Consider the following 113,509-nt stretch of genomic DNA (forward strand, 5'->3'; position numbering starts at 1 on the left):
TCTTCGGCTCAGGAAATTGCGTTTCGCATTGGCCTGGCCATGGTTCTTACATTAATGGTTTTTGCCACCTGGAATGACATTAGCGCGCTCATCGGCTAGCACGTAAAAGATAGGGAAAATTACTGTTTATTTACGATGTTTCAAAGCTGTAGTGGCGAATGGGTCACGCTTCGAAATGAAGTAAACAGAAATTAACGAGCTCCCTTGCTTGTATGTCAAAAGCGGGTAAAACGACACACGTGGCCGGAATCGGGGGGCTTCCCTGGGGCCGGAGACGAGGGAAAAAAGGTAATGGGTGAAATGAAGGCTGGTTCAAGGTTTTTGAACGCAGTATCGGCGATTGCGCTGTCTGCTGGTGTTGTTGCTTCTGGCGCAGGTGCTTTGACTTTCGTTTCGGCTACGGCTGCGGAGGCTGCTGTCGTTCAGCGGATAGATGTCCACGGTGCAAGCCGCGTCGGTGCTGAGGCCGTCCGGTCGAACCTCACCATTACTCCCGGCAAGAGTTTCTCCAACACCGATATCGACGACTCGGTGAAGCAGCTTTACGGCACCGGCTACTTCTCCGACGTCAAGATCTCGGTTTCGGGCGGCACCCTCGTCGTCAACGTTCAGGAAGCACAGCTCGTCAACCAGGTGGTCTTCAACGGCAACCGCAAGGTCAAGGACGACAAGCTGGCAGCTGTCGTCAAGACGCATGCCGCTGGTCCCTATAGCGATGCACAGATTCAGTCCGATATCGCCGCGATCAAGGAAGCCTATGCTGCTACCGGACGCAGCGAAGTCGAAGTGACGACGCAGGTCGTTCCGCTCGGCGAAGGCCGCGTCAATCTTGCTTTCGTTATCAATGAAGGCGACCGCACGAAGATCGACGCCATCAATTTCGTTGGTAACCAGGCCTACAGCGCCGGCCGTCTCGCTGCCGTCATTCAGACCAAGCGTTCGAATTTCCTCTCGTTCCTGACCCGCAAGGACGTCTACAACGAAGACAAGCTGCACGCCGACGAAGATGCGCTGCGCCAGTTCTACTACAACCGCGGTTATGCCGACATGCGCATCGTTTCTTCCGATGCTGCTTTCGACGAATCGACGAACAAGTACACGCTAACCTTCAATATCGAGGAAGGCCCGCGCTACGACTTCGGTGCGGTTACCGTCCAGTCGACCGTTGAAGGCGTCGATGCCCAGCAGCTGCAGGGGCTGGTCAGAACCCGCGAAGGTCAGGTCTACAACGCCAAGGAAGTTCAGAAGTCCATCGAAGCGATTTCTGATCAGGTTGCTTCGGCCGGTTATCCCTTCGCTCGCGTTACCCCACGCGGCAACCGCGACCTGAACAATAATACGATCGGCGTCGAATACCTCGTCGATCAGGGCGAGCGCGCCTATGTCGAGCGTATCGAAATCCGTGGCAACAGCCGCACGCGCGATTACGTTATCCGCCGCGAGTTCGATCTCAGCGAAGGCGACGCCTTCAATCAGCAGATGATCACCCGCGCGAAGCGCCGTCTCGAAGCGCTCGGCTACTTCTCCTCGGTCAATATTTCGACCCAGCCGGGCAGTTCGCCTGACCGCGTCGTCATCGTTGTCGACGTGCAGGATCAGTCGACGGGTTCGTTCGGTATCGGTGCCGGTTACGCGGCCGGCGGCGACGGCCTGCTGCTCGAAGCCTCGATCGAAGAAAAGAACTTCCTCGGCCGCGGTCAGTACATCCGCGTTTCGGCCGGTGGCGGTCAGGAAGGCTCGCGCGCTTACGGCATCAACTTCACCGAGCCCTACTTCCTCGGTTATCGCCTTGCCGCTGGTTTCGACGTCAATCACAGCGAGACGTCGAGCAACGACAACTACGATTACGAAGAAACCAGCGGTGTTCTGCGCGTAACGGCCCCGATCACCGAAGATCTGGCGACGACGTTCCGCTATAACTACAAGCAGATGAAGTACGATTCCAGCGGAAGCAGTCTGGACGATTTGTCCGCGACCTATCAAAATCTGGTCAACGACAGCCCGTGGACGCGGTCTTCCATATCGCAGACGCTGACCTACAATACGCTGGATGACACCGTCCTGCCGCGTGAAGGTATCTACGCTACTGCGACACAGGAAATCGCTGGCCTCGGCGGCGACTCGCAGTATTATAAGATCTACGGTAAGGCTCGTTACTACCATCTGCTTGCTGACGACGCCGATATCATCGGTTCGCTCTCGGCTTCGGCTGGTTATGTTGTCGGCTTCGGCGATCACCTGAACGTCTTCGACCAGTTCACATTGACCAATTCCGATATTCGCGGCTTCGAAAACAAGGGTATCGGCCCGCGCATCACCAACCCGGACGATCCGCTCGGTGGTACCACCTACTTCACCGCTTCTGCCGAAGCAACGTTCCCGATGCCGGGCTTCCCGCGCGACTTCAACCTGCGCGGCGCAGTCTTCGCAGACGCCGGCACGCTGTTCGGCAATGATGTCGAACTCCTTGGTTCGGATACTGCACAGGGTACGGACGCGCAGTTGCGTGCTTCGGTCGGTCTCGGCCTGATCTGGCAGTCGCCTTTCGGCGCGCTCCGCGTCGACTATGCGATCCCGGTCGTAAAGGAAGACTTCGACAAGACCCAGCGCTTCAAGTTTGGCATTAACAACCAATTCTGATATCGGCAGTCCGGAACTGTAAATTTCAATTCCGTTCTGGAGTTTTGCCGATGGAGCAAAATACTTTTTTTCCGCCCCATGAAGGCGTGCGGCTCTTTGAGTTGGCGCAATTTCTTGGGGCGGAACTTGGCAATTCCGCTCATGGCGATGTCATCATCCGTTCTGTCTCGCCGATAGCGAGAGCGCAGGCGGGGGATATCTGTTATATCCTCTCTCGCCGTAACCGCGACGAGCTTCTGAGTTGCGAGGCTTCGGCCGTGATTTGTGATAAGGCCTTGGCTGAGCTGGTGCCGCCGCATATCCCTGTGGTGATTTCCTCCAATCCACATGCTGCCTTCGCGATGGCTGGCGGGTTTCTCTATCCTGCAGCTCTCAAGCCAGTGACGTTTTCGTCCGGCGAGACGGAGATTGCGCCGAGCGCCATCGTCGATCCGACCGCCAGGCTTGAGAAGGGCGTGATTGTCGAGCCGATGGCAATCATCGGCCCCGGCGCGGAGATCGGCGAGGGCACGCGCATCGGAGCTCAGTCGATCATCGGTCCCCACGTCAAGATCGGCCGCAACGGTTCGATCGGAACGGGCGTGAGCATTCTCTGCGCGCTCATCGGCAACGGCGTCATCATCCATAACGGCGTCCGTATGGGCCAGGATGGATTCGGTTATGCGCCGGGTCCACGTGGCATGATCAAGATCGTGCAGATCGGTCGCGTCATCATCCAGGACAATGTCGAGATCGGCGCCAATACGACGATCGATCGCGGCGCCATGGACGATACCGTCATCGGCGAAGGAACCAAGATCGACAATCAGGTCCAGGTCGGTCACAACGTCCGCATCGGGCGCCATTGCGCCATCGTTTCGCAGGTCGGTCTTGCCGGCAGTACGATCGTCGGTGACGGCGTGCAGATCGGTGGACAGGTCGGCCTCAAGGGGCATATCACCATAGGCGATGGCGTACAGATCGCCGCAAAGAGCGGTGTGATGACCGATCTTGCTGCGGGCGGCCGCTATGGCGGAATACCTGCACGTCCTCTAAATGACTATCTGAAAGACGTTGCCCAGCTCATGGCAAAATCCGGAGCGCGCGGAAAAAAGGGAGGCAAGAATGACTGAGGAAACTGCCGCCACGCTCTCTTCGGCGGATATCATGGAAATCATGAAGCTGCTGCCGCATCGCTATCCGTTTCTGATGGTCGACAAGATCGTCGATATCGATGGTGACAACGCCGCCGTGGGCATTAAGAATGTGACGGTCAACGAGCCGCATTTTACCGGCCACTTCCCTGATGCGCCGATTATGCCAGGCGTTCTGCTGGTCGAAGGCATGGCGCAGACTGCGGGCGCGATCTGCGCCAAGAAAGAGGGCCAGACCGGCAACCTCGTCTATTTCATGACGATCGACAATGCCCGCTTCCGCAAGCCGGTCGTGCCGGGCGATCGCGTTGAATTTCACGTGCAGAAAATAAAGCAACGCGGCAATATCTGGAAATTCCATTGCGACGCAAAGGTCGACGGCGCGCTCGTCGCCGAGGCCGATATCGGCGCGATGATCGTACGTAAGGACAACGCATGAGCATGATCGCCGCAAGCGCCAGAATTCATCCGATGGCCGTAGTCGAGGACGGTGCCACGGTCGGTGAAGGCGTGGTGGTCGGCCCGTTTTGTCATGTTGGCCCCAAGGTCACGCTTCAAGACAATGTCGAACTGATCAGTCACGTGGTTGTTCTCGGCCTGACGACCGTCGGCGCCGGTACGCGTATATTTCCTTCGGCCGTTATTGGTGGCGACTCGCAAAGCGCCCGTCACAGCGCTGTCGACACGTCGCTGATCATCGGTCGCAATTGCACGATTCGCGAAGGCGTTACGATGAACACCGGTACCGTCGAGCATGGCGGTTCGACTGTCATTGGTGACAACTGCCTTTTCCTTGCCTATTCGCATGTCGCCCATGATTGCCGGGTCGGCAACCATGTCATCATGTCGAACAATGTCATGCTGGCTGGCCATGTCTCTGTTGGCGATCACGCGATCATCAGCGGCGGCGCGGCAGTGCATCAGTTCACCCGAGTTGGTAAATATGCCTTTGTCGGTGGTCTCTCGGCCGTCAGCTACGATGTCATTCCCTACGGCATGCTGAACGGCAATCCCGGCATTCTGAGCGGTCTAAACGTCGTCGGCATGACGCGCGCCGGCATTGATCGTGCTGTCATTCATACGGTTCGCCGCGCCTATAAGGCGATCTTTGAGGGTGCCGGTTCGATCCGCGAGAATGCTGCCCAGCTTCGCGACGAATATGCCGATTGCGAGCAGGTGATCGAGATCCTCGATTTCATCGCCGCCGAGAGCGATCGCGCGCTGTCTTCGCCAAGCCGGGGGCAGAAGGGCTGATCTGTGGCTTCCGCTGGCGACACTGCTGAAGGCCGGCTGGCGATCATTGCCGGCGGCGGCCTTCTGCCGTCCTATGTCGCCGAGGCTGCGCGTTCGGCTGGCGAAAATCCTGTTATCGTCATTCTGAAGGATGAGGGCGACCGTCGCTGGGATGGTTTCGACCACGCCACGATCGGTATCGGTGATTTCGCTGCCCTGGATGGGCTCTTAAAAAAATATCGCATCGGCCGTGTCGTCATGTCGGGCAGCGTGCGTCGCCGGCCGGAGTGGCGTGAGGTGCGGCCGACGCTGCGCATCCTGACCAAGGTGCCCGCCGCCATTCGCACGCTGCTTTCTGGTGGCGACGATACTGTTCTGCAGATGGTGATCAAGCTGATAGAAGGGCGAGGCCTGCGCGTCGTTGGCGCCCATGAGATTGCACCGGACCTGCTTGCGACTGCAGGTCCGCTGGGCGTGGTTTCGCCCAATGAAGAGGATCGTCGTGATATAACGCGCGCAGGCAAGGCGGCGGAGGTGCTCGGCGGTCTGGATATCGGGCAGGGTGCGGTTTCGATCGGCGGACGCGTCGTTGCTGTCGAGGGCGTCGAGGGTACGGACGGCATGCTTGACCGTGTGGCGACCCTGAGAGCAGCGGGCCGTATTTCATCACGCCGGCGCGGCGTGCTGGTCAAGCTTTGCAAGCCACAGCAGGATATCCGCGCCGATTTGCCGGCGATTGGTGTGTCCACCGTGCTCAATGCCAAAGCTGCCGGACTTGCGGGAGTGGCTATCGAAGCCGGCCGATCGTTGGTGCTTGATCGCGACGCGCTCATCAAGGCGGCAGACGAGAACGGTCTTTTTGTCTGCGGTATAGACAAGGGCTTGCCGGGATGGGGGCTTGCATGAGTGACAGGCCGTTGAAAATTGCTGTCGTAGCCGGCGAAGTATCCGGCGATCTGCTTGGCGCCGATCTCGTTGCAGGGCTGCGGAAGATCCATTCCGGCCCCATCGAACTCGTCGGCGTCGGCGGTGAGGGGCTGCAGGCCGAAGGATTGAAATCTCTCTTTGATTTCTCCGAGCTCTCCGTCATGGGTATCACGCAGGTCCTGGCCAAGCTGCCGACGCTGTTTTCCCGCATTCGGCAAACGGCAGCGGCGATCATTGCGGCAAAGCCCGATATCCTGCTAATCATTGACAGCCCGGATTTCACCCACCGTGTCGCCAAGCGTGTGCGCACAGCGCTGCCTGATCTGCCTGTCGTCAATTATGTCTGTCCCAGTGTCTGGGCCTGGAAGGAATATCGTGCCCAGCGCATGCTCGCCTATGTCGACCATGTGCTGGCTGTACTTCCTTTCGAACCGGCGGTGATGCAGCGTCTCAACGGGCCGGCTACCACCTATGTGGGCCATCGTCTGGTTGCCGACGCGGCGCTTCTGGAGACCAGGCGTCTGCGCGCTGGCCGGCAACCCGGCGCCGGTGCGATCCTGCTTCTTCCCGGCTCGCGTTCCTCCGAGATCAAGAAGCTCCTGCCTTATTTCGAGGCCGCCGCCAATGATCTCGTCGCCCGCAATGGACCGATGCGCTTCATCCTGCCGACCGTGGCGCACAGGGAAGCGTTTGTGCGGGAAGTGACGGCGGGATGGGCGGTGAAGCCGGAAATCGTTGTGGGCGCCGAAGCGAAATGGAAGGCCTTCGCCGAAGCCGATGCCGCCATGGCGGCGTCCGGGACCGTAATCCTGGAACTGGCGCTCGCCAATGTCCCCGTCGTTTCCGCTTACAAGGTCGATTGGATCATGCGCATGCTGACATCAGGCATCAAGACCTGGACTGGCGCTCTGCCCAATCTGATCGCAGACTATGCGGTCGTACCGGAATATCTGAACGACATCGTTCGTGGTGCAAGCCTCGCACGCTGGATGGAAAGGTTGTCGGCCGACACCTATCAGCTCAAGGCGATGAAGGAAGGTTACGAGCTGATCTGGCAGCGTATGCAGACGGAAAGTCCCCCGGGGGAGCACGCGGCGAAGATATTGCTCGATGTTCTCGCCAACAAAAAACCCGGTCATTCCTGACCGGGTTTTCTTTTCTTGTCTCGAAGTCAGCGCTTAGCGCTTGGAAACCGGCACGTAATCGCGCTTCGGCTCGCCAATATAGAGCTGGCGCGGACGGCCGATGCGCTGTTCCGGATCTTCGATCATTTCGTTCCATTGTGCGATCCAGCCGACGGTACGGGCGAGAGCGAAGAGCACGGTGAACATCGTGGTGGGGAAGCCCAGAGCCTTCAGAGTGATGCCTGAATAGAAGTCGATGTTCGGATAGAGCTTCTTCTCGATGAAATAGGAGTCGGTCAGAGCGATACGCTCCAGTTCCATCGCGACTTCGAGAAGCGGATCGTCCTTGATGCCGAGTTCGCCGAGAACTTCATGCGTCGTCTTCTGCATGATCTTGGCACGCGGATCGTAGTTCTTGTAGACGCGATGACCGAAGCCCATCAGGCGGAACGGGTCGTTCTTGTCCTTGGCGCGGGCGATATATTCGGGAATACGGTCAACCGTGCCGATCTCCGTCAGCATGTTGAGGGCTGCTTCGTTGGCGCCACCGTGAGCGGGACCCCAGAGGCAGGCGATGCCGGCTGCGATGCAGGCGAACGGGTTCGCGCCGGAAGAACCGGCGAGGCGGACCGTCGAGGTCGAGGCGTTCTGCTCGTGATCGGCATGCAGAATGAAGATGCGGTCCATGGCGCGCGAAAGCACCGGGTTGACCACATATTCTTCGCAGGGAACGGCAAAGCACATGCGCAGGAAATTCGACGCGTAATCGAGGTCGTTCTTCGGGTAAACGAAGGGCTGGCCGATATGGTACTTGTAGGCCATGGCAGCGAGCGTCGGCATCTTGGCGATCATGCGCAGGCTGGCGACCATGCGCTGGTGCGGATCGGTGATGTCGGTGGAGTCGTGATAGAAGGCCGAAAGCGCGCCGACGCAGCCGCACATGACGGCCATCGGGTGGGCGTCGCGTCGGAAGCCGGTGAAGAAGCGGCTCATCTGCTCGTGCACCATCGTGTGGTGCGTGACGCGATAGTCGAAGTCTTTCTTCTGAGCGGCGGTCGGCAGTTCGCCGTAGAGCAGCAGGTAGCAGACTTCCAGGAAGTCGCCGTGCTCGGCAAGCTGCTCGATCGGGTAACCGCGATGCAGCAGAACACCTTCGTCGCCGTCGATATAAGTGATCTTCGATTCACAGGATGCGGTCGACGTAAACCCGGGATCGTAGGTGAAGGAGGCCGTATTTTTATAAAGTGCACCGATATCGATGACGTCAGGTCCGACCGTGCCTTTTCGGACGGCGAGGTCGACTGATTTGTCACCGATTTTGATTGTTGCGCTTTGATCCGTCATGCTGATCCTCCGGAGTGGCGGTGGCGCCGCAAAAGCGCCATAAGAGTTAAGCGTCCTAAGCGATAGCTATATGATCGCGAAGCTAATGCCAAGTTACCGTGATGCCATTTTGTGCATCGCGGCATCATCTTTTAGGCAGTGCAGCGATGAGCCCCATGCATATCAGAACACCATGATTTGACTGGATTTTTCGTTCGCGTGAATTTTCCTCGTATTTCAATCGATTATTGTTTGCGCGTTTTGAACACAGGTTGCATTCTGCCGATATCCGGGGGGCGGGTCCAAGCGATTATGACGGGGTTCGAGACAAGAGAACGGCAGGCGCAATCCGTTGATGCCAAGATGGATTTTGCCGATGTCGCACCGCGCGCCATTGTGACGCAACCGGTAAGGACGCAAGCTGCTGTTCCGCTGCAGCGGCGGCTGATTGGCATTGCGAAACAACACGCCGAATCGTCTATTCGCATGGCCGGGGAAGAGGCTGGCCACGGTCGCCTCATTCTCTTCTCGCCGGTCTTTCTCGGTGCGGGTGCCGCGACCTGGTTTCTGGCAGTTTCGGATTTTCCGGTCGTCTCGCTTGGTCTCTGCCTGTTTGTCCTCCTCCTTGCCGTTGCGCTCTGCGGATATGGCCGGACGCAATTGCGGGCGACGCTGCTTGCTCTGCTTCTCTTTGCCGGTGGAATGCTTTCGGCACAGGTCGAAACATGGCGGGCGCGGACCTTGATCCTGGATTCCGCCGTAACGACAACGGTGACCGGCCGCATCGAGCGTCGCGAAGGCGATGGAAGAGGGCGCTGGCGCTATATTCTTGCTGTTACCGGAACGGATGCTCCTGAGATCAAGCGTCCACCCAAGCGCATTTCCGTCCTGGTCCGGGGCGCCACGCAGCCCTTTGAGCTTGGTGACGTCATCGAGGGCAGGGCACGTCTCACGCCTCCGGCGGGACCGGCACTTCCCCACCTCAACGATTTTGCTTTCAGCGCCTATTTCGATGGCATTGGTGCCAACGGCTTTTTCTATGGTGCGCCGAAAAAGGCTGCGTCGCAGCCGCAGCAGGCGGGCTCGTTCGGTGAGGCGACCCTGGAATGGCTCTATCGGCTCAGGAGCGGCATCGGCGATCGAATCCGCTCCGTCCTGCCGGGTGATACCGGCGCCTTTGCTGCTTCACTTGTCACCGATGAGAGACGGGCGATCTCGGATGAAACGACCGAGGCGCTACGGCAATCCGGCCTTGCCCACATCATCGCGATCTCCGGTCTCAATATGGCGCTCTCCGCCGGCATCTTCTTTGTCGGCCTGCGGGTCATCCTCAGTCTTTTTCCCGCCATTGCCCAGGCATGGCCGACCAAGAAAATCGCGGCGGCCGGCGCGCTCGCTGCGGTGACGGCTTATTATCTGATCTCGGGTTTTGCCGTCTCCGCCGAACGCGCTTTCATCATGATGGCGATCATGCTGGTTGCCGTCTTCTTTGACCGGCCGTCGATCAGCCTTAGAAACGTGGCGCTGTCCGCGCTCCTAATCCTCGCAGTCTCGCCATCGGAGGTGCTGGGGCCGAGTTTCCAGATGTCCTTTGCCGCAACGCTTGCCCTGGTCGCCGGTTACGACCTCTGGAAAGTGCGTCCGATGCGGGAGAATGCCTTTGCCAAGCTGCCGATCCTCAAACCTGTCCTCATGATTGGCAGCTTCTTCGGCGGCATTTTCCTGACGTCGCTCATCGGCGGTTTCTCGACCGCGCTGTTTTCGATCGAGCATTTTCACCGGCTGACTGCCTACGGCCTGCCGGCAAATCTCGCGGCCATGCCTGTCATTTCCTTCATCGTCATGCCTGCCGGGATGCTGGCGATGCTGCTGATGCCTTTTGGCCTCGATGGCCCGATGTGGCAGGTCGCAGGCTTCGGGCTCGATCTGGTGATAAAAATCGCAAAGACGGTATCGAGCTGGGGCGGCAATATCGATGTGGGCCGTTTGCCCGGCTGGTACTTCCCGACAGCCGTCTTCGGGTTTCTGCTGCTAACCTTGCTCAGAACCAGACTGCGGCACGCCGGAACAGCAATCGTTGCGGTTTCCACGCTTGCCGTCGCGTTGCTTCCGGTCGAGGCGATGCCCGACATCACCATCGCCGAAGATGGCGGCCTGGTTGCTGTTGTCGATGGAGAGGCGATAGCTTCGAATCGCGAAAAGCCTCCTGCCTTCATCTTCGAACAATGGCAGCGGGCGCTTGCCATGGAAGAGCATCGAAAGCCGTTCATGCTCCAGGCTGTCAATGTCCCCGCTGCGCCTGAAGGCAAACGGCTGCAGCTGTCACGGGATCAGCAGGACGAAGCCAGAGCAGCAATGAGACATGCCGCAGCAAGCTCGCCATCGCGCTTCTCCTGCCAGAAGGGCGCCTGGTGCACTACCTTGCTCGGGAATGGAAAGAAACTGACGATCATCGACAATGCAGCCTATCTCGGGCCGGCCTGCGATACGGCCGATATCGTCGTTACCCCTGTCCGTTTGCCGTTTGACCATTGTCGCTCCGGCGCATTGCTCTTTACTGGCGAGACACTACGCAGAACAGGCTCCGTCGAACTTCGTTTTACCGATAAGGGAACTGAGATCACAACTGCATTCGACACGTTGCGACGGCCCTGGATGCGCCACCGTGCCTATGACTGGCGCAGCGACAGTTTCGCAGACGCCAGTACGTCACCGGTCAGTGATAGCGGCGAATGAGGCCGACGAGCTTGCCCTGGACCTTGACGCGATCCGGCGGGAAGATGCGCGTCTCATAAGCGGGGTTTGCTGCTTCGAGTGCAATCGATGCACCCTTGCGGCGAAAACGCTTGAGCGTCGCTTCCTCCTCGTCGACGAGTGCCACGACAATATCACCGGGATTGGCGGTGCTGCCGTTGCGGATGATGACCGTGTCGCCATCGAAGATGCCGGCTTCGATCATCGAGTCGCCACGAACCTCGAGCGCATAATGCTCACCCGAGCCCAGCATGTCGGCGGGAACATTGATGTCGTGCGTATTGTTCTGGATTGCCGAGATCGGCACGCCGGCGGCGATGCGCCCCATGACCGGCACAGAAATCGAATTGCCGTTGTCGGCAGCAGGTGCAGGCTTTGCCGGAGCGGGAGCCAACGGCTGAGGCTTTCCGAGGCTGCCCTCGATGACGCTCGGCGAAAAGCCGCGCCGAGGCTGCAGGCTTGGGCTGTAGGCTTCCGGCAACTTGATGACTTCGAGCGCGCGTGCCCGGTTCGGAAGCCGGCGAATGAAGCCGCGTTCCTCGAGCGCCGTGATCAGCCGGTGAATACCGGATTTCGAGGCCAGATCCAGCGCATCCTTCATCTCATCGAAAGACGGCGGAACGCCTGACTCCTTCATCCTTTCGTGAATGAAAAGAAGGAGTTCCTGTTGTTTGCGCGTGAGCATGGCGTCTAACCCCAGTCTTGAAACAAATCCAGAACGGACACTATATGTTCCATATGTGTTCCGCAAGTGGCTAAATTTTCGTAAAACTTCTGTTCATTCTGCTGAGAATTTTATTTTTATCTGCGGAAAGCCTGCCCGGCCTTGCTTCGTAGCGCCTGCTGAAGCACATCATCCTGGTGATGCTGGAGAGTAGCTGATGACCCAGGATATGCTTCCGATCGATCATCTCGTTTTGCCGGTTACCGATATCGAGCTTGCCCGCGAAAGGCTGGGCAAGCTCGGTTTCACCGTCGCGCCCGATGCCCGCCATCCCTTCGGCACTGAAAATGCCTGTGTTTTCTTTACCGATAAAACCTACCTTGAGCCATTGGGTGTCGCGAGTGTGGAGGAGAGCGAGGAGACGGCGCGTGAGGGCAATGTGTTCACTGCCCGCAATCAGGCTTTCCGTTTCCGCTGCGGCAGCGAGGGACTGTCCGCCATCGCCTTTGTGACAGCGGATGCGAAGCACGAACACGCTCGATTCGTGAAGAGTGGCATCAGTGCAGGTTCTGTGCTGCAGTTCGAACGTTCCGTGAAAATGCCTGACGGTGCAGAAAGTGTTGCCGGCTTCCGGCTCGCTTTCGCTGGTGACCTCCGGGCACCGGATTTTTTTCTCTTCGCTGTCGAGCGCATCAACCCGCTTCCGGCCGACCGCAGCGCGCTGGAGATCCATGCCAATGGCGTGACAGGCATTGCCGAGATCGCGCTCGCGGCGCCCGAGCCGACAGCTTTCGGCGAGTTCGTTCGCGCGGCGGCAAAAGCCGCTTCTGCGGATGTCACGAGTTTCGGGCTGGAGGTGCCGACCGGAAACGCAAAGATCAGCCTGATGACCCCAGAGGGGCTGGAGGCCTATTTCGATCTGGCGACGCCGGATAGCGATCGCGGCCTGCGCGGCCGGGCGATCCTCTTTGCGGTTGCTGATCTGGCCGTGACAGAAGCGCATTTGGCTGCTAACGGGGTGACCTATACACGCAAGGCCAACCGTATTCTTGTGAAGCCCGCGCCCGGTCAGGGCACGCTCTTCGCCTTCGAGGAAACACCATGAGCTCCAATACCAATGCAGAGGTCCGGATCGGCGAGGGCGCTGGCCAGGTTCTGTTTTCCAATTCTGCCAAGCTTTCGCTCATCGCTGGTCCGTGCCAGATGGAAAGCCGCGAGCATGCCTTCATGGTCGGCGGCACGCTGAAGGAGCTGTGCGACAAGCTCGGTATCGGCCTCGTCTACAAGACCTCCTATGACAAGGCAAACCGCACCTCGATTTCCGCCAAGCGCGGTATCGGCCTCGAAAAGGCGATGGAGGTTTTCGACGACCTCAAGAAAGAATTCGGCTTTCCTGTCCTGACGGATGTTCATACGGCAGAACAATGCGCCATTGTCGCTGAAACCGTCGACGTGCTGCAGATCCCGGCCTTCCTCTGCCGCCAGACGGATCTTCTCGTTGCCGCCGCCAAGACCGGCCGCGTCGTCAACGTCAAGAAAGGCCAGTTCCTCGCGCCCTGGGACATGAAGAATGTCCTCGGCAAGCTGAATGCCAGCGGCAATCCGAATATATTGCTTTGCGAGCGCGGTGTTTCCTTCGGCTACAACACGCTGGTCTCCGACATGCGTTCCCTGCCGATCATGGCGGCGATGGGCGCTCCTGTTATCTTCGACGCCACGCATTCCGTCGCCCAGCCGGGCGGGCAGGGCGATTCCTCCGGCGGCCAGCGCGAATTCGTTGAAACGCTGGCGCGTGCTGCCGTAGCCGCCGGCGTTGCGGGTGTCTTCATCGAAACCCATGAGGATCCGGACAATGCCCCTTCCGACGGCCCGAACATGGTCTATCTTAAGGATATGCCGCGGCTTCTGGAAAAGCTGCTCGCCTTTGATGCGATTGCCAAGGGCTGACAGTCAAAAGCCTGACATGATCGTGTTATAGCGACGATCAGACAGGCAGGCCGGAGGTGTCGCAAAGCGCCATTGTAATTTGCGTACCTTCGATTAAGACGGTTTCAAACGATTTATCCACCCACGAGCAGGAAAAAACCATGACTGCAATTACCGATATCATCGCCCGCGAGATTCTCGATAGCCGTGGTAACCCCACCGTCGAAGTCGATGTCTATCTCGAAGACGGCAGCATGGGCCGTGCAGCTGTTCCCTCGGGTGCTTCGACCGGCGCGCATGAAGCTGTCGAAGTGCGCGATGGCGGCAAGCGCTATCTCGGCAAGGGTGTCGAAAAGGCCGTCGAGGCCGCCAACACGGAAATCTTTGACGCGATCGGCGGCATCGACGCCGAAAACCAGATCCAGATCGACAAGATCATGATCGAACTCGACGGCACGCCGAACAAGTCGCGTCTCGGCGCCAACGCCATCCTCGGCGTTTCGCTCGCCGTCGCCAAGGCTGCCGCAGAGGCTTCCGGCCTGCCGCTCTACCGTTACGTTGGCGGCGCTGCCGCAAACCTGCTGCCGGTTCCGATGATGAACATCATCAACGGCGGCGCACATGCCGACAACCCGATCGATTTCCAGGAATTCATGATCCTACCGGTTGGCGCAGATTCGATCCGTGAAGCTGTTCGCATGGGCTCGGAAGTCTTCCATACGCTGCGTAAGGAACTCGCCGCCCAGGGACACAATACCAATGTCGGCGACGAAGGCGGTTTTGCCCCGGGTCTGAAGAGCGCTCCGGAAGCCCTCGACTTCATCATGAAGTCGGTCGAGAAAGCCGGCTACAAGCCGGGCGAGGACATCTACCTCGGCCTCGATTGCGCCTCGACGGAATTCTTCAAGGATGGCAAGTATGTGATGGAAGGTGAAGGCCGCACGCTCGAGCCGGGCGCCATGGCTGAATACCTTGCCGAACTCGCTGCCAAGTATCCGATCATCTCCATCGAAGACGGCATGGCCGAAGACGACTGGGAAGGCTGGAAGACGCTGACCGATCTCGCCGGCAAGAAGTGCCAGCTCGTCGGCGACGACCTTTTCGTCACCAATTCGGCTCGCCTGCGCGACGGTATCCGCATGGGTGTCGCCAACTCCATTCTCGTCAAGGTCAACCAGATCGGCTCGCTGACGGAAACGCTCGACGCCGTCAATACCGCGCACAAGGCAGCCTACACCGCCGTCATGTCGCACCGTTCGGGTGAGACGGAAGACTCCACGATCGCCGATCTTGCGGTTGCCACCAACTGCGGTCAGATCAAGACCGGTTCGCTGTCGCGCTCGGATCGCCTTGCCAAGTACAATCAGCTCATCCGCATCGAAGAAGGTCTCGGCCCGCAGGCTGAGTATGCCGGTCGTTCCATCATTCGTGGCTAATACGGCTTTATAAATCAGGCATTTGGAACCCGCGCTTCGGCGCGGGTTTTTTGTTGCGCTTGCCTGGGAGGGGCTCAGAGTCAACGAACGGTTAATCTCTGCGCGTTAAATTGAAACGATTGGTAATGCGTAGAGCATGCGTATATGTGGACAAAGCATCACAAGAAGAGAAAGACCGGTCGCTTCGTCATTCCGGCCATGACGGTCGCCTTTCTCTCCTATTTCGGCTATCATTGCATCCATGGCGATTATGGTCTGCGTGCGACGGAGGCGTTCGAGCGCCAGCGTCTCGCGCGCGAGAGGGAATTGGCGGTGCTTAAGGCCGAGCGCGAGCATCTAGAGGCGCAGGTAGCGCTCCTCAGCGACGGCTCGCTGGACAGGGATATGCTCGACGAAAAGGCGCGGTATCAGCTCAACATGTCGCGCGCGGACGAGATTGTCATTTACAATCATTACCGCAATTAACCGAATTTAGGTTAATTGCATTTTCTTGTTTTTTATCAATAATTTACCGGCGAATATGAGCCATGCAATTATGGCATTGCTGTGGTCATTTTTCTTCCCTATGGTACGCGCCACCTGAGAACCGATAAACCCATAGGGAGGGTTGAATGGCGTTGCGCAAAACCGCGACCGTTTCCAGCCGCAAAACCAGTGCGAAATCCGCAGCCAAGGCATCGAATGGCGGTCCCATCGCCGATTTCGATCGCGATGAGGAGCTGAAGGCCTATCGCGAGATGCTGCTCATCCGCCGTTTCGAGGAAAAGGCGGGCCAGCTTTACGGCATGGGCTTCATCGGTGGTTTCTGTCACCTTTACATCGGCCAGGAAGCTGTCGTCGTCGGCATGCAGATGGCGCAGAAGGAAGGCGATCAGGTCATCACGGCCTATCGCGACCATGGTCATATGCTGGCTACCGGTATGGAAGCCCGCGGCGTCATGGCTGAACTGACCGGCCGTCGCAGCGGTTATTCACGCGGTAAAGGCGGCTCCATGCACATGTTCTCCAAGGAGAAGCATTTCTACGGCGGTCACGGCATCGTCGGTGCGCAGGTGTCGCTCGGCACCGGTCTCGCCTTCGCCAACAAGTACCGCGGCAACAATTCGGTTGCTGTTGCCTATTTCGGCGATGGAGCTGCCAACCAGGGTCAGGTCTACGAGAGCTTCAACATGGCTGCTCTCTGGAAGCTGCCGATCATCTATATCGTCGAAAATAACCGTTACGCCATGGGCACCTCGACAGCCCGCGCGACGGCGCAGTCGAACTATTCGCTCCGCGGTTCCGGCTTCGGCATTCCCGGCATGCAGGTCGACGGGATGGACGTTCGCGCCGTCAAGGCTGCTGCCGATGAGGCGCTCGAACACTGCCGCTCCGGCAAGGGGCCGATCATACTGGAAATGCTGACCTATCGCTATCGTGGTCACTCCATGTCTGACCCGGCGAAATACCGCACCAAGGAAGAAGTGCAGAAGATGCGCTCCGAGCAGGACCCGATCGAGCAGGTTCGCCTGCGCGTGATGGAAAAGGGCTGGGCGACCGAGGACGATCTGAAGGCGATCGACAAGGAAGTCCGCGATATCGTCGCCGACAGTGCCGATTTTGCGCAGGCTGATCCGGAGCCGGATGCATCCGAGCTTTACACCGACATTCTGCTCTAATCGGGGAGGGAACCCATGCCTATCGATATCCTCATGCCCGCCCTTTCTCCGACGATGGAAGAAGGCACGCTGTCCAAGTGGCTCAAGAACGAAGGTGACAAGGTCACGTCCGGCGACGTGATTGCCGAAATCGAAACCGACAAGGCGACGATGGAAGTCGAAGCCGTCGATGAAGGCGTCATCGGCAAGCTGCTGGTTCCGGCCGGCACTGAAAACGTCAAGGTAAACGCCAAGATCGCGGTCCTGCTGCAGGAAGGCGAATCGGCCGACGCGATCTCCGCCGCTCCTGCCGCCGCTCAGCCGGCTCCGGTCGCTGCCCCGCAGGTTGCCCAGGAAGAGAAGCCGACGAATACCGGGTCGGCTGCTGCCCCTGTTCCGGCCGAGCCCAAGGCTTTCGTGCCGAACGACCCGGAAATTCCGGCTGGTACCGAAATGGTGTCGATGACGGTGCGCGAAGCGCTGCGCGACGCCATGGCCGAAGAAATGCGCGCTGACGACAGCGTCTTCGTCATGGGCGAGGAAGTTGCCGAATACCAGGGTGCCTACAAAGTCACCCAGGGCCTTCTGCAGGAATTCGGCGCTCGCCGCGTCATCGACACGCCGATCACCGAACACGGCTTTGCCGGCGTCGGCGTCGGTGCCGCCATGGCCGGCCTGAAGCCGATCGTCGAGTTCATGACCTTCAACTTCGCCATGCAGGCGATCGACCAGATCATCAACTCGGCTGCCAAAACGCTCTACATGTCCGGTGGCCAGATGGGCGCTCCGATCGTCTTCCGCGGCCCGAACGGTGCTGCTGCTCGCGTCGGCGCCCAGCACAGCCAGGATTATGCAGCCTGGTACAGCGCGATCCCCGGCCTGAAGGTCGTCATGCCCTACACGGCATCCGATGCCAAGGGGCTGCTGAAGGCCGCGATCCGCGATCCGAACCCGGTCGTCTTCCTCGAAAACGAAATTCTCTACGGCCAGCATTTCGATGTGCCGAAGCTCGATAATTTCGTTCTGCCGATCGGCAAGGCCCGCATCCACCGTCCGGGCAAGGATGCCACCGTCGTCTCCTTCGGCATCGGCATGACCTATGCGACGAAGGCGGTTGCTGAGCTCGAAAAGATCGGCATCGATGTCGAACTGATCGACCTGCGCACCCTTCGTCCGATGGATCTTCCGACCGTCATCGAATCCGTGAAGAAGACCGGCCGTCTGGTCACCGTCGAAGAAGGCTATCCGCAGAACTCCGTCGGCACCGAAATCGCCACCCGCGTGATGCAGCAGGCTTTCGATTACCTCGATGCGCCGATCCTGACGATTGCCGGCAAGGACGTTCCGATGCCTTACGCCGCCAACCTCGAGAAGCTCGCGCTTCCGAATGTCGGCGAAGTGGTCGATGCGGTGAAAGCCGTTTGCTACAAATAAGGAGAGGGCCTTTCGATGCCGATCAATATCACGATGCCCGCCCTCTCTCCGACCATGGAAGAAGGCAATCTTGCCAAGTGGCTGGTCAAGGAAGGCGATAAGGTCAAGTCCGGTGATGTGATCGCCGAGATCGAAACCGACAAGGCGACGATGGAAGTCGAAGCCGTCGACGAGGGCACGGTCGCCAAGATCGTCGTTCCGGCCGGCAGCGAAGGCGTGAAGGTCAATGCCCTGATCGCCGTTCTCGCCGCCGATGGCGAAGATGTCGCCGCTGCTGCAAGCGGCGCCGGCTCTGCCGCTCCGACACCGAAAGCTGCTGCTGCTCCGGCTGAAGCACCAAAGACTGAGGCCGCATCTGCTCCGGCGCCGTCGGCTCCGGCTGCTGCACCGGCACCCGCTGCGGTCTCCTCTGGCGGTGCGCGTGCCTTCTCTTCACCGCTTGCTCGTCGTCTGGCCAAGGAAGCCGGTATCGATATTTCCGCCGTTGCCGGCACCGGTCCACATGGCCGCGTCGTCAAGAGCGATATCGAAGCTGCTGCTGCAGGCGGCGGCGCTAAGCCCGCTCCGGCCGCCGCTGCTGCCACGCAGGCTGCTGCATCGGCTCCGGCCGCTGCCGCTCCGAAGGGCGCATCCGACGAAGCCGTGCTCAAGCTCTTCGAACCGGGCTCTTACGAACTCGTGCCGCATGACGGCATGCGCAAGACGATTGCCCGTCGCCTCGTCGAATCCAAGCAGACCGTTCCGCATTTCTACGTGTCGGTCGATTGCGAGCTCGATGCGCTGATGGCGCTGCGTGCCCAGCTGAACGATGCCGCTCCCCGCAAGGACGGCGCTCCGGCCTACAAGCTGTCGGTCAACGACATGGTCATCAAGGCCATGGCTTTGGCGCTGCGCGACGTTCCGGATGCCAACGTTTCCTGGACCGAAAACGCCATGGTCAAACACAAGCATGCCGATGTTGGTGTAGCTGTCTCGATCCCCGGCGGCCTGATCACCCCGATCGTCCGCAAGGCCGAAGAGAAGACGCTCTCTGTCATCTCCAATGAAATGCGCGACCTTGGCAAGCGCGCCAAGGACCGCAAGCTGAAGCCCGAGGAATATCAGGGCGGCACGACTTCCGTCTCCAACATGGGCATGATGGGCGTGAAGAATTTCGCAGCCGTCATCAACCCGCCGCATGCGACGATCCTCGCAGTCGGCGCTGGCGAACAGCGCGTCATCGTCAAGAACGGCGAAATGGCGATTGCGACGGTCATGACAGTGACGCTCTCGACCGATCATCGCTGCGTTGACGGTGCTCTCGGCGCAGAGCTGCTGCAGGCCTTCAAGGGTTACATCGAAAACCCGATGGGCATGCTGGTCTGAGCACGGAACGGAGGCGGAGATGACGAAGACCGTTCTTTGCTATGGTGACTCGCTGACCTGGGGCTATGACGCCGACACGATCGGTCGTCATGCTTATGAGACCCGCTGGCCGAGCGTGCTTCAGGCAACGCTCGGAAACGAGGCTCGCATCATCGCGGAAGGCCTGAATGGCCGCACCACCGCCTTCGACGACCATCTTGCCGATTGCGATCGCAATGGCGCACGCATTCTTCCGACCGTTTTGCAGACGCATGCGCCGCTCGATCTCGTCATCCTGCTGCTCGGAACCAATGACATGAAGCCGGTCGTTGCCGGTTCGGCTTTTGCCGCATGCCAGGGCATAGCCCGTCTGGTGCGGCTGATCCGCAATCATGCCTGGCCCTTCGAATTCGACGGGCCGGAAATCCTGATCGTGGCGCCGCCGGCGATCTGCGCGACGGGCAATGTGCCTTTCGCGGCATCGTTCCCCGGCGGTATCGAGGAATCGGCAAAGCTTCCGACCCTTTACCGTGATCTTGCCGATGAGCTCGGCTGTGGCTTCTTTGACGGCAATTCCGTCGCCAAGACCACGCCGATCGATGGCATCCACCTCGATGCGGAAAATACACGCGCGCTCGGTCGCGGCCTTGAGCCCATCGTGCGGATGATGCTGGGCCTCTGACGATGACTGCCTTTCTCGCTCTCCGACAGGCTTCCCGCCGGGATGCTTCGGAACTGGCGATCCTGGCAGATATTGCCTCTCACGGCTTTGCCTCATGGCTCTGGTTTGCCGACGTCGCAAGCGGCATGAGCGATACGCCGCTGGAGCGGGGCCGGCTGAAGATGAGCGACGAGGCGCTCGGCGGCTGGAAGAACGCCGTCATCGGCGAGGCCTATGACGAGATCGCCGGAATGACGATCGGTTACGAAGTGGATGAAGGCATACGCGATGTCGAAGCGCGGCATCCGGCCATAGAGCCGATGCTGGCGATGCAGAGATCGGTGATCGGGCATTGGTTCATTGGCAGTCTCGCTGTCTATCGCCATATGCGCGGTATCGGCATCGGTAAGAGGTTGCTGGAAGATCAGCTCGCAAGAGCAGACGGGCTGCCGGTCAGCCTGATCACGTCGGATAGTAACGAAGCGGCTCTGTCGCTTTACGGAAGAAACGGATTTTCGGAGGCGGCGCGCATGAATGCCGTACCGCTCTTCGACAACAGCAAGAAGCACGCATGGGTTCTGATGACCCGCGCGGGAGCGTAGCAAAGGCAGGAAAGCAATGGCTCAATCCTACGACGTCATCGTCATCGGTTCCGGTCCCGGCGGCTATATCGCCGCCATCCGCGCCGCGCAGCTCGGCCTCAAGGTCGCCTGCGTCGAGCGCGAACATTTGGCCGGCATCTGCTCCAACTGGGGCTGCATTCCGACCAAGGCGCTGCTGCGCTCCGCAGACGTCCTGCATACCGCCCAGCACGGCAAGGATTACGGCCTGGTGTTGGAAGGCACGATCAAGCCCGACATCAAGGCGATCGTCACCCGTTCGCGCGGTATAGCGCATCGCATGAACAACGGTGTCGGCTTCCTGTTCAAGAAGAACAAGGTCGATGTCATCTGGGGCGAAGCCAAGATCACCAAACCCGGCGAGATCGTCGTTTCCAAGACGGCGAAGAAGCCGATGGAGCCGATGGGTCCGGTGCCGAAGAACGCGCTGGGTGAGGGCACCTATACTGCCAAGCACATCATCGTTGCGACCGGCGCCCGTCCGCGCGCGCTGCCGGGCATCGAGCCGGATGGCAAGCTGATCTGGACCTATTTCGAAGCGATGAAGGCTGACGAGCTGCCGAAGTCCCTGCTCGTCATGGGTTCGGGCGCGATCGGCATCGAATTCGCAAGCTTCTACCGCACCATGGGCGTCGACGTAACCGTCGTCGAAATCCTGAGCCAGGTCATGCCGGTCGAGGATGCGGAAATCTCTGCGCTCGCCAAGAAGCAGTTCGAGCGTCAGGGCATGAAGATCCATCTGGAAGCCAAGGTCGCCAAGGTGGAAAAGGGCGCCAACTCGATCACCGCCACCATCGAGAAGAAGGACGGCACGACTGAGACAATCACGGCTGACCGCATGATTTCGGCTGTCGGCGTGCAGGCCAATGTCGAGGGCATCGGCCTTGAGGCTGCCGGTGTGAAGACCGACCGCGGCTTCATCGTCATCGATGGCTACGGCAAGACCAACGTGCCCGGCATCTACGCGATCGGCGATGTCGCCGGCCCGCCGCTTCTGGCACACAAGGCCGAGCATGAAGGGGTCGTCTGCGTCGAGAAGATCGCGGGCCTTCCGAATGTCCATCCGATGGACAAGCTGAAGATCCCGGGCTGCACCTATTGCAACCCTCAGGTCGCTTCCGTTGGCCTGACCGAAGCCAAGGCCAAGGAGCTGGGCCGCGATATCCGCGTCGGCCGCTTCCCCTTCAGCGCCAACGGCAAGGCTGTCGCGCTCGGCGAGGACCAGGGCCTCGTCAAGACGATCTTCGACAAGAAGACCGGTGAACTGCTTGGCGCCCACATGGTCGGTGCAGAAGTTACCGAACTCATCCAGGGCTTCGTCGTCGCCATGAATCTGGAGACGACCGAGGAAGAACTGATGCACACCATCTTCCCGCATCCGACCATTTCGGAAACGATGAAGGAAAGCGTGCTGGATGCTTACGGCCGCGTTCTGAACGCTTGATAATTTCCTGAGCTGCCCTCTATCCCGGCGTGGCGGAACGCCACCACCGGGATGGAAAATCCATCCCATCCCGGGCTGGAAAAAACGAAAGGAAATCATCATGTCTATGGGCACGCAGTCGCTTCTCATCTTTCTGCTGATCGGCCTGGTCGCTGGCTTCCTCGCAAGCCTGCTCGTCGGTGGTGGTGGGTTGATACGATGCCTCCTGAGCGGCATCATCGGCGCGTTCGTGGGCGGGTTTCTGTTCAATGCGCTGGGTATATCGCTGGGCATTGAGAATGCATTGGTGGTTCAGATCATCCACGCCACTGTCGGCGCCATTGTCGTGGTGCTGATCGCAAGGGCGATAGCGTAGGGCAAGAGATAGCATGGAAGGTGTGGGCTGGATTTCGGCAATCATCATCGGCGGACTTGCGGGCTGGCTCGCAGGCAAGCTGATGGAAGCGCGCTACGGCATTTTACTGAACATCGTGCTCGGCATTGTCGGCTCGGTTGTCGCCACTGCCGTCCTGGCGCAGTTCCATATCGAGGTTGCCGGCGGAAGGTTCGGCTATTTCGTGACGGGTTTCATTGGCGCCTGTCTGCTGATATTCCTCGCGCGCCTGGTGCGAAGATAGAGCGCATAACCGTCTAGATCGGAAGATTCAGGCAAAGGAATGATGCGCAATACGAGAGTCTGGGCCGCATGGGGCGGCGGAAAGTTGAACTGACATGGTCACCATTCTCGACACGATCAATCCAGACGCAAAGCGCGTGCGGCATCCGGAAAAGGCGCATCGCCCGGATACGGAAGTCCTGCGCAAGCCGGACTGGATTCGTGTGAAGGCGCCTACCTCGAAAGGCTATGCCGAAACCCGCTCGATCGTGAAGGAGCACAAGCTCGTCACCGTCTGCGAAGAGGCGGGCTGCCCGAATATCGGCGAGTGCTGGGACAAGAAGCACGCGACTTTCATGATCATGGGCGAGATCTGTACGCGCGCCTGCGCCTTCTGCAACGTGGCGACAGGCAAGCCGAACGCGCTCGACATGGCCGAGCCTGAGAATGTCGCCAAGGCGGTCAAGGAAATGGGCCTGTCGCATGTCGTCATCACGTCGGTCGACCGTGACGATCTGGAAGACGGAGGCGCCGAGCACTTTGAAAAGGTGATCTGGGCGATCCGCGCCGCTTCGCCGATGACGACGATCGAAATCCTGACGCCAGACTTCCTGAAGAAGCCTGGAGCGCTGGAACGTGTCGTCGCCGCCAAGCCCGACGTTTTCAACCACAATATGGAAACCGTTGCCGGAAACTACCTGACGGTTCGCCCCGGCGCCCGCTACTTCCACTCCATCCGCCTGCTGCAGCGCGTGAAGGAACTCGACCCCACCATGTTCACCAAATCCGGCATTATGGTCGGCCTCGGTGAAGAACGGAACGAGGTTCTTCAGCTCATGGATGACCTACGCACCGCTGATGTCGATTTCCTGACGATCGGCCAGTATCTGCAGCCGACCCGCAAGCACCACAAGGTCGAAAGCTTCGTCACGCCGGAAGAGTTCAAGTCCTACGAGACGGTCGCTTACACCAAGGGCTTCCTGATGGTCGCTTCCAGCCCGTTGACCCGCTCCTCGCACCATGCCGGCGATGACTTCGCCCGCCTGAAGGCTGCGCGCGAGAAGAAGCTGCTGATGGCTGCCGAGTAAGAGCTTACCCTTGTTTTGATGAGAACCGCGGCGATTTTGCCGCGGTTTTTCTTTGTGTGTTACGCTGTCATCATCGGGTCATGCGAAGCAGCTAGCCAGCACGCCGCTCTTCGCAGTTAAGTCTGTCCGCGAAGGCAATCCTGTCGAAAGCGAGCCTGCCATGCATCAAGTGACGATGTCGCCTGAACCCATTCGTGCAGTCTCTATTGCAGAGGCAGCCGACATGATCCTTCGTGCCGAGCGAATCGTGGTCATCGGCTGTTCGGGCGGCGGCAAATCGACTCTGGCCCAGAAACTGGCAAGTCATTTCGACCTGACCTACCTGTCCATCGACCGTGACATCCGCTGGCTGCCGGGCTGGGTGGAACGCGGCAAGGAGGAGCAGCGCCAGCGTATCATCGAGAGGATCGCCGGCGAACGTTGGATCATGGACGGCACCAATACCTCCACTTTCGATATCCGCCTGCCGCGCACGGATATCGTCATCTGGGTGCGCATGCCGCGCCTGCTCTGCGTCTGGGGCGTGCTGACACGCTGGCTGAAGCATCTCGGCCGCACACGTCCGGAAATGGCGCCGGGCTGCATCGAAAAGGTGGACTGGGAGTTTCTGGAGTTCATCTGGACCTTCGAGAAGAAATTTACGCCACGTGTCACAGCCGCGATCGCTGCTCACGGGCCGCATGTACCGGTTTTGCAGGTGAAATCCCGCCGCCAGATGCGCGCGCTTCTTGATCTTCTCGGTGTGCCGGCTTAACTGCGCTTCATGCCGCAATTCGAAACGCATCGCCCCGTCCCGCACACGCCCGACCAGATGTTCGACCTCGTGTCTGATGTCGAACGCTATCCGGAATTTCTGCCGCTCTGCGAAGCCCTTGTTGTGAAGAACCGCAAGGAACGCGATGGCAAGTTGCTGCTGATCGCCGATATGACCGTCGGCTACAAGGCGGTCCGCGAAACCTTTACCACACAGGTCCTGCTGAATAGGGCCGAGCGCGTCATCGACGTCAAATATATCGATGGCCCCTTTCGCTACCTCGACAACCGCTGGCGATTTGTCGAGGCGGACGGGGGAGGCTGCACGGTCGATTTTTTCATCGACTACGAGTTCAAGAGCCGCATTCTCGGCGCCCTGATGGGGGCAATGTTCGACCGGGCTTTCCGTATGTTTACGGAAGCCTTCGAAAAGCGGGCGGGCACGATCTACAGCCGATAGAGCCTTGGTCAGCGATCGAAGAAATGATCGAAGATGCGCGTCGCCGGATAGGCGTAGGCACCGCGATCGGTGAAGCTGTAGCGATAGAGGCAGCCTCTGAGCGCAGCGTTGTAGAGCAGGCTGGTGGTATCGGGCGATCCGCGATAGCCCAGTGCTTCCGGCTGGCAGCGACGGAGCGCGTGGTCGTATTTGCGCAGCAGAACGGGATCGGAATCCACCCGCACGCCGCCATAAACCTGATAGTTGGATGGTGCTTCAGCCGCCGAAACGCAGGCGAGGCTCAAGACGACACCGATGCATGCCAAGTATCTCATTTGACCGTTCCTTCAAAACCGGCTCTTGCCTGGGCGCGGCAGAAACTGAAATTCCCGCCTTTTGTTCCCTCACTCAAAGTCACGCAATTTCAATAAGCATTTGAAGTGCCGTCCGGATTGTTGCCAGCCGGATTTCCGTGCGGCCAATGTCGCCGTAAAGCACCTTGCGATGGATAAGCTTACCTGAACGTGATTTTGCGGCAAGATGCACCAGCCCGACAGGCTTTTCCGGCGATCCACCACTGGGGCCGGCAATACCCGTCACGGCGACAGCAAGGTCGGCGCGTGAGCGGAAGAGGGCTCCATGCACCATCTGCCGCGCCGTCTCCTCCGAAACTGCGCCGAAACGGGCGAGCGTCTCCTCCTGCACGCCGAGCATCTGCATTTTGGCGGTGTTCGTATAGGTTACGAAACCGCGGTCGATGACGGCTGACGAACCGGAAATCTCTGTCAGCGCGCCGGCAATCAGCCCACCGGTGCAGGATTCCGCCGTCGAGACCATCAGACCTGCGGCCGTGAAATCGCGAATGATGCTTTCCGTCATCGCGGTGATATCTGCGGGAAACAGGCTCAACGCTTCGTGCCTCCATAGACGACGGTTGCGGTCGCAATCGCCGCGATCCCTTCGCGGCGGCCGACGAAACCGATCTTCTCGTTGGTGGTGGCTTTCACCGAGCAACGCTCGATGTCGATGCCGAGGAACTCCGAGAGATTGGCGCGCATGGCCTCGCGGTGCGGGCCGACCTTCGGCGCCTCCGCGATCAGGGAAACGTCGGCATTGGTGATCGTGCCGCCATGATCGCGCACGATCTTCGCCGCATGTTCGATGAAAATGCGGGAAGCAGCACCTTTCCATTGCGGATCGGACGGCGGGAAATGGTCGCCGATATCGCCGGCGCCGCAGGTGGCTAGCAGCGCATCCGTTAGCGCATGCAGCGCGACGTCGGCATCGGAGTGGCCCTTCAGCTTTTGGTCATGTGGAATGAAAACACCGCAGAGCGTCACGCCGTCACCGGGCTCGAGTTGATGCACGTCATAGCCGTTGCCGGTTCGCACATCGGGAATGCGCGCGCCCGAGAGCCTGTCGTCGGCCATGGTGATATCGCTCCTGACTGTCAGCTTCACGTTGGTCGATGCGCCCTCGATGATCGTTACGGGGATATCGAGCCATTCGGCGATCGACGCATCGTCGGTGAAATCTGTTTTGCTGATTGCGGCTGCCTTCTCATGGGCTTCGAGAATAGTGGCGAAATCGAAGGATTGCGGCGTCTGGGCCGCATAGAGCTGGTCGCGCGGGATGGTTCTGACCACGATTCCGTCGCTCCCTGCCTGCTTCAGCGTATCGGCGACCGGTGTTGCAGGAAGGACTGCGGGGGCGCCGGTCGAAAGCGCATCGCCAATCCTGTCGAGAAGCTGGTGATCGAAGAAGGGGCGCACCGCATCGTGGATCAGCACATGGCTGATGCCCTTATCCTTGAGGTATCGCAGGCCGGCAAGCACCGATTGTTGCCGCGTGGGGCCGCCATGGACGGTGTCGATCGGGGTTGCCGAGATGATGTGCCTAGACGCTCTGGCAAAGAGCGCTTCATCATCCGGGTGGATGACGACGACGATATGCTTTGCCGGTTCCCATGTCATGAAGTTTTCAAGCGTATGGACGATAACCGGCTTGCCGCCGACCATCCGGTATTGCTTGGGGCCTTCCTCTGACGATCCGGCGCGTTCGCCGCGGCCCGCCGCAACGACGACAATTCCAGCCGATATCGGTTGCTTACTATGCATTTGCAGCATAAATCCCTGAAATATCCGGAATGGATGTCAGTTGCTCTATCGTCTTGCTCGGACCTTTTCCAGCATTTGCCCAAAAAATATCAATTCGGGCTCGACCCTCTTGGCAAGCCAAAGATCTATGGCTAAAAATAATGCAGATACATGGTGTGCCTGAAAGATAATCATTTGATTTCCAAGGACCTCGCAACGCCTTTTCGAATCGGATCTGTGTCCGTGCGGAACCGCGTTGTGCTTGCCCCGATGTCCGGCGTCACGGACATGCCGTTCCGTGAGCTTGCCTGGCGCTATGGCGCCGGCCTCGTGGTGACGGAGATGGTGGCAAGCCGGGAGCTGGTGAGCGATACCGCCGAATCTTGGGCGCGCCTGCGGGTAGCCGGTTTCCGTCCGCATATGGTGCAGCTTGCCGGCCGCGAGGCGCACTGGATGGCTGAAGCCGCGAAGATCGCGGCCGATCACGGCGCCGATATCATCGACATCAACATGGGCTGCCCAGCCAAGAAGGTCATCGGCGGTTATTCCGGTTCGGCGCTGATGCGCGATCCCGATCATGCGCTTGAACTCATCGAGGCGACCGTCAGGGCGGTCGATATCCCCGTGACGCTGAAGATGCGCCTCGGCTGGGACGAAAATTCCATCAACGCTCCGCACATTGCCAAACGCGCTGAAGAAGCGGGTGTCCAGCTCGTCACCATCCATGGCCGCACCCGCATGCAATTCTATGAGGGCAGGGCGGACTGGGATGCGATCCGCCCTGTGCGCGATGTCATTTCCGTACCGCTGATCGCCAATGGCGATGTCGAGACGGCCGCAGATGCCCAGGAGATTCTGCGCCGGTCCGGTGCTGACGCCGTCATGATCGGCCGCGGCTGCCAGGGCAGGCCTTGGCATGCCGGTGTTCTTGCCGGCGCAAACGAGCCGTCGCGCGAGGAGATCGCCGCAATTGCCGTCGAGCACTATCGCATGATGCTGGAATTCTATGGCGAGGCCGTTGCCGTCAGGCACGCCCGCAAACATCTCGGCTGGTATCTGGAGCGCTTTGCGCCGGACCTTCCGGGCGAACATAAGGCTGCGATCATGACATCGCGCAATCCTGATGATGTCATTGCCCGCTTTGGCGATGCAATGGCGATAGGTGCAGTAGAACAGCGGGAGGCGGCATGAGCACGGACGGCACACCTTCTTCCGAAAACGTCGGTAATGCCGTCGCAATGTCGGTGCTGAACGCCATCCAGAACCCTGTTGTCATGGTGGATGAGGGCGGCTTCATCGCCTTTGCGAACTGGGAAGCCGAAGCCTTTTTCGGCGCCAGCGCCGCGCATCTGTCGCGCTACCGCATCTCGACCTTCATTCCCTTCGGCAGCCCGCTTCTGGCGCTCATCGATCAGGTGCGCGAACGCAAGGCGCCGGTCAACGAATATCGCGTGGACCTCAGCTCGCCGCGTCTCGGCCAGGACAAACTCGTCGATATCTATGTCGCGCCTGTCATTGCCGAACCCGGCTCGGTCGTCGTCGTTTTCCAGGAACGGTCGATGGCCGACAAGATCGACCGGCAGTTGACGCACCGGGCGGCGGCGCGCTCTGTCACGGGGCTCGCCTCTATGCTGGCGCATGAGATCAAGAACCCGCTTTCCGGCATCCGCGGCGCCGCCCAGCTCCTCGAGCAATCTGTGATCGACGATGACCGCGCCCTGACGCGGTTGATCTGCGACGAGACGGACCGTATCGTCTCGCTGGTCGATCGCATGGAGGTCTTTTCCGACGAGCGCCCGGTGGACCGCGTGCCCGTCAACATCCATTCCGTGCTCGACCATGTGAAGGCGGTCGCCAAGGCAGGCTTTGCCCGCAATATCCGTATGACGGAGAATTACGACCCGTCGTTGCCCGCCGTTTACGCCAATCGCGATCAGCTCGTGCAGGTCTTCCTCAATCTGGTGAAGAACGCTGCCGAAGCCGTCGGCGACCGGTCGGACGGTGAAATCATCCTGACGACGGCCTATCGCCCCGGTATCCGCCTGTCTGTCGCCGGCACGCGCGAGAAAATCTCGCTGCCGCTGGAATTCTGCGTTATCGATAACGGCCCAGGCGTGCCGACGGACCTGCTGCCGCATCTTTTCGATCCCTTCATCACCACCAAGACGAATGGCAGCGGTCTTGGTCTCGCCCTCGTTGCCAAGATCATCGGCGATCACGGCGGCATCATCGAATGCGACAGCCAGAACAACCGCACGATTTTTCGCGTCCTCATGCCGGCGTCCAAGGATGCTTCGCTTGATGACGCCGGTATTGCAAGCTCGACAGGACCCAATAGATGACAGCCACGATCCTCGTTGCAGATGACGATGCGGCCATCCGCACGGTGCTCAATCAGGCCTTGAGCCGCGCCGGTTATGATGTGCGCATTACTTCCAATGCCGCAACGCTGTGGCGCTGGGTTTCAGCCGGCGAAGGCGATCTCGTCGTGACTGACGTCGTGATGCCCGATGAAAATGCTTTCGACCTTCTGCCTCGCATCAAGAAGGCGCGGCCGGAACTGCCGGTTCTCGTCATGAGCGCGCAGAACACCTTCATGACGGCGATCAAGGCTTCCGAAAAGGGCGCTTATGATTACCTGCCGAAGCCTTTCGACCTGACGGAGCTCATCGGCATCATCGGCCGGGCGCTTGCCGAGCCGAAGAGGAAGCCGGCCAAGCTCGACGAGGACACCCAGGACGGCATGCCGCTCGTCGGCCGATCGGCGGCGATGCAGGAAATCTACCGCGTTCTCGCCCGCCTCATGCAAACGGACCTGACGCTGATGATCACCGGCGAGTCCGGCACCGGCAAGGAGCTTGTCGCCCGCGCGCTGCATGATTACGGCAAGCGCCGCAACGGCCCCTTCGTCGCCATCAACATGGCTGCTATCCCGCGCGATCTCATCGAGTCCGAGCTCTTTGGCCACGAGAAGGGCGCCTTCACCGGCGCACAGACCCGTTCCACCGGCCGCTTCGAACAGGCCGAAGGCGGCACGCTTTTCCTCGACGAAATCGGCGACATGCCGATGGATGCCCAGACGCGTCTTCTCCGTGTGCTGCAGCAGGGCGAATATACGACTGTCGGCGGTCGCACACCGATCCGCACGGACGTGCGCATCGTGGCGGCGACCAACAAGGATCTGAAGCAGGCGATCAATCAGGGGCTCTTCCGCGAGGACCTTTATTATCGCCTCAACGTCGTGCCGTTGCGCCTGCCGCCGCTTCGCGACCGCGCCGAAGATATTCCGGATCTCGTCCGCCATTTCGTCCAGCAGGCCGAAAAGGAAGGCCTAGGCTCCAAGCGCTTCGATCAGGAGGCGCTGGAACTGATGAAGGCCTATGCCTGGCCGGGCAACGTGCGCGAGCTGGAGAACCTCATCCGCCGCCTGATGGCGCTTTATCCACAGGATGTCATCACCCGCGAAATCATCGATGCCGAGCTTCGCTCCGATGTTCCCGACAGCCCGATCGAGAAGGGGCCGATCCGCAGCGGCACGATGACGATCGCCCAGGCGGTCGAAGAGAATATGCGCACCTATTTCGCAAGTTTCGGCGAAAACCTGCCGCCGCCCGGCCTTTATGATCGTGTGCTGACAGAAATGGAATATCCGTTAATTCTTGCGGCATTGACGGCCACCCGTGGCAATCAGATCAAGGCGGCCGATTTGTTGGGGCTGAACCGCAATACGCTGCGGAAAAAGATCCGCGAACTCGGCGTTTCCGTCTATCGAAGTTCGCGTACGAACTGACCTTCGACCTTGACATTGTGGCGAAGTGCGTTGCATTTTCGCCACAATGCGTTGCTTAAAGGTCACGCATAGGGTTTGGACATTCGCCCACGATCGAGTCGTTTGAACGCCGGTTTTTTCGTAAACCGGCGCCATTTGGTTTCGTTGGGCGTGGCGGCAATGCCGTCCGAAGAGAGGCTGAATGGACGAAGAAGGGGTATCGCCGGAAACGGCGAACGAGGCGGTGACAACGGTGACCGACCGTCGTGCCCTGTTTGCCGTACCCGGTCTGGTGCTTGCCGGCGGCGCGTTGGTCTGCGCGACCGTCACGCTCTTCGTACTGCTCGGCGTGACGCCGATTGCCCCGACCTCGCACGTGGTCATCGGTTCCGTCGTCATCAACTCCTTTTTCGTGCTCGGTCTGATCGCGCTGATCGGTCGCGAAGTCGCGCGACTTTTCAAGGCCCGCACGCGCGGCCGCGCCGCGGCCCGCCTGCATATCCGCATTGTCGTGCTCTTTTCGATCGTCGCGATCACGCCGGCGATCCTGGTGGCGATCTTTGCCAGTATTACCCTGAATGCCGGCCTCGATCGCTGGTTTGCGCTGAGAACCCAGGCGATCGTCAGCTCATCCCGCAACATCGGTCAGGCCTACATGCTGGAAAACGCCAGCTATTTGCAGGGCCAGACGGTGTCGATGGCAAACGATCTGGAGCGCAACCGCGCGCTCTACAGTCTGGACAAGACCGGCTTCGGCGAGTTGATGACCCGCCAGGCAAGAGGCCGTGGCCTGCTCGGTGCCTTCCTCGTCGAGCGCGATGGCTCCGTTATCGTCCAGGCCGACATCAGCACGGAAAAGCCGCTGCCCGCCATCCCGCAGGATGCGCTGGAAAAGGCCGCCGCCGGCCAGCCGACGCTGATCCCGCCCGGCGTGACCAATCTTGTCGGCGCCATCATCCGGCTCGAGTCGATATCAGGAACCTTCCTCTATACGGTGCGCGCAGTTGATCCCAAGGTCATGAACGCCATGCGCATGATGGAGGAGAACGCCACCGAATACCGATCGATGGAAGCCGGCCGCGTCTCGCTGCAGATCGCTTTTGCGGTGCTCTATATCGGCTTTGCGCTGATCGTGCTGCTGGCGGCGATCTGGACCGCGATCGCGGTGGCCGACCGTATCGTTCGGCCGATCCGCCTGCTGATTACCGCTGCCGACAGCGTCGCATCCGGCAATATGGACATTGTCGTGCCTGTCCACGCTGTTGATGGCGACGTCGCCAGTCTTTCGCGCACCTTCAACAAGATGATTTCGGAAATCCGCACCCAACGCGACGAGATCCTTGAGGCCAAGGACGAGGTGGACGACCGTCGCCGCTTCATCGAGGCCGTGCTTTCGGGCGTCACCGCTGCTGTCATCGGCGTCGAACAGGACCGGCGCATCACCATCGTCAACAGTTCGGCCGAAACGCTGATGGCGCTGCACGCCGATGAATTGCTCGGCAAGCAGCTGTCGGAGGTCGCGCCCGAAGTGGATCAGGTTCTGACGGAAGCTGCCTCACGCTATCGCGGCGATTTCCGCAAGCAGATCGCGCTGGTGCGCGGCGGTACTGTGCGCACGCTCAGCGTCCAGGTGACCCGCGAGGAAGTGCGCGATCTCAGCGAATCCTATGTGATTACGCTCGATGACATCACTGATCTCGTCATCGCTCAGCGTTCTACCGCCTGGGGCGACGTTGCGCGCCGCATCGCCCATGAGATCAAGAACCCGCTGACGCCGATCCAGCTTTCGGCCGAGCGCATCCGCCGCCGTTACGGCAAGCAGATCGACGAGAGCGATCGCGCCGTCTTCGACCAGTGCACCGATACGATCATCCGCCAGGTCGGCGATATCGGCCGCATGGTCGACGAATTCTCGGCCTTTGCCCGCATGCCGAAGCCGACGAAGGAGCCAAGCGATCTGCGCGCCATCCTTCACGATGCAATCTTCCTGCGCGAGATGGGCAACAATCACATTACCTTCCTGCAGGAACTTGGCGAAGAGCGGCTGGAAGGTTTGTTCGACAGCCGCATGTTGGGGCAAGCCTTCGGCAATCTCATCAAGAACGCAGTGGAGGCGATCGAGGCCGTACCGAGCGAGGAACGCGAAGAGCGCAAGATCCTCGTCCGTACGTCCAAGGACGAAGCGCGCGACCGCTTCACCGTCGATATAATCGACAATGGCCGCGGCCTGCCGGTCGAGAACCGCCACAGCATTCTGGAACCCTATATGACGATGCGCGAGAAGGGCACCGGCCTCGGCCTAGCCATCGTCAAGAAGATCATCGAGGAACATGGCGGGCAGCTCGAACTGCATGATGCGCCCGCAGATTTTGACCAGGGAAGGGGAGCCATGATCCGCGTGCATCTGCCGCGCCGGGATGTGACTTCCGCAACCCCGTCAGCCAGTGACAAGGAAAGCGTTTATGGCCTCTGATATTCTCGTCGTTGATGATGAGCATGACATTCGTGAGATCGTTGCCGGTATCCTGTCGGATGAGGGCCACGAAACCCGCATGGCGCATGATAGCGACAGCGCGCTCGCGGCAATTTCCGATCGCGTGCCGCGCCTTGTCTTCCTCGATATCTGGATGCAGGGCAGCAAGCTCGACGGTCTCTCGCTGCTGGACGAGATCAGGACGCGCCATCCCGAGCTCCCGGTCGTGATGATATCAGGCCACGGCAATATCGAGACGGCGGTCTCCGCCATCAAGCGCGGGGCCTTCGACTTCATCGAAAAGCCGTTCAAGGCCGACCGCCTGATCCTGATCGCTGAGAGGGCATTGGAAAATTCCAAGCTGAAGCGTGAAAACATCGAGCTGAAGCGCCGCGCCGGCGATGCGCTGGAACTGATCGGCACCTCGGTCGCCGTTTCCCAGCTGCGCCAGACGATCGAAAAGATCGCGCCCACCAACAGCCGCATCATGATCTTCGGCGCATCCGGCTCCGGCAAGGAGCTTGTAGCGCGCATGATCCACAAGAAGTCGACGCGCGCCAACGGCCCCTTCGTCGCGCTGAACGCCGCCAACATCACGCCCGACCGCATGGAAGTGGCGCTGTTCGGCACGGAGGGTGCACCGGGGCAGGCGCGCAAGATCGGCGCGTTGGAGGAGGCTCATCGCGGCATCCTCTATCTCGACGAAGTCGGCGAAATGCCGCGCGAGACGCAAAACAAGATCTTGCGCGTGCTGGTCGATCAGCAGTTCGAGCGTGTCGGCGGCTCCAAGCGCGTGAAGGTCGATGTGCGCATCATCTCCTCGACCGCCTACAATCTGGAAAGCCGCATCGCCGAAGGCTGGTTCCGCGAGGATCTCTATCATCGCCTTGCTGTCGTGCCGGTGCGCGTACCGCAGCTTGCCGAGCGCCGCGAGGATATTCCGTTCCTCGTTGACCAACTCATGCGCCAGATTTCCGAACAGGCGGGCATCCGGCCGCGCCGTATCGGTGATGACGCCATGGCCGTGCTGCAGGCTCACGACTGGCCGGGCAATATCCGCCAGCTCCGCAACAATATCGAGCGCTTGATGATCCTTGCACGCACCGACGGTCCGGATACGCCGATCACCGCCGACATGCTGCCGACCGATCTTGGCGACATGCTGCCGAAGGTTTCGGCCAAGAACGACTACCACATCATGACGCTGCCGCTGCGCGAAGCCCGCGAAATGTTCGAGAAGGATTACCTGATCGCCCAGATCAACCGCTTCGGCGGCAATATTTCTCGCACAGCCGAATTCGTCGGCATGGAGCGCTCGGCGTTGCACCGCAAGCTGAAGTCGCTTGGCGTCTGACTTTTTTACGGCGCGGCTTATGTCGCGCCGGCTCTCTCCTTTTGCCTGGAGCAGGTTTTCCATGCCAAGAATTGCCTATGTGAATGGACGTTACGTGCGGCATTCCGATGCCATGGTGCATGTCGAGGATCGCGGCTACCAGTTTGCCGATGGTGTCTATGAGGTTTGCGAGGTCCGTCACGGCCTGATCGTCGATCTGACCCGGCACCTGAACAGACTCGACCGTTCTCTGGGCGAATTGCGTATCGCCTGGCCGATGAGCCGCGCGGCGCTGACGCAAGTGATTCGCGAGACGCTGCGCCGCAACCACGTCCGCAACGGCCTCTTCTATCTGCAAGTGACGCGCGGCGTTGCCCGTCGCGACCATGTCTTCCCGGCTGAAGGCACGCCGCCATCGATCGTCGTGACTGCCAAGAGCACCGATCCGTCAATCATCGCCAAGAAGAATGCCACTGGCATCAAGGCGATCACCGTTCCCGACAATCGCTGGGACCGCGTCGACATCAAGTCGGTCGGGCTGCTGTCGAATGTGCTTGCGCGCCAGCAGGCGAAGGAAGCCGGCGCACAGGAGGCGATCTATATCGATGCCGACGGCATGGTGAAGGAGGGGGCAGCGACCAATGTCTGGATCGTCGATGCCGATGGTACGCTGGTAACGCGGCCTGCCGACCATGGCATCCTGCGTGGCATCACCCGCACGACTCTGATCGATGTCGCGGCCAAACTGGGGGTGAAAATCGTCGAGCGAAGGTTCTCCGTTTCGGAGATGATGGCCGCCCGCGAGGTCTTCATCACGGCGGCTACAAGCGTTTGTTTTCCGGTGGTTTCCATTGACGGACAGGCGATTGCGAACGGCCATCCGGGAAGCCTGTCACAGAATATTCGGGAAGGCTTTTTCGACGTTGCGGAAAAGATTACGATTTGATACCAAGATTTGCTGGGCTGGAGGAATGAGGGTGCCACCTGCCTTGCTGGAGAGGTTGATTGATATTCTACCGGCTTGATCAGGCCGGCAATAAAGAAAGAAGCGGCGCGATGGCGGAACGTTCTCAGAATCTGCAGGACTTATTTCTCAATACTGTACGCAAGCAAAAGATTTCCCTGACAATCTTTCTGATTAACGGCGTGAAACTCACGGGTGTTGTCACTTCTTTTGACAATTTCTGTGTTCTGCTTCGCCGTGACGGCCATTCGCAGCTCGTGTATAAACACGCGATCTCGACTATCATGCCTGGGCAGCCAATGCAGATGTTCGAGAGCGAAGAAGCAGCGTCCTAAACCAAGGCCAGCCGTCATTTCGACACGCGATACAAAGAATGATTCCATCATCCCTGAGGCCGCCAAGCACAGGGATGATATGCGCGCGACTGTCGTCGTGCCGGTGCTGAAGTCGCGCTCGCGCGGCGGTCAGACTGAGTCGGCTTCGACCCGCACTCCCGAAAGCCGTCTCGACGAAGCGATGGGTCTTGCCCAGGCGATCGACCTCGATGTCGTCAACGCATCGATCGTCTCCGTCAACGATCCGCGTCCGGCGACGCTTCTCGGCACGGGCAAGATCGAGGAAATCAAGCACCTGCTGGACGAGCGTGATTCCGGCTTGGTCATTGTCGATCATCCGCTGACGCCTGTGCAGCAGCGTAATCTGGAAAAGGAATGGAACGCCAAGGTCATCGACCGGACGGGCCTGATCCTCGAAATCTTTGGCCGCCGCGCCTCCACCAAGGAAGGCACGCTGCAGGTCGATCTTGCGCATCTGAACTACCAGAAGGGCCGGTTGGTTCGAAGCTGGACCCACCTTGAGCGCCAGCGCGGCGGTGGCGGTTTCATGGGTGGTCCGGGTGAAACCCAGATCGAAGCCGACCGCCGTCTGCTGCAGGATCGCATCATCAAGCTCGAACGTGAACTGGAGCAGGTCGTCCGCACCCGTCAGTTGCACCGGGCCAAGCGTAGGAAGGTGCCGCATCCGATCGTGGCGCTCGTCGGTTATACTAACGCCGGCAAATCGACGCTCTTCAATCGTATCACCGGGGCAGGGGTTCTCGCCGAAGACATGCTCTTCGCGACGCTCGACCCGACGTTGCGCCGCATGAAGCTGCCGCATGGCCGCACCGTCATCCTCTCCGATACCGTCGGTTTCATCTCCGATCTGCCGACCCATTTGGTCGCCGCCTTCCGCGCAACGCTGGAAGAGGTGTTGGAAGCCGATCTCGTCCTGCATGTGCGCGACATGTCCGATGTGGACAATCAGGCCCAGAGCGCCGACGTACTGCGTATCCTGAACGACCTCGGCATCGATGAGGCCGAAGGCCAGCGCCGCATTCTCGAGGTCTGGAACAAGATCGACCGGCTGGAGCCGGAAGCCCACGACGCCATCGTGCAGAAGGCTTCGACCATGCAGAATGTCATTGCCGTTTCCGCCATCAGCGGCGAGGGCGTCGACAGGCTCATGGATGACATCAGCCGTCGTCTGTCCGGTGTCATGACGGAAACGACGATCACGCTGCCGGTGGACAAGCTGGCGCTGCTGCCCTGGCTCTACGACCATGCCGTCGTCGATAGCCGCGAAGACAATGAGGATGGTTCGGTGACGCTGGAGCTGCGTCTGTCTGAAACCGAGGCTGCCGAGCTTGAGCGTCGCATCGGCCATGGCCAGAGGCCTGCAAAGGAAGACTGGGAGCGATAAGCCTGTTGGTGGGCGGAGCTCACTCCACGCCAGCAATGACAGCCCGCTCGATCGCCTTCGCTGCTTGCCAGATCTCTTCCATCCGCTCCAGGCTGGCTGCCTCCAGGCTCTCGCCTTCTGCATCAAGAACCGTCTCGATATGATTGAATCGGCGTCTGAATTTCGTATTCGTTCCACGGAGCGCCTGTTCCGGATCGGCCTTCACGTGTCGCCCGATATTGACCATCGCGAAGATCAGGTCGCCGAGTTCATCGCTGACCTTTGATTTATCGCCCTCGCGCAGTGCGACGCGCAACTCGTCGACCTCTTCCTCGATCTTGTCGAGGATCGGTTCAGGCGCCGACCAGTCGAAGCCGACCTTGGCGGCGCGCTCCTGAAGTTTGAGCGCTTCGGTCAGCGCCGGAAAGCTGCGCTGCACGGAGCCAAGGAAGCCTGCCTTGAAATCTTCAGTGATGCCGCGGCGCGCCCGACGTTCCGCACGCTCGCGTTTTTCAGCCTGCTTGATCTCGTCCCACTGCTTCTTCACGGCATCGGGTGTATCCGCATCCGAGCGAGCAAAGACATGAGGGTGCCGACGGATCATCTTGCGAGTGATGGCTTCCACGACATCGCCGAAGGAGAACTCGCCGGCTTCTTCGGCCATGCGCGCATGAAAGACCACCTGCAGCAGCAGGTCACCAAGCTCGTCGCAAAGGTCGTCCATATCCTTGCGCTCGATCGCATCTGCAACCTCATAGGCTTCTTCGAGCGTATAGGGCTTGATGCTCTCGAAATCCTGCTCGACGTCCCAAGGGCAACCGGTCTCAGGATTGCGAAGTGCCGCCATGATCTCGATCAGGCGCGAAATGTCTTTCGAAGGTTCCATGGTCTCTCAGCTTAGCGGAATGTCGTTGGCGCTCTTGGTGGCCTGATAGGTGTCGGAGAGGGCGGCGTAGCGTGATTTGATCCGCACTGTCTGCGCCTTGAGGTCAGCCTTCAGCTGATCATCCTCTGTCTCGACGAGATCGGCGATTGCAAAGCTCTTCCAGAAGGCATTCTGCCGCCTGTAGCCGCCGGGCTCGAGCCCGAAGACTTCCTTCAGGATCTTCAGATCGTGCGGAATCGCAAAGCTGTCGCGCGAATCCTCGTGGCTGAAGAAATAATAGAAATTATCGAAGCCGGCCCAGGTGATCGCCGACATGCACATGGTGCAGGGTTCGTGCGTGGAGAGAAAGATCAGGTCCTTCGTCGCCGGCTTGTCGTTGAGCTCGTAGAAGCGTTTCAGCGTGTGCACTTCGCCGTGCCAAAGCGGATTTTCGAGCTCGTTGTTGGTTTCGGCGAGGATGAGCGACAGATCGGATTTGCGCAGGATCGCTGCCCCGAACACCTTGTTGCCGGAGGCGACGCCGAGCTCCGTCATCGGTAGGATATTCTCTTCCATGACCTGCAGGAGGCGGTTGGCGATTGTCTTTTCCGGCATGAAATTCTCCTGTTTCACCCATCTTATCGCCCCGCGGAATGAAGCGGAATGCATAAGTCCGGCGCCGGGGACTTTGCCACAGGCTTTATCGCTCCGTCCTTTGGCATTGGACAAAAAGCTGCGGCAACCGCTCAAGATATGTGCTTTTTGCGCCGCACGGGTGAGTTTTCTCAAATCACTGATCAACCGGGTAAAAGAATACGCGACTGGCCGGCCTTTGGAATTCTGTTTCTTCATTCGCCTGTCCGGAGAATGCATATTCGGGCAACTTCGAAGTGGATTGAGAATGCCTCCCAGAACTGAACAGCTTTCGGTATTTCCCGCCTTCTTTCGCGTGGAAGGTCGGACTGCGGCCGTTTTCGGCAATGGCGACGAAGCTTTCGCCAAGGTTCGCCTGCTCTTGAATACGCAGGTGCGTATTATCGCGCATGCCGATCGCCCAGAAGCTGATTACCACGCCTTCCTGATTGCCAATCGTATCGAGACCGTCCGCGAAGCCTTCGCGCCTAAGCAGGTTGAAGGTGCCGTTCTGGTATTCGCCGCGACTGGCGAAGCCGAGCAGGATCGCCGGATCGTCGAAGCAGCCCGCGCGGCGAAAATCCCGGCCAATGCCGTCGACCAGCCAGGATACTGCGATTTTTACACACCGGCTCTCGTCAATCGCGCGCCTGTCGCCGTCGCGATCGGCACGGAAGGCGCAGGCCCCGTACTCGCGCAGATGGTCCGGGCTCAGATCGACCAGCTTCTGTCGCCATCTCTCGGGCGCCTCGCAGCGCTTGCAACCAGTTATCGCAAGGCGGTCGAACATCTGGTTCCGCGCGGCGTCTCGCGTCGCATCTTCTGGCGTCGTTTCTTCTCCGGACCGGTCGCGGATGCTGTCGCCAATGGCAATCTTCCGCAGGCCCGCCGCGCTGCCAATGGCCTGCTGCGGTCGCTTGATCGCTTCGAAGGCCATGTCTGGCTTGTCGGCGCCGGCCCCGGTGCTGAGGACCTTCTTACCTTGCGCGCCCAGCGCGTGATGATGGAGGCCGACGTGATTGTCTATGACGCACTCGTGCCGCAGGCGATCGTCGATATGGGACGCCGCGATGCCGAGCGTCTTTCGGTCGGCAAGCGCAAGGGCTGCCATTCGAAGTCCCAGGAAGAGATCAACGATCTCCTGGTCGATCTCGGCCGTCAGGGCAAGCGCGTCGTGCGCCTGAAAAGCGGCGATCCGTTGGTCTATGGCCGGGCCGGGGAAGAGATGGCCGCCTTGCGCGCCGCCGGCATCTCCTACGAGATCGTCCCGGGTATCACCTCCGCCTTTGCCGCTGCTGCCGATTTCGAACTGCCGCTGACGCTGCGCGGTGTTGCCTCTTCGCTGGTCTTTACGACCGGCCATGATCTGACCGGCGACGTTCTGCCGGATTGGGCAAGCCTCGCCGTGTCGGGTGCCACGATTGCCGTCTATATGGGCCGCACGGTCGCAGCCTCCGTTGCCGAGCGGCTAATGCAGGCCGGTATCCCCGAAGAGACCACCGTTGCCGTGGTCGAGAATGCCAGCCGCGCGGACCGCCGGCTGCTGCACGGAACCTTGCGTGATCTTCCGGACCTGCAGCACCGCGACGAGTTGACGGGACCAGTCATGGTCATTATCGGCGATGCGGTCGCAGGCGCCAATTTCGAACTGTCCGAACCGTTGGTGCGTGAGCGCATCCGGTTCGATGAACTTGCAAGGAGCTGACATGGTAGACAAGGTTCTGACCGCCAACCGCCTGACGGACGGCATCGCCGTCTGGCTGAACGCCAATGGCGAGTGGGTGACCTCGTTGCAGGAAGCGCTTGTCGCTCGCCATGCCGAAGCCGTCGCGGCCCTCGAGGAGATCGGCAAGAAATCCTATGCTGACAACCTCGTCGTCGACGTTGCCGTTGTCGAGGTTCAGGAGACCAACGGCCAGCTCTGGCCGCTGCGTCTGCGCGAGCGCATTCGCGCCCAGGGGCCGACCATGGAATATGCGCCGGGCTACAAGCCGGCTGATCCAGAATTCATTGCAGTCTGAGGAAGACGATGTACCGTTACGACGAATTTGACCATGCCTTTATCGCCGAGCGCGTCGAGCAGTTTCGCGATCAGGTCCAGCGCCGCCTTTCCGGCGAACTGGCCGAGGACGCATTCAAGCCGCTGCGCCTGATGAACGGTGTCTACCTGCAGCTTCACGCCTATATGCTGCGCATCGCCATTCCCTATGGCACCCTGAGCTCGCGCCAGATGCGCATGCTCGCCCATATCGCCCGCACCTATGACCGCGGCTATGGCCACTTCACCACACGCCAGAACCTGCAGTTCAACTGGCCGAAGCTATCCGAAATACCTGATGCGCTTGCCGACCTTGCGAGCGTCGAGATGCACGCCCTCCAGACCTCGGGCAACTGCATCAGAAACGTGACAGCCGATCACTTCGCCGGCGCCGCCGCCGATGAGATCGCCGATCCGCGCCCTTACGCCGAAATCCTGCGCCAATGGTCGTCGGTCCACCCGGAATTCTCCTTCCTGCCGCGCAAGTTCAAGATTGCTGTGACCGGTGCCGAGCGCGACCGCGCCGCCATTCAGGTCCATGATATCGGCCTGCACCTGAAGAAGAATGACAAGGGCGAGATCGGTTTCGCCGTCTATGTCGGCGGGGGGCAGGGCCGCACGCCGATGGTCGCCAAGCTGATCCGTGACTTCCTGCCGGAAGAAGATCTTCTGTCCTACACGACCGCCGTCATGCGCGTTTATAACCTGCATGGCCGCCGCGACAACAAGTACAAGGCCCGCATCAAGATCCTCGTCCACGAGACCGGTGCCGAAGAACTCGCCCGTCAGGTCGAGGTCGAATTCGCGCAGTTGAAGGACAGCGAACTGAAACTGCCGGAAAAGGACGTGCAGGCAATCACCGCCTACTTCGCACCGCCGGCCCTGCCGGAACGTGCCGAGGGCTGGGAAAACCTTGCCCGCTGGAAGAAGGCCGATCCGGCTTTCGCCCGCTGGGTCCAGCACAATGTCCAGCCGCACAAGAACCCCGACTACGGCATGGTGACGATTTCGCTGAAGCCGATCGGGGGCATTCCGGGTGATGCTTCGGACTCGCAGATGGATGCGATCGCCGATATCGCCGAGGAATATGCCTTCGACGAAATTCGCGTCAGCCATGAACAGAACCTCATCCTGCCGCATGTCGCGCTCGCCGACCTCGAAGCCGTCTATCGCGGTCTCGTCGCGATCAATCTGGCTGAAGCCAATGCCGGACTGATTACCGATATCATTGCCTGTCCGGGGCTGGACTATTGCGCACTCGCCAATGCGCGCTCCATTCCGCTCGCCCAGGAAATTTCCCGCCGCTTCGGCGACGCGGGCCGTCAGGCCGAGATCGGCGAGTTGAAGATCAAGATCTCCGGCTGCATCAATGCCTGCGGCCATCACCATGTCGGCCATATCGGCCTGCTGGGCGTCGAGAAGAAGGGGGCCGAGCTCTACCAGATCACGCTCGGCGGTTCCGGTGACGAACATACGTCGATCGGCGAAATCATCGGCCGCGGCTTCGAGCCGGACAAGGTGACGGATGCGATCGAGACGATCGTCGATACCTATCTCGGCCTGCGCCTCGATCCATCAGAGATATTCCTTGCCACCTATCGCCGTGTTGGTCCGCAGCCCTTCAAGGACGCGCTCTACGGCTCGGCTGCGGAAGCGGCATAAGGACGAGATGATGACGAAGATCTGGAGAGAAACCGGTTTTGTCGAAAACGATCCCTGGGTGATCGAGACCGACGAGGTGAAGGCAACGGGTGATCAGAAGCCGCTTCTGACGCTCGATGAGCTGATTGCCAAGGCCGATGAGAGCAACGATGTCGGCTTCGGCGTGCTGATCAAGCCGGCAGACGATGTTCTAAAGCTCGAGCCTTATCTCTATCGCCTGGAGATCGTGGCTGTCGCATTTCCGGCCTTCAACGATGGCCGCGCCTTCAGCCACGCTTCGCTTCTACGCCAGCGCCTCGGCTACACCAACGAGCTGCGCGCGGTCGGCGATGTGCTGATCGACCAGGTGCCGCTGATGCTGCGCGTCGGCATCGACAGTTTCGCCGTCACCAACGAGACGGCGATCCGCCGTCTGTCGGAAAAGCGCCTGCCGTCCATTCCGCATCATTATCAGCCGGCGGTGCGTGACGCCGAAGCCGGCAAGGGCTATAGTTGGCGCCGTCAGGCAAAGCCGGCCGCCTGAGGCTGCCGGTTTGCCGTCTTTTTGATGACGGAACGATAGCATGAGCAAATTCGAAGTGGCGGTGATCGGCGGCGGTCTCGCCGGCATGATCGCCGTGATCGCCCTGGCACGCGGCGGTCGCAATGTGGCACTGGTCGCCCCTCCATCTCCCAAGGAAGATCGCCGCACCACGGCATTGATGGATCAGTCGATTCGCTTCCTGGATCGGCTCACCCTCTGGGAAAAGCTTCGCCCGGCAGCGGCTCCGCTCACCAGCATGCGCATCATCGACGGCACGAATCGCCTGCTGCGTGCCCCGACCACGAGTTTCCGTTCCGCCGAGGTAGGGCTCGAAGCTTTCGGCTACAATTTTCCGAACAAGGCATTGATGGATGTGCTCGAGGCTGCGGTCGCGGCCGAGGGCAATATCAAGCGTTTCACTGTCATGGCCGAAACGATCACCATCGCTTCGGAAGCGGTGACGATCAAGCTTTCGGACGGCGAAGAGATCAGTGCCGATTTCGCCATTGGCGCCGATGGCCGCAAGTCGAAGCTGCGGGAAACTGCCGGCATCGATGTGCGTACCTGGTCCTATCCGCAATCAGCCATGGTGCTGAATTTCGCTCATACGCTTCCGCACCAGAATATCTCCACGGAGTTCCACACGGAGCACGGTCCCTTCACGCAGGTTCCGCTGCCGGGCAACCGCTCCAGCCTTGTCTGGGTTCAGAACCCTTCCGATGCCACAGCCCGCATTGAGCTGTCGCTGGCCGAACTCGGCAATGTCGTGGAAGAGCGTATGCAGTCCATCCTCGGCAAGGTCACTGTGGAGGAGGGCGTGCAGATCTGGCCGCTGTCTGGCATGATGGCGCATCGCTTCGGCAAGGGCCGCATCGCGCTGATCGGCGAGGCCGCCCATGTTTTTCCGCCCATTGGCGCGCAGGGCCTCAACCTCAGCCTGCGCGATATCATGGCATTGACCGATCTTCTGTGTACGCGCGCCGAATTGCCTATTCCCTCGGATGCCGGCAGCAGCTTTGATCGTAAGCGTCGTGTCGATATCATGACGCGAACGGCAAGTGTCGATCTCCTCAATCGTTCGCTGCTGTCCGACTTCCTGCCGGTGCAGGTTCTGCGGGCCGCCGGCTTGCACATTCTGTCGGCCATCCCGCCGCTGCGTAATATCGTCATGCGCGAAGGCATCGAGCCGGGCCGCGGCCTTCGCGATATTCCCGAGGCGATCAAGGAGCGCCTAAAGCGGAAGAAAGCCTGATCTTATTGCAATCAGGCCGAACGAGACCATCACCACTGATGGCATCGTGGTGATCAGGATTGTCGCCGAGGCTCGTTCCTGCCAGCCACCTATCGCCGGTCGATGACGGGTGATAGCTGCCGACGGCTTTTTCCAGTTGGGCATTTTGCGGGGCAGGGCGAGATCTCCGCTTAGCCGATTTGCATCAGGATCGGAAAGGTCTGCTGGAACCAGATCGCCACATTGCTGACCCAGCCGAGGAGGAAGGCGAGACCGGTCAGCACGAGGAAGACGCCCATGATCTTCTCCACCGTGCCGAGGTACCGGCGGAAACGCGACAGGAAGCGCATGAACGCCCCGGAAAAGCCGGCCGCGATCCAGAAGGGTACGGCAAGGCCGAGCGAATAGACGGCAAGCAGCCCAGCGCCGGAACCGACCGTATCACGCGACGCGGCGACACCGAGGATCGCCCCGAGCACCGGCCCGATGCAGGGCGTCCAGCCGAACGCGAAGGCAAGTCCCATGATGTAAGCGCCCGTCAGCGTCGCCGGCTCGCCGCTGCTCTGGAAGCGAGCTTCCCGCGACAGGAGGCCGATTCGGAAAAGCCCGAGAAAATTCAGCCCCATGACGATGATGATGAGGCCACCGATCTTGGCGAGCAGATCGATGTGCTGGCGCAGCACCATGCCGATCGTCGAGGCGCCGGCGCCGAGCGCCACGAAGACAGTCGCAAAGCCAAGCGTGAAGAAAAGCGCCGAGAAAAGCACGCCGCGCCGCACATCCGGGGCTGCGGCAACCGTACCGCCGCCCCGGAACTGCTCGACGGAAATGCCCGCCATATAACAAAGATAGGGCGGTACGAGTGGAAGCACGCAGGGCGACAGGAAGGAAAGCGCTCCGGCAAGCAGTGCGCTCCAAAGGGAAATATCGGCAATCGACACGCATTCTCTCCGGCAGCAATTGAGCGATGTTCCTACCGCCGCAGACGGGAGATTGCCAATCACCTTTTTGCGCTGATCGGAGCTGGCCAGCGGACCCGTGCGTTCCGAAGCGGGACAGAGCATGTGGATATTAACTGCGCATAAACCACCACAGGCACTGTGAATGGATCGACTCACGCGCTCTCGTTGGTATGGCCGGGCATTTGCGGACACCCCACTGCAAGTGCCGGGAGGTCCGGCTAGGTATGCGAGAGGCCGATGCCGGGTCTCCCGCTGCTCGTCCGGAAATCGACGAGACAGCCGATGCCGGATTGGATCGAATCGCGGAGATCGCTGACGAAGGTCTGCTGGATGTTTATACGCTTCTGCATCGCCACGATGGCTGACAGACTGCTGATAATCCGAAGCTGGAAGTTGCGGATCTGATGTGGCTCCGATGCCAAGCCGTGCGATTCCAAGTAAATAATAGCCACAGGGGCCGGCGCCGTGGAAATGGGCTGTAAGCCTTTTCCGGTATAAAGCCCATTCAGTTGCGGTGACTGCGTGATAGATTGCCGCCAGAGAATCCAAGAGGAGAAGCATTGATGAGCAGATTTCGGGCATGTGTGGCAGTCGGAGCGCTGATTGGCATTTCGGTGTTGACGGCATGCGCAACTCCCCCGAATTCATACGGCTCCGCATCAGGCTACGTGCCGGGAGATTCGTTGAACAGAGCATGCCAGGATGGTTTCAGGCCGAGAGACGGGCGCTCCTGCAGCTACTGATGGTGATCGGACGAGACATCGAGCTGCCAGGATTACAGCGAGCCGCTTGAAACATCGTCCTGCTCATCTGCGCCTGGCAGCATCCCGTCAATGCAGCTGCGGCTCGTCCTCATCCTCATCGAGAAAGCTCTGCACGCCATCTCGTTCTGCGGTGGCCAGGAATTCTTCCCAGGCGTCCAGGTCCGTGGCGAATTTATCTTCCCAGCTGGTCACGACTTCGGTTTGGGAGATGACTTCGAGGGTCCAGTCTCCGTTGGTGCCTGCCGGCCGAAATATATCGACGAGGACGGTTACTCCACCGTCTTCGAACTCGCCGGAAAAATCAGAGTGCTCAAGCTTCGGTTCTCTAGTCTTTTTCGCCATTTCAATCTCCAGCACTGGAAGGCGCATCATTCTCACAAAGGCAACGGTACTGAACGCCTCGCATTCTCGGACGTCGATCGTCGGACTAGCGGATCAGGCTGACGCCTGAGTCTTCCGCGTGCCAACCTTACGTCGATTCGCAAATCGTTATCTCTACCTCGGTCAAAAGAAAGGCAGTTATGGTGAGAACATGGGGTTCGAACCCATCACCTACTGATTAAAAGTTAGCGTTTCGGTTTGACGCATCTGGCATGAGTGCGGCGGCTGCGCCAGCGGCTGATGTAGCAGTGAGAATCTGACGCTTGGGCAACAACTTAGCTCAAGCGAGGGGGACAATCGCCGATGGAAAAAATTCAATCTCTGCGAAGTGCTATTTACGAACACTTTCATAACTCGTCTGCTGGTCCGCAGTACTTCTTTCTGGATAAGAACAGGGACGCATACGCGGCCTATTACACATCGATGTACCTAATACAGGAGACCGCGGAGGCCGTGTACACCCACATGGCTCGCGGCTTCGCGCCTGATCCGATGTTGGCTTACATCGAATTTTGGGGGGTGATGCAGGCCGTCGTCATTCAGCAGGATGCCATGAGTGAACTGCATAACGCTGTTGTTGGAACTGCCCTCACCAATCCCCATGGCTCGGCTTGGATGGAACTTCGCGATAAGCGAAACTTGTGCGCAGGTCACCCGGCAAATCGCAACGCGCGTCGAGCGCCCCCGCAGCGAACGTTCATGGGTCGGATGTTCGGGAACTACGAGCAGATCAAGTACGAACTGTACGACGAACGAACAGGCAAAACGACCCATCCGACCTTCGATCTGCGGCGGATGATCAGCGACTACGACACAGAAGCAAGCGGCATTCTGCGAAGCGTCCTCTCAACAATGCGCGCAAGGTGGCCATAGCCCCGTCGTCCGCGAGATCTTGCAACGAATCGAAGCGGGCCAGCGTCGGGGCCAGAATTGACCGTGTGACGCGTGTGACTTTTTCCGCATCACAAAGTCACAAATTTCTCACCTAAATACTTGATTTTATGGTGAGAGCGATGGGGCTCGAACCCATGACCTACTGATTAAAAGTCAGTTGCTCTACCAGCTGAGCTACGCTCTCCCTCTCCGCGGGTGCGAAGCACCCCGGCTGGAAGTGCGCGGAACATAGGCAGGTGACCTATCGCGGTCAACCGAAAAATCTTCCTATTCATTGTATTGGGCACATTTCTTGCCCGCCACCATTTTCAAAACCGGCATTGCCCGGCCATCACAATCGAGCGCGGGGGATATGGGACCCGTTGATCAGTAAAATGTGGTCGACGCGCGCTAACTCTTTCGTCGCTCCAGAAAGGTGATGGCCTGCAGTGTGGCGATGATGACGACGATGCCGATAAGCGTGCGAAGATCGGGCACCTCATTGAAGAAGAAGTACCCGCTCGCAGTCGCAAAGACGATCGACAGATAACCGAATGGGGCAAGCAGGCTGGCGCTGGCGATCTGATAGGCCCGCAGGAAGCAGAATTGCCCGAGTTGTGCCAGAAGACCGATGCCGAGCAGGGCGGGCCAGTCTTCGCTGCGTACCGGTTGCCAGACGAAGAGCGCGGGAATGAAGGTGATGACGGTGAGACCGGCCGTGTAGAAGACCATCATCACGGTGGTATTCTCGTAATGCAGCATGCGCGTCTGGATCGTCGCGAATGCCCCGAAGACGATCGAGAGCAGCACGGCCACCAACCCGATATTCCAGGCGAATGTATCGGGCGCCAGCATGATCAGCACGCCGACAAAGGCGAACACCGCGCCGATCCACCGCCAGCGGCTCACTCTTTCGCCCAGCATGGCGACGGCCATCAGCATCGAGACCAGCGGCCGCGTGAAGCCGAGCGCATTGACCAGTACCAGCGGCAGCATGGTGAGCGCTACGAAATTGCTGGTCAGCGCCACAGCGTTGCAGCTGATACGCATGACGTTGCGCAACGGATCTCTGGAATTGGCAAGCTGCCGGCGATGGCGCCAGATCAACGGCAGGATGAGCACGAGCCCGATCAGCGCACGAATGAAGACGAGCTGGATAGCCGGATAGGATGCGCCCTGCATCTTCACGAGCACCGTCATGCCCGTCACCAGCGTCGTATCGGAAAAGCAGCCAGATGATGCCGAAACGGCTGTCCCTGGCTGCTGTAAAGCCATCCATTTCGCTCGCCTCAGGCGGGCTGGACGAGGTTGGCGATCAGCCGGAAGGCGCCGGGCACCAGCTTGTCGAGTTGATGATGCAGCACGAGGCTCGTATGCGTATGCCGCCCCTTGCCGATTTCGGCTGATATCAGCGCGCCCTTGAGGGGCTGCTCTTCGGGGTCGTGCATCGCAACGAGCGGCACATAGGCATCGTCCCAGCGGGAAGCGAAATAGAGGCCGCGTTCCTTGTCCCAGCCCTCCCAGTCGGCAGAGGCGATCTTGTTCGGCCCCTGCAGCAACGGGTGCGCGGGTCCCAGCACGGTGACGTCAGCGCTTGGATCGGTCACGCGCCAGCGAAGGGAAGGAGAGCCGACCTCGATCCGCTTTGGCGGCGTGGTATCAGGCTGCCAGCCGTCGCTTGGACGATGATAGAGCGTCAGCAGATGGCCGCCCTCTTCGACAAAGCGATGCAGGCGGGTCGTTGCAGCCGCCAGATCCTTGCGGATGCCGAAGGCGAAGATGCCGATGACGATGGTTGTGAAGCGGGAGAGATCGCCTGACAGAGCCTGTGCGTCAAGCTCCGTGACATCGAGCCCCATGCGATCAAGCCAGGGGCCGACGCGATCCGCGCCGCCGCCGACATAGCCGATTTTCGCGCCATCAGGCAGTTTAAGATCGAGCGCCAGAACCCGCAGCAGCTCCGGCTCACGGAAGCTCATGCGGCCGATATGCGGATAGGCGATCGGCGAGATGCGCATGGCCGGCTGACCATCAACAAGCGGCGCGATGGCGAGGAGGCTGGGTGTTATAGCGGCAGGAGGCGAAAGCTTGAGGGCGCCGTTGTCTTCCTTGACTGTCCAGCCGGCCGGAGCGGAAAAGCCGATACGCCCCGCCGAAGCAGCCTTGATCGTCAGTTCCTGCCTGTTGCCGTCAACGGGAAGGATGAACGCGTTGGGTTGGAGACTCAGCGAATGTCGCGGCGCGACGGTGAGCGGCTCTTCGAGATCGACGGCCACCTTCACCGAGCGGCTGCCGATCTGAGCCCTTACATCGACGGAAGCATTGCCGTTGCCGCCAAGGCTCGACCATGCCGGCAGGTATTGCCGGGTGAGAGGGGCATCGGCCGTCGATCTCAGTTCGTAGACGATCGATAGCGGCGAGGTTTCCTTCAGACTGGCCGAAATGCCCTCGGGCAATCTTGGATCCGCATCGGATACCGCAGTGCCGGCATTGCCGCTGAGATGGAGCGTTAGTTTGCCGGTTGCACCAGGCGAAAGCTCCGCGGGCTCGGCAACGGCCCGGACGAAGACCTGCTCGGCCTCGCACAATGCCGCATCGATTTCCACAAGCTTGCGCCGCAGACGATGGCCGTGCGCGTCGAGGAATGCTTCCGGTGCCTGTGCAAGCGCTCTTTCAATTTCGGCCGCCGCTTTCAGCAGCGCATCCACGATGGCGGATCTCTCAGGGAAGCGTTCGATCGCCTTGCCGATCGCGCCATCCGCCCGCATCAGCGCGTCGACGACGGTTTGCGGCAGATCGGTCTCGCGCGCCAGATCGGCAAGCGTCGAGGGAAGCGAATCGAGAACGGAGGTTTCGGCAACGGAGCCTTCGGCGCTGAGCTTCAGATGCAGCGGCCATTCATTGTCGCCGGTATCATGCCAGCGGCCCATGCCCTGCGAGGCATGGTAATAACGGGACCATTCGCCAATGTGGGCGTAGCTGACGCCGCTGACAGGTTCGAAGCCCGTGGCTTCGAGTGGCAGTGTCGTGGCCGGCGGCGGCACTTCGTCGTCATAGGTATCGCCGCCACCTGACCATGCGGGTAGGTAGAATTTTGCCACCTGCCAGGGCGTCAGCCCTTCGTCGAGATGTTCCGGAAAGGCGGAGGCGTCGGCCGCAAGGCTTATTGCGGTCTCCGCCGCACGCGTCATGGCGCGGTGGTGTCCATGCTGCCCCGGTACGTCGAGGAAGGTCGGAACTACGATATCTGGACGCTCTGTGCGGTAGGCACGCACCAGCCGCTCGACAATGCGCTTCTCGCCCCAGCGGTCGAACGTCCGGTCGCCATTCTTGGAGAAGCCAAAATCATGGATCGGATCTTCGGGACCATGGCCGAGCCAGTGGATATCGGCGTCGAGTTCGCGCGCCGCTTCCTCCATCTCGCGGCTGCGCACGATGCCGAGCGCGCCGAGCCGTTCGGCCCCCAGCGCATTCTGACCGCCTTCACCGCGCGTCGAGCAGGCGACGATGACGCGCATGCCGAGGCCGAGACGCAGATAGGCGAGCAGGCCGTTGTGCTCGTCGTCGGGATGCGCGCCGGTATTCATCATGGTGACGGTTGAGGTCAGGCGGGACAGGGCCCGATGCAGACGCGTGAGCGAAAGGCTCCGCTTCTGTCTTTCAATACGGTCTCGATCGGTCAGCATGGTTCCTCCGTTGGGGGGGACCGGCGGCGCGCTTTCTTAGGCTGCGTTATCGGCGGCGGCGGTCGGTGAAATATCGAGTTTGGGGGTGACGGCTTCGAAGAGCGGTAGGGCGGCAGCGCCGAGTGCTGCCGTCAGCTGTCCCGTCTGGCCGCGGATGACGCGCGGAAGCGCGCGCGTGCGCCGGCTGGCAACGGAGACGGGAAGCGTCTGCATTGCCGCGACGATCTCGTCGATGACCACATCGGGCAGTGCACCGCCAAGGATCACGGTCTCCGGATCGAGAACGTTTTCCAGCATCGCCACCATCGGCGAAAGATAGTCCGCAGTCTCAGCGATCCATTCCTTCACGACGGGATTGCCTTCGCGGTGCAGCACCTCGATCGCCGCAAAATCGGCGTTATCATAGCCGGCCTCGGCAAGCTTCTCCTTCAGCGCATGCAGCGAGGCGTAGCGCTCCAGGCAGCCGCGCTGGCCGCAGGGGCAGGGTTTTCCACGCGGGGCGACGACGACATGGCCGATTTCGCCGGCATTGCCGAAGGCGCCGCGGAAGGGCGCGCCGTCATGGATGAGGCCGAGGCCGACGCCGACGCCGAAATAGATCATGCAGAAATTGGAGATGGCGCTGCCCGCACCGAACAGCCGCTCGCCCACGGCCGCAGCATTTGCATCGTTTTCGACAATGACGGTTTCGCCACTGGCTTCACTCAGGACGGCGGCCGGATTGATGCTGCTCCAGCCGGGCAGGGTGGTCGGGCCGACCGAACTCATGCCTTCAATCTCGAAGGGGCCGGGCATGACCACGCCGATGCCGAGAAGTTTTGAAGGGAAACGCTTGCGAACTTTCCTCACCTGGTCGGCAAAGAGCGGAATGATATGTTCCGGGCTGGTATTCTCCACCGGCATGATGGTCTCGGAGCGCACCTTGCCGGAGAGATCCAGCACCGTCGTCACCATATGGTCGGCGGCGATTTCGACGCCGATGGTGACGGCACCATCAGGATTGACGGCAAACTGGATCGGCGGCTGCCCACGGCCGGAGCGCAGCCGGCCGATTTCCATCAGCAACTTCTCACTGACGAGCTCATCGACGATATTGGCGACGGCCTGCGCAGTCAGATGCGTGAGCTTGGCGATATGCATGCGGCCGAGCGAGCCATGCATACGTACGACATCGAGCACGACACGGCGATTGTGGTCGCGGCTGCGCTCGGGGTTCTTGCCCATCGCGATCTGCTGCTTGCCGGATTGCCGTATCATCTCTCCGCCCTCGTCTGCCGATATGGATAGCGCCGATATCATGAGAGGAGCAATAGAATAATTAAACTAAATTATCTTATTGACAAAACCTTCCGTCCGAACCAGCCTGAAAAGGTCGCACTGCGATGCCGAGGAAGGAGGAGCCTCAGTTCCATCTTCCCGAGCCAATCAAATCGGGGCGCCGGCGAAATCGCGGGATGCCCTGGGGAACCAGATGAGCGCGAGGGGCATGAAGGCCGGCTCGGCAATGGAGGGATGATATGCGTCGCGGAATCTTATTTGCCGGCCTGTTTGCTGGCATCAGCATGGTTGCGGTTAACAGCGCTCAGGCTGTCGAAATCGAATATTGGCAGTATGTCTACGATACGCGCGTCAAGGCGATGGATCAGTTGATCGCCAATTTCGAGAAGGCCAATCCCGACATTACCGTCAAGCAGACGACATTCCCCTATGCTGACTACCAGACCCGCGTCGTTGCCGCCAATCTCGCCGGTAACGGTCCCGATGTCATGCAGCTCTTCTACGGCTGGCTCGACCAGTTCATCGCCGGCGGCCTTTTGCAGCCGCTGCCATCAGACGCTTTCCCGCATGACCAGATCGAGAAGGATTTCTTTCCGATCGTGACCGCCATGAAGCGCGGCGACGATTATTACGGCCTGCCGACCGCGGTCCGCTCGCTGGCACTCTTCTACAACAAGAAGCTCTTCCAGGAAGCTGGTCTCGACCCGAGCAAGCCTCCGCAGACCATCGATGAATTCGTGGCTGCCGCCGAAAAGACGGTCAAGCGCGATGCCGCCGGCAACATTGCCGTCGAAGGCACGACGCTCGATATGGGCGGCCAGGATCACCAGTGGTGGCGCGAAGTGCTGATCCGCCAGTTCGGCGGCGAGCCTTATACGGCGGACTATTCCAAGGTCACCTACAATAGCGATGCCGGCCTGAAGGCGCTGAAATTCTACACTAGCCTGCAGACCGAAAAGAAGGTCGGCCAGGCCGGCTTCATGGATGAAGGCCAGGCAGCCTTCCGCGGCGGCAAGGCGGCAATGACGATCGACGGCACCTTCCGTCTCGGCTCCTTCGGCAGCATCAAGGATTTCGAATGGGGCGTCACCGAGCTTCCGGCCAATGCCGACGGCCTGCGTTCCAACTATGCGAGCTATTTCGCCAACGGCATCGGCGCCAAGGTCTCCGGCGAAAAGCTTGAGGCCTCCAAGAGGTTCCTCGCCTACGTGACCTCGCCGGAGGCCATGAAGATCTGGCTCGGTACGGTCGGCGAACTGCCGGCTCGGCGCGAAGCCGCGCTGACCGACGAAAACCTCAAGAACCCGATCTATGCGCCGTTCCTGAAGGCGCTTACCTATTCGCACACCTCGCTCTTCGTGGATGAGGCCGGCCAGCGACAGAATGCCATCGATATGGTCAACCGCGTTCTCCTCGAGGGTCAGTCGCCCGAGGATTCCCTTGCTCAGGCCGCAACCGCCGAGCAGGAAATCATCGACAACGCCAAGAGCAAATAAGGGACGGCCATGAACTCCGCACCCGCGAATACGGAAGGGGCGGCTATCAGCCGTCCCGCCGGATCGTTCTGGGATCGGTTGACGATGCGCCAGAAGCGCCTCGTCTGGGTCTGGACGTTCCTGGCCCTTCCGATCCTGTTTTACTGCGTGATCCGCTTTTATCCGACGCTGCAGGCCTTCTACCTGTCCTTCACCAATTGGAACCTGATGAAGCCGCCGAAATTCATAGGCGTCGCCAATTATGTGAAGCTCTATAACGACCCGCAGTTCTGGAAGGTTTTTCGCAACACCTTCACGTATCTGATCATCGGCACGCCGATCAGTCTCGTGGTTGCTTTCGTCGTGGCCTTTTTCCTGGATCGTGTGCGCTTTCTGCACGGGCTGATCCGCGCGCTCTATTTCCTGCCGTTCCTGACGACGGCCGCCGCCATGGCCTGGGTGTGGCGCTGGTTCTACCAGCCGGCCCCGATCGGCGTCATCAATGATGTGCTCGGCATGGTCGGCCTGCCGCAGCAGCAGTTCATCCGCTCCGTCGATCAGGCGTTGCCATCGATCATGGTCACGGCCATCTGGGCCGGGCTCGGCTTCCAGATCATCATCTTCATGGCCGGTTTGCGCGCCATTCCGAACACCTTCTATGAGGCTGCGAAGATCGATGGTCTCGGCGAATGGCCGATCCTGTGGAAGATCACGCTGCCGCTCCTGAAACCGACGACCGTCTTTCTCGTCGTTTTCTCGTCGATCGGCTTCCTCCGCATCTTCGACCAGGTCTACAACATGACGACGAACGATCCCGGCGGCCCGCTCGGATCGACCAAGCCTCTGGTTCTCATGATCTATCAGACGGCCTTTTCATCCTACAACATGGGGTATGCGGCGGCGCAGACCGTGGTGCTTTTCGCCATCCTCCTCTGCGTCTCCCTGCTGCAGCTCTGGATCCTGAGGGAACGTAAATGAGCGCCGTGACGACCGCTACTGCGGCACCGCTGCCGAAAGCCAATATCCGCCCCGGCGCGATCATCACCTGGACGCTGCTGTTCATTGGCGGTCTCATCATGGTCTCGCCGCTGCTGTTCATGTTCTCGACCTCGCTGAAAACGGCAGACCAGGTCTACGACCTACGCCTCATCCCGGCCGATCCGACGCTGCAGAACTATATCACTGTTCTCTCCGACGGCCGCTTCATGCGCTGGTTCCTGAACTCGACGATCGTCGCCTGCACGGTGACGCTCTCGAATGTCTTCTTCGATAGTCTCGTCGGCTACACGCTTGCCAAGTTCGAATTCCGCGGCCGCTACCTGATCTTCCTGGCGATCCTCTCGACGCTGATGATCCCGACGGAAATGCTGGTCATCCCCTGGTATCTGATGTCGGCCCAGCTCGGCTGGCTGGACAGCTATTGGGGCATCATGTTCCCGGGCATGATGACGGCCTTCGGCACCTTCCTGATGAAGCAGTTCTTCGAGACGGTCCCGAATGACTTCCTCGAAGCCGCGCGCATCGATGGCCTGAACGAGTTCCAGATCTGGTGGAAAGTGGCGATGCCGCTTGTCACCCCGGCGCTCTCGGCACTTGCCATCTTCACCTTCCTCGGCAACTGGACGGCCTTCTTCTGGCCGCTGATCGTCACCACCAGCCGCGAACTCTATACGCTGCCGGTCGGCCTATCGAGCTTTGCCGTCGAACAATCCATCCAATGGGAAATGATCATGACCGGTGCGGCACTCGCGACATTGCCGACGCTCATCGTCTTCCTGGTGCTGCAGCGCTACATCGTGCGCGGCGTCATGCTGGCCGGCCTGAAGGGATAGAACATGACCGAAACCAATCCACGCGTGGCCGACAGGACCGTTTTTCCTGATCCGGTCTATAAGGAAACGGTGCTGAAGCCGCTTTTCGACGGCGCCAAGACCCATCATGTCGACGGCTTCCGCCGCATCGACCGCGCTCATCTGGTGATGCTCGTCGAAACCGGCATTCTGGAGCGAGAACAGGCCGGCAAGATCGCCGTTGCACTCGAAGCGATCGATCGCGACATCGACCCGGAAAAGCTCGTCTATACCGGCGAGGTAGAGGACTTCTTCTTCCTGATCGAAAAGGAACTGAAGGCCCGTATCGGCGTCGATATTGCTGGCCGCCTGCATACGGCGCGTTCGCGTAACGACATCGACCACACGCTGTTCAAGCTCGGCCTGAAGGAGCGCATCGACGCGCTTATGGTCAAGGCGCGAAAACTGCTCAATGCGATGATTGCCACCGCCGATTGGGAAAAGGAGACGCTGATCGTCGCCTATACCCACGGTCAACCGGCACAACCGACCACCTTCGGCCATTATCTTTCGGCGGCGATCGAGGTGCTGATCCGCGATATCGAGCGCTTTGCGGAAGCCCGTGAGATCGTCAACCTCAGCCCCATGGGTGCTGCGGCGATCACCACGTCGGGCTTCCCGATCGATCGCGCCCGCGTTGCCGAACTGCTTGGCTTTGCCGCGCCGCTGCGCAATTCCTACAGCTGCATCGCAGCCGTCGATTACACGACCTCGACCTTTAGCGCGATCGAGCTGATGTTCCTGCATCTCGGCCGGCTTATTCAGGACGTGCAGTTCTGGACGAGCTTCGAGGTCGGCCAGATCTATGTGCCGAACGCGCTGGTGCAGATCTCCTCGATCATGCCGCAGAAGCGCAATCCGGTGCCGATCGAGCATATGCGTCATCTGGCGAGCCAGACCTTCGGACGCGCCCGCACCGTGCTCGACGTCATGCACAATACGCCTTTCACCGACATGAATGACAGCGAGGGCGAGACGCAGGGCATGGGCTATGAAGCCTTCCATTCGGCAGGCCGCGTGCTTGACCTGCTCGCCGCCTTCGTCGCCCAGATCAGCATTGATCCGCAGCGGGTAGCGGAGAACATCCGCCGCTCCTGCATCACAATCACCGAGCTTGCGGATTCGCTGGTCCGCCGCGAAGGGCTGTCCTTCCGGCAGGCGCATGAGATTGCCGCGACCGTCGCTCGCGAGGTGGTCGCCAAGGGTGGTGGCCTCTCGGATGACGGCTACGAGCCTTTCCTCGCAGCTTTCCAAGAATTGGCTTGCCGTAGACCCGGTATCGACAAGGCGCAATTTGCCGAGATCGTCTCGCCGGAACATTTCGTTGCCGTCCGTGCCCGTTTCGGCGGTCCTGCGCCGGCACCGATGGCGGATGCGCTTGCAGCCTATCAGGAAAAGGCTGCCGCATTCGCCAGACAGGCACAGGAGAATGCAGCGCGCGAAGCCGCCGCTGCTGAAGAACTTCAAACCAGATTCACGGCATTGATGGGGGCCGCCTGATGGCAAATATCGAACTGCAGGGGCTCGTCAAACGCTATGGCAAGCTCGATGTCGTGCACGGCATAGATCTCGCGATCGCCGATGGTGAATTCGTCGTCTTCGTTGGCCCGTCCGGCTGCGGCAAGTCGACGACGCTGCGCATGATCGCCGGCCTCGAAGATATCTCGGGCGGCACGCTGAAGATCGGCGGCGAGGTGGTGAACGAACGCGAGCCGAAACAACGCAACATCGCCATGGTGTTTCAGAATTACGCCATCTATCCGCACATGAGCGTGCGCCAGAATATCGGCTTCGGCCTGTACACTTCGAAGCTCTCGCAGGCGGAAAAGGACAAGCGCATCGATGAGACCGCGCAGATCCTGGGGTTGACGGATTATCTCGCCCGCCGCCCGGCGGCCCTCTCTGGCGGTCAGCGCCAGCGTGTCGCGATCGGCCGCGCAATGGTGCGCAACCCCTCGGCCTTCCTCTTCGACGAGCCGCTATCGAACCTCGATGCACAGCTTCGCACCCAGATGCGCATCGAGATCAAGCGCCTGCACCAGCGGCTCGGCACGACGATCGTCTATGTCACCCACGATCAGGTTGAGGCCATGACCATGGCCGACCGGATCGTCGTCATGAAGGACGGCCATATTCTGCAGGCGGGAACGCCGATGGATATCTACGAAAACCCCGCCGACGTCTTTACGGCGCGCTTCATCGGCAGCCCCTCGATGAACCTTCTGCCAAGCACCGCTGCGGCCGATGGCATCCGCATCGGGCAGGGCGGTCCGCACCTGATCGGCGTGCGGCCGCATGATCTTGTTATCGGCGAGGGGGCCGGCGTGCTGTCGCTCTCAGGCACAGTCACCGCAGTCGAGCCGCTTGGAGCCGAGACGCTGGTGCATTTCGATGTCGCGGGCACATCGGTGATTGCAACCGCCCCCGGTAAGGTGATACCGGCCGTCGGCGGCGTCGTGAATGCCCATGCGGCCTCCGGTGCTCTCTATGTTTTCGATGCAAGAACGGAAAAGGCCCTCGGGCGCCAATGACATCTGATAATGACATGCGATCGGCGGTGCTTAGCATCGGCCGGATCTATTGCGACCTGATCTTCACAGGACTGGAGACCATGCCCGTTCTCGGGCGTGAGATATTCGCCGATGACTTGCGTATCGCGGCAGGCGGCGGCGCTTTCATTATGGCCGCTTATTCGGCCCATATCGGTCGCAAGACCGCCCTGCTCTCCCGTCTCGGGACTGATGGGCTTTCGAGCGGCCTGACCACGGAACTGCAGGCAAGCGGCGTCGATTTACGCTTTCTCGATCGGGCCGCCGATGCCGGTCCGCAGGTCACCGTCGCAATCAACAATGGTGGGGAGCGGGCCTTCCTCTCCCGGCGCGCCGGCGGCGCGAAACCGGCAACGCTTGGCGAAGCGCTTGCCTGGAACGAGGCGCGTCATCTCCACATAGCGGAATTTGCAACACTCGCAGAAATTCCCAGCTTGGTCGGAAAGGCCAGGGAGAACGGGCTTACCGTATCGCTCGATCCGAGCTGGGACGAGACCCTGATCTATAAGCGTGATTTTCTCGATTGCTGCGCCGGCGTCGATCTCTTCCTGCCGAATGTCGAGGAAGCCGTTGCCATCACCGGATGCTCCGATCCAGCTGAAGCTCTGGACAGGCTTGCGACGCGCTTCCCGATGGTGGCGCTGAAGGCAGGCGCTGGCGGTGCTTATTATGCGGCCGGTGATATGCGCCTCCATCAGAATGCCCCGACCGTCAAGGTCGTGGATACGACGGGCGCGGGCGATGCCTTCAATGCCGGGCTCATCCACGCGTGGCTTGGCGACGCGAGCCCTGATATCTGCCTGCGCGAAGGTATTGCCATGGGCAGTCTCGCGGTTCAGGCTGCGGGCGGCGCTGCAATCCTGCCTGCACGTTAGAGCTTGAACGATACCGCGGCCTTTCCAGAGTCGCGGATCGCTCTAGGTTGACCGAAAGCGGCGCAGAAATCGCTGTGCCGGATGCAACCTGAATATTCGCATAGAGCCCGCGGAGCTTGTTGCCGAACGGCTTTCGCTGACTGCGCCATCCAGCTGTTTCCTTACGAATATTTCATGTTTTTCAGCCGCATTTCCGTGCCATCGTCAGGGCATCGGTAATGTTGGGTTCATCTTCGGCATGATTATCTCGGCCTGAATAGGGGCTGATATGGCGAAGCATATATCGAGGATTAGATGGACAATTTGGAGGCTGGTAAAGATACCGGTTCCGTAACAGGCGCAAACGCCGACCTGGCTGCCGTGCTTGCTGCCGGTCGGCAGAGCAGGGGGCGTCGCTGGCGTGGCCGGATGATCGTCCTGGTGCTTTTGATCCTTGCCGCTGCGGCTGCTGCCTACTTCTACATGGGCCGAAGCCGCGCCGAGTTCAGCTACACGACCCAGCCGGTCAAGCGCGGCGACCTGACGGTGCTCGTCACTGCCACGGGTTCGGTCCAGCCGACCCAGCAAGTGGATATATCGAGCGAACTGTCGGGCACGATGCGCGACGTCAATGTCGACTATAACAGCACGGTTAAGGCAGGTGATGTTCTGGCCGTACTCGATACGAACAAGCTGGAAGCCGACGTGAAGAGTTCCCGCGCCAAGCTCAATTCGGCAAAAGCCAATGTGGTCAAGGCGAATGCCGATCTGCAATCGGCCGCGACCTCGCTCGACCGTCTGAAGAGCCTCGTCAAAAGCAATGTCTCCACTCAACAGAGCCTTGACGACGCGACCTACAAATATGACTCCGCTGTGGCCGCCAAGGATATCAACGAGGCCGACGTGCTGGCCTCCGAGGCTAACTTGCAGCTTGCCGAGGTCAATCTCGGCAAGGCGAAGATCGTCTCGCCGATCGATGGCGTGATCCTGACCCGCTCGGTCGATCCCGGCGCAACGGTCGCTGCCTCACTCTCGGCGCCCGTGCTTTTTACCATCGCCGGCGATCTCAAGAAGATGGAACTGCAGGTGGATGTCGATGAAGCCGATGTCGGCCAGATCGCCGTCGGCCAGAAGGCGACCTTTACGGTCGATGCCTATCCGGATCGCACTTTCCCTGCCGTCATCGAGCAGATCCGCTTTGCCTCCGAGGTGGTCAACAATGTCGTCACCTACAAGGCGGTCCTTTCGGTCGATAATGCCGACCTGCTGCTGCGCCCCGGCATGACTGCGACTTCAGACATCACTGTCGATGCCGTCAAGGATACGCTGATGGTCCCGAATGCTGCCCTCCGCTACGTCCCGCCGCAGACGGAAACGCGTGACGGCCGCAGCATCTTCAGCCTGTTCCGTCCGCCTCATCTGTCCCGCAGCGGTGGTGGTGGCGATTCCAAGCTGACCGGCACTCAACGCCGCGTCTGGGTGCTTCGTAACGGCCAGCCTGCGCCGGTGGTGATCCAGGTGGGATCTTCCGATGGCCAGTTCACGCAGGTTACGTCCGGCGAGCTTGCCGAAAATGACGCAATCATCACCGATACCGCGGCGCGGACGAACTGACGGGAGGCGATGATGGAACGCCCGCCGCTTCTGGAATTCAGGCACGTCTCGAAAATTTACGGCGAGGGTGCTGCGGCCATCCGCGCGCTCGATGATGTTGACCTTTCGATCCGCACGCATGAATTTGTCGCGATCATGGGGCCGTCCGGCTCCGGCAAGTCGACGGCGATGAATATCCTTGGCTGCCTCGATGTGCCGACTTCGGGCGAGTATGTCTTTCAGGGCATTTCGACAAGCGGCTTCGATCGCAGCCAGCTGACGCTTCTGCGCCGCCATATGTTGGGTTTCGTCTTTCAGGGCTTCAATCTCCTGTCGCGGACTTCGGCGGTCGAGAATGTCGAGCTGCCGCTGATCTATCGCGGCATGGCGGTCGGCGAGCGACGCAAACGGGCGAGGGAAGCGCTCGGCCTCGTCGGTCTGTCTGGCCGGGAGAACCACAAGACGCAGGAGCTCTCCGGTGGTCAGCAGCAGCGCGTGGCGATCGCCCGCGCCATCGTCACCGAGCCTGCTGTGCTGCTCGCCGATGAGCCGACCGGCAATCTCGACACCAAGACCAGCATGGAGATCATGGATCTGATGACGCGGCTGAACCGCGAACAGGGCATCACCATCGTCATGGTCACGCATGAGTCCGATATCGCCGCATATGCGGGGCGCTTGCTGCGTTTCGTCGATGGCAAGCTGGAAACCGAGGTGGAGCAACGGCAGAGGGCGGAACATGTTCTTTGAAACCTTGAAGCTGGCCCTGCGCGCTATCAACCGTAATCTACTGCGTTCCTTTCTCACCGTACTCGGCGTCGTCATCGGCGTTGCCGCCGTCATCGCGCTCGTTACCATCGGCAATGGCACGACGGCGCAGGTTTCGACCGAGCTTTCCCGGCTCGGTACCAATATGCTCTTCGTGCGCCCCGGCCAGTTCGGTCCGGGCCGCGCCAGCTCCGAGGCTCGGCGCTTCACGCTGAAGGATGTCGAGGCGATCCGCGATCAGGTCCCAGGCCTGCGGGCTGTAGCGCCATCCAACCAGTCCACGGCAACTGTTATCTTCGGCGGCCAGAACCATTCCACCACCGTTTACGGCACGACCAACGACTATTTCATCGCGCAGGACTGGGATCTGGCGCTCGGCCGCAATTTCACGCCGGCCGAAGAGCGCGGCCAGTCGCGCTGCATCATCGGTGAGACCGTGCGCGAGCAGCTTTTCGGCGCCGCCGATCCGACCGGCCAGCAGATCCGTGTCGGCAAAGTTTCCTGCCCCGTCATCGGCGTGCTGGCAAAGCGCGGTCAATCCGGCATGGGCAACGACCAGGACGACGTCGTCATCATGCCGGTCAAGGTCTTCCAGCGGCGCATCAGCGGCAGTTCCAACGTGCCGACGATCCTCATTTCGGCGCGTGATGGGGTCTCGACTTCGAAAGTGCAGGCCGACGTCGAGAACCTGTTGCGCGAGCGCCGCAAGATCATCCCCGGCCGTCAGGACGATTTCAATGTCAACGACATGACGCAGATCGCCGAAGCGATGACCGGCACGACGACGCTGCTGACCGGCCTGCTCGGCGCAGTCGCTGCCGTCAGCCTGCTCGTCGGCGGCATCGGTATCATGAACATCATGCTGGTGTCGGTGACGGAACGCACGCGCGAGATCGGCATTCGCCTTGCGATCGGCGCGCTTGAAAATCAGGTGCTGACGCAGTTCCTCGTCGAGGCTGTCGCCCTGTCGCTCTTCGGCGGCATAGCCGGCATCATGCTCGGCCTGACTCTCGCCTACGCTACGGTCAGCTTTCTCAACGTGCCCTTCGTGGTCAGTCCGCTCATCATCTTCATCGCCTTCGTCTTTTCGGCAGCGATCGGCATGATCTTCGGCTTTTTTCCGGCGAGGCGGGCGGCTCAGCTCAATCCGATCGAGGCATTGCGCCACGAGTAGGGGGGTGCTTTCGCGTACTGCATGACTTTGATATATCAGGATAACTTGTCTTCGCCGTTTAACCGTGCCAGTATTGATATATCAGTCTCGGATTCGCCCGCATGCACGAATCGCTAAGCCATCTCGCCTATCTGGCGCTGGAGCACGCTATTGTGACGCTGGCTTTGACGCCTGGTGCGTTGGTGACGGAAAAACAGCTCATCGATCTTGCAGGCCATGGCCGCACACCGGTGCGCGAGGCAATCCAGAAGCTTGCCTGGCAGGGCCTGATCGTGGTGAAGCCGCGCGTCGGCCTGCAGATTGCCGAAATCAATGCCGAAGACCATGTCAATGTCATGCAGGTGCGCCGCAAGCTGGAGCCGGTGGCAGCAGCGCTCGTTGCCGACGCGGCCAACGAGGAGCAGAGATCCAGCCTCGTCGCCTGTGCCCGCGCGATGGAAGAATGCGCTGCCGGCGGCGATTTAGCGGGCTTCTTTGCCGCCGACAAGGCCTTTGATGAAATCCTTGAAGATGCCTGTCCTAACCGCTTCATCACGGCGGCGCTGGGGCCGGTCCAGACCCATTCTCGCCGTCTGTGGTATTCGACCGCCAATCCGGAACGGATGGATCGGTCCATCTTTCTCCACGTCGCAGTGATCAAGGCTATTTATCAGGGTGAGGTCGCGCAAGCGCGCGAGACCATGGCCGATCTCATCGATTATCTGAGCCAAAAATAGAAACGGCCCCGTTTCCGGAGCCGTTGTCTAGAAAATCTGTGTCGCAGCCTCAGCCGACGAAGGCGCGCTCGATGACGAATTCTGCGGGCTTGCTGTTGGCGCCTTCTTCGAGCCCGGCCTTTTCCAGAAGCTCCTTCGTGTCCTTCAGCATGGCCGAAGAGCCGCAAATCATGCCGCGGTCAACAGCCGGATCGATCGGCGGAACGCCGAGATCGGTGAAGAGCTTGCCGGACGAGATCAGGTCTGTGATGCGGCCGCGATATTCGAAATCTTCGCGCGTCACAGTCGCATAGTGGCGCAGCTTATCGCCGACCACTTCCTGGAGAAGCTCGTCATTCCGGATCTCTTCAATGAGATCGAAGCCGTATCTCAGCTCGGAAATTTCGCGCGTCGTATGCGTGAGAATGACTTCGTCGAACTTCTCATATGTTTCCGGATCGCGGATGAGGCTCGCAAAAGGCGCAATGCCCGTGCCGGTGGAGAACATGTAAAGGCGCTTGCCGGGTGTCAGGGCATCGAGAACCAGCGTGCCTGTCGGCTTCTTGCGCATCAGAACCTGGTCGCCCGGCTTGATGAGCTGCAGATGCGAGGTCAGCGGACCATCCGGCACCTTGATCGAGAAGAACTCGAGCTCTTCGGCCCAAGCCGGGCTTGCGATCGAATAGGCGCGGAAGACGGGCTTGCCGTCGACCATGAGGCCGATCATCGCGAATTCGCCCGAGCGGAAACGGAAGCCATCCGGCCGAGTCATCGTGAAGCGGAAGAGCCGGTCGGTATAATGCGTCACACTCAGCACCGTCTCGGCATAGACGCCGGCAGGGATAGCGGAAGCGAATTCTTCGGTCTTTGCAGGAGCGTTCATTTCGATATCGGGCTCGTCGTTCGCAGGATAATCATCGGCATCCGAGGCAGATATTACAAAACCCCGCTAAATTAAAGGCAATCCATTCCATCGCATGGCTGAGGAGCGAAATATGCATGTCACGGTCAGGATTCACTGGCCTGTGGCAAACTGTCGCTTTTGCGCTGGCTAAGCTATTCAAAGGATGCATATTAAAGCATGTCGCGCAAAAGTGTTCATGCGGTTTTGCGACAACGACATGCGTCAAACAAAGACCTGAAGCGTGGCGAGCAATCTGAAAGATCGTGGCGCGTTTCAAGAAAAAAACGACGCCCGCCGCGGCGCGGGGCGCGACAGGTTGTACGGGGGAACATGAAAATCTTCAATTACAAGCGCGTTCCTTACGCGGAAATGCGTGCATTCTCCGTCCATATTCTGACGGCCTCCGGTTCTTTTCTTGCATTTCTTGGGGTGGTTGCCGCTGCCGAGCACCGTTTCATCGACATGTTCTGGTGGCTGGGCCTTGCGCTTCTGGTCGATGGCATCGATGGACCGATCGCCCGCAAGGTGCGTGTCAAGGAAGTACTGCCGAATTGGTCGGGTGATACGCTCGATAACATCATCGATTACGTCACCTATGTGCTGCTGCCGGCCTTCGCGCTCTATCAGAGCGGCATGATCGGCGAGCCCTGGTCTTTCGCCGCCGCCGGCATGATCGTCGTGTCGAGCGCCATCTATTATGCCGATATGGGCATGAAGACGGAGGAGTATTTCTTTTCCGGTTTCCCCGTCGTCTGGAACATGGTGGTCTTCACGCTATTCGTCATGCACGCGGGCGAGATGACGGCCTTTATCGTCGTCACCGTCTCCGTGGTCCTGACCTTTTTGCCGATCAACTTCCTGCATCCCGTGCGCGTCCAGCGCCTGCGACCGCTGAACCTCGGCATCTTTCTGCTGTGGTCGGCGCTCGGTGCCTATTCGCTGTTGATGCATTTCGACATGCCGCAATGGGCCATCGTTCTCTTCATCGTGAGCGGCGTCTATCTTTACGTCATCGGTGTGGTGCTCCAATTCTTCCCGGCGCTCGGACGCAAGTGAGGCAGATACAGATGGCAAAGACGAAGGCAGTTTCTTTCTCCAGAAACGGTGGACCCGAGGTTTTCGAATATGTCGATATCGATCTGCTGCCACCCTCGGAGGGTCAGGTGCAGATCCGTCAGGAAGCGATCGGCCTGAATTTCATCGATGTCTATTTCCGGGATGGCACCTATAAGGCGCCGCATCTGCCCTTCGTAACCGGCAAGGAAGCCGCTGGCGTCATCACGTCGGTCGGCCCCGGTGTGACCGATTTTGCCGCGGGCGACCGCGTTGCCTATGCCAGCGCTGACGGCGCCTATAGCGCCGAACGCAACATCGAGACGAAACATCTGGTGAAGGTACCAGAGGGCATCAGCCTGAAAACTGCGGCCGCCATGATGCTGAAGGGCATGACGGCCGAATACCTCCTGAACCGCACCTTCAAGGTCGGTCCCGAGACGGTGTTGCTGTTCCATGCTGCAGCCGGCGGCGTCGGCCTCATCGCCGGCCAGTGGGCGAAGGCGCTCGGTGCAACCGTCATCGGCACGGCAGGCTCCGCCGACAAGGTCCAACTGGCGCTCGACCATGGCTACGACCATGTCATCAATTACAAGACTGAAAATTTCGCCGAACGCGTGCGGGAAATGACCGCCGGCAAGGGCGTCGACGTGGTCTATGACTCGATCGGCCGCGATACTTTCCCGCAATCGCTGGATTGCCTGAAGCCGCGCGGTCTCTTCGCCTCCTTCGGCCAATCCTCTGGCGCCATTGAGAATTTCACCATGGCGCACCTCGCCCAACGGGGTTCGCTCTATGCCACGCGCCCGACGCTCTATACTTATATTGCTTCGCGTCAGGAACTGACCGATTGTGCAAACAATCTATTTGATGTTGTGCGTAGCAACAAAGTGCGTATCAATATCAATCAAACCTATCCGCTGCGTGAGGTTGGGCGGGCTCACACGGATCTGGAAACAAGAAAAACAACCGGAACGACGCTGCTGATTCCATGAGATCCAAACGGACCGGTCGGCAGAAGAAATGAGGGGAACGTGTCGCCATTGAATGTGCCGGCTTCCGGCGCGTTGTTATCGGTGCAGAAGCTGACCAAATTCTTCGGTAGCTTTGCCGCCTGCAATGAAATCGATCTCGATATAGCGCCGGGCGAAATTCATGCGCTTCTCGGTGAAAATGGCGCAGGCAAATCCACACTGGTCAAGATGCTGTTCGGCGTTCTGGAGCCGACGGACGGACAGATCCTGTGGGAGGGCAGTCCGGCCACGATCACGTCGCCGGGCGAGGCCCGCAAGCTCGGCATCGGCATGGTCTTCCAGCATTTCTCGCTCTTCGAAGCGCTGACCGTTGCCGAGAATATCGCGCTTTCCCTCGATGACAGCATCCCGATCGGCAAGATCGCAGAGGAGGCGAGGGCACTGTCGCAGGCCTATGGCCTGCCGCTCGACCCGCATGCCCATGTCGCCGATCTCTCGGTCGGAGAACGTCAGCGCATCGAAATCGTCCGCGCCCTGTTGCAGAACCCGAAGCTCATCATCCTTGACGAGCCGACCTCGGTGCTGACGCCGCAGGAAGCTGACAGGCTCTTCGAAACCCTCTTCAAGCTGCGTGCAGAGGGTCGCTCCGTCCTCTATATCAGCCACCGCCTGGAAGAGGTGCAGCGTATCTGCGATCGCGCCACGGTCCTTCGCCACGGCCGCGTGACCGGCGCCTGCGATCCCAAACAGGAGACGCCCGCTTCTCTCGCCCGCATGATGGTGGGCAGCGAGGTTGCAGCCGTTACCCATCCCGAGCGCAACGACAAGGGCGAGGTGCAGCTTGCCGTCTCGAACCTCTCCGTCTCCGCGCGCACACCCTTTGCCATGCCGCTGCGCGACGTTTCCCTGACGGTGTGCTCGGGAGAAATCCTCGCAATCGCCGGTGTGGCCGGCAACGGACAGAGTGAACTTTTCGATGCTCTGTCCGGCGAATATCCGGTGTCGTCTGCCGAAGCGATCATTATCAGAAAGAAACCGGTCGGTACGCAGGGCATCACCGCCCGACGCCTGCTCGGTGCCGGCTTCGTGCCGGAGGAGCGGCATGGCCATGCGGCCGTCTCCGCCATGAAACTCTCCGACAATCTGGTACTGGCCCGCAGCCAGTCGGACCGAAAGGCCTTTCTCGGCGTCCTCGGCATTATCAGGCAGGGCGCGGTGAAATCCGCCGCACGACGCATTTCAGAGGCGATGGACGTGCGCAAGAGCGGCGATGATCCCGCCGCGGGTTCGCTCTCCGGCGGCAACCTGCAGAAATTCATCGTCGGTCGCGAACTCGACCGCCAGCCGGCGGTTCTCGTCGTCAATCAGCCGACCTGGGGCGTCGACGCCGGTGCCGCAAGCCGCATCCGCCAGGCCCTTGTCGATCTTGCAAAAGCCGGTTCGGCCGTCGTCGTCATCAGCCAGGATCTCGACGAGATCTTCGAAGTGGCGACCGATATCGCCGTCATTTCCGAAGGACGGCTTTCCAAGCCCTATCCGGCTGACGAATTGACGCGCGAAAAGATCGGTCTGCTGATGGGTGGCCTGCATGAAGGCAAGCATGCCGCGGAGGCTGTTCATGCGCATTGAGCTTGAAAAGCGCCCGCAGGTCTCGAAACTCTACGCCTTCATTTCACCACTTCTTGCTCTCGTCCTGACGCTGATCGCAGGCGCGATCATGTTCGCCATGCTCGGCAAAGATCCGGTCGAGGCGCTCGACGCCTTCTTCGTCGAGCCGCTTCTGGAAGTCTGGTCGCTGCATGAGCTGGCGATCAAGGCAGCCCCGCTGATCCTGATCGGCGTTGGTCTCGCCGTCTGTTATCGCTCCAACAACTGGAATATCGGCGCTGAAGGCCAGTTCACCATCGGCGCGATCACCGGTTCCTATATCCCGATCATCTTCTACGACTGGCATTCGCCGCTGGTGCTGCCGCTGGTGCTTATCCTGGGCGCGCTTGGCGGCGCGCTGTTTGCCGCCATTCCGGCGCTCTTGAAGGCGCATTTCAACACCAACGAGATCCTGACGTCGCTGATGCTGGTCTATATCGCCCAGCTCTATCTCGATTGGCTGATACGCGGTGCATGGCGCGATCCGAAGGGCTTCAATTTCCCGGTCTCGCGCGATTTTGCGCCGGAGGCGATCGTGCCGGCGATCTGGGAAGAATCGGGCCGTGCCCACTGGGGTTTCATCTTCGCCATCGTCGCGGCTGTTCTCGTCTGGTTCATGATGCGCTTCACGCTGAAGGGCTTCGAGGTCATCGTGCTCGGCCAGTCGGAACGGGCAGGGCGCTTTGCGGGCTTTTCATCCAAGAGGATGATCTGGTTCAGCTTTCTCTTCTCCGGCGCGCTGGCCGGCCTTGCCGGCATTTGCGAAGTCTCGGGCTCGATCGGTCATCTGCAGCCGGCGATCTCGCCGGGTTACGGCTTCACCGCCATCATCGTTGCCTTCCTCGGTCGTCTCAATCCGCTCGGCATCATCGCTTCGGGTCTGGTGCTGGCGCTGACTTATCTCGGCGGTGAGGCCGCACAGCTTTCGATCGGTGTTTCCGACAAGGTCACACGCGTCTTCCAGGGGTTGATCCTCTTCTTCGTGCTCTCTTGCGACACGCTGATCTATTACAAAATCCGCATCCTCTGGTCGCGGGCAAGGGGTGGCGCGGCATGAGCATCTTCGAAGCCATTCTTCTGACGGTTATCACCGCCTCCACGCCGCTCGTCATCGCAGCACTCGGCGAACTCGTAACGGAGCGCTCCGGCGTTCTCAATCTCGGCGTCGAGGGCATGATGATCATGGGTGCGGTCGCCGCTTTTGCCGGCGCGCAGATATCGGGTTCGCCCTATGTCGGCATCATATGCGGCATCGTCGTCGGTGCGCTTTTCTCATTGCTCTTTGCCTTCCTGACGCTGACGCTGGTTGCAAACCAGGTGGCGACCGGCCTGGCGTTGACCCTTCTCGGTCTCGGTCTGTCCGGCCAGTTGGGCGAGGCCTATGTCAGCGTGCCCGGCATCCGGCTGGAGGAGATCGTCATTCCGTTCCTCTCCGATATTCCTGTTGTCGGCCCGGTTCTCTTCAAGCAGGATTTCATCTTCTACCTGTCGATCGCGCTCGTCTTCGGCGTGAGCTGGTTCCTGTTCCGCAGCCGTGCCGGGCTGAAGCTCAGAGCGATTGGCGACAGTCACGGCTCCGCTCATGCGCTTGGCATCCATGTCATCCGCACGCGATATCTGGCTGTCATGTTCGGCGGCGCCTGTGCCGGTCTTGCCGGCGCACAGCTCTCGCTCGTCTATACGCCGCAATGGGCGGAAAACATGTCTGCCGGCCGCGGATGGATCACGCTGGCGCTTGTCGTCTTCGCCTCCTGGCGCCCATGGCGGGTCTTTGCCGGCGGTTATCTCTTTGGGGCGGTCACGATCCTGCAGCTCCACGCTCAGGCTTTCGGTCTCGGCATTCCCTCGCAGTTCCTCTCGATGCTGCCCTACGCCGCGACTATTGTGGTTCTCATCATCATTTCTCATAATCGGCGCACGACGTTGATCAATACGCCCGCGTCGCTTGGAAAAGCCTTCGTACCGGAGCGATAGAACAAGAACTGAGAGATGGGTTTCCGGAAAATCTTCAAACCAACAGGGGTCATCATGAAGAAGTTCGCACTCACACTTGCCGCATCGGCTGCAGCCGTGATCGGCATCTCCTCCGCCGCCGAGGCAGCGGACAAGACGAAGGTCTGCTTCGTCTATGTCGGTTCTCACACCGACGGCGGTTATTCGCAGGCACACGATCTGGGTCGCCAACAGGTCCAGGCCGAATTCGGCGACAAGATCGAAACGCCTTATCTCGAAAACGTTCCGGAAGGTCCGGATGCCGAACGCGCCATCGAGCGCCTTGCCCGCTCCGGCTGCAAGCTGATCTTCACGACGTCTTTTGGCTTCATGGACGCGACGGTCAAGGTTGCTGCCAAGTTCCCGGACGTCAAGTTCGAGCACGGCACCGGTTACAAGACCGGCCCGAATCTTGCGACCTACAACTCGCGTTTCTATGAAGGCCGTTACATCCTCGGCCAGATCGCCGCCAAGACCTCGAAGAACCACGGCGCTGCCTACATCGCCTCCTTCCCCATTCCGGAAGTCGTGATGGGCATCAACTCCTTCGAGCAGGGCGCCAAGTCGATCGATCCGAGCTTCAAGCTGAAGGTCATTTGGGTCAACACCTGGTTCGACCCGGGCAAGGAAGCCGACGCCGCCAAGGCCATGATCGACCAGGGCGTCGACGTGCTGACCCAGCACACCGACACGACCGCGCCGATGCAGGTTGCCGAAGAGCGCGGCATCCACGCCTTCGGCCAGGCATCCGACATGATCGCAGCTGGCCCCAAGGCGCAGCTGACGGCAATCGTGGACACCTGGGGCACCTACTACTCCAAGCGCGTCCACGCGCTGCTGGATGGCACCTGGAAGTCCGAGCAGAGCTGGGACGGTTTGAAGGACGGCATTCTCAAGATGGCGCCATACACGAACATGCCCGACGACGTGAAGAAGATGGCTGAGGAAACCGAAGCCAAGATCAAGTCCGGCGAACTGCATCCCTTCACCGGTCCGATCAACAAGCAGGACGGCACGCCCTGGCTGAAAGCCGGCGAAAAGGCTGATGACGGCACGCTTCTCGGCATGAACTTCTACGTCGAAGGCGTGGACGATAAGCTGCCGGCGCAGTAAGAAGAGTTTGTAACTCGCAGTTGCGAAAAGGCGCTCTGAAAGGAGCGCCTTTTTTGCTGCAGTGCATACCAAAATGCTCATTTACAAAAGTATTACTATATGATTTTTTGACCCTGCGCCGCGAGACGCGGCATTGGGAGAGGAAATCATGAAATTAAAGACTGCACTTTTGAGTGCCACGATTCTGGCTGCCTGCATGTTTGGTTCAGCTTCGGCTGCTGGCCTCACCGTCGGTTTCTCGCAGATCGGCTCAGAATCGGGCTGGCGTGCGGCTGAGACGACCGTGACCAAGGAGCAGGCCAAGAAGCGCGGCATCGATCTGAAGTTTGCCGATGCGCAGCAGAAACAGGAAAATCAGATCAAGGCTCTGCGCTCCTTCATTGCTCAGGGCGTTGACGCCATTCTCATTGCTCCTGTTGTCGAAACCGGCTGGGACGACGTTCTGAAGGAAGCCAAGGAAGCCAACATTCCGGTCATCCTTCTCGACCGTACCATCAAGGCTCCTGACGATCTCTATCTGACGGCTGTTACCTCCGACCTGGTCCATGAAGGCAAGGTCGCCGGCGACTTCCTGGTCAAGACCGTCGGCGACAAGAAGTGCAATGTCGTCGAGCTGCAGGGCACGACCGGTTCGTCGCCGGCCATCGCTCGCAAGAAGGGCTTCGAAGAGGCCCTTGCCGGCCACGATAACCTGAAGATCGTCCGCAGCCAGACCGGTGATTTCACCCGCACCAAGGGCAAGGAAGTCATGGAAAGCTTCCTGAAGGCCGAGAATGGCGGCAAGGATATCTGCGCTCTTTATGCCCATAACGACGACATGGCGGTTGGCGCCATCCAGGCGATCAAGGAAGCTGGCCTGAAGCCGGGTAAAGATATCCTCGTCGTCTCTATCGACGCCGTGCCCGATATTTTCAAGGCCATGTCCGAAGGCGAGGCCAATGCCACGGTCGAGCTGACGCCGAACATGGCAGGCCCGGCCTTCGATGCGCTCGAAGCATACCTGAAGGACAAGAAGGCTCCGCCGAAGTGGATCCAGACCGAGTCCAAGCTCTATACGCCGGCTGACGACCCGATGAAGGTCTATGAAGAGAAGAAGGGTCAGGGCTACTGATTTGAACCTGGGGCCGCACCGGTCCATCATGGACCGGTGCGGAACTGCCGGTGCCGGGCCGGGCGTCATGCCTGGTTTTGGCGCAGGCGTAAGGCGCAATATCAGGAAACAGCAGCCCTCATGGTTCACAATTTCGAGAATATTCTCGCAGCCTCGGCCATATCGAAATTCTTCCCCGGCGCTATCGCCCTGGACAAGGTGGATTTCACGCTTCGCCGTGGCGAGGTTCATGCCTTGCTCGGCGAAAACGGCGCCGGCAAATCGACGCTCATCAAATGTATGACCGGCGCCTATCGCCGCGATGCCGGAAGCCTGACGCTGGAAGGTCACGAGATCGATCCGGCCGATACTCTGGCCGCCCAGAAGCTGGGCATCGGCACCGTCTACCAGGAGGTCAACCTCCTTGCCAATCTCAGCGTTGCGGAAAACCTCTTCCTCGGCCGCCAGCCGAAGCGCTTCGGCATGATCGATGCCCGGACCATGAACAGGAATGCTCGTGAGCTTCTGGCAGGCTATGGCCTGGACATCGATGTCACAGCGCAGCTCGATCGCTTTTCGGTCGCTGTCCAGCAGATCGTGGCGATCGCGCGTGCCGTCGATCTCTCCGGCAAGGTTCTCATCCTCGACGAACCAACGGCAAGTCTCGATACGCATGAAGTCGAGATGCTGTTCGGTATCATAAATGACTTGAAGAAGCGTGGATTAGGTATTGTCTTCATTACGCATTTCCTCGAACAAGTCTACGCAGTCAGCGACCGCATCACAGTGCTGCGCAATGGCCGGCTTGTCGGTACGCATGAGGCAGCCGAACTGCCGCGCCAGAACCTGATCGCCATGATGCTCGGGCGCGAGCTCGCCCAGACAGAGCATGCCGCCAGGGAACACACCATTGCCGCCGGCGAGGTCAGATATTCTTTCGAGGGTTTCGGAAAGCGCGGAAAGGTGAAGCCCTTCGATCTCGACGTCCGTGTCGGCGAGGTCGTCGGTGTCGCAGGGCTTCTTGGCTCGGGGCGTACGGAAACAGCCGAGCTTCTCTTCGGCATCGAAAGCGCCGATAGCGGTGTCGCAAGGATCGATGGAAAGCCTGTGACGCTTTCCAGTCCTCGTACGGCGATCGGCAAGGGCTTTGGCTTCTGCCCGGAAGACCGCAAGACGGACGGCATTATCGGCGACCTGTCGATCCGAGAGAATATTGCGCTTGCGCTGCAGGCCCGCCGCGGCTGGGCGCGACCGCTTTCACGCGCCGAACAGAATGCGATTGCCGACGAATATATCAAGGCGCTCGATATCCGCACGACCGACCGTGAAAAGCCTATTCGGCTGCTGTCCGGCGGCAATCAGCAGAAGGCGATCCTTGCCCGCTGGCTCGCCACGAATCCGGATTTCCTGATCCTGGACGAACCGACCCGCGGCATTGATGTCGGCGCCCATGCCGAGATCATCAAGCTGATCGAGCAGCTTTGCGCCAGGGGCATGTCGCTGATCGTCATTTCCTCGGAGCTGGAGGAACTGGTTGCCTACAGCTCGCGCGTCATCGTGCTGCGCGACCGCGAACATATCGCTGAATTAACCGGTGAGCGCATTACCGCCGCCGGTATCGTCGACGCCATTGCTGCGGGCGACAAACGAACGGAGGATGCATGACTGCCTCGCTGAAGGCGCTGGGCTTTCGTCTTGCGCCGCAATTGATTGCGCTTTTGGTTGTTCTTCTTTTGAATTTCAGCTTCTTCCCGCAATTTCTTGACGTAATTGTTCAAAATGACCGGCTCTACGGAAGCATCATCGATGTGCTCAATCGCGGCGCACCCGTGGCGTTGCTCGCCGTCGGCATGACGCTTGTGATCGCCACCAAAGGCATCGACCTCTCGGTCGGCGCGGTCATCGCTATTTGCGGCGCCGTTGCAGCCTCGTCGATCGTCGAAGGCAATTCGCTTGCCTATACCCTGGCACTCACTGTTGTCATCGGTCTGCTCTGTGGCTTGTGGAACGGCTTTCTTGTTGCCGTCCTCAATATCCAGCCGATCATCGCGACCCTCGTTCTGATGGTCGCCGGCCGCGGGATTGCCCAGCTCATCACCGAAGGTGCCATCATGACCTTCAACGATGACGGACTGATCTTTCTCGGCAGCGGTTCCTTCGCCTTCCTGCCTATGCCCGTCGTCATCTGGCTGGTCGTCGCCCTGCTGGTCATCCTGCTGGTCCGCCGCACCGCGCTCGGCATGCTGATCGAGGCTGTCGGCATCAACAGACGCGCGAGCACGCTGTCAGGCGTACAGACGCCGGTGCTGCTGATGGCGGTCTATATGCTGAGCGGCCTCTGCGCTTCCATCGCAGGCATCATAGTCGCTGCCGACATCAAGGGCGCTGACGCCAACAATGCCGGCCTCTGGCTGGAGCTTGATGCCATCCTCGCCGTGGTCGTCGGTGGTAACTCGCTGCTCGGTGGCCGCTTCAGCATCATCGGCTCGCTGATCGGCGCAATGATCATCCAGGCGGTCAACACCGGTATTCTGCTTTCCGGCTTTCCGCCGGAGTTCAATCTCATCATCAAGGCGATCATCATCATCGTCATTCTGGTCATCCAGTCGCCGGCCATGCAATCGCTGACCAGCTTCCTGACCCGCCGGACGGACGCAGGGGGGCGCAAATGAATACCAAATACTTGCCGCTCCTTGCGACGATCGTCATCTTCGTGCTCGCCTATGCGGTTTGCACGCTGCAATATCCGAACATCCTGTCGACGCGCGTCATCGGCAACCTGCTGACGGATAACGCCTTTCTCGGCATCGCCGCCGTCGGCATGACGTTCGTCATCATCTCCGGCGGTATCGACCTGTCGATCGGGTCCGTCATCGCCTTCACAGGCGTCTTCTTGGCCGTGATCCTGCAGAACACCAGCATTCATCCGCTGGCCGCCTTCGCAATCGTTCTCATCATCACCACGGCCTTCGGCGCGGTCATGGGCATGATCATCCATTTCCTGCAGATGCCGCCGTTCATCGTGACGCTTGCCGGCATGTTCCTTGCCCGCGGCATGGCCTATGTCCTGTCGATCGACAGCATTCCGATCAATCACGAATATTATTCGACGCTGACCAGCCTTTACTACCGTCTGCCTGGCGGCGGACGGCTGACGCTGATCGGCGGTATCATGCTGATTGTCTTCGCAGCGGGCATATTCATCGCGCATCGCACCCGCTTCGGGACGAATGTCTATGCGCTGGGCGGTGGCGTGCAGACGGCGCAGTTGATGGGCGTTCCGATAGCGCGCACGACGATCCAGATCTACGCCCTGTCGGGTTTCCTGGCGGGTCTATCCGGAATCGTTTTTTCCCTATACACCTCAGCAGGATATTCTCTTGCGGCGGTGGGCGTCGAATTGGATGCCATTGCGGCAGTCGTCATCGGAGGGACGCTGCTGACAGGAGGAGCAGGATTCGTGGCAGGGACCTTCATCGGTCTGCTGATCCAGGGGCTCATTCAGACTTACATCACTTTCGACGGTACGCTGTCGAGCTGGTGGACAAAAATCCTGATTGGCTTGCTGCTTTTTGCATTCATGGTAATGCAGAAGGCCATCCTTTTCCTTTCCAGTCTGAACAGGAGATATGGCTAGGAGGAGTATCGTATTGCGCAACAGACCGCTTGAAACCCGTAAGGCAGGGCGAAGAACCCGAACAAGCCACGCGCATGTCGTCGATGAACTCGGAAAGGGAATCGTCGCCGGCATCTATCCCGTCGGCACGATCCTGCCTGGAGACGGGGAGCTGGCGCAGCGCTTCAAGGTCTCCCGCACGGTGTTGCGTGAAACGATGAAGACGCTCGCCGCCAAGGGCATGGTCGTTGCAAAGGCGCGCGTCGGTACGCGTGTGACGGAAAAGAACTTCTGGAACATGTTCGATACCGAAATCATATCCTGGCATTTCGCCAATGGTGTGAGTGAAGAATTCCTCCTGCAGCTTTACGATATCCGCCTCGCTTTCGAACCCTTCGCCGCCGGCCTCGTGGCAGAGCGCGCAAATCCGGCCGAGATCGAATTACTACGCGGCCTGGCGCTCGATATGGCTGCAAGCGGCCACACGTCCGAAAGCCTCGCGCTTGCCGACCTGCGTTTCCACCTCGCCGTGTCCGAAGCTTCCCACAACCCGTTCATGCGTACACTCGGCGGGCTGATCGAGGCAGCACTCGTCGGCATGTTCCGCATGAGCACTCCGCCATCCCAGAGCGGTTTCGCTAACATCGCCGAGACCCATATGCGCATCGTCGATGCTATCGCCGCAGGCAATAGCGCTGCCGCACGCAAGGCGATGGAAGATGTCATCGTCGACGGCAGGGAGCACGTCCACGAAGCCTTCTCCGCGCTTGCCGAGCCCATCATTTCTCTGCCGATTTCGTCTTTTTGAAGCCTCGCCTTGCTGCTATGAGCGGCAGAACAGCCGATTACAGCGCCGCGCGTCTTTTGAGACGCGCAAAGGACGCTGTAACACTTTAAATTGCTGCGTAACTTTATCCTTAAATCGATTCTGATTTAAGGAATTATGCAGTAGCAATGGATTCTCGGAGTTCGCCATGGAACGCACCTGCCTTGCCGTCATTCTCGCCGCCGGTGACAGCACGCGAATGAAATCCGCAAAGTCCAAGGTGCTGCATGAGGTGGCCGGTCGGCCGATGATCGCCCATGTCGTCGATGCCGTAGCCGCAACCGGAATTTCCTCCGTAGCCCTCGTCGTCGGCCGCGATGCCGAGAGGGTGGCGAAGGCTGCCGATATCGGCGGTGTGAAGATCCAATCCTATTTACAGGAGCAGCGCCTCGGCACCGGCCATGCCGTTCTCGCCGCCCGTGAGGCGATTGCCGAGGGTTACGACGATATCCTCGTCACCTATGGCGATGTGCCGCTGCAGACCGCCGGCCCGCTGCTCGAAGCGCGCAAGGCGCTGGCCGAAGGCAGCGACATCGTCGTCATCGGTTTCCACACGGACCGCCCGACCGGCTATGGGCGTCTGCTCGTCAAGGACGGCGAGTTGATCGCCATCCGCGAGGAAAAGGATGCGACGGATGCCGAGCGCACCGTCAAGTGGTGCAATAGCGGCCTGATGGCGATCAATGGCCGCAAGGCCCTCGACCTTTTGTCGCGGATTGGCAACAGCAATGCCAAGGGCGAATATTATCTGACCGATCTCGTGGAGATCGCCCGCTCGCTTGGTGGCCGCGTCACTGCTGTCGATGCGCCGGAAATCGAAATGACCGGCTGCAACAATCGCGCTGAACTTGCCAGTATCGAGCGCTTCTGGCAGGAGCGTCGCCGCCGTGAATTGATGCTCTCGGGTGTGACGATGATCGCCCCGGAAACGGTCTTCCTCTCTTATGATACCGTTATCGGCCAGGATGCGCTGATCGAGCCGAATGTCGTCTTCGGCCCAGGTGCTGTCATCGATAGCGGCGCGGTGATCCATGCTTTCTCGCATATCGAAGGCGCGCATGTGAGCGAAGGTGCAATGGTCGGTCCGTTTGCACGGCTGCGCCCGGGCGCTGATCTCTCGGCCGGTTCTAAGGTCGGCAATTTCTGCGAGGTCAAGAACGGCAAGATCGGCGAGGGCGCCAAGGTCAACCATCTGACCTATATCGGCGACGCCGTTATCGGATCAGGCACCAATATCGGCGCCGGTACGATCACCTGCAATTATGACGGGGTGAACAAGTTCGAGACGATCATCGGCAAGGATGCCTTCATCGGCTCGAATAGCTCGCTGGTCGCCCCGGTGTCGATCGGCGATGGCGCCTATATCGCCTCGGGCAGCGTCGTCACCGCCGATGTGCCAGCCGAGGCGCTCGCCTTCGGCCGCGCTCGGCAGGAGATCAAGCCCGAGCGGGCCAGACTTCTGCGCGAACGGGCGCTCGCCATCAAGGCGGCGAAGAAGGCCAAGGCCTGAGCCTCCTTCCGTAACCGGCGGAAACCGAAAGTGACCGCCGTACCAATTGAGAAATAAGCGAGAATCGCTAGGAGTGGCCTCAGGATTGAAGGCCGAGGGACGTTTGCATGTGCGGAATTGTGGGGATCGTTGGAAATGCGCCGGTTGCGGGCCGTCTCGTTGATGCGCTGAAGCGGCTGGAATATCGCGGTTACGATTCCGCCGGTGTCGCCACGATCCATGAGAGCGTGATGGATCGCCGCCGCGCCGAGGGCAAGCTCTTCAATCTGGAGAAGCGCCTCGACAGCGAGCCGCTTCCGGGAACGACCGGCATTGCCCACACGCGTTGGGCAACCCATGGCGTGCCGAACGAAACCAACGCTCACCCGCATTTCGTCGAGGGTGTTGCGGTGGTCCACAACGGCATCATCGAAAACTTCTCCGAACTGCGCGATGAACTGAGCCACGAAGGCGCTGCCTTTCAAAGTCAGACCGATACGGAAGTCGTCGCCCACCTCATGGCGAAATATCTGCGCGAAGGCCTGTCGCCGCGCGAAGCGATGCTGAAGATGCTGAACCGCGTCACCGGCGCCTATGCGCTTGCCGTCATGCTGAAGAGCGACCCCGACACGATCATGGCCGCCCGCTCCGGCCCGCCGCTTGCCATCGGTTATGGCAGGGGCGAGATGTTCCTGGGATCGGATGCCATCGCGCTGTCGCCCTTCACCAATGAGATCACCTATCTTGTCGACGGTGATTGGGCCATAATCACCCGCGATAGCGCGACCGTGCTCGATTTCTCCGGCAAGGTGGTCAAGCGCCCGCGGCAGATCTCTCAGGCGACCGCCTATGTCGTAGACAAGGGCAATCACCGCCACTTCATGGAAAAGGAAATCTACGAGCAGCCGGAGGTCATCTCCCACGCGCTTAGTCACTATGTGGATTTCGCTGCCAATACGATCAGTCCGAATGCATCCGCCATCGATTTCAAGGCAGTGACCGGTCTTGCCATTTCGGCCTGCGGCACCGCTTATCTTGCCGGCTTGATCGGCAAATACTGGTTCGAACGATATGCGCGCCTGCCGGTCGAAATCGACGTCGCCTCGGAGTTCCGCTACCGCGAAATGCCGCTGCAGCCTTCGCAGGCAGCTCTCTTCATCTCGCAGTCGGGTGAAACCGCCGATACGCTGGCCTCGCTGCGCTATTGCAAGGAAAACGGCCTGAAGATCGGCGCCGTCGTTAACGTCCGGGAATCGACCATTGCCCGCGAAGCCGATGCCGTCTTCCCGATCATGGCCGGCCCGGAAATCGGCGTTGCCTCCACCAAGGCCTTCACCTGCCAGCTTGCCGTGCTTGCCTCGCTGGCGATCGGTGCCGGCCGTGCGCGCGGCACCATCAGCGCCGACGACGAGAAGGCGATGGTACGCCATCTTGCGGAAATGCCGCGCATCATGAGCCGCGTCCTCAATCTCATCCAGCCGCAAATGGAAGGCCTGTCGCGCGAACTCTCCAAGTGCAAGGACGTGCTCTATCTCGGCCGCGGCACCAGCTTCCCGCTCGCCATGGAAGGCGCGCTGAAGCTCAAGGAAATCTCCTATATTCACGCCGAAGGTTATGCTGCCGGTGAGTTGAAGCACGGACCGATCGCATTGATCGACGAAAATATGCCCGTCATCGTCATCGCGCCCTATGACCGTTTCTTCGAAAAGACCGTGTCCAACATGCAGGAAGTCGCAGCTCGTGGCGGCCGCATCGTCTTCATCACCGACGAGAATGGTACAGCCGCCTCGAAGCTGCCCACGATGGCGACGATCACGCTTCCGAACGTCGATGAGATCATCTCGCCAATGATCTTTTCGCTGCCGATCCAGCTGCTTGCCTATCACACGGCAGTCTTCATGGGCACGGACGTGGACCAGCCGCGCAATCTCGCGAAATCGGTGACTGTGGAGTAAGCCTGGGTTGAAACATGTTGTGCGATAAGGCGAATTCTGGCAGTTTTGAGCCTGCGGACACAGGGGGAAGGCTGGTTCGTCGGCCTGTCTGAAGACTGAAACGGAGTTCATCAGAAAAGATGACCGAGAAGGCTCCCCGAGTGCCGGTCGCGATGCGGCTGAGGAATAATTTTCTCGCCGGACTTATCATCTGCGCACCGATCGCGATCACCATCTGGCTGACCTGGACCTTCATCCATTGGTCGGATAGCTGGGTGCGGCCCTATATCCCGGCGCGTTGGAATCCCGAGAGCTACATAAACTTCGCCATTCCTGGGTTCGGTCTGTTGATTGCCGTGGTGCTGATCACCATCGTTGGATTCCTCGGCAAGAACCTTATCGGCCAGAGCATTGTCCGCTTCGGCGAATCCATCGTGCATCGCATGCCGCTGGTGCGTACCGTCTATAGGAGCGTCAAGCAGATCTTCGAAACGGTGCTGAAGGAACAGTCGAACTCCTTCAAGAAGGTTGGCCTCATTGAATATCCGGGACCGGGCCTCTGGGCGCTGGTCTTTGTCGCTACCGATGCCAAGGGCGAGATCGGTTCGAAGTTCAATGCAATGGGGCAGGATATGGTTGCCGTCTTTCTGCCGCCGACGCCGGTGCCGACGGCGGGCTTCCTCATCTTCGTGCCGCGCGAGAAGATCGTCATGCTCGATATGAGCCCGGAAGATGCCGCCAAGTTCCTGATATCGGGCGGCCTCGTTGCCCCGGAACATCTGCCGGTCGTGCGTCCCAAGCCGAAAGCGATCTCCAAGGTCGACTAGCCAGCTCGCAGGAAGCGGATCGCTTCGTCGCGGCGGAAGAGGTAGAGCAGGGTGCGCACTGCCTCGCCGCGTTCGCTCGTCAGGTCCGGATCGCGCTCGATCAGATAGGCGGCGTCCTTGCGGGCGATTTCCAAGAGATCGGCATGGGCCTCGATACTGGCGATACGAAACCCCGGCGTGCCTGACTGACGTGTGCCGAGAAGCTCGCCTTCGCCCCTGAGCTTCAGATCCTCCTCGGCAATCCGGAAGCCGTCCTCGGTCTCGCGCATGATCGAAAGCCGCGCATGGCCTGTTTCACCGAGCGGCCCCTTATAAAGCAGGATGCAGGTGGAAGCCTCGTCGCCACGGCCGACACGACCGCGAAGCTGATGCAGCTGCGCCAGGCCAAAACGCTCGGCATGTTCGATCACCATGATCGTCGCATCCGGCACGTCGACGCCGACTTCGACGACGGTCGTCGCCACCAGCAACCGTAATTCGCCGCTCTTGAAGGCGAGCATGACCGCATCTTTCTCCGGTCCGCTCATCCGCCCGTGAATGAGGCCGATGCCGGGACCGAGTGCCGAAACGAGCGTCGCATGCCGCTCCTCAACCGACATCAGATCCAGCTCTTCGGATTCCTCGACCAACGGACAGATCCAGTAGGCCTTCTTGCCTTCCGCCAGCGCGCTCTTGAGGCGGCCGACGATCTCGCCGGTCCGCTCGGTCGGAACTGTGATCGTCTGGATCGGCTTTCGACCCGCCGGCTTCTCCATCAGCTTGGAGACATCCATGTCGCCGAAGGCTGCCAGCACCAGCGTGCGTGGGATCGGTGTTGCCGTCATGACCAGCATATGCGGCGAGATGCCCTTTGCCGTCAGCCGCAGGCGTTGGTGCACGCCGAAACGGTGCTGCTCGTCGACGACAGCCAGCATCAGGTTCTTATAGTTGACGCTATCCTGGAAGAGCGCATGCGTGCCGATGATGATCTGCGCTTCGCCCGACGCAATGCGCTCGAGAATATCCTCTCGCTCACGGCCCTTGGTTCGGCCCGTCAGCACTTCGACGCCAAGGCCCGCCGTATCAGCGAATTTCGAGATCGTTGCATGATGCTGGCGCGCGAGGATTTCGGTCGGCGCCATTAGCACGGCCTGTCCGCCGCTCTCGATGACAGCAGCCATCGACAGCAGCGCAACCAGCGTCTTGCCGGAACCGACATCGCCCTGGAGAAGCCGCAGCATGCGTTCATCGCCAGCCATGTCCCTCAGGACGTCGGCAACAGCCTCGGTCTGGCTGCACGTCGGAGAAAAAGGAAGGCTTTGCAATATCTTGCCGCTGACTTCTCCAGTAGCGTGTACGGGTTGTCCAGCCACTTTGCGCAGCCGTTGGCGCACCAGCGCAAGCGATAGCTGGCCGGCCAGAAATTCGTCATAGGCAAGCCTGCGACGGGCAGGGGTCTGCGGATCTATGTCAGAAGTGTCTCGCGGCTCGTGCAGCATATGGAAACTGTCGCGGATAGAGGGCAACCCCTGCTTCTGCGCCAGCGAAAGATCGATCCATTCCGGCAATTCCGGCATGCGCGGCAGCGCCGCCTCGATGATCTTGCGCAGCGTCTTCGGCGAAAGCCCCGCCGTCAGCGGATAGATCGGCTCGACCAGCGGTAGGTTCTCACCCTCGCTTGCCTTGACGATATAGTCGGGGTGAACCATCGAAGCGCGGCCGTTGAACCAGTCGACCTTGCCGCTGACCGTTACGTCCTCGTCGATCGGAAGCTGTTTCTCCAGCCAGGCGGCCTGTCCGCGGAAGAAGACGAGCGATAGCTCGCCGGTCTCGTCATGCAGGAAGACCCGGTAGGGAACGTTGCGATTGCCGCGCGGTGGCGCCTGATGCCTGTCCACACGCGCCGTAATCGTCACGATCGCGCCTTGCGGCGCGCGGGCGATCCCCGGCTGGTTGCGCCGGTCGATCAGCGAATGGGGCGCATGGAACAGCAGGTCGATGACTCGGCAATCCTCGGGCGTCTCGCGTCCGAGCAGCTTAACGAAGAGCTCCGAGATCTTCGGGCCGACGCCTGGAAGGCCCGAGACGGGAGAAAACAGCGGATCGAGAATGGCGGGGCGCATGGGCGCCAAAATGCGATGAACAATAGGGCCTTGGCAAGGCTGACAATCCGCTTTCGAGGGTCTATAGAGGCGCATCAACAAGGAAGGTGATGCCATGACAGGTGTAACGCTCACGAGCGCCGGTCTCGACCCCCGCCGCCGCCGGATTCTGTTCCGCTGCTGGCACCGCGGTATCAGAGAGATGGACCTTGTCTTCGGTCAGTTTGCTGAAAACGAACTTCCCACCATGAGCGAAGCCGAACTCGACGAGTTCGAGGCGATCATGGGCGAAGAGGATAACGACCTCGTGCGCTGGATCATGGGAACCTGGCCGACCCCCGAGCATTTACGGACACCCATGTTTGCCCGCATCGCCGCCTACAAACCCGATTTCGACCTGCCCAGGAAACCGGAATGATCCCTGGTTTTGATGCCAAAAAGCTCGCAGCTGCCGCCGAGCCGCTGACGATCGGCAACGTGCCTGCGGGCATGGAGCCGCTGCTGCTTGCCGAACTCGCCCGCAATGGTGAGCCGGTCGCCTATGTCCTGTCGGACGGTCAGCGCATGGCCGATCTGGAGCAGATGCTGGGCTTCGTTGCCCCCGATATTCCCGTCCTGACGCTGCCCGCCTGGGACTGTCTTCCCTATGACCGCGTCTCGCCGAGCGCCGATACATCGGCACGGCGTCTCGCTGCCCTTTCGGGTCTGATCGCACATCACAAGAAGCCGCATGCGGCAATCGTGCTCGTGACCGTCAATGCCCTGCTGCAGAAAGTGGCGCCGCAGGACATCATCGAAAGCCTGGCTTTCTCGGCTCGCCCCGGCAATCAGGTGCGGATGGATGATATTGCCGGCCGGCTGGAGCGCAACGGCTTCGAGCGCGTGGCAACCGTGCGCGAGGTCGGCGAATATGCCGTGCGCGGCGGTATTCTCGATGTCTTCGTGCCCGGTTCGGAAGAGCCCGTCCGTCTCGATTTCTTCGGCGATACGCTGGAGAGTATCCGCAGCTTCGATCCGGCCAGCCAGCGCACGATCGGACAGGTCCGCTCCCTCGATCTCAACCCGATGAGCGAGGTGACGCTGACGCCGGATACGATCAGCCGCTTCCGCAAGAACTACCTCTCCGCGTTCGGCGCCGCCACGCGCGACGATGCGCTTTACCTCGCCGTCTCAGAGGGTCGCCGCTATCCCGGCATGGAGCACTGGCTGCCGCTGTTCTACGAGAAGCTGGATACGGTGTTTGATTACCTCTCCGGTTTCCGCATCGTCACCGATCATACGGTGCGCGAAGCGGCCGAAGAGCGCTCCAAACTCGTCTACGACTATTACGATGCCCGCTTGAACTCCGGCCAGCCGGGCAAGAGCCAGATGGCGCAGGGCACACCCTATAAGCCGGTTTCGCCCGGTCAGCTTTATCTCGATAGCAAGACCTTTGTCCGCACGCTCGATGCGATCAACGCGATCCGTGTTTCGCCCTTCAACGAACATGAAGGTGAGGCGCGCCGCGTCGTCAATCTCGATGCACGCCAGGGACCGCGCTGGGCGCGCTCCAATGCCGAAGGCGGCGGCGATGCGGAGCGCGTCAACGTCTTCGACGTCGTCGTCAAACATATCGCCGATAAGCGCGCCGGCGGCGCGAAGGTCGTCATCACGGCCTGGACCGAGGGTTCGCTCGAGCGCCTGCTGCAGGTGCTGAACGAACACGGCCTGGAACGCATCAAGCCGATCGCCGCGTTGAAGGATGTCGCAGGCCTCGCAAAGGGTGAGGCGGCGGCGGCCGTGCTCAGCTTGGAATCCGGTTTCGAGACCGGTGATCTGATTGTCGTCGGCGAACAGGATATTCTCGGCGATCGCATGGTGCGCCGCTCCCGACGGCGCAAGCGCGCGGCCGATTTCATCTCCGAAGTCGCCGGCCTAGACGAAGGATCGATCGTCGTCCACGCCGAACACGGCATCGGCCGGTTTGTTGGCCTGCGCACCATCGAGGCGGCCGGTGCGCCGCATGCCTGCCTCGAACTGCAATACGCCGACGATGCCAAACTCTTCCTGCCGGTCGAAAACATCGATCTCCTGTCGCGGTTCGGCGGCGAGGGCACAGAGGTGCAGCTCGACAAGCTCGGCGGTGGCGCGTGGCAGATGCGCAAAGCCAAGCTCAAGAAGCGGCTGCTGGATATGGCCGATGCGCTGATCCGCATCGCTGCCGAGCGCCTGACGCGCCACGCGCCGGTACTGACGACCCCGGAAGGACTCTACGACGAATTCGCCGCCCGTTTCCCCTATGACGAAACGGAAGATCAGGAAAACGCCATCGAAGCCGTGCGCGGCGATCTCGGCGCCGGTCGTCCGATGGACCGCCTCGTCTGCGGTGACGTCGGTTTCGGCAAGACCGAAGTTGCACTGCGCGCCGCCTTCGTCGCTGCCATGAACGGTGTGCAGGTCGCCGTCGTCGTTCCGACCACGCTGCTCTCCCGCCAGCATTTCAAGACCTTCTCAGAGCGCTTCCGTGGTCTGCCGATCCGCATCCAGCAGGCCTCGCGCCTCGTTGGCTCCAAGGAGTTGGCGCTCACGAAAAAGGAAGTGGCCGACGGCAAGACGGATATCGTCGTCGGTACCCATGCGCTGCTCGGCGCCGGCATCAACTTCGCCAATCTCGGCCTGCTGATTATCGACGAAGAGCAGCATTTCGGCGTCAAACACAAGGAGCGCCTGAAGGAGCTGAAGAGTGACGTGCATGTGCTGACGCTGTCGGCAACGCCAATCCCGCGCACGCTGCAGCTTGCCATGACCGGGGTGCGCGAACTGTCGCTCATCACCACGCCACCGGTAGACCGCATGGCGGTGCGCACCTTCATTTCGCCCTTCGACAGCCTCGTGATCCGCGAAACGCTGATGCGCGAGCACTATCGCGGTGGCCAGAGCTTCTATGTCTGCCCGCGTCTTGCCGATCTGGAAGACGTTCACGCCTTCCTGCAGTCTGACGTGCCGGAACTGAAGGTCGCGGTTGCCCACGGCCAGATGCCGGCCGGCGAGCTGGAAGACATCATGAACGCCTTTTACGAAGGCCGCTATGATGTGCTGCTCTCGACCACCATCGTCGAATCCGGCCTTGATGTGCCGACAGCCAATACGCTGATCGTCCATCGCGCCGATATGTTCGGCCTTGCCCAGCTCTACCAGTTGCGCGGCCGCGTCGGCCGCTCCAAGGTGCGCGCCTTCGCGCTCTTTACCCTGCCGGTCAACAAGGTGTTGACGGCAACCGCCGAGCGCCGCCTCAAGGTACTGCAGTCGCTGGACACGCTCGGCGCCGGCTTCCAGCTGGCAAGCCACGACCTTGATATCAGAGGCGCCGGCAATCTGCTCGGCGAGGAGCAGTCCGGCCATATCAAGGAAGTCGGTTTCGAGCTTTACCAGCAGATGCTGGAAGAGGCGGTCGCCGAGGTGAAGGGTGTCGACGAGATCCAGGATACCGGCTGGTCGCCGCAGATATCCGTCGGCACGACCGTGATGATCCCGGAAGGTTACGTGCCTGACCTGCATCTGCGCATGGCGCTCTACCGCCGCCTCGGCGAACTCACCGATCTCAAGGAGATCGATGGCTTCGGTGCCGAGATGATCGACCGCTTCGGGCCGATGCCGGTCGAGGTCCAGCACCTGCTGAAGATCGTCTATATCAAGTCCCTTTGCCGCACGGCCAATGTCGAGAAGCTCGATGCCGGCCCGAAGGGCGTCGTCGTGCAGTTCCGCAACAAGGAATTCCCCAACCCCGCCAATCTGGTCGGCTATATCGGCAAGCAGGGCGCGATGGCGAAGATCCGTCCCGACCACAGCCTGTTCTTGACGCGCGACCTGCCGACGCCGGAAAAGCGCCTGCAGGGTGCGGCCGTCGTCATGACGCAATTGGCGGAGCTGGCCAAAAACTAGAGGCAGCCCGGTCAAACCGGACTGCCCCAACGGTATTTTCAGATTGTCGATGCTGACGAGCGTCAGTTCATTCCTGCGCGTGCTTCGGCCTTCGCCTTGGCGATCTCGCGCAGCGCGCCCGCCAGCACATCCGGCGTCTGGGCACCGCTGACGGCATATTGCTGGTCGAAGATGAAGAATGGCACGCCGTTGACGCCCATGCGCTGCGCTGCGTCAATTTCCGAGAGAATGACGCTGCTGTCGGCGTCCGAAGCGAGCAGGGCGGCAATGACGGAGCGCTGCAGGCCCGCCTTCTCGGCGATATCGAGCAGCACTTCGTGATCGCCGACATTGCGGCCTTCCTCGAAATTGGCCTTGAACAGCGCCGAGACGACGGCCTCCTGCTTCTGCCGGTCCTCGACAACAGCCCAATGGATCAGGCGATGCGCATCGAGCGTGTTCGGGCCGATCTTGATGGCTTCAAAATTGAAGTTGATGCCGACCTCGCGGCCGTACTTGGTCAGCATCTTATGTGCCTCAGCCACGCGTTCGGCCCCGCCGAGCTTCTGTTCCAGCATCTTCTTCTGGTCGACGCCTTCGGGCGGATAATCCGGATTGAGGCGATAGGGGCGCCAGTTGATATCGACGCCGACTTCATCCTGCACTTCGGCGATCGCCAGCTCCAGCCGTGCCTTGCCGAGATAGCACCAGGGGCAGACGACATCAGACACAACGTCGATGGTGATGCGTTCCATTGTGATTCCCTATTCTGCCATCCCTCAGTGACGGTTGGCTCGATTGCATAAATGATGTTTTCGACGATCTTTAGAGGAAGGGCGAGGCAAGAGAAAGGAAATAGAACGAAGCGCCTGCTGATGTGATTATTGCGCGCTCGTATCCCACCAGGTTTGCAGCTGATAGCCATAGAGTGGAACCGCATCGGGGTGCCCGATGCGCTTGTTGCGCGCCACCCATTGCTGGTCGATATGGTAGAGCGGCAGCACATAATGGTTGGACAGCAGCAACCGGTCGTAGGAGCGCACGGAAGCTGTGAAATCCTCTGTCGAGCGCGCCCGCAAGAGATGGTCGATCAGCGTATCGAGATTGGGATCGTTGGCCCCGGCGAAACTGTCCGTCCCTTCACGCGTGCGAGCAGCGGACGACCAGCGGCCAAGCTGCTCGTTGCCGGGTGACAGCGATGAGGCGTAGGCCTTCATGATCATGTCATAGTCGAAACTGTTCGTGCGGCTCTGATACTGCGAATCGTCGACGGTGCGGATCGACGCGGCGACGCCGATCGTCTGCAGCGATCGCTGGTAGGCGACGGCCAGCTTCTCCTGGTCAGCATTCTGGGTCATGATCTCGAAGGCGAGCTGCTTGCCACTCTGATCGGCCATCTTGCCGTTCTGGATCGTGTAGCCCCCTTGTTTCAGAAGGTCGACAGCTTGCCTCAGCACGTTGCGGTCGCGTCCCGAGCCATCGGTCACTGGCAGCTTGTAGCTGCCGTCAAGTATGGCGGGGTCGATCTGGTCCTTGATCGGTCCGAGCAGCGCGAGCTCACGCGCGTCCGCCGGTACCCCGAAACTTGAGAGATCGGAATTCTGCCAGAAGCTCTGCGTGCGCTTGTAGGCGCCGGAATAGAGGTTCTTGTTGGCCCACTCGAAGTCGAAGACCAGTGACAGACCCTCGCGTACCTTGATATCGCTAAAGATCGGCCGCCGCGTGTTGAAGACGAAGCCCAGCATGCCGCTCGGCAGTTTCGGTTTGAACACGTCCTTCACGACCGCACCCGACGTTGCCGCTGGGAAATCATAGGCATTGGCCCAGTGCCCCGGATTGCCCTCCAGATAGATATCGATGTCGCCCTTCTTGAAGGCCTCGAACAGCGTCGTGTCCTGCAGGAAATACTGCACGGTAAGCTGGTCGTAATTGTCCATGCCGACCTTGGCCGGAATGTCCTTGCCCCAGTAGTTCGGGTCTCGCTCGTAGGTGATGCTTTCGCCTGGTTTCAGGCTCTTGATCTTATAAGGTCCCGAGCCGATGGGCGGCGTGAGCGAGCTGCGATCGAAGCTATCAGGGTCGATCGCATGTTTCGGCAGGATCGGAAACAGGCCAAAGATCATCGGCGTCTCGCGATCGGCCTTCTCATTGAAGGTGAAGCGCACGCCGTGATCGCCGACCTTCTCCATTTTGGATACGAGATTGAGGCGGCTGGAGAATGGCACACGGCCCTTGTCGCGCAGCAGCTCGAAGGAAAAGATAACGTCTTCGGGCGTAACGGATTGTCCGTCGGACCACTTGGCCTTCGGATTGAGATTGAACTGGATGAAGCTACGGTCTTCATCCCATTCCACCGTTTCGGCCAGCAGCCCATAGAGCGTGAAGGGTTCGTCGCTCGACCGCTGCAGCATGGATTCGTAGATCAGATTGCCGAATTGCGGATCCCACATGCCGCGTGCCGTCGTGCGCATGCTCTTCAGGATAAAGGGATTGAGGCTGTCGAAAGTGCCGACCACGCCATAAGTGATTTTCCCGCCCTTTTTCACGTCGGGATTGACGTAAGGGAAGTTCTTGTAATCGGCGGGCAGCGCCGGTGCGCCATGCATGGCGATACCATGCACGGGTTCTGCGGCGGCAGCGCCGGCAACAAGCGTGAAAGCGGTGAGAAGGGCGATCCGGAGCATTGCTGAAATTCCTTAATGCGCGGCAATGGGCACGATTCGCCGGAAGGGTAGCATGAGAGCGCTCAATTCCAACCGCGGCCGCCGCTTTCTTTACCTATGTGCCAAAATGCCCGCGAAATTGCCAAAGAAATGCTGGATATCTTCAACAGCGCGATGTAACACGTGACCCGAAGTTTTGGGGGTCATGCATTTGCCTTAATGTTTTAAGAGGTGGAGTGCCGAACGACCCGGTGGTTGGGGCGGCCGAACGTAGCCCCGCAACGGATATCAGGAGACGGAATTCGTTATGATGTTCAAGTCTGAAAAGAAAATGCGGGCAGCACTGTCCGTTATGGCAGTGGTCTTCGGTGCTTCGGCTCCGGTCTCGTCCTTTGCACAGGATGCGGCGGCTCAGGCTCCGGCGGCGTCAGCTGACTCTCCCGCACAGGCCGTCGGCGCACCGCGTCTCGGCTGGTACAAGACCTGCAGCAAGCAGGAAGACAACGACATCTGCGTCGTTCAGAACCTGATTCTCGCCAATGGCGGCCAGCTTGTTACGGCCGTCGGCCTGATTTCGGTCTCAGGCAAGATCAACCGCAAGCTCCTTCAGGTCTCGGTCCAGACAGCGCGTCTGATCCCCCCTGGCGTGATCATGCAGATCGATGGCGGCAAGGGCCAGAAGCTCGATTACGCTGTCTGCCTGCCGGACAAGTGCACGGCTGAAATCCCGCTGACGGATGCCATGGTCGCAAGCCTCAAGAAGGGCAGCGACGTGGTTTTCACCTCGATCAACTTCCGCCGCGCGCCGAACCCGGTCAAGGTTTCGCTCGAAGGCTTCACCGGCGCTTATGATGGCGCACCGGTTTCCGAATCGAAGCTTGCCGAAACCCAGCGCAGCCTGCAGGAGAGCATGCAGAAGAAGGCTGAAGAAGCCCGCAAGAAGCTGGAAGACGCCCAGAAGGCAGCGAAGGCCCAGTAATCAGTGCTTTCAGGAATTCACGAAAACCCGGCTTCAGGCCGGGTTTTTTGTTGCTAAAGCATGTCGAACAAAAGTGTCCAGCGGTTTTGCGATAACGATATGCGAGAAAGAAAAGGCCCCGACATGCGGGGCCTTGTCATCGAAGTCTTGCGTTCCGACTTAATGGGCGAAGCTCATCTTGGGTTTGAACTGGCCTGTCGGGCTGCGGTCGAAAATCTGCTCCACCTGCGGATTGCGAAGCGGCATATCGCTTTCGTCACTCACCAGGTTCTGCTCGGAAACGTAGGCAACATATTCGCTGTCGTCGTTTTCCGCGAGCAGGTGGTAGAACGGCTGGTCTTTGCTGGGGCGGACTTCCGCGGGAATGGAATTCCACCATTCTTCCGTATTCGCGAACTCCGGATCAACGTCGAAAATGACGCCGCGAAACGGAAAAACCTTGTGCCGGACCACTTCGCCTATACTGAATTTTGCTTTTCTTTCTTTCATGGTACGACTTCCTTTCTCACCTGATTTGGTGATCGGTCCCCCACAAATCAAGATTTTTGCGGGATTTCGTCACATGACTGACATCTCGGTCCGTCGGTCTTCATGGCCTCCGGATCGAAGAAAGCCCCGGCGAACCGGGGCTTTCTTGTCTTATGCCGAGTAGTACATGTCGTATTCGACCGGATGCGGCGTCATTTCGAAGCGCATCACTTCGGCCATCTTCAGTTCGATGAAGGCGTCGATCTGGTCGTCGTCGAACACACCACCGGCCGTCAGGAACTTGCGATCCTTGTCGAGGCTTTCGAGCGCTTCGCGCAGCGAGCCGCACACGGTCGGGATCTTCTTCAATTCCTTCGGCGGCAGGTCGTAGAGGTCCTTGTCCATGGCCTTGCCGGGATGGATCTTGTTCTTGATGCCGTCGAGGCCGGCCATCAGCATGGCGGCAAAGGCGAGGTAGGGGTTGGCGGTCGGGTCCGGGAAGCGAACTTCGACGCGCTTGGCCTTCGGGTTGGAGCCGAACGGGATGCGGCAGGAAGCCGAGCGGTTGCGAGCGGAATAGGCCAACAACACCGGAGCTTCATAACCCGGGACGAGACGCTTATAGGAGTTCGTCGACGGATTGGTGAAGGCGTTGATCGCTTTGGCATGCTTGATGATACCGCCGATGTAGTAGAGGCAGGTTTCGGAGAGGCCTGCATATTCGTCGCCGGCGAAGGTCGGCTTGCCGCCCTTCCAGATCGACTGGTGTACGTGCATGCCCGAGCCGTTGTCGCCGAAGATCGGCTTCGGCATGAAGGTTGCCGTCTTGCCGTAGGCATTGGCGACCTGATGGACCACATACTTGTAGATCTGCATCTTGTCAGCGTTGCGGACGAGCGTGTCGAACTTGATGCCGAGCTCGTGCTGGGCGGCAGCCACTTCGTGGTGATGCTTTTCGACGACGACGCCCATTTCTGAGAGGACCGTCAGCATTTCCGAACGCATGTCCTGGGCGCTATCGACAGGGGGAACCGGGAAGTAGCCGCCCTTGACGCGCGGACGATGGCCGAGGTTACCGGTCTCATAGTCGGTGTCGTCGTTCGACGGCAGTTCGGTGGAATCGAGCTTGAAGCCGGTATTGTAGGGGTCAGCCTTGTATTTGACGTCGTCGAAGACGAAGAACTCGGCTTCCGGGCCGACGAAGACCGTGTCGCCGATACCGGATGCCTTCAGATAGGCTTCGGCCTTCTTGGCGGTGCCGCGCGGGTCGCGGTTGTAGGCCTCGCCGGAAACCGGGTCGAGGATGTCGCAGACGATGACCATGGTCGACTGGGCGAAGAACGGGTCCATATGCACCGTTTCCGGGTCGGGCATCAGCACCATATCGGACTCGTTGATGGCCTTCCAGCCGCCGATCGAGGAACCGTCGAACATGACGCCGTCGGCGAACATGTCTTCATCGACGCAGACGACGTCCATCGTAACGTGCTGCAGCTTGCCCTTGGGGTCAGTGAAGCGCAGGTCGACGAACTTCACGTCGTTGTCCTTGATCTGCTTCAGGATTTCGCTTGCACTCGCCATGAAATGCTTCCTCTGTTTTTGTGATGACGTTACATTAAGTGCGATGAGGATGATCAAGCTTTGCCGAGAGGCAAAGCCGGTCAGATGGCATCGATACCGGTTTCACCGGTGCGGATGCGGATGACCTCTTCGACGTTGGAAACGAAAATCTTTCCGTCGCCGATGCGCCCCGTCTGCGCGGCCTTGCGGATCGCGTCGATGACGGCTTCCGCGTTTTCATCTGCGAGCACGACCTCAACCTTCACCTTCGGCAGGAAATCGACGACATATTCGGCGCCGCGGTAGAGTTCGGTATGGCCCTTCTGGCGACCGAAGCCCTTCGCTTCCGTGACGGTGATACCCTGCAGGCCGACTTCCTGAAGGGCTTCCTTCACCTCGTCCAGCTTGAAAGGCTTAATGATCGCTTCGATCTTTTTCATGAGAAAATGTCTCTCCGCTTCTCCCGTTAAAGCAGGAACTTTCCCGCTCGCGGGATATGATGCAGATATCGTGCCAGTTTGAAATCCGTCTCAGGCAAAAAATCGTCGAATTTTATGCACAAAGCCCGGTTTGCCCGCGTTTCCGTGTCGCTTTGATGAAAAAACGAGGTGAACAATAGTGCGTTTTGATCAAAAATGGCGCAAAAATTGAAAAAATCCGTCGACTCATAGTTTCTTTTGGCTCGTCGCGGAGAGGCTTAAAAATAGGCAAATGCACAATATCTGCTCTTTCGTCATGATAATCATGCGGTTGTTTTTTAGGCGCTTTTTGAATTGAATAGCGGCATGAGCAAACCCCTCGCCGATCTTCTTCTCACCCCTGTCGAAATGGCTGCGGCCGATAAGGCTGCAGCCGAATCCGGAATCGATTCTTATGGCCTAATGGAAAAGGCAGGTGCCGCGGTCGCCGCTGCAGCATTGCGTCTTTATCCCGGCGCACAACGTTTCGCGGTGTTCTGCGGCCCCGGCAACAATGGCGGTGACGGTTATATCGTCGCCCGGCTCCTGCAGGAGAGTGGTGGACGAGTGGAGATCTTCCATCTTGGCAACCCGGAAAAACTGAAGGGCGATGCAGGCCGCGCCAGGGCGGCCTGTGCACTGAAGGGGCAGGATATTGCGCGCTACGACCAGCAGCAGGGTGATGTCATCATCGACGGCCTTTTCGGAGCCGGCCTTGCACGCGATGTGCCATCCGAGGTCGCCGATCTGATCCACAAGGTCGGCAAGGCAGGAACTCCCGTCATCGCCATCGATCTGCCCTCCGGCCTCGACGGCCGCACGGGTGCCGTGCTCGGAGCTGCCTTCCGTGCGGCACATACGGTGACCTTCATGACCCGTAAGCCCGGCCATCTGCTGATGCCGGGCAGGGAGCTTTGCGGCGAGCTGGAAGTCTTCGACATCGGCATTCCCGGCCGCGTCATCAGGGCGCAGACGAGCGGCCTCGTGGCTGAGAACACGCCCGCCGCCTGGCGCGCTGCCATGCCGGCCGAGCAGGTGGAGACCCACAAATACAAGCGCGGCCATCTGGTCGTGTTTTCGGGAAAGGCAAGCAAGACGGGGGCGGCCCGCATGTCGGCGACGGCAGGCCTCAAGTCTGGGGCCGGGCTGGTCACCATCGCCGCGCCGGTGGAAGCTCTCGCCGCCAACAGCGCCCATCTGACAGCCGTCATGCTGCACGCCATCGACGATGCAGCCGCTTTGGAGGACTGGCTGAAGGACGCACGCCTTCAGAGCTTCGTTCTCGGCCCCGGTTTCGGCATTGGAAAGAAGGCCCGCGATTTCGTGTCGCTGCTGCGCGAGCGCCATCTCGTTCTCGACGCGGACGGCATCAGCTCCTTCAAGGACGATCCGCAGGCGCTTTTCGAGCTGTTCAAGGGAGAGCCTCGGCTCGTCCTGACGCCGCATGACGGTGAATTCGCCCGCCTCTTTCCCGATATTGCGGCCGACAAGAAGGCAGGCAAGGTGGATAAGGCTCTCGCCGCTGCCAGCCGCGCCAACGCCGCTGTCATCTATAAGGGTGCCGATACGGTCATCGCCTCGCCGGACGGTCGGGCGCTGATCAACGCCAATGCCCCGGTATGGCTCGCCACCGCCGGTTCCGGCGATGTGCTGGCCGGCATCATCGGCGGCTTGCTCGCCCAGGGCCTGCCTGCCTTCGAGGCGGCGGCTGCCGGCGTCTGGTTGCATGGAGAGGCTGGACATCGTGCCGGCAAGGGCCTGACGGCCGAAGACCTCGCCGCGCACGTGCTGCCCTTCTAAAGGATTATTGATCGATCCGCTTCTGCAGGGCGATTGCCCCATGCGGCGCATTGACCTTGCCTTCGTGGATCATGAAGGCGAAGACGTCGCGCGGCTCGGCCTTGACCTTCCTATCCTTGTCGATCAGTGGCAGGTCGTCAGGCACCTTGCCCTCGGCCCACGTCTGGAGCCGCTTGCTCCAGTCCTTCAGCTCCGGTTCCGGATAGCAGGTCGGAATATCGTCCGATCCTTTCTGCAGCCGCGTATAGACGAAGTCCGCCGTCACATCGGCAATCATCGGATAGTCGAAATGCTCGGCGCAGACAGGCGCCACGCTGTATTTCTCGAGCAGTGCGATGAATTCCGGCACCTTGAAGGAATCGTGCCGGACTTCCACGACATGGCGCAGCTTCAGCCCGTCCTGCTTTTCCGGCAGCAGTTTCAGGAAGGCCTCGAAATCAGCGGGATCGAATTTCTTCGTCGGCGCGAACTGCCAGAGCAGGGGGCCGAGATGATCGCCGAGTTCGCTGATGCCGGACGAGAGAAATTTCTCCATCGATTCACCAGCCTCGGCAAGTACCCGTCGATTGGTGGTAAAGCGCGTCGCCTTCAGCGAAAAGATGAAACCTTCAGGCACATCGGCCGCCCACTTTGCGAAAACCGCAGGCTTCTGCGTGCTGTAGTAGGTACCGTTGACCTCGATGACCTTCAGCTGGCGGCTGGCATAGTTCAGCTCATCCTTCTGTTTGAGATCGGCGGGAAAGAAATGGCCGCGCCAAGGTTCGAACGTCCAGCCGCCGATACCCACGCGGATCGTGCCCGATTTGCTCATCTGTTCCTCCTCACTTGCGATCCCTCAGATCGCGCCGATCTTTTTCGCCATATCGACGATAGTCCATCCTGGCCGATAGGGATTGGGCCGGCGACCCGTTTCCTGAAAACCGAAGGCGGAATAGAGGGTGATGTTCCGCTCCATCCGCGCATTGGTGTAAAGACGGATCTCCGGCACGGCCCATTCCCGCGCCCTGTCCTCCAGCCAGCGAAGCATGGCCATGCCATGTCCCGCACCTTGAAAGTCCGGCGATACCGCGATGCTGAAAAGCATCAGGTGATCGGTATGGCGCTCGACCACTGAGAGCCCCGCCACCGCGCCATCCGCCTCCTGCAGCCAGACTTCGCCTCGTTCGATCCGTGGCTCATAGTCTTCCGTCACCGGGATCGGCGGATAGCCGAAAAGATCGGTATAGGGCTGATAGGCGGCGGTCGTCAGCGCCACGACGGCAGGCAACTCCGCAATCGTGGCAAGCCGCATCGTCATTCTGCCGCCGCGACCGCCTTCTTGACCGGCCGCCGCTCCAGCAATTCCCTGAGGAACTGGCCCGTATAGGAGCGCTTCTCCTTGACGATCGCCTCCGGCGTGCCAACGGCCACGATCTCGCCGCCCCCATCGCCACCCTCGGGTCCGAAGTCGAGGATCCAGTCGGCGGTCTTGATGACTTCGAGATTATGCTCGATGACAACGACCGAATTGCCCTGGTTCACCAGTTCATGCAGCATTTCCAGAAGTTTGGCGACGTCATGGAAATGCAGGCCGGTGGTCGGCTCGTCGAGAATATAGAGTGTGCGGCCTGTCGAGCGCTTCGACAATTCCTTGGCGAGCTTGACGCGTTGGGCTTCCCCGCCCGAAAGCGTATTGGCCTGCTGGCCGACCTTGATGTAACCGAGGCCGACGTCGAAGAGCGATTGCAGCTTGTCACGCACGGCCGGGACCGCAGTGAAGAATTCGACGCCTTCTTCCACCGTCATATCCAGCACGTCGGAAATCGACTTGCCCTTGAAGGTGACGTCGAGCGTTTCGCGATTGTAGCGCTTGCCGTGGCAAACGTCGCAGGTGACATAGACGTCGGGCAGGAAGTGCATTTCGATCTTGATGACGCCATCACCCTGGCACGCCTCGCAGCGGCCGCCCTTGACGTTGAAGGAGAAGCGGCCCGGCTGGTAGCCGCGCGCTTTGGCTTCCGGCAGGCCGGCAAACCAGTCGCGGATGGGCGTGAAGGCGCCGGTATAGGTGGCCGGGTTCGAACGCGGCGTGCGGCCGATCGGCGACTGGTCGATGTCGATGACCTTGTCGATATGCTCGAACCCGTCGATACGATCGTGATCGGCGGGGATCTCGCGCGCGCCCATGACACGCCGCGCCGCCGACTTGTAGAGCGTTTCGATCAGGAAGGTGGACTTGCCGCCGCCGGACACACCCGTCACCGCAGTGAAGACGCCGAGCGGGATGGCCGCCGTGACGTTTTTCAGATTGTTGCCGCGGGCACCGACGACCCTGATCTCCTTGCCCTTCTTTGGCTTGCGGCGTTCATCCGGCAGGGCCACGCCGAGTTCGCCGGAGAGATATTTGCCGGTCAGCGACTTGGGATTGGCCATGATTTCCTGCGGCGTGCCATGCGCCACCACCTGGCCGCCATGGACGCCGGCCGCAGGGCCGATATCGACCACGTCGTCGGCCGTCAGGATCGCATCCTCGTCGTGTTCGACCACGATGACCGTATTGCCGATATCGCGCAGATGCTTCAGCGTATCCAGCAGACGGGCATTGTCGCGCTGGTGCAGGCCGATCGACGGTTCGTCGAGCACGTAAAGAACGCCGGTCAGGCCCGATCCGATCTGCGAAGCAAGGCGAATACGTTGGCTTTCGCCGCCGGACAGCGTGCCGGAATTGCGCGACAGGCTCAGATATTCCAGGCCGACGTCGTTCAGGAAGCGCAGGCGGTCACGGATTTCCTTGAGAATGCGCACGGCAATCTCGTTCTGTTTGGCATTGAAAGTTGCCGGCAGCGCTTCGAACCAGTCGCGTGCGATGCGGATCGACATTTGGGTGACTTCGCCGATATGCAGCTTGTTGATCTTGACCGCCAGGGCTTCCGGCTTCAGGCGAAAACCGTTACAGGCCGGGCAGGGGGCCGCCGACATGAAGCGCTCGATATCCTCGCGCGCCCAGGCCGAATCCGTCTCTTTCCAGCGCCGTTCGAGATTGGGCACGATGCCCTCGAAATTCTTCGAGGTCGTATAGGAGCGCGCGCCGTCGGCATAGTGGAACTCGATCTTCTCCTCAGTGCCGTTCAGGATCACATCCTTGGCCTTTTCAGGAAGGTCGTTCCAGCGGCTGCCGAGCTTGAAGCCGAAATGTTTGCCGAGCGCTTCGAGCGTCTGATTGTAGTAGGGCGAGGTCGACTTGGCCCAGGGCGCAATCGCGCCGTCGCGCAGCGTGCGTTCCGGCTCGGGTACGATCAGATCGGGGTCGATCTTCTGCTGCGAGCCTAGACCGTCGCAGGTCGGGCAGGCGCCGAAGGGATTGTTGAACGAAAAGAGCCGCGGTTCGATCTCCGGAATGGTGAAGCCGGAGACGGGGCAGGCAAATTTTTCCGAAAACAGCACGCGCTCGTGCGTCTCGTTAAGCGACTTGTTGGCCGAGCCACCGGCCGAGGTTTCCTCCGGCGGCAGCGGCTTGTCGGCAAATTCGGCAACGGCAAGGCCGTCTGCGAGCTTCAGCGCCGTCTCGAAACTGTCGGCAAGGCGCGAGGCCATATCGGGCCGCACGACGATACGGTCGATGACCACGTCGATATCATGCTTGTATTTCTTGTCGAGCGTTGGCGCGTCGGCGATTTCGTAGAACTGCCCATCCACCTTGACGCGCTGGAAGCCTTTTTTCATGAGCTCCGCCAGCTCTTTCTTATATTCGCCCTTACGACCGCGGATCATCGGAGCCAATATATAGAGACGCGTGCCTTCCTCGAAGGCGAGCACCCGGTCGACCATCTGGCTCACGGTCTGGCTCTCGATCGGCAGGCCGGTCGCAGGCGAATAGGGGACGCCGACACGCGCAAAGAGCAGGCGCATATAGTCGTAGATTTCGGTGACGGTACCGACCGTCGAGCGCGGGTTGCGCGAGGTCGTCTTCTGCTCGATCGAGATCGCCGGCGAAAGCCCGTCGATCTGGTCGACATCGGGCTTCTGCATCATTTCCAGGAACTGGCGCGCATAGGCCGAAAGGCTTTCGACGTAGCGGCGCTGGCCTTCGGCATAGATTGTGTCGAAGGCGAGCGAGGATTTGCCGGAGCCGGAAAGGCCGGTCATGACGATCAGCTTGTTGCGTGGCAGATCGAGGTCGATGCCCTTCAGATTATGCTCGCGCGCGCCACGGATGGAGATCGTCTTCAGTTCGCTCATCGTCTCTGCTTCAAGTCGTTTGGGGAATGACAGCCCTTATTTAGTGATGCCAGCGGGCGAGTCGAGGCTGAATGTCCGGTACAACAAAGGTTTTCGAATCTGTTGACAGGATCATAGCGAATTATTAGAACAAATAAAGAACAAAATTCCTTGTGGATTAAGAGGGCCTGGATGCGCATCGCTTGTCCTCTATGGTTTAAGGTGCGCCGATGATTTTTTAACGCCGCCGGTCAGGGCGGCAGTAAGGTGAAGAATATGGCTGGCAGTGTGAACAAGGTAATTCTGGTCGGGAACGTGGGCGCCGACCCCGAAATCCGCCGGACGCAGGATGGCCGGCCGATCGCCAATCTTCGCATCGCGACCTCGGAAACCTGGCGCGACCGCAATTCCGGCGAGCGCCGCGAGAAGACCGAATGGCACACCGTCGTGGTCTTCAGCGAAGGCCTCTGCAAGGTCGTCGAGCAATATGTAAAAAAGGGCGCCAAGCTTTATATCGAAGGCGCTCTCCAGACACGCAAGTGGCAGGACCAGAACGGCAACGATCGTTACTCGACGGAAATCGTGCTGCAGGGCTTCAATTCGACGCTGACGATGCTCGACGGGCGCGGTGAAGGTGGCGGTGCTGGCTCCGGCTTCGGCGGCGGTCGAGGCGGGGATGATTTCGGTGGCGACGACTATGGCTCCGGCTCGTCCTCCGGCGGTGGCCGCAGCAGCGGCGGTAATCGTGGTGGCAGCGGCAACAACAGCGGTGGCGGCGGAAACTTCTCGCGCGATCTCGACGACGATATCCCGTTTTGATCGACGCTATCCTGACGTTGTGATGACGGCGCCTTCTGGCGCCGTTTTCATGTCGGCGTGGCGCTGATCAGATTGAGTGCGGATTTGGCGCCATCCACGACGAATTGAGCGGCAAGGGCTGCCAGGATGACGCCGAGAAGGCGGGTCAGGATCGCCCGGCCGGTGACGCCGAGGAAGCGGTCGAGCCGGTCGGCAAGGAAGAGCACCAGTAGCGTGATCAGCAGGCAGCCGGCGATGACGCCGATCAGCTGCGCGCGCTCGACCGTGGAGGGCAGGGTGCCTCCAAGCAGGATCGTCGCCGAGATCGCACCCGGCCCGGCAATTAGCGGCAGCGCCAGCGGGAAGACGGCGATATTCTCGATATGATCCTTGGTGATTGCCACTTCCGTAGTCTTTTCCTTGCGGTCCTGCCGCCGTTCGAAGACCATCTCGAAGGCGATCCAGAAAAGCAGCAGCCCGCCGGCCAACCGGAAGGCGCCAATCGAGATGCCGAGCACACCGAGCACGCTGGAACCGAAGAGCGCGAAAACGGCAAGGATGATGAAGGCGATCGTCGTGCCGCGCAGCGCCACCTGTTTTCGCTCCGGCCGGCTCATGCCGACAGTGAGGCCGAGAAAGAGCGGCGCGAGCCCCGGCGGATCGATGGTAACGAGCAGCGTCGTGAACGCGTTGATCAGTTGGTCGGCGCTTGCCATCGCTTCTTCAAAACCCCATATAGATGCTTGTTTTTGATGATTGTGCTGTGCGGCTTCCGATTTGGCAAATGCATGATCGCTGATTGTTTCCTACCCATGGGCAAATGCCGTGATTTGCCCTCTTTCGACCGCAAAAGCCTGTTCAAAACCCCTGGCCAAATTGGCGCGGGAACAGGCTTTCCGCTATAAATCTTCAAGTGATTCTAGAAGAGAACGTGAACCGTTTTGACTGAGCAAACACCCCCCGGCGGCGGGAAGCTCCCGCCAGGCATTGAGCCGATCTCTATTATGGAGGAAATGCAGCGGTCGTATCTCGATTACGCGATGAGCGTGATCGTGTCCCGAGCGCTGCCCGACGTGCGCGATGGCCTGAAGCCCGTGCATCGGCGCATCCTATACGGCATGTCCGAGCTCGGCATCGACTGGAACAAGAAATACGTCAAATGCGCTCGTGTTACCGGGGACGTGATGGGTAAATACCATCCGCACGGCAATGCCGCGATTTATGACGCTTTGGCCCGTATGGCGCAGGACTGGTCTTTGCGACTGCCGCTCATCGACGGTCAAGGCAATTTCGGCTCCGTCGATGGCGATCCGCCGGCGGCTGAACGTTACACCGAATGCCGCCTGCAGAAGGCCGCGCATTCGCTGCTCGACGACCTCGACAAGGAAACGGTCGACTTCCGCGACAACTATGACGGCACGCTGTCCGAGCCGGTCGTCGTTCCCGCCAAGTTCCCGAATCTTCTGGTCAACGGCGCAGGTGGCATTGCCGTCGGCATGGCGACCAACATTCCGCCGCATAACCTCTCCGAGGTGATCGACGGCTGTATCGCGCTGATCAACGATCCGGCAATCGAACTGCCGGAGCTGATGCAGATCATTCCGGGTCCCGACTTCCCGACCGGTGCCAAGATCCTCGGCCGTTCCGGCATCCGTTCAGCCTACGAAACCGGCCGCGGTTCCGTCGTTATGCGTGGTGTTGCCACCATCGAGCCGATGCGCGGTGATCGCGAACAGATCATCATCACCGAAATTCCCTATCAGGTAAACAAGGCGACGATGATCGAGAAGATGGCCGAACTGGTGCGCGAGAAGCGCATCGAAGGCATCTCCGATCTGCGTGACGAATCCGATCGCCAGGGCTATCGCGTCGTCGTCGAGCTGAAGCGTGACGCAAACGCCGACGTCATCCTAAACCAGCTCTATCGTTACACACCGCTGCAGACCTCCTTCGGCTGCAACATGGTGGCGCTGAACGGCGGCAAGCCGGAACAGCTGACGCTGCTCGACATGCTTCGTGCCTTCGTCTCCTTCCGTGAGGAGGTCGTTAGCCGGAGAACGAAATTCCTGCTTCGTAAGGCGCGTGAACGTGCGCACGTCTTGGTCGGCCTGGCAATTGCGGTCGCCAATATCGATGAAGTCATCCGCGTCATCCGTCAGGCGCCGGACCCGCAGTCCGCCCGCGAAGAACTGATGACCCGCCGCTGGCCGGCGGAAGATGTCGAAAGCCTCATCCGCCTCATCGATGATCCGCGCCATCGCATCAACGAGGACCTTACTTATAACCTCTCGGAAGAGCAGGCTCGGGCGATCCTCGAGCTGCGCCTTGCCCGCCTGACGGCCCTCGGCCGCGACGAAATTGGCGATGAACTCAATAAGATAGGCGAGGAGATCAAGGATTACCTCGATATCCTGTCGTCGCGTGTCCGCATCCAGACGATCGTCAAGGACGAGCTGATTGCCGTTCGCGACGAGTTCGGCACACCGCGCCGCACCGAGATCATTGATGGCGGTCTCGAAATGGACGATGAGGATCTCATAGCCCGCGAAGACATGGTCGTCACGGTATCGCATCTCGGCTATATCAAGCGGGTACCGCTGACGACCTATCGTGCGCAGCGCCGCGGCGGCAAGGGTCGCTCGGGCATGACTACCCGTGACGAGGATTTTGTTAGCCGGCTATTCGTTGTCAATACCCATACGCCGGTTCTGTTCTTCTCATCGCGCGGCATCGTCTACAAGGAAAAGGTCTGGCGTCTGCCGATCGGCACGCCGACCTCGCGCGGCAAAGCGCTGATCAATATGCTGCCGCTGGAGGCAGGAGAACGCATCACCACCATCCTGCCGTTGCCTGAGGATGAGGACAGCTGGGATAACCTCGACGTTATGTTCTCGACGACGCGTGGCACAGTCCGCCGCAACAAGTTGTCGGACTTCGTCCAGGTGAACCGTAACGGCAAGATCGCCATGAAGCTGGACGAAGAGGGCGATGAAATCCTCTCCGTCGAGACCTGCACGGATCGGGACGACGTTCTGCTGACGACGGCGCTCGGCCAGTGCATCCGCTTCCCGGTCGATGACGTCCGCGTTTTTGCCGGCCGCAACTCGATCGGCGTGCGCGGCATCAATCTCGGCGATGGCGACCGCATCATTTCGATGACGATTGTCGGCCATGTCGATGCCGAGCCGTGGGAGCGCGCCGCTTATCTCAAGCGCTCTGCCGCCGAACGTCGTGCGACGGGCGTGGACGAAGAGGATATCGCTCTGGTCGGTGAGGAAGTCACCGAAGAGGGACAGCTCTCCGATGAGCGTTATGAAGAGCTGAAGGCACGCGAGCAATTCGTGCTGACGGTTTCGGAAAAGGGCTTCGGCAAGCGCTCGTCTTCCTACGATTTCCGCATCTCCGGCCGCGGCGGCAAGGGTATCCGTGCCACTGACACGTCGAAAACAGGCGAAATCGGCGAACTTGTCGCCGCCTTCCCGATCGACGACGGCGACCAGATCATGCTCGTCTCGGATGGCGGCCAGCTGATCCGCGTTCCGGTGGGCGGTATCCGCATCGCCAGCCGCGCGACCAAGGGCGTCACGATCTTCTCCACCGCCAAGGATGAGAAGGTCGTTTCGGTCGAGCGCATCAGCGAGCCGGAAGAGGAAGAGACGGCGGAAAACGGTGAGGAAGCCGTGGTTTCCGAAGGCGAAGCTGCCGCGGCGGGCGAAGCTGACGAAACCCCATCGGGCGAATAATTCACCTCTTTCTCATTGCAGACCGGGCGGTCCCTGCCGCCCGGTTTTTTTGCGCTATGAAGGACTTGCCGATTCATCCGGGGGAATACTGTGGGCAGGTGGACAAGGCGAGGGGTGCTGGCCGGCATTTCGGCAACAGCGGGTGTCGTGGCGGGACGTTTCCTGCTTCAGCCGCAAAGCGATCCCGGACCAGCCTTTCCAACAGAACTTCCCGTAGACGACGGCACGACCATTCTCAATGACGCCGGAGAGCTGACGCCGACCCGGGTCGCGGCCCATCTGACCGTCAAGGAGCCGCCGCAGGATGCCATGACCGGCCAGTTGCGTGCGGCGCTCGCTGAAGCCGTCAAGGCAAACAGGCCCTTCATCGCCAGCGCCGCGCGCCATTCGATGGGCGGCCAGAGCCTTGCCGAAAATGGCACGGCGCTGACGCTCGATCAGGACTGGCTGGAGGCAGATACGGCCGCCAAGACCTACCGTGTCGCCGCCGGCACTCGCTGGTCGATGATCATTTCCAAGCTCGATGCGATCGGCTTTTCGCCCGCCGTCATGCAGTCCAACAACGATTTCGGCGTCGCCAGCACCTTTTCGGTCAATGCGCATGGCTGGCCGGTTCCTTTCAGCGCCTGCGGCAGCACCGTCCGTTCCATCAGGCTGATGACGGCGGACGGCAGCCTTTTGACCTGCTCGCGGACGGAAAATACCGAGCTTTTCAATCACGCCATGGGCGGATACGGGCTTTTCGGCGTTGTCACCGAACTCGAGCTCGACATGGTGCCGAACGTGCTTCTGCAGCCGACCTTCGAGCATCTGGCGGGCGAAGATCTGGGCCGGCGCTTTGCCGAGGTGCTCGCAGGCGACAGCTCGATCAACATGGCCTATGGGCGCATGGATATTTCGCGCGATCGTTTCTTTGAAGATGCGCTGCTGATCACTTACCGGGCCGCGCCGGACCAGACGAAGATACCGCCCGCCTCCGGCTCCGGTTTCGTCAGCCACGTCTCGCGTGAAATCTTCCGGGCGCAGCTCGGTTCCGACACGGCCAAGCATTTCCGCTGGTGGACCGAGGCCGTTGTCAATCCGTCGCTCGCCGGCCAGGCGACGCGCAACAGTCTGATGAACGAACCCGTCATCACCCTCGATGACCGTGATCCGTCCCGAACGGATATCCTGCACGAATATTTCGTCTCACCCTCGCGATTCGCCGATTTCGTTGCAGCCTGCCAGGATGTCATTCCCGCCTCCTACCAGCAGCTTCTCAACATCACGCTGCGTTATGTCGATACCGACCGCGACAGCGTATTGGCTTACGCGACGGAACCTCGGATTGCCGCGGTCATGCTTTTCTCGCAGGAAAAGACGGTGAGGGGCGAGGCCGACATGCGGCGTATGACGGAAGCGCTGATCGAGCGCGTGCTCGCAATCGGCGGCAGCTATTATCTGCCATATCGCCCGCATGCCCGGCTGGATCAGTTCACCCGCGCCTATCCTCGCGCTGGGGAATTTGGAGCGGCCAAGCGTCGGCTCGATCCCGGCCTTACCTTCCGCAATCATTTCTGGGATCGCTATCTCGGAAGCCTCTAGGAGGATTTGCATGTCCAGGCTTCGGCTGATTGCTGTGCTTTATACCGTGGCTCTGCTTTTTGCGGCGGCGTTGAATTACATTCCGGGACTGACAGACGCGGAGGGGCGCGCCTTCGGCATTTTCGCGCTCGATATCTATGACGACAGCCTGCATCTGGCCTCTGCTGCCTGGGCAGGCATTGCGGCCTTCCTGTCGGCCCGTGCGTCCCGCAACTTCCTTTTCTATTTTGGCCTGCTCTATTTCAGCGATGGTCTGCTTAGGCTGATCACCGGGTCGGGTTATCTTGATCTCGGCATCGTCAATTACGGCATTCAGGATCTTCCCTTTACGTTCAAGATCCTTGCTAATCTGCCGCATCTCTTCCTTGGCGGAGTGGGGATTGCGTCGAGCTACATCTTCCGTCGCGAGGCCCCGTGATGCGGCGCCTCCTGAAGATTGTCGGCTGGATTCTCGCGGCGCTTGTTGTTGCGATCCTGCTGCTGCTCAGCCCGGTTGCCTATGTCGAGACCTTCTGCCATGCCGACCCAGAGCCTGATAGCTATAAGCCGCTGATTTCGGACCTGGAATTCCACAGGCAGGAAGCCAATACCTACCTGACCTATCCGGAGTGGCATATCGTCTATGCCTATGACGGGCTCGCCGAGGCCCTGAAAACTGGCGACGAATATCGCTTCGGCTATTTTTCCAGCGTGAAGGATTTCTGGGTGGCCGACTGCGCGCTGACCCGCATCGCCGATCGCCATGGCGGCGCCGATCGCGAAACCCGAATGATGATCGCCACCATCGGCGTCAGCTTCACGCTCGAAATGGGCTTGAAAGCGGCCTATGAGGAAACGATCGGCCGAGTTTTTGCGCTATGGCGAGGCAGTGAAAAGACGCCGCAGGATCTCATCGCCCGCGATATGGCGATCGATTACGCCGCCTTCCTGCGCCAGACTCCATGGTACAAATACCCCTTCCAGCCCTGGATCGACAGGCTTTGGGCCGCACCGGTGGAAGAGCCGCCGCGCGGCTGGGAACGCCGTCTGGCGCTCGGCGGCGAATGGCGCGCCAAGATCGCTTACGCCGGCGTGATCGCCAGCGCTGTCGCCGCAACCGGCGAGGCGAAGCTGACGATCCGCTCGGTCATATCGGGTCTGCCTGCCACCGCGCTTTCGGCAATTCCCGATGTATCGGTCATTGCGGAAAGTACCGATGGCGTGCTGATCGAGACGCCGCGCTACGACCGCTTCACCCATATCGTCGCCGAGATCGCCAAGGCGGGCGGTACAATCCGCGAGATTGCCGGCAATGACGAGATCATGGTGTCGCTGACCCTGCCGCAGGGTACGGAGCAGGGCAATCTGCCCGGCGAGGTAATCACGCGGCTTACGCGATCAGGTTTTGACAGCGACCGTGTGCTTTTGTCCGTCAAGGTGGCTGATCTTGCTTCGTTGCTTAGAGACTGGCCGATTGCTGATCCCGGCCTTGAGCATATATTCGATTTCTGAAGAATCCAACGGGTGGCCCTGTGATAAGACGCTTGGCACGCAAGGCAGGCACCGCGATTGCGGTCATTGCCGCAGTCTTCGCACTGTTTGCTGTCGTCTTTGCCGCAACAGGCGAGGCGCCAGCAGCCATGGTCTTTCCGGCCGGCAGCATTGAACCTGCCGCATTGCCCGAAGGTGTCTCCATCCTGCGATGGGGCAGGGGCTTTGCCGTCGTCACGAGTGAACGCAGCGACTATGTGCGTGCGCTTTATGGCAGAGGTGCGCTTCTTGTCCTGCCGCTGCGAAAAAGCGGCTGCCTCGCGCTGCGGCCTGCATCGTCGACATGAAAAAAAGCCGGACGCAGAACATCCGGCTTTTATTCGTGTTTTCCGCTGCGGAAGCGGCTTTAGAAAACGCTGTGCTTCTCTTTCAGCGACTTCCCTTCCGTGCTCTCACGGCGCAGCGCGGAAATTGTCGAAGTCACGGACCCGATGAACATGATACTGATGAGTGCTGTGAGGACTGTCAGGATCGTGAACATGGTGGCGTTCCTTTCTGTGGAGAGTTGCGTTCAAGCCCCTCAGTACTGGCCAAGAACGCTTACGGAGCGAGCCGAAGCGTAGGGGCCGTATACCTTGGAAGTATCGATCTTCTGGTTGTCATAGAGAGCGACTGTAGCAGTCAGCATACCTGTAATCATTGCCATCCAAAGCACGTTAATCATGGTGATCTTACCAGGCATGTTCATTCCCTTCCTGCCGCGCTTCCGCATCTCATATGTGTCGATCAACTGAACGCATCCGTCTTAAAATGGTTCCCGCCGGATGTTGACGGGGTGTTTACCAACCGTGTTCTGAAGCGGCCTTGAATGCCTTGTTCATCTGCCGTTCAGAATTCAAATCGATTAGAACGCATGCGGCCAAGCTGACGCATAATGGCCGCATGTTCGTTGACTTCCGGTCGTACCCAAAGCTGGCGTCGATTAGCGACATAACCGCAGAAAAGCTCCGCAAGCAGCGAGAAAATAACGGCTATTGCAATCAGGATGATCAGCATGATCAAGGTCTTTCCGGGGATAACGCTACCTGGACCGGCAGCGTCTGCGTTGATGGTCTGAGTAAAACAGATCGCATCTGAGCGGGCCTTGAACACCGCGTTCACTCATCGTTCAGCCGCGCCAGGCGGCATGGCTAAATGACTTGCGAGAAACGGGCTTCCATGACAAAAGGCGTGAAACAAACGGCCGGGCCAGATGACGACAGCTTTCTATCCGGGGTCCTTCGACCCGATCACCAACGGACACGTTGATGTGCTGGTGCAGGCGCTGAACGTCGCCGAGAAAGTGATCGTTGCGATCGGCATCCACCCCGGCAAGGCACCGCTCTTCTCCTTCGAGGAAAAGGCAGCGTTGATCCGCGCGTCGCTGGCCGAGGTCTTGCCGGAAAAGAGCGCGCATATCGACGTCGTTTCCTTCGACAATCTCGTCGTCGACGCCGCACGCGCGCATCGCGCAAGCCTGCTGATCCGCGGCCTGCGCGACGGCACCGATCTTGATTACGAAATGCAGATGGCCGGCATGAACCGGCAGATGGCGCCCGATATCCAGACCATCTTTCTGCCGGCAGGCACGGCCTCGCGGCCTATTACCGCCACATTGGTACGACAGATCGCAGCCATGGGCGGCGACGTCAGCGCCTTCGTGCCGGCGGCCGTCTTGCAAGCCCTGAAATCCAAGCGCAAAGCCTAGGCGGCATCGCCTCAACGGAGCTCATATGAAACTCTTCTATCTTGCATTTGCCGGCGTGCTCTATCTCGCCTCCTTCGCGGGCGACGCTTTTGCGCAGGCTGCCGATCACTACGTCACCATCCAGTTGAAGAGTGGCCCGGTCGTTATTCAACTGATGCCCGATGTCGCGCCGAAGCACGTTGCGCAGATCGAGGCGCTGGTGAAGAAGGGCGAGTATGACAATGTTGCCTTCCACCGCGTCATTCCCGGCTTCATGGCCCAGACTGGCGATGTGAAATACGGCAACATGGAAAAGAACTTTGATGCGGGCCAGGCTGGCACCGGCGGTTCCGATCTGCCCGACCTCCCGGCTGAGTTTTCCAAGACGCCCTTCGTCCGTGGTACGGTCGGCATGGCACGCTCACAGGATCCGAATTCCGCCAACTCGCAGTTCTTCATCATGTTTGCTGACGGCTCCTTCCTGAACGGTCAGTACACGGTCGTCGGCAAGGTTGTTTCGGGCATGGAAAACGTCGACAAGATCAAGAAGGGCGAAGGCCAGAACGGCGAAGTCAGCAATCCTGACCGCATGATCAAGGTCACGCTGGGCAAGAAGTAAGTTCAAGACGAGAAGGAGAACGACAATGGCCGAGATCAAGGATCCGGAAAACACCATCATTCTGGAAACCACCAAGGGCAAGGTTGTCATCCAGCTTCTGCCGCAGGTCGCGCCCGAGCATGTCAAGCGCATTAAGGAACTCGCCCGCGAGAAGGCCTATGACGGCGTTGTCTTCCACCGCGTCATCGCCGATTTCATGGCGCAGACCGGCGACGTGCAGTATGGAAAGAAGGGCGGCGAGAGCTTCAACCCGGGCCGGGCCGGCATGGGCGGTTCTTCCAAGGACGATCTCAAGGCGGAATTCTCCGCAACGCCGCACGTTCGCGGCACCTGCTCTATGGCTCGCTCGCAGAGCCCGAACTCGGCAAACTCCCAGTTCTTCATCTGCTTCACTGACGCTCCGTGGCTGAACAAGCAGTATTCCGTCTGGGGTCAGGTCATCGAAGGCATGGAAAACATCGACAAGATCAAGAAGGGCGAGCCCGTCTCCGATCCGGATTCGATCGTCTCCATGCGGGTTGCCGCCGACGTCTGATTGTGATTTCTGCTGAAACCCGCCCTTGCGCGAGAGCGCGGGGCGGGTTTCGCTTTGCCTGGAAGTGCCCCAATGCGCGTAGACCTCTTCGATTTCGACCTGCCGGATGAACGCATTGCGCTGCGGCCCGCCGAGCCGCGCGACAGCGCACGCCTGCTCGTTGTCTATCCGAATGCGCAGACGGTGCTGTCTGATCATCACGTCTTCGACCTTCCTTCTTTCCTGAAGGCTGGCGACGCACTGGTCTTCAACGATACCAAGGTCATTCCGGCTCAGCTTGAAGGCATCCGCCATCGCGAGGGTGCGGGTGGTCAGCAGGTATCGGCCACACTCCACATGCGCATCGGCGCCAACAAGTGGAAGGCTTTCGCCAAGCCCGGCAAGCGCATCAAGGAAGGCGACCGTATCGCCTTCGGCCACAGCGGCGAAAGCTGCATGGTCGGCTCTCTCGATGCCACCGTCGAGGAAAAGGGTGAGGCGGGTGAAGTGACGCTCGCCTTCGATCTCTCCGGCCCTGTGTTGGACGAAGCGATTGCCAGCGTCGGCCACATTCCGCTGCCGCCCTATATCGCCGCCAAGCGTCCGGAGGACGAACGCGACCGCGCCGATTACCAGACCATCTATGCGCGGGAGGAGGGCGCCGTCGCCGCCCCCACCGCCGGATTGCATTTCACGCCCGGTCTATTCGAGGCGCTCGACAAGGCCGGTATCGAGCGCCATTTCGTGACGCTGCATGTCGGTGCCGGCACCTTCCTGCCGGTCAAGGCTGACGATACCGACGATCACAAGATGCATCTCGAAAGCGGCTATGTCAGCGCTGAGATCGCCGCGAGGCTGAATGCCGTGCGGGAACGGGGCGGGCGCATCATCTGCGTCGGCACGACCTCGCTTCGGCTGATCGAAAGTGCTGCCGACGAGAGCGGTAAGATCCAGCCTTGGGCAGGCGCCACCGGCATCTTCATCACGCCCGGCTACCGCTTCAAGGCGGTCGATATCCTCATGACGAACTTCCATCTGCCGCGTTCGACGCTCTTCATGCTGGTCTCGGCCTTCGCCGGCTTCGAGACCATGCACGCGGCCTACGAACATGCCATCTCGACAAGCTACCGCTTCTACTCCTACGGCGACGCGAGCCTTCTTTTCCGGAAAGACAAATGACCGAGAACTTCCAGTTCACCCTGAAGAAGACCGATGGTGGCGCACGCCTCGGCGAGATTTCCATGCCGCGCGGCACGATCCGCACCCCGGCCTTCATGCCTGTCGGTACGGTCGGCACAGTCAAGGCCATGTATCTCGACCAGGTGCGTGAGACCGGCGCCGATATCATTCTCGGCAATACCTATCACTTGATGCTGCGCCCGACGGCCGAGCGTGTCGCTCGCCTCGGTGGCTTGCATAAGCTCATCCGCTGGGAGCATCCGATCCTGACGGATTCCGGCGGCTTTCAGGTCATGTCGCTGTCTGGTCTGCGCAAGCTCGATGAGCAGGGCGTCACCTTCAAGTCGCATGTCGACGGCAGCCTGCATCACATGTCGCCGGAGCGCTCCATCGAAATCCAGGGGCTGCTCGGCTCGGATATCCAGATGCAGCTCGATGAATGCGTGGCTCTGCCGGCCGAGCCCAAGGAAATCGAGCGCGCCATGGAACTGTCGCTGCGCTGGGCCGAGCGCTGCAAGGTCGCTTTCGGCAACCAGCCGGGCAAGGCGATGTTCGGCATCGTGCAGGGCGGTGACGTGCCGGCTTTGCGCGTCCGCTCGGCCGAAGAACTGGCGAAGCTCGACCTGAAGGGTTACGCCGTTGGCGGCCTTGCGGTCGGCGAGCCGCAGGACGTGATGCTGAAGATGCTGGAAACGACGCTTCCGGTCCTGCCGGGCGAAAAGCCGCGATATCTGATGGGCGTCGGCACGCCCGACGATATCTTGAAGTCCGTTGCCCGCGGCATCGACATGTTCGACTGTGTGATGCCGACCCGTTCGGGTCGTCACGGTCTGGCCTTTACCCGCCGCGGCAAGGTCAATATCCGCAACGCCCGTCATGCCGAAGACATGCGCCCGCTCGACGAACAGTCCAACTGCCCGGCGACGCGTGATTATTCGCGCGCCTATCTCCACCATCTCGTCCGCGCCAACGAGGCGCTCGGCGGCATGCTGCTCTCGTGGCACAATCTGAACTATTATCAGGAACTGATGCAGGGCATCCGCAAGGCAATCGCTGAAGATCGCTTCGCTGATTTCATGGCGGAAACGATCGAGGAGTGGGCGAGAGGCGATATCGAACCCGTCTGATCAGATGCCCTTGCTGTCGGCGTTCGGCACAATCTGCACGCCATTAATCTTGTAGCTGCCGTCGGGCTGGCGGGCGACCTGATAGATCGCCGTCCAGTCCTTGCCGTCGCGGCTTGAGATCAGCACTTCCTGATAGATGACAGCGCCGTCGTCGATCGATCTGCTGCGCCCGAACGCGTAGTTGCCGGGATGATAAACTGGCTCGTAACTCTTCTTCACCATGGCGAAGAAGACGTCCTTGTCCGGATACATCGCCTTGATACCCGGTGCAGCAAAGGAATAGGCCGTATCGGCGTCATCCTTGAGGAATGCCCTTATCTGCTCCTCGATCATCGTCTGTGTCGTCTGCACTGGATCTTCGGCATGGACTACCATGCCTGACGTCAAGGATGCGGCACACAGAACCAGCACTGCAAAGAAAGCGCGCATGGGATCATCTCCGGCAATATCCGGAGAAGTGTAGGCTATTTTGCGCGCTTGAAAAGAGGCTGCTCAGGACCAGCGGCGGAAGAGGGCGCTGGCATTCACCCCGCCGAAACCGAAGCCATTGGTGATCGCATATTCCATCGCGACTCTGCGGACCATTTTGCCCACGAGATCGATGCCCTCGGCTGCCGGATCGGCCGTCTCCAGATTGCGCGTCGGCGGAGCGATCTGGTCGCGCAGCGCAAGGATCGTGAAGATGGCTTCGAGCCCGCCGGCAGCCCCCAGGAGATGGCCGGTCGCCGATTTCGTGGCACTGACGGCAATGCCGCCATCGCGGCCGAAGACCGTGCCGATTGCCGCGATTTCACCCTTGTCGCCGACCGGTGTCGAGGTCGCATGCGCATTGAGGTGCTTGACCTCGGAGGCTGGAATTCTGGCCTGCCGCAGAGCCGTCTCCATTGCCCGGCGGGCGCCATCGCCATCCTCCGGTCCCGCGGTCATGTGATAGGCATCGGCGGCCGTGCCGTAGCCGACGAGCTCGGCAAGCGGTGTCGCGCCGCGTGCCAGCGCATGCTCCAGCGTCTCGATGACGAGAATGCCCGCCCCTTCGCCCATCACGAAGCCGTCACGGGCCGTATCGAAGGGGCGTGAGGCAAGTTCGGGCCTGTCGTTGAAACCACTCGACAGTGCGCGGGCTGCAGCAAAACCGCCAAGGCTCACCTTGTCGATGCAGGCTTCCGAGCCGCCGCAGATCGCTACATCAGCCTCGCCGGACCGGATAAGCCGCGCCGCATCGCCGATGGCCTGGACACTTGCCGCGCAGGCCGTCACGGGTGCGCCGAGCGGCCCCTTGAAGCCGTAGCGGATGCTGACCTGACCAGCCGCCAGGTTGACGAGGAAGGAAGGTACGGTGAAGGGCGAGAGCCGCCGCACACCACGCGTCTCGGCCGTGCGCACCGCATCGGTGATCGCCGGAAAGCCACCGACGCCGGACGCGATGATCGTTGCCGTCCGTTCGCGTGCATCCACATTCTCGGGCATCCAACCAGCCTGGCGCACGGCCTCATCTGTCGCCATCATCGCGAACTGGATGAAGCGGTCCATCTTCTTCTGGTCCTTGGGCGGAACGGCTCGGTCGAGATCAAACCCGGCTTCGGCATCCTCCTCGATGGAGGGCACGACCCCGCCGACTTTGGCAGCAAGATCGCCGACCACGTCCTCTGGCAGCACGCGCAGGCCGGAACCGGCATCGACAAGCCGTTTCCACGCCGTCTCCACACCCACACCGAGCGGCGAAACAAGTCCCATGCCGGTGACAACGATGCGTTCCATGGCTTCTTCCTTTCTAGGCGTCGATGCCGAGGTAATA

The 113,509-nt window shown here is 60.1% G+C and carries 105 protein-coding genes, 1 tRNA gene and 2 pseudogenes (2 of these 108 running past the window's edge); 77 read left to right on the plus strand and 31 right to left on the minus strand.

Annotated features, from left to right (window positions below; translation table 11 throughout):
- The 7 genes from rseP to lpxB all read left to right on the plus strand — a co-directional run.
- Positions 1-99, plus strand: partial view of an RIP metalloprotease RseP gene (rseP, locus tag ACK9YZ_RS07755; protein ID WP_216757923.1) — the final stretch only. Its footprint begins 1,035 nt before the window's first position; 99 of the gene's 1,134 nt are visible here — the last part of the coding sequence; its start codon lies off the left edge, out of view; the stop codon is at positions 97-99.
- A 201-nt stretch (positions 100-300) separates the two neighbouring features.
- Positions 301-2,640, plus strand: a complete 2,340-nt coding sequence (gene bamA / locus ACK9YZ_RS07760) for an outer membrane protein assembly factor BamA (protein ID WP_216758833.1) — start codon at positions 301-303, stop codon at positions 2,638-2,640.
- 50 nt (positions 2,641-2,690) lie between these two features.
- Entirely contained in the window at positions 2,691-3,752 is a 1,062-nt protein-coding gene (lpxD, locus tag ACK9YZ_RS07765; RefSeq protein ID WP_416066180.1) for a UDP-3-O-(3-hydroxymyristoyl)glucosamine N-acyltransferase, read from the plus strand.
- Entirely contained in the window at positions 3,745-4,212 is a 468-nt protein-coding gene (gene fabZ, locus ACK9YZ_RS07770) for a 3-hydroxyacyl-ACP dehydratase FabZ (RefSeq protein WP_183729515.1), read from the plus strand. The genes lpxD and fabZ overlap by 8 nt, the downstream gene beginning before the upstream one ends.
- Positions 4,209-5,027: an acyl-ACP--UDP-N-acetylglucosamine O-acyltransferase gene (gene lpxA / locus ACK9YZ_RS07775; RefSeq protein ID WP_216757925.1), complete on the plus strand. Its 819-nt coding sequence runs from the start codon at positions 4,209-4,211 to the stop codon at positions 5,025-5,027. The genes fabZ and lpxA overlap by 4 nt, the downstream gene beginning before the upstream one ends.
- A 3-nt stretch (positions 5,028-5,030) precedes the next feature.
- Positions 5,031-5,912, plus strand: coding sequence for an LpxI family protein (locus ACK9YZ_RS07780; RefSeq protein ID WP_416066181.1), 882 nt, complete (start codon positions 5,031-5,033; stop codon positions 5,910-5,912).
- On the plus strand, positions 5,909-7,078 hold the full coding sequence (lpxB, locus tag ACK9YZ_RS07785) for a lipid-A-disaccharide synthase (RefSeq protein WP_416066182.1): 1,170 nt from the start codon (positions 5,909-5,911) through the stop codon (positions 7,076-7,078). The genes ACK9YZ_RS07780 and lpxB overlap by 4 nt, the downstream gene beginning before the upstream one ends.
- Positions 7,079-7,111: 33 nt before the next feature.
- Here the strand turns inward: lpxB and gltA are convergent, their stop codons facing one another.
- Complete coding sequence (gene gltA, locus ACK9YZ_RS07790; protein ID WP_183729503.1) at positions 7,112-8,401, minus strand: citrate synthase; 1,290 nt, start codon at positions 8,399-8,401, stop codon at positions 7,112-7,114.
- Between the two features lie 291 nt (positions 8,402-8,692).
- Between gltA and ACK9YZ_RS07795 the strand changes: the two genes are divergently transcribed.
- Positions 8,693-11,116: a ComEC/Rec2 family competence protein gene (locus ACK9YZ_RS07795; protein WP_416066183.1), complete on the plus strand. Its 2,424-nt coding sequence runs from the start codon at positions 8,693-8,695 to the stop codon at positions 11,114-11,116.
- Here the strand turns inward: ACK9YZ_RS07795 and lexA are convergent.
- Entirely contained in the window at positions 11,097-11,819 is a 723-nt protein-coding gene (gene lexA / locus ACK9YZ_RS07800; RefSeq protein ID WP_216757929.1) for a transcriptional repressor LexA, read from the minus strand. The two genes, ACK9YZ_RS07795 and lexA, sit on opposite strands and share 20 nt — an antisense overlap.
- Positions 11,820-12,015: 196 nt before the next feature.
- Between lexA and ACK9YZ_RS07805 the strand changes: the two genes are divergently transcribed.
- The 15 genes from ACK9YZ_RS07805 (at position 12,016) to ACK9YZ_RS07875 (ending at position 25,196) form a co-directional block, all read left to right on the plus strand.
- Positions 12,016-12,903 carry a VOC family protein gene (locus tag ACK9YZ_RS07805; RefSeq protein ID WP_416066184.1) on the plus strand — a complete coding sequence of 296 codons (888 nt, stop codon included), beginning with the start codon at positions 12,016-12,018 and terminating at the stop codon, positions 12,901-12,903.
- Positions 12,900-13,745 carry a 3-deoxy-8-phosphooctulonate synthase gene (kdsA, locus tag ACK9YZ_RS07810; RefSeq protein WP_416066185.1) on the plus strand — a complete coding sequence of 282 codons (846 nt, stop codon included), beginning with the start codon at positions 12,900-12,902 and terminating at the stop codon, positions 13,743-13,745. Before ACK9YZ_RS07805 ends, kdsA begins: the two co-directional genes overlap by 4 nt.
- Before the next feature lie 140 nt (positions 13,746-13,885).
- Entirely contained in the window at positions 13,886-15,160 is a 1,275-nt protein-coding gene (eno, locus tag ACK9YZ_RS07815) for a phosphopyruvate hydratase (RefSeq protein ID WP_216757932.1), read from the plus strand.
- A gap of 144 nt (positions 15,161-15,304) precedes the next feature.
- Positions 15,305-15,625: an FtsB family cell division protein gene (locus ACK9YZ_RS07820; RefSeq protein ID WP_416066186.1), complete on the plus strand. Its 321-nt coding sequence runs from the start codon at positions 15,305-15,307 to the stop codon at positions 15,623-15,625.
- 146 nt (positions 15,626-15,771) lie between these two features.
- Complete coding sequence (pdhA, locus tag ACK9YZ_RS07825) at positions 15,772-16,818, plus strand: pyruvate dehydrogenase (acetyl-transferring) E1 component subunit alpha (protein ID WP_416066187.1); 1,047 nt, start codon at positions 15,772-15,774, stop codon at positions 16,816-16,818.
- A gap of 15 nt (positions 16,819-16,833) precedes the next feature.
- The gene (locus ACK9YZ_RS07830) at positions 16,834-18,231 is read left to right on the plus strand and encodes a pyruvate dehydrogenase complex E1 component subunit beta (RefSeq protein WP_216757935.1); all 1,398 of its coding nucleotides are present in this window, start codon (positions 16,834-16,836) and stop codon (positions 18,229-18,231) included.
- A gap of 15 nt (positions 18,232-18,246) precedes the next feature.
- A complete protein-coding gene (locus ACK9YZ_RS07835) occupies positions 18,247-19,596 on the plus strand; it encodes a pyruvate dehydrogenase complex dihydrolipoamide acetyltransferase (protein ID WP_416066188.1) in 1,350 nt (449 codons plus the stop codon).
- 19 nt (positions 19,597-19,615) lie between these two features.
- A complete protein-coding gene (locus ACK9YZ_RS07840; protein WP_416066189.1) occupies positions 19,616-20,257 on the plus strand; it encodes an SGNH/GDSL hydrolase family protein in 642 nt (213 codons plus the stop codon).
- A gap of 2 nt (positions 20,258-20,259) precedes the next feature.
- Positions 20,260-20,838, plus strand: coding sequence for a GNAT family N-acetyltransferase (locus ACK9YZ_RS07845; protein ID WP_416066190.1), 579 nt, complete (start codon positions 20,260-20,262; stop codon positions 20,836-20,838).
- A gap of 16 nt (positions 20,839-20,854) precedes the next feature.
- The gene (lpdA, locus tag ACK9YZ_RS07850) at positions 20,855-22,300 is read left to right on the plus strand and encodes a dihydrolipoyl dehydrogenase (protein ID WP_416066191.1); all 1,446 of its coding nucleotides are present in this window, start codon (positions 20,855-20,857) and stop codon (positions 22,298-22,300) included.
- Between the two features lie 100 nt (positions 22,301-22,400).
- Positions 22,401-22,655, plus strand: coding sequence for a GlsB/YeaQ/YmgE family stress response membrane protein (locus tag ACK9YZ_RS07855; RefSeq protein ID WP_416066192.1), 255 nt, complete (start codon positions 22,401-22,403; stop codon positions 22,653-22,655).
- Between the two features lie 13 nt (positions 22,656-22,668).
- A complete protein-coding gene (locus tag ACK9YZ_RS07860) occupies positions 22,669-22,917 on the plus strand; it encodes a GlsB/YeaQ/YmgE family stress response membrane protein (RefSeq protein WP_183729462.1) in 249 nt (82 codons plus the stop codon).
- Between the two features lie 94 nt (positions 22,918-23,011).
- Complete coding sequence (lipA, locus tag ACK9YZ_RS07865) at positions 23,012-23,983, plus strand: lipoyl synthase (protein WP_216757941.1); 972 nt, start codon at positions 23,012-23,014, stop codon at positions 23,981-23,983.
- 223 nt (positions 23,984-24,206) lie between these two features.
- Positions 24,207-24,737: an AAA family ATPase gene (locus tag ACK9YZ_RS07870; protein ID WP_416066193.1), complete on the plus strand. Its 531-nt coding sequence runs from the start codon at positions 24,207-24,209 to the stop codon at positions 24,735-24,737.
- A 9-nt stretch (positions 24,738-24,746) separates the two neighbouring features.
- Positions 24,747-25,196: a type II toxin-antitoxin system RatA family toxin gene (locus tag ACK9YZ_RS07875; protein WP_216757943.1), complete on the plus strand. Its 450-nt coding sequence runs from the start codon at positions 24,747-24,749 to the stop codon at positions 25,194-25,196.
- An 8-nt stretch (positions 25,197-25,204) separates the two neighbouring features.
- Here ACK9YZ_RS07875 and ACK9YZ_RS07880 read toward each other — a convergent pair whose 3' ends face one another.
- From ACK9YZ_RS07880 to ACK9YZ_RS07890, 3 genes are all read right to left on the minus strand, one after another.
- Positions 25,205-25,510, minus strand: coding sequence for a hypothetical protein (locus ACK9YZ_RS07880; protein ID WP_416066194.1), 306 nt, complete (start codon positions 25,508-25,510; stop codon positions 25,205-25,207).
- A gap of 79 nt (positions 25,511-25,589) precedes the next feature.
- Positions 25,590-26,084 (minus strand): CinA family protein, encoded by a 495-nt coding sequence (locus ACK9YZ_RS07885; protein WP_216757945.1) that lies wholly within the window; start codon positions 26,082-26,084, stop codon positions 25,590-25,592.
- Complete coding sequence (locus ACK9YZ_RS07890) at positions 26,081-27,301, minus strand: bifunctional 2-C-methyl-D-erythritol 4-phosphate cytidylyltransferase/2-C-methyl-D-erythritol 2,4-cyclodiphosphate synthase (RefSeq protein ID WP_216757946.1); 1,221 nt, start codon at positions 27,299-27,301, stop codon at positions 26,081-26,083. The genes ACK9YZ_RS07885 and ACK9YZ_RS07890 overlap by 4 nt, the downstream gene beginning before the upstream one ends.
- Before the next feature lie 141 nt (positions 27,302-27,442).
- On the opposite strand from ACK9YZ_RS07890, the gene dusB reads away from it, so the two are divergent.
- The 8 genes from dusB to hflX all read left to right on the plus strand — a co-directional run bounded on the left by dusB (position 27,443) and on the right by hflX (position 37,550).
- Entirely contained in the window at positions 27,443-28,462 is a 1,020-nt protein-coding gene (gene dusB / locus ACK9YZ_RS07895) for a tRNA dihydrouridine synthase DusB (RefSeq protein ID WP_416066195.1), read from the plus strand.
- The gene (locus tag ACK9YZ_RS07900; RefSeq protein WP_216757948.1) at positions 28,459-29,613 is read left to right on the plus strand and encodes a two-component system sensor histidine kinase NtrB; all 1,155 of its coding nucleotides are present in this window, start codon (positions 28,459-28,461) and stop codon (positions 29,611-29,613) included. The genes dusB and ACK9YZ_RS07900 overlap by 4 nt, the downstream gene beginning before the upstream one ends.
- Positions 29,610-31,061 carry a nitrogen regulation protein NR(I) gene (gene ntrC, locus ACK9YZ_RS07905; RefSeq protein WP_416066196.1) on the plus strand — a complete coding sequence of 484 codons (1,452 nt, stop codon included), beginning with the start codon at positions 29,610-29,612 and terminating at the stop codon, positions 31,059-31,061. Before ACK9YZ_RS07900 ends, ntrC begins: the two co-directional genes overlap by 4 nt.
- Before the next feature lie 181 nt (positions 31,062-31,242).
- On the plus strand, positions 31,243-33,513 hold the full coding sequence (locus tag ACK9YZ_RS07910) for an ATP-binding protein (protein ID WP_416066197.1): 2,271 nt from the start codon (positions 31,243-31,245) through the stop codon (positions 33,511-33,513).
- On the plus strand, positions 33,503-34,867 hold the full coding sequence (locus ACK9YZ_RS07915; protein ID WP_216757950.1) for a sigma-54-dependent transcriptional regulator: 1,365 nt from the start codon (positions 33,503-33,505) through the stop codon (positions 34,865-34,867). The genes ACK9YZ_RS07910 and ACK9YZ_RS07915 overlap by 11 nt, the downstream gene beginning before the upstream one ends.
- Before the next feature lie 61 nt (positions 34,868-34,928).
- A complete protein-coding gene (locus tag ACK9YZ_RS07920) occupies positions 34,929-35,792 on the plus strand; it encodes a D-amino-acid transaminase (protein ID WP_216757951.1) in 864 nt (287 codons plus the stop codon).
- 110 nt (positions 35,793-35,902) lie between these two features.
- The gene (hfq, locus tag ACK9YZ_RS07925) at positions 35,903-36,145 is read left to right on the plus strand and encodes an RNA chaperone Hfq (RefSeq protein WP_003539403.1); all 243 of its coding nucleotides are present in this window, start codon (positions 35,903-35,905) and stop codon (positions 36,143-36,145) included.
- A 79-nt stretch (positions 36,146-36,224) separates the two neighbouring features.
- A complete protein-coding gene (gene hflX / locus ACK9YZ_RS07930) occupies positions 36,225-37,550 on the plus strand; it encodes a GTPase HflX (RefSeq protein ID WP_416066198.1) in 1,326 nt (441 codons plus the stop codon).
- Positions 37,551-37,569: 19 nt separating this feature from the next.
- Here the strand turns inward: hflX and mazG are convergent, their stop codons facing one another.
- Entirely contained in the window at positions 37,570-38,415 is an 846-nt protein-coding gene (gene mazG / locus ACK9YZ_RS07935; protein ID WP_416066199.1) for a nucleoside triphosphate pyrophosphohydrolase, read from the minus strand.
- 6 nt (positions 38,416-38,421) lie between these two features.
- Positions 38,422-39,009, minus strand: coding sequence for a deaminase (locus tag ACK9YZ_RS07940; RefSeq protein ID WP_416066200.1), 588 nt, complete (start codon positions 39,007-39,009; stop codon positions 38,422-38,424).
- A gap of 286 nt (positions 39,010-39,295) precedes the next feature.
- Here ACK9YZ_RS07940 and cysG point away from each other — a divergent pair, with 286 nt between their 5' ends.
- Genes cysG through ACK9YZ_RS07965 form a run of 5 tightly spaced genes read left to right on the plus strand, consistent with a single transcriptional unit; the run spans position 39,296 to position 44,502 of the window.
- Positions 39,296-40,732, plus strand: coding sequence for a siroheme synthase CysG (gene cysG, locus ACK9YZ_RS07945; RefSeq protein WP_416066201.1), 1,437 nt, complete (start codon positions 39,296-39,298; stop codon positions 40,730-40,732).
- A 1-nt stretch (position 40,733) separates the two neighbouring features.
- A complete protein-coding gene (locus ACK9YZ_RS07950; protein ID WP_183729415.1) occupies positions 40,734-41,048 on the plus strand; it encodes a DUF2849 domain-containing protein in 315 nt (104 codons plus the stop codon).
- An 8-nt stretch (positions 41,049-41,056) separates the two neighbouring features.
- Positions 41,057-42,727: a nitrite/sulfite reductase gene (locus ACK9YZ_RS07955; RefSeq protein WP_416066202.1), complete on the plus strand. Its 1,671-nt coding sequence runs from the start codon at positions 41,057-41,059 to the stop codon at positions 42,725-42,727.
- Positions 42,728-42,737: 10 nt separating this feature from the next.
- A complete protein-coding gene (locus ACK9YZ_RS07960; protein ID WP_112704833.1) occupies positions 42,738-43,250 on the plus strand; it encodes a DUF934 domain-containing protein in 513 nt (170 codons plus the stop codon).
- A gap of 40 nt (positions 43,251-43,290) precedes the next feature.
- On the plus strand, positions 43,291-44,502 hold the full coding sequence (locus ACK9YZ_RS07965) for a UbiH/UbiF family hydroxylase (protein ID WP_416066203.1): 1,212 nt from the start codon (positions 43,291-43,293) through the stop codon (positions 44,500-44,502).
- Here ACK9YZ_RS07965 and ACK9YZ_RS07970 read toward each other — a convergent pair.
- The 3 genes and pseudogenes from ACK9YZ_RS07970 to ACK9YZ_RS07980 form a co-directional block, all read right to left on the minus strand.
- Positions 44,482-44,592, minus strand: a pseudogene (locus ACK9YZ_RS07970) (AEC family transporter); the annotation flags it as partial. The gene ACK9YZ_RS07965 and the pseudogene ACK9YZ_RS07970 overlap by 21 nt on opposite strands.
- A gap of 80 nt (positions 44,593-44,672) precedes the next feature.
- Positions 44,673-45,422 carry a cytochrome c biogenesis CcdA family protein gene (locus ACK9YZ_RS07975; RefSeq protein WP_416066204.1) on the minus strand — a complete coding sequence of 250 codons (750 nt, stop codon included), beginning with the start codon at positions 45,420-45,422 and terminating at the stop codon, positions 44,673-44,675.
- Positions 45,423-45,661: 239 nt separating this feature from the next.
- Complete coding sequence (locus ACK9YZ_RS07980; RefSeq protein WP_216757958.1) at positions 45,662-45,865, minus strand: hypothetical protein; 204 nt, start codon at positions 45,863-45,865, stop codon at positions 45,662-45,664.
- Positions 45,866-46,006: 141 nt separating this feature from the next.
- On the opposite strand from ACK9YZ_RS07980, the gene ACK9YZ_RS07985 reads away from it, so the two are divergent.
- Positions 46,007-46,186, plus strand: a complete 180-nt coding sequence (locus ACK9YZ_RS07985; RefSeq protein WP_253958279.1) for a hypothetical protein — start codon at positions 46,007-46,009, stop codon at positions 46,184-46,186.
- Positions 46,187-46,273: 87 nt separating this feature from the next.
- On the opposite strand, the gene ACK9YZ_RS07990 is transcribed toward ACK9YZ_RS07985, so the two are convergent.
- Positions 46,274-46,549 (minus strand): hypothetical protein, encoded by a 276-nt coding sequence (locus tag ACK9YZ_RS07990; protein ID WP_183729405.1) that lies wholly within the window; start codon positions 46,547-46,549, stop codon positions 46,274-46,276.
- A 342-nt stretch (positions 46,550-46,891) separates the two neighbouring features.
- On the opposite strand from ACK9YZ_RS07990, the gene ACK9YZ_RS07995 reads away from it, so the two are divergent.
- Positions 46,892-47,461: a hypothetical protein gene (locus ACK9YZ_RS07995; RefSeq protein ID WP_416066205.1), complete on the plus strand. Its 570-nt coding sequence runs from the start codon at positions 46,892-46,894 to the stop codon at positions 47,459-47,461.
- Positions 47,462-47,590: 129 nt separating this feature from the next.
- Here the strand turns inward: ACK9YZ_RS07995 and ACK9YZ_RS08000 are convergent.
- The 4 genes and pseudogenes from ACK9YZ_RS08000 to ACK9YZ_RS08015 form a co-directional block, all read right to left on the minus strand.
- Positions 47,591-47,666 (minus strand) — tRNA-Lys (locus ACK9YZ_RS08000).
- Positions 47,667-47,872: 206 nt separating this feature from the next.
- Positions 47,873-48,740: pseudogene (locus tag ACK9YZ_RS08005) on the minus strand (DMT family transporter).
- Between the two features lie 10 nt (positions 48,741-48,750).
- The gene (locus ACK9YZ_RS08010; protein ID WP_416066206.1) at positions 48,751-51,147 is read right to left on the minus strand and encodes a PIG-L family deacetylase; all 2,397 of its coding nucleotides are present in this window, start codon (positions 51,145-51,147) and stop codon (positions 48,751-48,753) included.
- A 36-nt stretch (positions 51,148-51,183) separates the two neighbouring features.
- The gene (locus tag ACK9YZ_RS08015) at positions 51,184-52,404 is read right to left on the minus strand and encodes an ROK family protein (RefSeq protein WP_216757961.1); all 1,221 of its coding nucleotides are present in this window, start codon (positions 52,402-52,404) and stop codon (positions 51,184-51,186) included.
- A 260-nt stretch (positions 52,405-52,664) separates the two neighbouring features.
- Here ACK9YZ_RS08015 and ACK9YZ_RS08020 point away from each other — a divergent pair, with 260 nt between their 5' ends.
- The 10 genes from ACK9YZ_RS08020 (at position 52,665) to ACK9YZ_RS08065 (ending at position 63,404) form a co-directional block, all read left to right on the plus strand.
- Entirely contained in the window at positions 52,665-53,921 is a 1,257-nt protein-coding gene (locus ACK9YZ_RS08020; protein WP_416066207.1) for an extracellular solute-binding protein, read from the plus strand.
- 9 nt (positions 53,922-53,930) lie between these two features.
- Entirely contained in the window at positions 53,931-54,878 is a 948-nt protein-coding gene (locus ACK9YZ_RS08025; protein ID WP_416066208.1) for a carbohydrate ABC transporter permease, read from the plus strand.
- Entirely contained in the window at positions 54,875-55,732 is an 858-nt protein-coding gene (locus ACK9YZ_RS08030) for a carbohydrate ABC transporter permease (RefSeq protein WP_416066209.1), read from the plus strand. Before ACK9YZ_RS08025 ends, ACK9YZ_RS08030 begins: the two co-directional genes overlap by 4 nt.
- Positions 55,733-55,735: 3 nt before the next feature.
- Entirely contained in the window at positions 55,736-57,250 is a 1,515-nt protein-coding gene (gene argH, locus ACK9YZ_RS08035; RefSeq protein WP_416066210.1) for an argininosuccinate lyase, read from the plus strand.
- On the plus strand, positions 57,250-58,281 hold the full coding sequence (locus ACK9YZ_RS08040) for an ABC transporter ATP-binding protein (protein WP_216757966.1): 1,032 nt from the start codon (positions 57,250-57,252) through the stop codon (positions 58,279-58,281). Before argH ends, ACK9YZ_RS08040 begins: the two co-directional genes overlap by 1 nt.
- Positions 58,278-59,174 carry a carbohydrate kinase family protein gene (locus ACK9YZ_RS08045; RefSeq protein WP_416066211.1) on the plus strand — a complete coding sequence of 299 codons (897 nt, stop codon included), beginning with the start codon at positions 58,278-58,280 and terminating at the stop codon, positions 59,172-59,174. The genes ACK9YZ_RS08040 and ACK9YZ_RS08045 overlap by 4 nt, the downstream gene beginning before the upstream one ends.
- 294 nt (positions 59,175-59,468) lie before the next feature.
- Positions 59,469-60,767: an efflux RND transporter periplasmic adaptor subunit gene (locus ACK9YZ_RS08050; protein ID WP_416066212.1), complete on the plus strand. Its 1,299-nt coding sequence runs from the start codon at positions 59,469-59,471 to the stop codon at positions 60,765-60,767.
- A 12-nt stretch (positions 60,768-60,779) separates the two neighbouring features.
- On the plus strand, positions 60,780-61,496 hold the full coding sequence (locus tag ACK9YZ_RS08055; RefSeq protein WP_416066830.1) for an ABC transporter ATP-binding protein: 717 nt from the start codon (positions 60,780-60,782) through the stop codon (positions 61,494-61,496).
- Positions 61,486-62,688 carry an ABC transporter permease gene (locus tag ACK9YZ_RS08060; protein ID WP_416066213.1) on the plus strand — a complete coding sequence of 401 codons (1,203 nt, stop codon included), beginning with the start codon at positions 61,486-61,488 and terminating at the stop codon, positions 62,686-62,688. The genes ACK9YZ_RS08055 and ACK9YZ_RS08060 overlap by 11 nt, the downstream gene beginning before the upstream one ends.
- A gap of 101 nt (positions 62,689-62,789) precedes the next feature.
- Positions 62,790-63,404: a GntR family transcriptional regulator gene (locus ACK9YZ_RS08065; RefSeq protein WP_216757971.1), complete on the plus strand. Its 615-nt coding sequence runs from the start codon at positions 62,790-62,792 to the stop codon at positions 63,402-63,404.
- Positions 63,405-63,453: 49 nt separating this feature from the next.
- Here ACK9YZ_RS08065 and ACK9YZ_RS08070 read toward each other — a convergent pair whose 3' ends face one another.
- Positions 63,454-64,266 carry a ferredoxin--NADP reductase gene (locus tag ACK9YZ_RS08070; RefSeq protein WP_416066214.1) on the minus strand — a complete coding sequence of 271 codons (813 nt, stop codon included), beginning with the start codon at positions 64,264-64,266 and terminating at the stop codon, positions 63,454-63,456.
- A gap of 351 nt (positions 64,267-64,617) precedes the next feature.
- Between ACK9YZ_RS08070 and pcsA the strand changes: the two genes are divergently transcribed.
- From pcsA to ACK9YZ_RS08140, 14 genes are all read left to right on the plus strand, one after another.
- The gene (gene pcsA / locus ACK9YZ_RS08075) at positions 64,618-65,343 is read left to right on the plus strand and encodes a phosphatidylcholine synthase (protein ID WP_216757973.1); all 726 of its coding nucleotides are present in this window, start codon (positions 64,618-64,620) and stop codon (positions 65,341-65,343) included.
- 11 nt (positions 65,344-65,354) lie between these two features.
- Positions 65,355-66,335: a quinone oxidoreductase family protein gene (locus ACK9YZ_RS08080; RefSeq protein WP_416066215.1), complete on the plus strand. Its 981-nt coding sequence runs from the start codon at positions 65,355-65,357 to the stop codon at positions 66,333-66,335.
- A gap of 39 nt (positions 66,336-66,374) precedes the next feature.
- The gene (locus ACK9YZ_RS08085) at positions 66,375-67,943 is read left to right on the plus strand and encodes an ABC transporter ATP-binding protein (protein ID WP_416066216.1); all 1,569 of its coding nucleotides are present in this window, start codon (positions 66,375-66,377) and stop codon (positions 67,941-67,943) included.
- Entirely contained in the window at positions 67,933-69,018 is a 1,086-nt protein-coding gene (locus ACK9YZ_RS08090; protein WP_416066217.1) for an ABC transporter permease, read from the plus strand. The genes ACK9YZ_RS08085 and ACK9YZ_RS08090 overlap by 11 nt, the downstream gene beginning before the upstream one ends.
- Positions 69,015-69,935 (plus strand): ABC transporter permease, encoded by a 921-nt coding sequence (locus ACK9YZ_RS08095; RefSeq protein WP_416066218.1) that lies wholly within the window; start codon positions 69,015-69,017, stop codon positions 69,933-69,935. The genes ACK9YZ_RS08090 and ACK9YZ_RS08095 overlap by 4 nt, the downstream gene beginning before the upstream one ends.
- A gap of 54 nt (positions 69,936-69,989) precedes the next feature.
- Positions 69,990-71,066 (plus strand): BMP family ABC transporter substrate-binding protein, encoded by a 1,077-nt coding sequence (locus ACK9YZ_RS08100; protein ID WP_216757978.1) that lies wholly within the window; start codon positions 69,990-69,992, stop codon positions 71,064-71,066.
- A 148-nt stretch (positions 71,067-71,214) separates the two neighbouring features.
- Positions 71,215-72,177, plus strand: coding sequence for a galactofuranose ABC transporter, galactofuranose-binding protein YtfQ (gene ytfQ, locus ACK9YZ_RS08105; RefSeq protein ID WP_416066219.1), 963 nt, complete (start codon positions 71,215-71,217; stop codon positions 72,175-72,177).
- A 120-nt stretch (positions 72,178-72,297) separates the two neighbouring features.
- On the plus strand, positions 72,298-73,821 hold the full coding sequence (gene ytfR, locus ACK9YZ_RS08110; RefSeq protein ID WP_216757980.1) for a galactofuranose ABC transporter, ATP-binding protein YtfR: 1,524 nt from the start codon (positions 72,298-72,300) through the stop codon (positions 73,819-73,821).
- Complete coding sequence (locus ACK9YZ_RS08115; protein ID WP_416066220.1) at positions 73,818-74,828, plus strand: ABC transporter permease; 1,011 nt, start codon at positions 73,818-73,820, stop codon at positions 74,826-74,828. Before ytfR ends, ACK9YZ_RS08115 begins: the two co-directional genes overlap by 4 nt.
- Positions 74,825-75,793, plus strand: coding sequence for a galactofuranose ABC transporter, permease protein YjfF (gene yjfF, locus ACK9YZ_RS08120; protein ID WP_216757982.1), 969 nt, complete (start codon positions 74,825-74,827; stop codon positions 75,791-75,793). The genes ACK9YZ_RS08115 and yjfF overlap by 4 nt, the downstream gene beginning before the upstream one ends.
- Positions 75,786-76,580 (plus strand): FadR/GntR family transcriptional regulator, encoded by a 795-nt coding sequence (locus ACK9YZ_RS08125; protein WP_416066221.1) that lies wholly within the window; start codon positions 75,786-75,788, stop codon positions 76,578-76,580. Before yjfF ends, ACK9YZ_RS08125 begins: the two co-directional genes overlap by 8 nt.
- A 166-nt stretch (positions 76,581-76,746) precedes the next feature.
- Complete coding sequence (glmU, locus tag ACK9YZ_RS08130) at positions 76,747-78,108, plus strand: bifunctional UDP-N-acetylglucosamine diphosphorylase/glucosamine-1-phosphate N-acetyltransferase GlmU (protein ID WP_416066222.1); 1,362 nt, start codon at positions 76,747-76,749, stop codon at positions 78,106-78,108.
- Between the two features lie 107 nt (positions 78,109-78,215).
- Entirely contained in the window at positions 78,216-80,042 is a 1,827-nt protein-coding gene (gene glmS, locus ACK9YZ_RS08135; RefSeq protein ID WP_416066223.1) for a glutamine--fructose-6-phosphate transaminase (isomerizing), read from the plus strand.
- Between the two features lie 119 nt (positions 80,043-80,161).
- Positions 80,162-80,848: a DUF502 domain-containing protein gene (locus ACK9YZ_RS08140; protein ID WP_216757986.1), complete on the plus strand. Its 687-nt coding sequence runs from the start codon at positions 80,162-80,164 to the stop codon at positions 80,846-80,848.
- On the opposite strand, the gene recG is transcribed toward ACK9YZ_RS08140, so the two are convergent.
- Entirely contained in the window at positions 80,845-82,950 is a 2,106-nt protein-coding gene (gene recG / locus ACK9YZ_RS08145; RefSeq protein WP_216757987.1) for an ATP-dependent DNA helicase RecG, read from the minus strand. The genes ACK9YZ_RS08140 and recG overlap by 4 nt on opposite strands.
- Positions 82,951-83,044: 94 nt before the next feature.
- Here recG and ACK9YZ_RS08150 point away from each other — a divergent pair, with 94 nt between their 5' ends.
- A complete protein-coding gene (locus tag ACK9YZ_RS08150) occupies positions 83,045-83,347 on the plus strand; it encodes a succinate dehydrogenase assembly factor 2 (RefSeq protein WP_216757988.1) in 303 nt (100 codons plus the stop codon).
- The gene (mfd, locus tag ACK9YZ_RS08155; RefSeq protein ID WP_416066224.1) at positions 83,344-86,850 is read left to right on the plus strand and encodes a transcription-repair coupling factor; all 3,507 of its coding nucleotides are present in this window, start codon (positions 83,344-83,346) and stop codon (positions 86,848-86,850) included. The genes ACK9YZ_RS08150 and mfd overlap by 4 nt, the downstream gene beginning before the upstream one ends.
- Before the next feature lie 62 nt (positions 86,851-86,912).
- Here mfd and ACK9YZ_RS08160 read toward each other — a convergent pair whose 3' ends face one another.
- Together ACK9YZ_RS08160 and ACK9YZ_RS08165 are read right to left on the minus strand one after the other, a co-directional pair.
- Entirely contained in the window at positions 86,913-87,584 is a 672-nt protein-coding gene (locus ACK9YZ_RS08160; protein ID WP_416066225.1) for a DsbA family oxidoreductase, read from the minus strand.
- A gap of 126 nt (positions 87,585-87,710) precedes the next feature.
- Positions 87,711-89,513, minus strand: a complete 1,803-nt coding sequence (locus ACK9YZ_RS08165) for an extracellular solute-binding protein (protein ID WP_416066226.1) — start codon at positions 89,511-89,513, stop codon at positions 87,711-87,713.
- A 286-nt stretch (positions 89,514-89,799) separates the two neighbouring features.
- Here ACK9YZ_RS08165 and ACK9YZ_RS08170 point away from each other — a divergent pair, with 286 nt between their 5' ends.
- Positions 89,800-90,471: an invasion associated locus B family protein gene (locus ACK9YZ_RS08170; protein ID WP_416066227.1), complete on the plus strand. Its 672-nt coding sequence runs from the start codon at positions 89,800-89,802 to the stop codon at positions 90,469-90,471.
- Positions 90,472-90,630: 159 nt separating this feature from the next.
- On the opposite strand, the gene hspQ is transcribed toward ACK9YZ_RS08170, so the two are convergent.
- From hspQ to ACK9YZ_RS08185, 3 genes are all read right to left on the minus strand, one after another.
- Positions 90,631-90,960, minus strand: coding sequence for a heat shock protein HspQ (gene hspQ / locus ACK9YZ_RS08175; RefSeq protein WP_416066228.1), 330 nt, complete (start codon positions 90,958-90,960; stop codon positions 90,631-90,633).
- A gap of 150 nt (positions 90,961-91,110) precedes the next feature.
- The gene (glnA, locus tag ACK9YZ_RS08180) at positions 91,111-92,520 is read right to left on the minus strand and encodes a type I glutamate--ammonia ligase (protein ID WP_183729318.1); all 1,410 of its coding nucleotides are present in this window, start codon (positions 92,518-92,520) and stop codon (positions 91,111-91,113) included.
- An 80-nt stretch (positions 92,521-92,600) separates the two neighbouring features.
- Positions 92,601-92,939 carry a P-II family nitrogen regulator gene (locus ACK9YZ_RS08185; RefSeq protein WP_003539626.1) on the minus strand — a complete coding sequence of 113 codons (339 nt, stop codon included), beginning with the start codon at positions 92,937-92,939 and terminating at the stop codon, positions 92,601-92,603.
- 345 nt (positions 92,940-93,284) lie between these two features.
- On the opposite strand from ACK9YZ_RS08185, the gene ACK9YZ_RS08190 reads away from it, so the two are divergent.
- Positions 93,285-94,757 (plus strand): NAD(P)H-hydrate dehydratase, encoded by a 1,473-nt coding sequence (locus ACK9YZ_RS08190; protein ID WP_416066229.1) that lies wholly within the window; start codon positions 93,285-93,287, stop codon positions 94,755-94,757.
- Between the two features lie 4 nt (positions 94,758-94,761).
- On the opposite strand, the gene ACK9YZ_RS08195 is transcribed toward ACK9YZ_RS08190, so the two are convergent.
- From ACK9YZ_RS08195 to uvrA, 3 genes are read right to left on the minus strand one after another with little or no spacing between them, the layout of a single operon-like run.
- The gene (locus ACK9YZ_RS08195) at positions 94,762-95,568 is read right to left on the minus strand and encodes a DUF72 domain-containing protein (RefSeq protein ID WP_416066230.1); all 807 of its coding nucleotides are present in this window, start codon (positions 95,566-95,568) and stop codon (positions 94,762-94,764) included.
- A 24-nt stretch (positions 95,569-95,592) separates the two neighbouring features.
- Entirely contained in the window at positions 95,593-96,054 is a 462-nt protein-coding gene (locus ACK9YZ_RS08200) for a GNAT family N-acetyltransferase (protein ID WP_416066231.1), read from the minus strand.
- Positions 96,051-98,975 carry an excinuclease ABC subunit UvrA gene (uvrA, locus tag ACK9YZ_RS08205; RefSeq protein WP_416066232.1) on the minus strand — a complete coding sequence of 975 codons (2,925 nt, stop codon included), beginning with the start codon at positions 98,973-98,975 and terminating at the stop codon, positions 96,051-96,053. The genes ACK9YZ_RS08200 and uvrA overlap by 4 nt, the downstream gene beginning before the upstream one ends.
- 255 nt (positions 98,976-99,230) lie before the next feature.
- Here uvrA and ACK9YZ_RS08210 point away from each other — a divergent pair, with 255 nt between their 5' ends.
- Complete coding sequence (locus ACK9YZ_RS08210) at positions 99,231-99,773, plus strand: single-stranded DNA-binding protein (protein ID WP_416066233.1); 543 nt, start codon at positions 99,231-99,233, stop codon at positions 99,771-99,773.
- A gap of 47 nt (positions 99,774-99,820) precedes the next feature.
- On the opposite strand, the gene ACK9YZ_RS08215 is transcribed toward ACK9YZ_RS08210, so the two are convergent.
- The gene (locus tag ACK9YZ_RS08215; RefSeq protein ID WP_183729299.1) at positions 99,821-100,468 is read right to left on the minus strand and encodes a MarC family protein; all 648 of its coding nucleotides are present in this window, start codon (positions 100,466-100,468) and stop codon (positions 99,821-99,823) included.
- Between the two features lie 225 nt (positions 100,469-100,693).
- Here ACK9YZ_RS08215 and gyrA point away from each other — a divergent pair, with 225 nt between their 5' ends.
- The 5 genes from gyrA (at position 100,694) to ACK9YZ_RS08240 (ending at position 106,896) form a co-directional block, all read left to right on the plus strand.
- Positions 100,694-103,495 (plus strand): DNA gyrase subunit A, encoded by a 2,802-nt coding sequence (gene gyrA, locus ACK9YZ_RS08220; protein WP_416066234.1) that lies wholly within the window; start codon positions 100,694-100,696, stop codon positions 103,493-103,495.
- Between the two features lie 90 nt (positions 103,496-103,585).
- On the plus strand, positions 103,586-105,079 hold the full coding sequence (locus ACK9YZ_RS08225) for an FAD-binding oxidoreductase (protein WP_416066235.1): 1,494 nt from the start codon (positions 103,586-103,588) through the stop codon (positions 105,077-105,079).
- 10 nt (positions 105,080-105,089) lie between these two features.
- Positions 105,090-105,497 (plus strand): hypothetical protein, encoded by a 408-nt coding sequence (locus tag ACK9YZ_RS08230; RefSeq protein ID WP_416066236.1) that lies wholly within the window; start codon positions 105,090-105,092, stop codon positions 105,495-105,497.
- The gene (locus ACK9YZ_RS08235) at positions 105,497-106,570 is read left to right on the plus strand and encodes a hypothetical protein (protein WP_416066831.1); all 1,074 of its coding nucleotides are present in this window, start codon (positions 105,497-105,499) and stop codon (positions 106,568-106,570) included. The genes ACK9YZ_RS08230 and ACK9YZ_RS08235 overlap by 1 nt, the downstream gene beginning before the upstream one ends.
- A gap of 32 nt (positions 106,571-106,602) precedes the next feature.
- The gene (locus ACK9YZ_RS08240) at positions 106,603-106,896 is read left to right on the plus strand and encodes a hypothetical protein (protein ID WP_416066237.1); all 294 of its coding nucleotides are present in this window, start codon (positions 106,603-106,605) and stop codon (positions 106,894-106,896) included.
- A 233-nt stretch (positions 106,897-107,129) separates the two neighbouring features.
- On the opposite strand, the gene ACK9YZ_RS08245 is transcribed toward ACK9YZ_RS08240, so the two are convergent.
- Positions 107,130-107,291: a hypothetical protein gene (locus ACK9YZ_RS08245; RefSeq protein WP_416066238.1), complete on the minus strand. Its 162-nt coding sequence runs from the start codon at positions 107,289-107,291 to the stop codon at positions 107,130-107,132.
- 146 nt (positions 107,292-107,437) lie between these two features.
- The gene (locus tag ACK9YZ_RS08250; protein WP_416066239.1) at positions 107,438-107,710 is read right to left on the minus strand and encodes a hypothetical protein; all 273 of its coding nucleotides are present in this window, start codon (positions 107,708-107,710) and stop codon (positions 107,438-107,440) included.
- Between the two features lie 91 nt (positions 107,711-107,801).
- On the opposite strand from ACK9YZ_RS08250, the gene coaD reads away from it, so the two are divergent.
- From coaD to tgt, 5 genes are all read left to right on the plus strand, one after another.
- A complete protein-coding gene (coaD, locus tag ACK9YZ_RS08255; protein WP_183729286.1) occupies positions 107,802-108,296 on the plus strand; it encodes a pantetheine-phosphate adenylyltransferase in 495 nt (164 codons plus the stop codon).
- Positions 108,297-108,321: 25 nt separating this feature from the next.
- Positions 108,322-108,894, plus strand: coding sequence for a peptidylprolyl isomerase (locus ACK9YZ_RS08260; RefSeq protein WP_216758004.1), 573 nt, complete (start codon positions 108,322-108,324; stop codon positions 108,892-108,894).
- Between the two features lie 25 nt (positions 108,895-108,919).
- Complete coding sequence (locus ACK9YZ_RS08265; protein WP_216758005.1) at positions 108,920-109,429, plus strand: peptidylprolyl isomerase; 510 nt, start codon at positions 108,920-108,922, stop codon at positions 109,427-109,429.
- Between the two features lie 72 nt (positions 109,430-109,501).
- Entirely contained in the window at positions 109,502-110,587 is a 1,086-nt protein-coding gene (queA, locus tag ACK9YZ_RS08270; RefSeq protein WP_416066240.1) for a tRNA preQ1(34) S-adenosylmethionine ribosyltransferase-isomerase QueA, read from the plus strand.
- Positions 110,584-111,714 carry a tRNA guanosine(34) transglycosylase Tgt gene (tgt, locus tag ACK9YZ_RS08275; RefSeq protein WP_216758007.1) on the plus strand — a complete coding sequence of 377 codons (1,131 nt, stop codon included), beginning with the start codon at positions 110,584-110,586 and terminating at the stop codon, positions 111,712-111,714. The genes queA and tgt overlap by 4 nt, the downstream gene beginning before the upstream one ends.
- Here the strand turns inward: tgt and ACK9YZ_RS08280 are convergent, their stop codons facing one another.
- The 3 genes from ACK9YZ_RS08280 to ACK9YZ_RS08290 all read right to left on the minus strand — a co-directional run.
- Positions 111,715-112,143: a DUF4864 domain-containing protein gene (locus ACK9YZ_RS08280; protein WP_216758008.1), complete on the minus strand. Its 429-nt coding sequence runs from the start codon at positions 112,141-112,143 to the stop codon at positions 111,715-111,717.
- A 63-nt stretch (positions 112,144-112,206) separates the two neighbouring features.
- Positions 112,207-113,472 carry a beta-ketoacyl-ACP synthase II gene (gene fabF / locus ACK9YZ_RS08285; RefSeq protein WP_416066241.1) on the minus strand — a complete coding sequence of 422 codons (1,266 nt, stop codon included), beginning with the start codon at positions 113,470-113,472 and terminating at the stop codon, positions 112,207-112,209.
- 13 nt (positions 113,473-113,485) lie between these two features.
- Positions 113,486-113,509, minus strand: partial view of a winged helix-turn-helix transcriptional regulator gene (locus ACK9YZ_RS08290; protein ID WP_183729266.1) — the 3' portion only. The gene runs 483 nt beyond the window's last position; only the last 24 of its 507 coding nucleotides appear in the window; its start codon lies off the right edge, out of view; it ends in the stop codon at positions 113,486-113,488.

Origin of the sequence: Rhizobium sp. ZK1 (assembly GCF_047782645.1) — a bacterium.
GTDB lineage: Bacteria > Pseudomonadota > Alphaproteobacteria > Rhizobiales > Rhizobiaceae > Rhizobium.

What these genes read in the sequence shown, in the direction of transcription:
- bamA (WP_216758833.1), top strand. Translation starts at nt 301, where the DNA reads ATGAAGGCTGGTTCAAGGTTTTTGAACGCAGTATCGGCGATTGCGCTG.
- lpxD (WP_416066180.1), top strand. Translation starts at nt 2,691, where the DNA reads ATGGAGCAAAATACTTTTTTTCCGCCCCATGAAGGCGTGCGGCTCTTT.
- fabZ (WP_183729515.1), top strand. Translation starts at nt 3,745, where the DNA reads ATGACTGAGGAAACTGCCGCCACGCTCTCTTCGGCGGATATCATGGAA.
- lpxA (WP_216757925.1), top strand. Translation starts at nt 4,209, where the DNA reads ATGAGCATGATCGCCGCAAGCGCCAGAATTCATCCGATGGCCGTAGTC.
- lpxB (WP_416066182.1), top strand. Translation starts at nt 5,909, where the DNA reads ATGAGTGACAGGCCGTTGAAAATTGCTGTCGTAGCCGGCGAAGTATCC.
- gltA (WP_183729503.1), bottom strand. Translation starts at nt 8,401, where the DNA reads ATGACGGATCAAAGCGCAACAATCAAAATCGGTGACAAATCAGTCGAC.
- ACK9YZ_RS07795 (WP_416066183.1), top strand. Translation starts at nt 8,693, where the DNA reads ATGACGGGGTTCGAGACAAGAGAACGGCAGGCGCAATCCGTTGATGCC.
- lexA (WP_216757929.1), bottom strand. Translation starts at nt 11,819, where the DNA reads ATGCTCACGCGCAAACAACAGGAACTCCTTCTTTTCATTCACGAAAGG.
- ACK9YZ_RS07805 (WP_416066184.1), top strand. Translation starts at nt 12,016, where the DNA reads ATGACCCAGGATATGCTTCCGATCGATCATCTCGTTTTGCCGGTTACC.
- kdsA (WP_416066185.1), top strand. Translation starts at nt 12,900, where the DNA reads ATGAGCTCCAATACCAATGCAGAGGTCCGGATCGGCGAGGGCGCTGGC.
- eno (WP_216757932.1), top strand. Translation starts at nt 13,886, where the DNA reads ATGACTGCAATTACCGATATCATCGCCCGCGAGATTCTCGATAGCCGT.
- ACK9YZ_RS07820 (WP_416066186.1), top strand. Translation starts at nt 15,305, where the DNA reads ATGTGGACAAAGCATCACAAGAAGAGAAAGACCGGTCGCTTCGTCATT.
- pdhA (WP_416066187.1), top strand. Translation starts at nt 15,772, where the DNA reads ATGGCGTTGCGCAAAACCGCGACCGTTTCCAGCCGCAAAACCAGTGCG.
- ACK9YZ_RS07830 (WP_216757935.1), top strand. Translation starts at nt 16,834, where the DNA reads ATGCCTATCGATATCCTCATGCCCGCCCTTTCTCCGACGATGGAAGAA.
- ACK9YZ_RS07835 (WP_416066188.1), top strand. Translation starts at nt 18,247, where the DNA reads ATGCCGATCAATATCACGATGCCCGCCCTCTCTCCGACCATGGAAGAA.
- ACK9YZ_RS07840 (WP_416066189.1), top strand. Translation starts at nt 19,616, where the DNA reads ATGACGAAGACCGTTCTTTGCTATGGTGACTCGCTGACCTGGGGCTAT.
- ACK9YZ_RS07845 (WP_416066190.1), top strand. Translation starts at nt 20,260, where the DNA reads ATGACTGCCTTTCTCGCTCTCCGACAGGCTTCCCGCCGGGATGCTTCG.
- lpdA (WP_416066191.1), top strand. Translation starts at nt 20,855, where the DNA reads ATGGCTCAATCCTACGACGTCATCGTCATCGGTTCCGGTCCCGGCGGC.
- ACK9YZ_RS07855 (WP_416066192.1), top strand. Translation starts at nt 22,401, where the DNA reads ATGTCTATGGGCACGCAGTCGCTTCTCATCTTTCTGCTGATCGGCCTG.
- ACK9YZ_RS07860 (WP_183729462.1), top strand. Translation starts at nt 22,669, where the DNA reads ATGGAAGGTGTGGGCTGGATTTCGGCAATCATCATCGGCGGACTTGCG.
- lipA (WP_216757941.1), top strand. Translation starts at nt 23,012, where the DNA reads ATGGTCACCATTCTCGACACGATCAATCCAGACGCAAAGCGCGTGCGG.
- ACK9YZ_RS07870 (WP_416066193.1), top strand. Translation starts at nt 24,207, where the DNA reads ATGATCCTTCGTGCCGAGCGAATCGTGGTCATCGGCTGTTCGGGCGGC.
- ACK9YZ_RS07875 (WP_216757943.1), top strand. Translation starts at nt 24,747, where the DNA reads ATGCCGCAATTCGAAACGCATCGCCCCGTCCCGCACACGCCCGACCAG.
- ACK9YZ_RS07880 (WP_416066194.1), bottom strand. Translation starts at nt 25,510, where the DNA reads ATGAGATACTTGGCATGCATCGGTGTCGTCTTGAGCCTCGCCTGCGTT.
- ACK9YZ_RS07890 (WP_216757946.1), bottom strand. Translation starts at nt 27,301, where the DNA reads ATGCTGCAAATGCATAGTAAGCAACCGATATCGGCTGGAATTGTCGTC.
- dusB (WP_416066195.1), top strand. Translation starts at nt 27,443, where the DNA reads ATGGTGTGCCTGAAAGATAATCATTTGATTTCCAAGGACCTCGCAACG.
- ACK9YZ_RS07900 (WP_216757948.1), top strand. Translation starts at nt 28,459, where the DNA reads ATGAGCACGGACGGCACACCTTCTTCCGAAAACGTCGGTAATGCCGTC.
- ntrC (WP_416066196.1), top strand. Translation starts at nt 29,610, where the DNA reads ATGACAGCCACGATCCTCGTTGCAGATGACGATGCGGCCATCCGCACG.
- ACK9YZ_RS07910 (WP_416066197.1), top strand. Translation starts at nt 31,243, where the DNA reads ATGGACGAAGAAGGGGTATCGCCGGAAACGGCGAACGAGGCGGTGACA.
- ACK9YZ_RS07915 (WP_216757950.1), top strand. Translation starts at nt 33,503, where the DNA reads ATGGCCTCTGATATTCTCGTCGTTGATGATGAGCATGACATTCGTGAG.
- ACK9YZ_RS07920 (WP_216757951.1), top strand. Translation starts at nt 34,929, where the DNA reads ATGCCAAGAATTGCCTATGTGAATGGACGTTACGTGCGGCATTCCGAT.
- hfq (WP_003539403.1), top strand. Translation starts at nt 35,903, where the DNA reads ATGGCGGAACGTTCTCAGAATCTGCAGGACTTATTTCTCAATACTGTA.
- hflX (WP_416066198.1), top strand. Translation starts at nt 36,225, where the DNA reads ATGCGCGCGACTGTCGTCGTGCCGGTGCTGAAGTCGCGCTCGCGCGGC.
- mazG (WP_416066199.1), bottom strand. Translation starts at nt 38,415, where the DNA reads ATGGAACCTTCGAAAGACATTTCGCGCCTGATCGAGATCATGGCGGCA.
- ACK9YZ_RS07940 (WP_416066200.1), bottom strand. Translation starts at nt 39,009, where the DNA reads ATGCCGGAAAAGACAATCGCCAACCGCCTCCTGCAGGTCATGGAAGAG.
- cysG (WP_416066201.1), top strand. Translation starts at nt 39,296, where the DNA reads ATGCCTCCCAGAACTGAACAGCTTTCGGTATTTCCCGCCTTCTTTCGC.
- ACK9YZ_RS07950 (WP_183729415.1), top strand. Translation starts at nt 40,734, where the DNA reads ATGGTAGACAAGGTTCTGACCGCCAACCGCCTGACGGACGGCATCGCC.
- ACK9YZ_RS07955 (WP_416066202.1), top strand. Translation starts at nt 41,057, where the DNA reads ATGTACCGTTACGACGAATTTGACCATGCCTTTATCGCCGAGCGCGTC.
- ACK9YZ_RS07960 (WP_112704833.1), top strand. Translation starts at nt 42,738, where the DNA reads ATGACGAAGATCTGGAGAGAAACCGGTTTTGTCGAAAACGATCCCTGG.
- ACK9YZ_RS07965 (WP_416066203.1), top strand. Translation starts at nt 43,291, where the DNA reads ATGAGCAAATTCGAAGTGGCGGTGATCGGCGGCGGTCTCGCCGGCATG.
- ACK9YZ_RS07985 (WP_253958279.1), top strand. Translation starts at nt 46,007, where the DNA reads ATGAGCAGATTTCGGGCATGTGTGGCAGTCGGAGCGCTGATTGGCATT.
- ACK9YZ_RS07990 (WP_183729405.1), bottom strand. Translation starts at nt 46,549, where the DNA reads ATGGCGAAAAAGACTAGAGAACCGAAGCTTGAGCACTCTGATTTTTCC.
- ACK9YZ_RS07995 (WP_416066205.1), top strand. Translation starts at nt 46,892, where the DNA reads ATGGAAAAAATTCAATCTCTGCGAAGTGCTATTTACGAACACTTTCAT.
- ACK9YZ_RS08010 (WP_416066206.1), bottom strand. Translation starts at nt 51,147, where the DNA reads ATGCTGACCGATCGAGACCGTATTGAAAGACAGAAGCGGAGCCTTTCG.
- ACK9YZ_RS08015 (WP_216757961.1), bottom strand. Translation starts at nt 52,404, where the DNA reads ATGATACGGCAATCCGGCAAGCAGCAGATCGCGATGGGCAAGAACCCC.
- ACK9YZ_RS08020 (WP_416066207.1), top strand. Translation starts at nt 52,665, where the DNA reads ATGCGTCGCGGAATCTTATTTGCCGGCCTGTTTGCTGGCATCAGCATG.
- ACK9YZ_RS08025 (WP_416066208.1), top strand. Translation starts at nt 53,931, where the DNA reads ATGAACTCCGCACCCGCGAATACGGAAGGGGCGGCTATCAGCCGTCCC.
- ACK9YZ_RS08030 (WP_416066209.1), top strand. Translation starts at nt 54,875, where the DNA reads ATGAGCGCCGTGACGACCGCTACTGCGGCACCGCTGCCGAAAGCCAAT.
- argH (WP_416066210.1), top strand. Translation starts at nt 55,736, where the DNA reads ATGACCGAAACCAATCCACGCGTGGCCGACAGGACCGTTTTTCCTGAT.
- ACK9YZ_RS08040 (WP_216757966.1), top strand. Translation starts at nt 57,250, where the DNA reads ATGGCAAATATCGAACTGCAGGGGCTCGTCAAACGCTATGGCAAGCTC.
- ACK9YZ_RS08045 (WP_416066211.1), top strand. Translation starts at nt 58,278, where the DNA reads ATGACATCTGATAATGACATGCGATCGGCGGTGCTTAGCATCGGCCGG.
- ACK9YZ_RS08050 (WP_416066212.1), top strand. Translation starts at nt 59,469, where the DNA reads ATGGACAATTTGGAGGCTGGTAAAGATACCGGTTCCGTAACAGGCGCA.
- ACK9YZ_RS08055 (WP_416066830.1), top strand. Translation starts at nt 60,780, where the DNA reads ATGGAACGCCCGCCGCTTCTGGAATTCAGGCACGTCTCGAAAATTTAC.
- ACK9YZ_RS08060 (WP_416066213.1), top strand. Translation starts at nt 61,486, where the DNA reads ATGTTCTTTGAAACCTTGAAGCTGGCCCTGCGCGCTATCAACCGTAAT.
- ACK9YZ_RS08065 (WP_216757971.1), top strand. Translation starts at nt 62,790, where the DNA reads ATGCACGAATCGCTAAGCCATCTCGCCTATCTGGCGCTGGAGCACGCT.
- ACK9YZ_RS08070 (WP_416066214.1), bottom strand. Translation starts at nt 64,266, where the DNA reads ATGAACGCTCCTGCAAAGACCGAAGAATTCGCTTCCGCTATCCCTGCC.
- pcsA (WP_216757973.1), top strand. Translation starts at nt 64,618, where the DNA reads ATGAAAATCTTCAATTACAAGCGCGTTCCTTACGCGGAAATGCGTGCA.
- ACK9YZ_RS08080 (WP_416066215.1), top strand. Translation starts at nt 65,355, where the DNA reads ATGGCAAAGACGAAGGCAGTTTCTTTCTCCAGAAACGGTGGACCCGAG.
- ACK9YZ_RS08090 (WP_416066217.1), top strand. Translation starts at nt 67,933, where the DNA reads ATGCGCATTGAGCTTGAAAAGCGCCCGCAGGTCTCGAAACTCTACGCC.
- ACK9YZ_RS08095 (WP_416066218.1), top strand. Translation starts at nt 69,015, where the DNA reads ATGAGCATCTTCGAAGCCATTCTTCTGACGGTTATCACCGCCTCCACG.
- ACK9YZ_RS08100 (WP_216757978.1), top strand. Translation starts at nt 69,990, where the DNA reads ATGAAGAAGTTCGCACTCACACTTGCCGCATCGGCTGCAGCCGTGATC.
- ytfQ (WP_416066219.1), top strand. Translation starts at nt 71,215, where the DNA reads ATGAAATTAAAGACTGCACTTTTGAGTGCCACGATTCTGGCTGCCTGC.
- ytfR (WP_216757980.1), top strand. Translation starts at nt 72,298, where the DNA reads ATGGTTCACAATTTCGAGAATATTCTCGCAGCCTCGGCCATATCGAAA.
- ACK9YZ_RS08115 (WP_416066220.1), top strand. Translation starts at nt 73,818, where the DNA reads ATGACTGCCTCGCTGAAGGCGCTGGGCTTTCGTCTTGCGCCGCAATTG.
- yjfF (WP_216757982.1), top strand. Translation starts at nt 74,825, where the DNA reads ATGAATACCAAATACTTGCCGCTCCTTGCGACGATCGTCATCTTCGTG.
- ACK9YZ_RS08125 (WP_416066221.1), top strand. Translation starts at nt 75,786, where the DNA reads ATGGCTAGGAGGAGTATCGTATTGCGCAACAGACCGCTTGAAACCCGT.
- glmU (WP_416066222.1), top strand. Translation starts at nt 76,747, where the DNA reads ATGGAACGCACCTGCCTTGCCGTCATTCTCGCCGCCGGTGACAGCACG.
- glmS (WP_416066223.1), top strand. Translation starts at nt 78,216, where the DNA reads ATGTGCGGAATTGTGGGGATCGTTGGAAATGCGCCGGTTGCGGGCCGT.
- ACK9YZ_RS08140 (WP_216757986.1), top strand. Translation starts at nt 80,162, where the DNA reads ATGACCGAGAAGGCTCCCCGAGTGCCGGTCGCGATGCGGCTGAGGAAT.
- recG (WP_216757987.1), bottom strand. Translation starts at nt 82,950, where the DNA reads ATGCGCCCCGCCATTCTCGATCCGCTGTTTTCTCCCGTCTCGGGCCTT.
- ACK9YZ_RS08150 (WP_216757988.1), top strand. Translation starts at nt 83,045, where the DNA reads ATGACAGGTGTAACGCTCACGAGCGCCGGTCTCGACCCCCGCCGCCGC.
- mfd (WP_416066224.1), top strand. Translation starts at nt 83,344, where the DNA reads ATGATCCCTGGTTTTGATGCCAAAAAGCTCGCAGCTGCCGCCGAGCCG.
- ACK9YZ_RS08160 (WP_416066225.1), bottom strand. Translation starts at nt 87,584, where the DNA reads ATGGAACGCATCACCATCGACGTTGTGTCTGATGTCGTCTGCCCCTGG.
- ACK9YZ_RS08165 (WP_416066226.1), bottom strand. Translation starts at nt 89,513, where the DNA reads ATGCTCCGGATCGCCCTTCTCACCGCTTTCACGCTTGTTGCCGGCGCT.
- ACK9YZ_RS08170 (WP_416066227.1), top strand. Translation starts at nt 89,800, where the DNA reads ATGATGTTCAAGTCTGAAAAGAAAATGCGGGCAGCACTGTCCGTTATG.
- hspQ (WP_416066228.1), bottom strand. Translation starts at nt 90,960, where the DNA reads ATGAAAGAAAGAAAAGCAAAATTCAGTATAGGCGAAGTGGTCCGGCAC.
- glnA (WP_183729318.1), bottom strand. Translation starts at nt 92,520, where the DNA reads ATGGCGAGTGCAAGCGAAATCCTGAAGCAGATCAAGGACAACGACGTG.
- ACK9YZ_RS08185 (WP_003539626.1), bottom strand. Translation starts at nt 92,939, where the DNA reads ATGAAAAAGATCGAAGCGATCATTAAGCCTTTCAAGCTGGACGAGGTG.
- ACK9YZ_RS08190 (WP_416066229.1), top strand. Translation starts at nt 93,285, where the DNA reads ATGAGCAAACCCCTCGCCGATCTTCTTCTCACCCCTGTCGAAATGGCT.
- ACK9YZ_RS08195 (WP_416066230.1), bottom strand. Translation starts at nt 95,568, where the DNA reads ATGAGCAAATCGGGCACGATCCGCGTGGGTATCGGCGGCTGGACGTTC.
- ACK9YZ_RS08200 (WP_416066231.1), bottom strand. Translation starts at nt 96,054, where the DNA reads ATGACGATGCGGCTTGCCACGATTGCGGAGTTGCCTGCCGTCGTGGCG.
- uvrA (WP_416066232.1), bottom strand. Translation starts at nt 98,975, where the DNA reads ATGAGCGAACTGAAGACGATCTCCATCCGTGGCGCGCGCGAGCATAAT.
- ACK9YZ_RS08210 (WP_416066233.1), top strand. Translation starts at nt 99,231, where the DNA reads ATGGCTGGCAGTGTGAACAAGGTAATTCTGGTCGGGAACGTGGGCGCC.
- ACK9YZ_RS08215 (WP_183729299.1), bottom strand. Translation starts at nt 100,468, where the DNA reads ATGGCAAGCGCCGACCAACTGATCAACGCGTTCACGACGCTGCTCGTT.
- ACK9YZ_RS08230 (WP_416066236.1), top strand. Translation starts at nt 105,090, where the DNA reads ATGTCCAGGCTTCGGCTGATTGCTGTGCTTTATACCGTGGCTCTGCTT.
- ACK9YZ_RS08235 (WP_416066831.1), top strand. Translation starts at nt 105,497, where the DNA reads ATGCGGCGCCTCCTGAAGATTGTCGGCTGGATTCTCGCGGCGCTTGTT.
- ACK9YZ_RS08245 (WP_416066238.1), bottom strand. Translation starts at nt 107,291, where the DNA reads ATGCCTGGTAAGATCACCATGATTAACGTGCTTTGGATGGCAATGATT.
- coaD (WP_183729286.1), top strand. Translation starts at nt 107,802, where the DNA reads ATGACGACAGCTTTCTATCCGGGGTCCTTCGACCCGATCACCAACGGA.
- ACK9YZ_RS08260 (WP_216758004.1), top strand. Translation starts at nt 108,322, where the DNA reads ATGAAACTCTTCTATCTTGCATTTGCCGGCGTGCTCTATCTCGCCTCC.
- ACK9YZ_RS08265 (WP_216758005.1), top strand. Translation starts at nt 108,920, where the DNA reads ATGGCCGAGATCAAGGATCCGGAAAACACCATCATTCTGGAAACCACC.
- queA (WP_416066240.1), top strand. Translation starts at nt 109,502, where the DNA reads ATGCGCGTAGACCTCTTCGATTTCGACCTGCCGGATGAACGCATTGCG.
- tgt (WP_216758007.1), top strand. Translation starts at nt 110,584, where the DNA reads ATGACCGAGAACTTCCAGTTCACCCTGAAGAAGACCGATGGTGGCGCA.
- ACK9YZ_RS08280 (WP_216758008.1), bottom strand. Translation starts at nt 112,143, where the DNA reads ATGCGCGCTTTCTTTGCAGTGCTGGTTCTGTGTGCCGCATCCTTGACG.
- fabF (WP_416066241.1), bottom strand. Translation starts at nt 113,472, where the DNA reads ATGGAACGCATCGTTGTCACCGGCATGGGACTTGTTTCGCCGCTCGGT.